We start from the raw sequence: 110,745 nt of genomic DNA on the forward strand, positions 1-110,745 counted from the left end.
GACGGACCGCTCGGGGGCCTTCGGGTGATGGTCGTCGGCCTGCTGCAGAAGCTGCACCTGTGATCCGCGTCCGCCCCGCGGCCCCTCGGCTCGTCGCGGTCCTTGGCGTGCTGGCGCTGCTGGCCGGGTGCGCGGCCGCCACGACGCCGGGCACCACATCCGCCACCGGCGGCTCGCTGGACTCGGCGGTCGGCAGTGTGCCTCACCGTTCGGTCGCACCGATGCCGACCGCACGGCTGGCCGCGCACCTCACGCCCCCGACCAACCGGTGGTTCTCGGGTCTGGTCTTCGGCGCGGCGCCCCAGCCGGTCTTCCCGCTGCCGCTCTCCTTCGCGCTCACCGGCTCCGGTTTCTCCTTCGGCGTGCCCGCGGTCACGACCGAGGCCGACACGATCACGGGCGGCTTCCTGCCCGCGATCAGCGTCGACGATCGATCGGCATCGAGCACGGTCACCGGCTACGACGCGGCATCCGTCACCATCCAGCAGCGCGGCGCGGACGGCCGGCCGATCGGCTCGGTCGTGATCGCCGAGGGATCTCCCGTCGTCAGCTACACCGCCCTGAAGGAGGGGACCGTCTCGCTCGGGACGCGGTTCGAGGGCTCGGGACGCGTGCGCGTGGCCACGGTCGACGGCAGGAACTACGGTCTCGTGACGACCGGGTCGCTGAGCGGCACCGAGCTGCACCTCACGAAAGGGCAGACCGTCGCCCTGTTCGCGGCGCCGGACGGCGTCAGCGCGGCCCAGTTCGGATCGCACGTCTCGATGCTCAGCGGCGTCTCGCTCGACGACAGCGTCGGGTCGAGCACCGTGACCACGACGCTGCACTACCGCTCGGCCGGCGAGACGGTCGTCGCCGCCATGCCGCACCAGACCGCGGGGCTTCGCACGCCGGGCAGTTGCTCGCAGGGCGCGTACCCCTCGGTCTACGGCAGTCTCGCGGTGTGCAGCGGCCCGACGCTCAGTTGGACGTCGCCGAAGACGGATCCCTCGGCCCGCCTCGATGGGGGTGCCCTCTCCGACAAGGACAGCGCCGAGCTCACCGCTCAGCTCGCCACCGACATCCAGGCCACACCGGCGCTTCCCACCGACAGCTACTTCGGCGGCAAGGCCCTGTACCGGCTCGCCAACCTGCTGATGCTCGCGCACCAGCTCGGCGACGGCACGCAGGCCGCGGCCGCGCAGTCGAAGCTCGACGCCGCCCTCGTGAAGTGGACCGACCCGCACGGCTGCAGCACGCGGTCCAGCGAGTGCTTCGTCTACGACCCGACCGTCAAGGGCGTCGTCGGGCTGGGCGCGTCGTTCGGATCCGATCAGTTCAACGACCACGCCTTCCACTACGGATATTTCCTGTACGCGGCGGGAGTCGCGGCGCGCTACGAGCCGTCGCTCACCTCGAAGATCCAGCCCGTGATCGACCTGCTGGCCGCCGACATCGGCACGGCGGGAGGGTCATCCGCGTTCCCGACCCGTCGCGTGTTCGACGCCTACGCGGGTCACTCCTGGGCCTCGGGCTACGCCCCCTTCGCCGATGGGAACAACCAGGAGTCCAGCTCCGAGGCGGTCAACGCCTGGAACGGCCTCGCCCTCTGGGGCGCTGCGACGGGGAACAAGGGCCTCACGAGCGAAGCCACCTGGATGCTGTCGGCCGAGGCCGCATCGGCGAAGGCCTACTGGACGAACTTCCCCACCACGGGGGTGGCCGCCTCGGGCTACCGGCACAGCGTGGTCGGGATCAACTGGGGCGGCAAACGGGACTTCGCGACCTGGTTCAGCGCCGACGCCGGAGCGAAGCTCGGCATCCAGCTCATTCCGATGGGTCCTGTCTCGAGCTACCTCGCCGGCGATCCGAAACGGATCGCGCAGAACGTCGCGGAGGCCGCGCCGGGCGGTGTCGGCGTGCAGTTCGGCGACTACCTGCTCATGTACTCGGCTCTCGAGGGCTCGCAGCAGGCGGCGACCGCCCTGGCCACGGCGCGTTCCCTGCCGTCGACGTCGATCGACGACGCGGACTCGCGCAGCTACCTGCTGGCGTGGATCATGGCGCGGCGCTGATCCGGCGGGCAGGGGAGAGCGCCCCGCCTCATCGGCCCTCGAGGCCGAACTGGCGGTAGATCGGATCGAGCTGGGTTCGCAGGACCCACTGCACGGTGTGCCAATCGTGCGAGGTCCCCGGTGAGACCGCCAGCGAGACCCGCATGCCGGCGGACGCCATCGCCGCGCCGAGGCGACGGGCGATCGGCCCGTAGACGACGTCGAACTCTCCCGTGCCGAGGATCGCGACGGTGCGGCCGTAATGATGCGCCGCCAGGACCTGCAGGGGCAGCGCCGCCCGATACGCGGCGCGGCTGCCTCCGAAGCCACGATCGATCGTCTGGGACTCATCGCCGTTCGACGGGGCGATCTCGCCTGCCACGTCGACGATTCCGCCGAACAGCTCCGGATGGGCCGCACCGAGCTGCAGCGAACAGGTTCCGCCTTCGGAGAAGCCGCCGATCGCCCACGCGTCGGGCGTGACCTGCACCGTGAGGTGCTGCCGGATCCAGCGGGGGAGATCGACGGTCAAGTACGTCGCCGACCGGCCGATGGCCGAGTCGACGCACATCGGGTTCACCTGCGGCGCCGTGAGCTGGTCGGGAGCCACCACGATCGGGGCGACACCGTGGTGCGTGCGGGCGAAGGCGTCGAAGATCTGGGCGACCTTGCCCGACTCGACCACGTTCGCGGGGCCACCCGGTTGACCCGAGAGCAGCACCAGGACCGGCAGGCGCGCCGGGTGAGCGGTCAGAGCCGCCGGCGGGAGGTAGATGTAGGCGGGGCGTGCGGGGAAATGGGACTGCGTGCCCGGGATGCTCACCGACCCGACCAGGCCGTGATCGGGCATCCGGCCGCTCGGCGGTCGTTGCCAGAGCGGATCGGCTCTTCCTTCAGCCCCGATCGCGGTGCTGCCGGGAGCGCCCGACGCCTGGGTCGCCAGTACCCCCGGCGGCAGCGGGGCGGCCACCGGCCGACCGGTGAGTGAGCCAACGGTCGGATACTGCCCGAAGTCGGCGTTGACGCCGAACGCCCCCGCGATCAGCAGTGCCGGGATCGCCAAACCGGCCACGACGCGACGACGGCGTGGCCCCAGGATCATCGCCTCGACCGCCGCGGCCACGCCACCGAAGGCGGCGCCCACCCAGGCTCGTGACACGGGGCTGAGGGAGACGCCGAACAGATCGAGTTGGTCGGTCGCGAGCCAGCAGGTCAGCAGACCGACGGCGACGCCGGCTGCGGTCGCCACCGTGAACGCGATCCACTTGTCCGCTCGGCCCACCACGGCGAAGGCGAGCAGGGCGAGCGCGACCAGATCGACGGTCGCGGGAACCCACCCGGAGTTCAGTGCGAGTCCAGCCAGTGCCGGATCCATCGTGCGGCTTCCTCCGGTGACAGCAGACACCCTGGGGCAGGATCGGCGACCGGGTCGGGAACGACTCGCGGCGGGCGACTCACGCTGATGGGGTGAGGGACGGGCGGTGTGGTTTCGTGAGCGAATCTACCGTTTCGCGGGCCGCGTGTTCGTCATCCGAACCCCGCCGCGGGGGATGTGGCGCGAGTCAGTTCGCCGAGCCCGACGGGTTCGGCTGCGTGCCGCCGTAGGAGGCGGCCCGGCCACCGGTCTCGACCGGGATTCCGTCGACGGCGCCGCCGTACTCGGGACTGTACGTGGGGCTGTTGCGGAAGGTGTCGACGAACTTCTGCAGTCGGGGATCGGACGGACTCGAGACGCGCAGCTGGTGGCCCCACGAGCTGATGACGATGGGGCTCGGCAGGGCACTGGTGGCCCAGGGGGACAGGTCGACGTAGCGGTTGGCGTCGCCCGGGATCCCGATCTCGCTCGACGACTCCGCGATGAGCGTCTGCCGCCCGACGAAGGCGACGAGCTGCGCGACCGAGGCGGCCGGAAGGTCGGGGTCGTAGGTGATCCAGACGGCGCCGTGCTCGAGGTTGTGCACCGCGCGCTCGCTGGGGATGGGCTTCGTGTAGACGCCGGCGTTCATCCAGGTCGGATCGTGCGGTCCTCCCACGGGCGGCACGATCGAATAGTCGACGGGTCCGCTGACGTGGGTGTGTTCGAGAGCCCCCGCATGGGCGGCGCCGTCTCCGGGCCATCCCGTGGTATCCCAGGCGAGGACACCGGAGACTCCCGAGGTGTCGGGCACGGCGGTGGCTGCGGCTTGGGTGGTCGGGCTGCCGGACGATGCTGCCGGGATGATCTGCGCCCCCGCTCCCGCCGACCCTCCTGCCGAGGTCGCGGACGACGCCGGGGCGTTCGTCGGGGCGCGCCCGGTGACCACGATCAGCACCACGACGAGCGACGCGATCGCGACGACCGCCACGGCGACCACGATCGTCAGCGTGCGTCGGCGGCGGCGCCTCGACTGCTGCGCTGCGATGATGGCCTGCTGTCGGCGCTCGGCACTCGCGCGGGCGGATTCTTTGGACACGTCACGAATCTAGGGGCCGATCGCTGGAAACCCGCTCCGCCTCGGGCGAGGCCGGGTCCACCCACGCAGTCCCGGTTCCGTCCGGCGGCGGCGTCGCCCTCTCCTCGCGACGACGCGTGCGCAAGGCGACGACCTCGAAGAGCGCCCCGAACAGGATGACCGCGACGATCGCGATGGCCGCGCCGAGCAGGGGCATCGAGGCGAATGCCTTCCCCGCGATCACCGCGACGATCACGTGATACCCGGTGTAGAAGGTGGATGCCGCGAACGAGATCGGCAGGTACCGGCGGATGGGCAGCCGGCCGGCCGCGGCGGTCATCGTGACGGCGACCCGCGCGAACGGGACGAACTTCGCGACCATCAGGAACACCGTCGGTCGGCGCAGGAGGCCCGCCGCCGCCCACTCGAACGCGCGGCTCACGCGCGGACCGCGCATCCACCGCCATCTCCGGATGCCGATGGTGCGCCCGATGGCGAACGCGATCGCGTCACCGATCATGGTCGCGACGATCGCGACGCCGAGCACGATCCAGACGTTCGGACCGTGGCCCGCCGCGCCGAGCGCGGCGAGCGTCACGACACCGGTCTCACCGGGAACGAACGGGAAGAAGCCGTCGATGATCAGGATTCCGGCCATGACGACATACGCCCACGGCGACGCCGCGAGCGTGGTCAGAGCCACTGTGAACTGATCGATGCACGCCACGGTAGTCGGGGGGAGCCAAGAATGGGCAAAGAGGCGGCGAACGGCCGTGGTCCGCGACCGCCCCACCCGAGCGCCGCCCTTTCTCGCCAGCGCCGCGCCACGGCCGGCGGCGTCCGCGAGAAAGGGCGGCGCACGGGAACACGGGGGCGAGCTTGGTGCGGAAGGTGGGACTCGAACCCACACGCCTTTCGGCACAGGAACCTAAATCCTGCGTGTCTACCGTTTCACCACTCCCGCGAGCGGTGCCAGTCTACGAGCGGGCGACCGCCGTCCGCGTCGGGCGAGTTCCGGTTCGGCAGCCGCGCGAGTGACCCGAGCGGGCGTACTCTCCCGTGCCTGTGGACAGCCGCGGCGCGGTGCTGAGCTCGCCGGGCACACTGTCCGCGTGAGCAGCGCGATCGGCCTCATCACCGAACGGGTGCGCGAGCGCATGCGCCGCGAGGGTGTCGACCTGGCCGCCGACGACGCGCTCGCCGCCCGCTTCGTGCGCGACGAGGTGCAGCGCTACAGCGAGCACGCGCTCGGGGGATCGCATCCGCTGCTGGCCGACGAGGGGGCGGTCGCGCGGCAGGTCGTCGCGACCCTCACGGGGTTCGGTCCGCTGCAGCCGTACCTCGACGATCCGAGCGTCGAGGAGCTCTGGATCAACGGCCCGGATCGCGTCTTCGTCGCCCGCGACGGGGTTTCGGAGCGGGTCGATCTCGCCCTGACCGAGGCGAAGGTGCGCGACCTGGTCGAGCGGATGCTGCACTCGACCGGGCGACGGGTCGACTTGAGTTCGCCGTTCGTCGACGCCTCGCTTCCCGACGGGTCGCGACTGCATGTCGTCATCCCCGACATCACGCGCGCGCATTGGGCGGTGAACGTGCGCAAGTTCCGCCGCGGCATCCGGGATCTGGCCGAACTCGTGCGGCTCGGCTCGCTGACGACGGAGGCGGCCGGGTTCCTGCGACTGTGCGTGCGCAGCGGGCACAACATCCTCGTCTCGGGGGCGACCCAGAGCGGCAAGACCACCATGCTCGGAGCGCTGCTGGCGGCGGCACCGCTCGACGAGAGGATCGTGACGGTCGAGGAGACCTTCGAACTCTCGGTGTCGGCACCGGACTGGGTCGCGATGCAATGCCGCCAGCCGAGCCTCGAGGGAACCGGCGAGATCACGCTGCGCCGGCTCATCAAGGAGGCGCTGCGCATGCGCCCCGACCGGCTCGTGGTCGGCGAGGTGCGCGAGGCGGAGTCCCTCGATCTGCTGATCGCGCTCAACAGCGGGCTGCCGGGCATGTGCTCGCTTCATGCCAATCACGCCCGCGACGCCCTCGCGAAGCTCTCGACCCTTCCCTTGCTGGCCGGGCGCAACATCGACTCGGCCTTCGTGCTTCCGACCGTGGCATCGTCGATCGACCTCGTCGTCCACGCCGAGCTGCAGCGCGGAGGCCGGCGGCGGGTCGTCGAGATCATCGCGCCCACGGGCCGAGTGGTCAGCGGGGCTCCCGAGGCGACCACGCTCTTCGCCCTGCGTGAGAACCGGCTCGCGCCGACCGGGGAGCTGCCGGCCCGCGACGCGAAGTTCCGTCGCGCCGGGATCGATCTCGCGGCGACCCTGCGAGGCATCGCATGACGATCGCCGTCGGCCTGCTTCTCGGCGCGGGGCTCGTTCTCGCGCTGTCGCCGTGGCTGTGGCCCGTCATGAGACGGCACGATCCGCACCGGACCGGTCCGCTGGAAGGAATCCGGACGCGGCTCCGCCAGGCAGGGCTCGGCCGGGTCCCGGTCGGCGTCTTCATCGTGGTGAGCGTCCTGCTCGGCGTGGTCGTGCTGGCCGTCGCGAGCGTCGTCGTCCCCGTGCTCGCCATCGCCGTCGTCGCGGGGATCGTGGCGGCGCTGCTCCCGTTCGCGGCGCTCGGCGGGCGCGCCCGCGCTCGTCAGCGTCTGCTGCGGGCTGCATGGCCCGATCTCGTCGATCACCTGGTCTCGGGGCTGCGTTCCGGCCTACCCCTCGCCGAAAGCGTGGGCGGCCTCGCGATGGTCGGGGCGCCCGAGACGCGGGAGGCGTTCCGGCTCTTCGAGCGTGAGGTGCAGGCGACTGGCGCGGTCTCTCCGGCACTCGACGCGCTCAAGGAGCGCCTGTGCGATCCGGTCGCTGATCGCATCGTCGAGACCCTGCGCATGGCGCGTGAGGTCGGCGGAACCGAGCTGCCGAGCGTGTTGCGCAACCTTGCCGCATCGCTGCGCGCCGACCTCGCGGTGCGGGCCGAAGCGGAGGCCCGGCAGTCGTGGGTGCTCAACGCCGCGCGGCTGGGGGTGGTGGCGCCATGGCTGGTGTTGGTGCTGCTCGCCTCGCGACCGGAGGCGGCATCCGCCTACAACTCCCCGCTCGGGATGCTCGTGCTCGGCATCGGCGTGGTCGTGACGGTGATCGCCTATCGCCTGATGGTCGCCCTGGGGCGGCTGCCCGACGAGCGGCGGTGGTTCGCGTGAGCCCGGTTCTCGCCGTGAGCATTCCGTTCGGCGTCGTGCTCGGCCTCGGGCTCTGGTCGCTCGTGGCCCTGGTTCCCCGCGTCGGGGCGCCCCGGCTCTCGACACGGATCGCTCCCTACCTGTCGGATGTCTCACCCACTGCCCGCGAGCTGGCCGGGCGCCGCCCGGCCGAGCCCGCTTCACTGCTCTCCGCCCTGCTCGAGCCCTTCGTTGCGCGACTGCGACGGCTGCTGACCGCGGTGCTCGGCGGCGATGAGGCGGTCGCCGCGCGTCTGCGGCGGGCCGGTTCGTCGCTCAGCGTCGAACGCTTCCGTTCCCGTCAACTGCTCTGGGCCGCGGGTGGCGCCGTGCTCGGCGTCCTCCTCGCGGCGGTGCTCGCCCGGGTGTCGGTGGCGGGCGCTCCGGTGCTGATCGCGACGGCGCTGGTGGCCGCTGCCCTCGGCCTCCTGGCGCCGGAGCAGCTGCTGGCGCGTGCGGCCCGGTCCCGCCTGCGGCGGCTGGCGGCCGAGCTGCCGACGGTGCTCGAGTTCATGACGCTCGCGCTCTCGGCGGGAGAGGGCATCCTGGATGCCCTGAAGCGCGTCGCCCGCACCGGCAACGGCGAGCTGGCGCGCGAGTTCGGCCGGGTTGTCGCCGAGGTCAACTCCGGTCTGTCTCTCGCCGAGGCGCTGCAGCGCTGCGCGTCGACGATCGGGCTGCCCGCCCTCAGCCGCACGATCGATCAGCTACTCGGTGCGCTGGAACGCGGCACGCCGCTCGTCGGTGTGCTCCGCGCCCAGGCTCAGGACTCCCGCGACGAGTCGAAGCGCCAGCTGCTCGAGGCGGCGGGGCGCAAAGAGGTCGCGATGCTGTTCCCCCTGGTGTTCCTCATCCTCCCGGTCACGATCGTGTTCGCGATCTTCCCCGGGATCCTGGTGCTGCAGCTGGGGTTCTAGCCGCTAGGTTCAGCACATGACGCAACCAACGTCACCTCGGGTTCGGGCGATCGACGTGGTCTGGATTTGGGCAGTGGTTGTTGGCGCCTCCGTGCCCCTCGTGTTCCTGGTCGCTCTGGTAGTGCAGATCATTGTCGTGAATTCTTCCAACCGGTTCGTCGACCTTGTCGGCCTGGCTTTCGCCTACTCGATCGTGGGCGCCGTGGTCACCTGCGCACTCATCGCTGTCGCGGTCGGAAAACGCCCCCGGGTTCGCCAGATCGTGATCCCGTCTGCCGCGATCGGAGTTCTCGCCGGCCTCGCTCCCATCTCCGCCGTCGTATTCCTTCGGCTCTCCCACAAAGCCTGCGCGGTGTGGAACGTGCTCGGTTTGCCCTGGGCCGAGCCTTGGCGGGATCTCGCGCAGTGGAGCGCACTGTTGATCTGGCTGGCGTCGACCGTATCGCTCATCGTCGCCGTTACGACGCCTCGTATTCGCCGTGCCGGCGTCGCGATGTGGATCTGGAGCGCGGCGATCGCCGTGCCGACTCTGTTCCTCAATTTCTTGGTCGTCTACGGAGACCCGGGACCGAGTTGTGTGCCCGTTTAGAGTCGTGGGCCACCGGGCGGGGCAGCATCCAATATCGATGAGTATCCCGCTGGTGATCCTGATCCTCCCGGCCACGATCGTGTTCGCGATCTTCCCTGGGATCCTGGTGTTGCAGCTGGGGTTCTAACAGCCCGCGCGCGTCCCGGGGTTGACGGCGTCGGCGAACGCTGCAAATGTGGACACTGCCCACATTCCGTGCGAGGTAGCCGGGATGAGGCCGAGACGAGGAGTCGACGGTGCCCACGATCACCCCCTTCATCTGGTTCGACGACGACCTGCAAGAAGCGCTCGACTTCTACGTCGGCATCTTCCCCAACGCGAGGATCCTCGACGAGCATCGCACCGAGAACGGCGAGCTCTTCTACGGCACATTCACGCTCGCGGGCCAGACCTTCTACGGGATGAACGGCGGACCGGGGCATCCGCTCACCGACGCGTTCTCGCTCTTCGTGATGTGCGACGACCAGGCCGAGGTCGACCGATACTGGGACGCCCTGACCGCCGACGGCACGCCCGTGGCCTGCGGCTGGCTGACCGACAAGTTCGGCCTGTCGTGGCAGATCGTGCCGCGGCGTCTGATGGAGCTGCAGGCCGACCCCGACCCGGCGCGCGTGAAGCGCACCGTGGACGCGATGATGACCATGGTGAAGCTGGATGTCGCGGCGCTCGAGCGGGCCGCCGACGGCTAGCGGGCGAGGGCCGTTGCCGCGCGCCGGTTTACCGACTCCGAACCGACGGCAGACTGGCTCCGAACACGGTCGGAGCAGCATCGCACCGTGTCCAGGATCATTCGCCCTCTCGTGACAGCCCTCGCGTCGCTCGTGCTGGCGGCCGGCCTCAGCGGATGCGGTGCGCTGCGATCCGATGGCAACCCGACCGAGTCGGCCGCCGCATCCGGGTCGGCCGCGATCCCCGTGGGGAGCTCCTCGCACACCGTCGAGGTCGGCGGCGTCACCCGCAGCTACCTCGTCTACCGCCCCGCCCGACTGGACGCTCCCGCCCCGCTCGTGATGATGCTGCACGGCGGCTTCGGCTCTGCGACCCAGGCCGAGCGGAGTTACGGTTGGGATGCCGAGGCCGACGCCCAGCACTTCGTGGTGGTCTACCCCGACGGGCAGGGCCGCGCCTGGAACGTCGGAGGCGGATGCTGCGGCACTCCCGGCCGCGCCGGCGTCGACGACGTGGCGTTCCTGCAGGCCGTCCTCGCCCAGGTGAAGGCGACGCTGTCGATCGACGCGAGCCGCGTCTTCGCGACCGGGATCTCGAACGGGGGCATGATGGCCTACCGCCTCGCCTGCGACACGGATGCCGTGGCCGCGATCGCACCGGACTCCGCGACGCTCCTCGGGGACTGCCCGTCGCCGCATCCGGTCTCGGTGATCGCGATCCACGGCACGGCCGACCGGAACATCCCGTACGACGGGGGAGAGGGGTCGGGCGTCGCCAGGATCGACGGCCCCTCGATCCCGTCGGTGAACCGGCTCTGGCGCACCGCCGACTCCTGCGACCCGCCGAGCTCGACCGTGTCGGGCGACGTGACGAGCTCGATCGCGGCGTGCCCGGGCTCGCGCGCGGTCGAACTCATCACGATCGCCGGCGCCGGTCACCAGTGGCCGGGCTCCACGCAGGGCAGGCAGGGGGCCGATCCGCCCTATCCGGGACTGGATGCCACCTCGGCGATCTGGACGTTCTTCGCGGCGCACCCCGCGACCTGAGTGCCTGGGACCGGCGCGGTTCACCCGGAACGGCGGGGCCAAGGTCCTGCCGCAGCCGCCCTGCGGCGGGCTAGCGTCGAGGCATGGCTTCGGTGGTCGCGTGCCCGTCCTGTGGCGTGAAGAATCGGGTGCCGCTCTCGGCGGCCGGCAAACCGCGGTGCGCGAAGTGCGGCGCCGATCTGCCGTGGCTCGTGGAGGTCGGCGACGACGAGTTCGGATCGGCCGTCGAACGCAGCACCGTCCCCGTGCTCGTGGACGTCTGGGCTCCGTGGTGCGGACCGTGCCGCATGGTGAGCCCCGTCGTCGAGGGCTTCGCGCGTGAGCGGGCCGGGAGCCTCAAGGTCGCCAAGGTCAACTCCGACACCTCGCCGCAGGTCTCGGCGGCGCACCGGATCCAGAGCATCCCGACGCTGCTGCTCTACGTCGGCGGGCGCGAGGTGGCCCGCAGCATCGGGGCGAAGCCCGCTCCACAACTGCGCCAATGGCTGGATGCGGAGCTGGCCGCCCACCCGCACTGACGTGAGCCTGTGGAGAAGTCCGACCGCAATTTCCCGGGCCGGTTCACACTGTCGGCATGAAGCGGATTCTCGACCGACTGCGCGAGGAGCGCGGCGACGTGCCCGGCTGGGTGCTGATCACCTTGATGACCGCGGGCTTGGTGATCCTCATCTGGGGGCTCGCCGGTCCGGCCCTCAGCGAGATCTTCCAGAGCGCGATCGCGAAGGTCACCGGGCTCTGAGCCGTGCCTGCGTTCGACGGGGCCCTCCGGCGGTCGGCCAGGGGCGCTCGTCGGCGGGCGGCCGGGTGGCGGCACCGGGTCGTCGATGACCGCGGCTCCGCGGTGGCGGAGTTCACGATGGTCGGCGCCCTGCTCACCGTGCTGACCCTCTCGGTGCTGCAGCTCGGGCTCGCGCTGCACATCCGCAACACCGTGCAGGATGCCGCGGCCGAGGGAGCGCGGTTCGCCGCCCTGGCCGACAACACGCCCGCCGACGGGGTGCGCCGCACCTCCGAGCTCATCGCCCTCGCGATCGGCGGCGACTTCGCCCAGGACGTGACCGTGAGCCAGGGCGCCTGGCGGGGGCATCCGGCCGTGACGGTCACCGTGCGCGCCCGGCTGCCGGTGATGGGGCTCATCGGCGTCGACGGAGGACTGGAGGTGGCGGGCCATGCCGCGATCGAGACGCTGGACTGACGGGCCGGGCGTCGCGGTCAGTATCGGTCGCCGCATCCACCCGATCCTCGCTGCGTCGCACTCCGAGCGCGGATCGGCGTCGCTCGAGTTCATCACCGTGGGCGTGCTGCTGCTCGTGCCCACCGTCTATCTCGTGCTGACCCTGTCGGCCCTCGAGAACGCCGCCTTCGGGGTCGAGGGAGCCGCCCGTCAGGCCTCCCGGGTCTACGTGCAATCGGCCGACGGCGACGATGCCGAGGCGTCCGCCCGCGCGGCGATCGCCGTGACCCTGGCCGACTACGGACTCGATGCCGATCACGCGACCGTCGAGGTGAGCTGCCGCCCCGATCCGGCCGACTGCCTCACCCGGCGGGGCTTCGTGACGATCGCCGTCTCGGCGACCGTGCCGCTGCCGCTGGTCCCTCCGGTGCTCACCCTGAATCTGCCCGCCGGTATCCCCGTGCACGCGGTCGCGAGCGAGCAGGTCTCCCGGTTCTGGGGCGCGAAGTGAGGGTGGCGGCTCGCGGGCGGATCGAGCGGCGCCTGGCCGACGACACCGGATCGACCCTGCCGCTCGTCGTCTTCTACGGCTTCCTGGGCCTGGCCCTCGTGCTGATCGTCGCGGCGGCGAGCTCGCTCTACCTGGAGCGCAAGCGCCTGTTCACCCTCGCCGACGGCGCCGCGCTGGTCGGGGCGGAGTCGTTCCAGCTCGACGCCGTGTCGTTCGGCTCGCACGGGCCTCGTCCGGTGCTGCAGCCGGGGGAGGTGCGCGCGGCGGTCGCGAGCTACCTGGCGGGCAACCCGATGGACGAGTTCGACGCCCTCGTGGTCGAGCGGGCGACGACCGTCGACGGCGAGAGCGCGACCGTGACCATCTCGGCGGTCTGGCATCCCCCGGTGGTCACCGTGTTCGTGCCCGAGGGGATGCGCATCGAGGCGACGGCCGTGGCGCGCTCGGTCTTCGGCTGAGCGGGGGATCGCCCGAACGGAGCTATCCTCGGGCCATGGGGGCCGAGGCGATCTACGTGCGGATCGCCATCCGGGCGCCTCTCGAGCGGGTCTGGGAGCTCACCCAGACCCCTGAGCTGCACAGCCGGTGGGACCTCCGGTTCAACTCGATCGTCCCCACCGAGACACTGCCGTCCGGGGGTTACCGCTTCCGGTACGAGCGCACCATGCCGTTGCACACCATCCGCGGCACCGGCACCTCGATCGGCGAGCGACGCAGGCCCGACGGGACTCGCACCTCGGCGCTCCGCTTCGACACCGGCGACCGACTGTCACCATTGGGGAACGGTCGCGGCTACTGGCGCTACGAACCGCACGGCGACGGCACCGTCTTCATCACGGGCTATCAGTACGCGGCGAACTGGGGAGTGCTCGATCGTCTCGGCGTGCGTCGTCTCGTCGGCTGGATGACCGCTTGGAGTTTCGACCGGCTGCGCATCTGGGCCGAGACCGGCGTCGAACCCGAGCGCTGGCCCGTGTGGTCGGCGTTGCGATTCTGGAGCGCGGGGCGGCCGCGCGCGTCCCGGTGCGAGCGCCGCGCGCCCGGACGCGATGCGATGGCCGACGCGCCGGCGACTCTCGATGGTCTCGAGGCCCCGTGACGTCGGTGTTCGAACGCGCGATGGGCGCCGATTTCGCCCGGTTGCACCCGATGCTGCAGCGTCGCTTCGGTGTGGGGCTCGAGGCCGGCTACGCCTGCGTCGGCACGGGAACCATGAAGCGGATCCGGCGCGGGCCGTGGTGGACCGTGCCGTTCCTCCAGATCGGCCGCCTGCGCAACATCCTGGTACCGGACCAGGGCACCGACGTGCCGTTCCGGATCGAGAACTATCCGTATCGGGACGAGCTCGGTCGCGAGACGGTCACCTTCGTGCGCGAATACCGGATCGGCGTCCGCGAACGTCGTTTCGACGCGACCATGATCTTCAGCGAACGACGCGGCGGGATCGTCGACTATCTCGGCACGCACCAGCATCTCGCGGTCGACCTGGCGCTGGCGGTGGACGACGACGGATCGCTGCACCTCAGATCGGATGCGCAGCGCTTCTACGAAGGGCCCCTCGTCGCCTTCCGCTTCCCGATGCTGTTCAGCGGGCGGGCCGAGCTTCATGAGCGGTTCGATGACGCGGTCGGCGTGTACCGAATCCGTCTCGAGGTGCGCAACCGGGTCTTCGGATTCCTGTTCGGCTACGAAGGCGAGTTCCGGTGCGAGTTCCCCGAGGCGCACGACGCACCGGCCCGCCTCAAGCCGGTGCGGACCGAGGCTCGGGAGTAGCGCCCCGCCGCCCCGAATAGCGCGGCACGAACACGCGCAGCACGATCGCGCCCGCGAGGCCGAGCACGCCCAGAGCGCCGGCGGCGAACGGCAGCGAGACGAGCGCCGTGAGTCCCGACACGATGAGGGGCGCGGCCGCGCCACCCGCGTCGTTGGTGAAGCGCCAGGCGCCGAGGAAGGGGGCCGGATGTCGTGGATCGGCCAGGTCGGCCCCCAAGGTCATGAGAATCCCGGCCCCGATCCCGTTGGCGAGCGAGAGGAACATCGCGATCCCGATGAACCACCACACCGGTCCCGGCAGGAAGGCCGTGAACGCGAGCGCGAGATGGCCGATGCCGAGCCCGATCATCGACGGGACGGCCGTCCACAGCCGGCCGAAGCGATCCATGATCCACCCGCCGGCGAAGAACAATGAGAAGTCGACGGCGCCCGCGATGCCGATGATGATCGAGGTCTGCGTCTCGTGCAGGCCGATGCTGACGGCCCAGAGCGGCAACAGCACCTGGCGCGAGGCGCGGAGCGCCGCGACCATCGTCGAGCCGAGGCCGAGGGTGAGCAGCACCTTCCGGTAGGCGCGGATCGTGCGAAACAGCCCGTGCGCCTCGTCGCCGACCTCGCGCTCGCCCGCCGTCTCGTGGCGCCCGGCCGACGCGCGATCGGCGGTGGCACCGAAGGTCTTCTCGGGGTCGGCCAGCACGATCAGCACGACCGCCGCGGCGAGGCAGCAGGCGACGTGGATCCAGAACGCGCTCGCCGCCGAACCCGTGAGCTGGATGATGGCCGCGCCCAGGAACGGGCCGACCAGGTAGCCGAAGCGGAAGGTCCCGCCGAGCGTCGACAGCGCCCGTGCCCGATACCGCTGGGGAACGAAGCTCGTCATGAACGCGTGCCGCGCGAGTGCGAACACCGCCGTCGCGATTCCGACGACGAGGATGCCGAGGGCCAGCACCCACGGGTTCGGCGCGAGCAGGGCGGTGAACAGCCCGAGCACCGAGAGGCCCGAGGCCGCGATCATGGCCGTGCGTTCGCCGATCCGGGCGATGACCGCACCGCTCGGGATGTCGCCGATCAGCTCGCCGACCACGAGCATGCCCGAGACGAACCCCGCGATCGCGAGCGTCGCCCCGACGTTGCCGGCCACGACCGGGATCACCGGGATGACGGCTCCCTCGCCGATCGAGAACAGCACGGTGGGCAGCAGGGCGGCGAGGGCGACGGACCGCCAGCGAAAGGGTGTCTCGGCGGCGGTACTCATGGCTCGTGAAACGTTACCCCGCCCGCTCCGCCGGGCCGTGCTCCGCCGCCGCGCTCGGTCGGCGGTCGTGCCGGCCGCCGGTGACATCTCCGGGGCGCCGGTAGACTCGCTCCCGCCATGATCGATCTCGACCTCAGCGACCAGATCGCGACCCTGCGACAGACCTTCTCCGACATCCGCAGCGTCGTGGGCGTCGACAAGCTCGAGGCCGAGATCGCCGAGCTCAGCGCGCAGGCCGGCGCCCCCGACCTCTGGGACGACCCTGAGGCCGCGCAGAAGGTGACCAGCGCGCTCAGCCACCGGCAGACCGAGCTGGCGAGGATCGAGAGCCTGCAGCGCCGGCTCGACGACCTCGAGGTGCTCATCCAGATGGCCAACGAGGGCGACGACGCCGAGAGCGCCGAAGAGGCCAAGGCCGAGCTCGTCTCACTGCAGAAGAACCTCGGCGAACTCGAGGTCACCACGCTGCTGAACGGCGAGTACGACAACCGGCCGGCGGTCGTGACGATCCGGGCGGGAGCCGGGGGAGTGGATGCCGCCGACTTCGCCGAGATGCTGCTGCGCATGTACCTGCGCTGGGCCGAGAAGCACAAGTACCCCGTCACCGTGATGGACATCAGCTACGCCGAAGAGGCCGGCATCAAGAGCGCGACCTTCGAGGTGGATGCCCCGCACGCGTTCGGCACGCTGAGCGTCGAGGCCGGAACGCACCGCCTGGTGCGCATGTCGCCGTTCGGCGCGGCGGGCAAGCGCCAGACGAGCTTCGCGGCCGTCGAGGTCATCCCGCTGATGGAGGAGACCGAGTCGATCGAGATCCCGGAATCCGACATCCGCGTCGACGTCTTCCGCTCGAGCGGACCGGGCGGGCAATCCGTCAACACGACCGACTCCGCGGTGCGCATCACCCACCTCCCGACCGGAACCGTCGTCTCGATGCAGAACGAGAAGTCGCAGATCCAGAACCGCGCCGCGGCCCTTCGCGTTCTGCAGTCCCGCCTCCTGATCCTGCAGAAGGAGGCGGAGGCCGCCACCAAGAAGGAACTGGCCGGCACCATCACGGCGAGCTGGGGCGACCAGATGCGAAGCTACGTGCTCGCGCCCTACCAGATGGTCAAGGACCTGCGCACCGACTACGAGGTCAACAACCCGACGGCCGTGTTCGACGGCGATCTGGACGGCTTCATCAACGCGGGCATCCGCTGGCGCAAGCGCGACATCGAGGAGTAGGCGGGTGGGGCGTCGTGCCCCCTCATGCGGCGGACGCGCCCGGTCGGCCGTGCTTGCTCCTGTCCGCATTGCCTCCTCATCGTCCGCGTGCCTCTCGCCCACAGGCCGCTCCTCCTCCTCTGCTCTCTTTCTCTCTTCCTCTCCCTCCCGTCCTTCTTCCTCCTCTCCCGTCCTCCCGTCGTCCTCTCCTCCACAAGGCGACTTCCGCGAAGATCTTGTACTAGTACATATCTTCGAAACTTGGGAGAATGGACGCATGTCCGCTCCCGCATTTCATGAGTTCTCGGTGAGTACGGCGCGGGCGCTCTCCGATAGCGATCTGATGCAAGCCCAGCGTGCGGTTGCCGAGGTGCGCCGGCGAGTGGATGCCTCTGCCGCCGTTCTCGCCGCAGAGCTCGCCTACCGATCGCGCCGAGACCTCGGCTATGAGGGCCTCGCCCAGAAGCTCGGAGCGCGCACGCCCGAGAAGCTCGTGCAGCGACTCACCGGATCGACCGCGAGAGAAGCGCACGTCATGGTGCGGGTCGGGGCTCTGATGTCCGAGGAGTCGCCGCTCGGAGCGGTGGGGGTGGCCGTGACCGAGGGCGCCCTCTCGGTTGACGCGGCCGGCGCGATCCAGGCGGGGTTGGGGGCGTTGGACGGGGTTCCGGTCGAGAAGGTCGCCGATGCGGCGCGTGAGCTGCTCGTTCAGACCGAGGTGCTCACTGTCGAGCAGCTGGCGGCGCGAGCGCGCGAGCTCGCCGCAGAACTCGATGAGCACCGTGTCGCCGATCGCGAAGAGCGTCTGCGCGAGCAGCGCTACCTTCGGCTGTCCCGGCAGTCGGATGGCATGACCCGGCTCACCGGCCTTCTCGATCCGGAGTCAGCCGCGACGGTGGCGGCCGCGTTCGACGCCGCAACGTCACCTCGCCGCGGTGGGCCGCGCTTCGTCGACCCGACCGCGGCGGCGCACGCCGAGGAGCTGCTTCGCGATCCCCGAACCACCGAGCAGATCGGTCTCGATGCGATCGTGGAACTGCTCCGGATCGGCGTGGCGGCTGATCCGGCAACCGTGGTCGGCGCTCGACAGCCCGCGGTGCAGGTGCTCATCGCAGAACGTGACCTTCGTCGTCGCTCCGGTGTCGGGGCGATCGAGGGCCAGGCAGCCCTGATCGGCATCGACACGGTCGAGCGGCACGTCTGCGAAGGCGGTGTCGTGCCGGTGCTCTTCGACAGTGACGGCCAGGTCGTGAATGTCGGGCGGGAGCAGCGACGCTTCACACGGCGCCAGCGCATCGGGCTGGCTGCCCGCGACGGGGGATGCCGGTTTCCCGAGTGCGATCGACCACCGGCCTGGTGCGAGGCTCATCACATCGAGGAATGGCACCGAGATCACGGCCGCACCGACATCGCCGACGGCGTGCTCCTGTGTCGCTTTCACCATCTCCTCGTGCACAACAACGGGTGGAAGGTCAACCGCAGCCGTGGGGACTACTCGATCGTGCCGCCGCGGTCGGCGGATCCGAGTCAGAGACCGATTCCGGCGCCGCCGAACAGTGTCGTCGCCCGGCGACTGCTCACCGGCTGACGCTGCTCATCTGCTCAGGCCCAGCTGCTGCCCATCCGCCAAAGGGCGAAAGGGGGCACGAGTGCATCGCGTCTCAGCGGATGGGAAAGAGCTCGAGAGTCGTGCCTCGCGCCAACGGCAGGTTCATCTGAACGGCGTACTCCGGCGGGTACTTCGCCAAGAATGCCGCATCGACCAGCTCATCGACGTCGTGCGAATCCTGCAGCGCCACCGCCACGTCGATCTCGCCCCCCGCGATGTGAGCGCGATGCGTCCGCAGCGCGTCTCGATACCAGACGGCATTCGGGCCCTTCCACGAGCGGACGAACACGCGGCCGTCGATCTCGAGCACCCAGACCAACCTGCCGGGGTGTTCCGCGCCGCCGGAGGGAGCCGGTGTGATCAGGATCTCCACGACATCGTGCAGGCGGGTCAACTCGGCGGTGTTCCACTCGGTCATGCGATCAGCGTAGACGGGAGGTCCGGCCGTCCCCCGTGCGGGTTGACGTTTCTGGGAGTCTCGGGGCGGAGAGTGTCGCAACCGGCCTCTCATCGCACGGTGCCTAGCCTGTAACACGATGATTCGCTTCGACCAGGTCAGCAAGATGTACTCCGGGACCAGCCGTCCCGCCCTCAACAGCGTCGACCTCGAAATCCTCAAAGGGGAGTTCGTCTTCCTCGTCGGAGCCTCGGGCTCGGGCAAGTCGAGCTTCCTGCGGTTGGTGCTCAAAGAGGAGCGACCCTCCAAGGGCAAGATCCACGTGCTCGGTCAGGAGCTCAACACGCTCCCGAGCCGCAAGGTCCCGTACTTCCGGCGCAGCCTCGGGGTGGTCTTCCAGGACTTCCGGCTGCTGCCGCAGAAGACCGTGTTCGACAACGTCGCGTTCACGCTCCAGGTGATCGGCAAGAGCAAGGGCTTCATTCAAGAGGCCGTGCCCGACGTGCTCAAGATGGTCGGACTCGGCGGAAAACAGGGTCGGTATCCGCACGAGCTGTCCGGCGGTGAGCAGCAGCGCGTCGCGATCGCCCGGGCCATCGTCAACAAGCCCGCCATCCTGCTGGCCGACGAGCCGACCGGGAACCTCGACCCGGCGACGAGTGCCGGCATCATGAGCCTGTTGTCGACGATCAACGCGAACGGGACCACCGTGATCATGGCGACCCACGACTCCGGCATCGTCGATCAGATGAAGCGTCGCGTGATCGAACTGATCAGCGGCCAGGTCGTCCGCGACGAGCGGGCGGGCGGATACCAGACCCAGGCGATCCCGGTGCAGAAGTTCGACATGACCGGCGGCCTCGGCAGCCGGACGTCTCTGGCGACCGCCCGGCCGCCGGCCCCCGAGACCAAGGTCGAGCCCGCCGCCAGCCCGTTCGAGCCCGCGGCCGGCACCGACTCGATCGAGATTCCGGTGGCTCCGCGGACCGTCGCACCCGCCCCGCGCCTCGCGCCGGAATCCGGCCATCCGACCTCCACCCCCTCGTGGGTTCCCGTGCCCAAGCGCGACACGCCGCCTGCCGCCGCGGCGGCTCCCGCAGTCGCGCCGACACCTGCCGCCCCCGCCGCCGCGCCGGCATCCGTCACCCCCGTCGAGGCCCGCGACGAGCAGCCCGAGACCCCGCCGGCTCTCAACGCCCCACCGCCCGCCCTCAACGAACCGGGACGCCGCGCATGAGACTCGGGCTCATCCTCGGCGAGGTGGGGCAGGGATTCCGCCGCAACCTCTCGATGGTCATCTCGGTGATCCTCGTCACCTTCATCTCCCTGACCTTCTTCGGCGCCGCGATCCTGCTGCAGTTCCAGATCAACCAGATGAAGGGCTACTGGTACGACCGGGCCCAGGTGGCCGTGTACTTCTGCACGGATGTGTCGGTCGAGCCCTCCTGCAACGCGACCGAGGCGAGCGCCGACCAGATCGCGGCGGTCAAGGCGCAGCTCGACGGCACCACGCTCAAGCCGTACATCAAGCACGTCGACTTCGAGAACCACCAGCAGGCGTACGAGAACTTCAAGAAGCAGTTCGCGGGAACCTCCTTCGCCGACCTGGTGACGCCCGAGTATCTGTCGCAGACGTTCCGCGTCAACATGAAGAATCCGGGTCAGGCCGAGATCGTCATCGATCAGGTCAAGGCGATGCCCGGCGTGGAGCAGGTGGAGGACCAGCGCACCCTGCTCGATCCGATCTTCTCGATCATGAACGCGGCGAGCTACACGGCAATCGGGATCGCCGGCCTCATGCTCGTCGCCGCCGTGCTGCTCATCTCGACGACCATCCGGTTGAGCGCCTTCTCGCGACGCCGCGAGCTGGGCATCATGCGACTGGTCGGCGCCTCGAATCGCTTCATCGAGACCCCGTTCATCCTCGAGGGCATGCTGGCCGCTCTGATCGGATCGGTGCTGGCCGCCGGCGCGATCGTCGCCATCGTGCAGTTCTTCGTGCAGGGGTACCTGCAGCAGACGATCGCCAACACGGCGTTCGTCACGCTGACCGACGCGCTCCTCGTCGCGCCGATCCTCGTGGGGGTCGGGATGCTGCTGGCCGCCCTGTCGGCGAGCGTCGCCATCCGGCGGTATCTGAAGGTCTAGCCCGATTCGGATACACTGACAGGCTGCAATCGAGCCAGGAGGTGGGTCACATGCCGAAGAAGGAGCGCGGGAACGCGGTCGTCGCGACGAATCGTCGCGCCCGGCACGACTTCACCATCGAGGACACCTACGAGGCCGGCCTGGTGCTGACCGGCACCGAGGTCAAGTCGCTGCGAGAGGGCCGCGCCTCGCTCGTCGACGGCTATGCCTTCATCGACGGCAACGAGGCCTGGCTGGATTCGGTGCACATCCCCGAGTACACCGAGGGGACCTGGAACAACCACTCCCCGCGCCGCAAGCGCAAGTTGCTGCTGCACAAGGCCCAGATCATCAAGATCAGCCACAAGACCAAAGAGGGCGGCTACACGCTCGTCCCGCTGCAGATCTACTTCGTCGACGGCCGAGCCAAGGTCGAGATCGCCGTGGCGAAGGGCAAGCGGGAGTACGACAAGCGGCAGGCCCTGCGCGAGCGCCAGGACAAGCGCGAGGCCGAGCGGGCGATGAACTCCAAGGGCCACCTGGGGGAGTAGTCAGCGGGCCGCCTTCGCCGGTCCGCGAGCGCTGGCACCAAGGTACAGCCGGGCGACTTCCGGGTCGTCGAGCAGCGCCTCTCCGGTGCCGGTCAATGCGACACGACCGGCTTCGAGAACGGCAGCCTTGTGGGCGACGGCGAGCCCCGACCTGGCGTTCTGCTCGACGAGCAGTACCGTGCGCCCCTCGTCCGCCAACGCTGCGATGCTCGCGAAGACCGAGGTGCGTGATTTGGGGTCGAGGCCGATCGACGGTTCATCGAGCAGGATCAGTGCCGGATCGAGCATCAGCGATCGTGCCAGCTCGACCTGCTTCTGCTCGCCGCCGGAGAGCGATCCTGCCTGCGCGTGCCGTCGGCGTGCCACGATCGGGAAGGTCTCGGCGACCTGCTCCATCCGCGTCCGGATGACGGCCTGATCGCTGAGGATGAAGGCGCCCATGAGCACGTTCTCCCAGACCGACATCGCCGGAAAGAGACTGCGCTCCTGCGGAACATGCACGATTCCGCGATCGAGGCGCTGACGTGAACTGAGGCGGCCGATGTCCTCCCCGGCGAACAGGATCGACCCATCGCGGTGGTGGAGCAATCCGCTGATCGTCTTGAGCACGGTCGACTTGCCCGCGCCGTTGGGTCCGATGAGGCAGACGATCTCGCCTGAGGTCGCCGACAGTGTGACCCCCTTGAGGATCAGGCCGGCTCCGTAGCCGGCGGTGACGTCCTGCAGGCTCAGCAGCGGCTCGCGCGGCGGGGAGTCAGGCGCCAAGGTATGCCTCCAGCACTCGAGGGTCGGACTGCACGTGCTCGGGGGTGCCGAACGCGATCGGGGCCCCCTGGTCGAGCACGATCACGGGATCGCACAATCTCATCACCAGTTGCATGTCGTGCTCGACGACGAGGAAGGTCACGCCGTCGGCGTGCCGTTGACGGATGTGCTGCTCCATCGTGTCGATCATGACGGGGTTCACTCCGGCGGTGGGTTCGTCGAGCAGGACCAGTTTCGGGTCGCTCATCAGCACCGAGGCGAACTCGAGCAGCTTGCGCTGCCCGTACGACAGCTCGCTCGCCTGCAGGTGGGCGAGTGACTCGAGCCGGAACTCCTGGAGCATGGTCGATGCCCGTTCACGGTCACTCTCCGACACTCGTCGGCCGAAGAGCTGCCGCCAGGAGTACCCCGCCGCGACGACCAGGTTTTCTTCGACGCTGAGATCGGGAAAGATCCGGGCCTGCTGGAAGGTACGGGAAAGCCCGCGACGGTACAGCTGGGCCGGCCGCGGCCGGGCGATCGGGTCGCCGCGGAAGCGGATCGCGCCCGAGTCGGCCTTGAGATAGCCGGTGATGATGTTGAACACCGTCGTCTTGCCCGAACCGTTCGGTCCGATCAGAGCCGTGATCGTGCCTGGCTGCACTTCGAAGGAGCAGCGGTCGACGGCCGTCACGCCGCCGAAGGTCTTCGTCAGTTCGTGCACGACCAGGAGTGCCTCGCTCATCGGTTGACCGTCGCCTCTCGAGGTGTCGTCTGTTCGGAGGGTGAGCCGGCGCCGTCGGCGGTCCCGTCGGCGGTCCGCCGGGCTCTGCGGCTGCGCATCCGTTGCGTGATCGTAGGCAGGATCCCGCGGGGCAGGAACAGGATGATGATCAGGAAGACGGCCGCGTAGGCGATCAGGTAGAGCTCGCTCGCCCCGAACGCCTGCGCGAAGTACTCCTGCACCGGGATCAGGATGAAAGCCCCGAGCACCGGACCCCAGAGCGTCGCGCGTCCGCCCAGGAAGGTCATCAGCACCATCCCGATCGTGATCAACGGGTCGATCGCGAACTGCGGGTAGATGAAGCCGACGTAGTACGCCCAGATGCCTCCGGCCATCGCCACCAGGCCGGCACTGACGCCGAACGAGATGAGCTTGACGGCGGTGACGCGAACGCCCACGCCGTGCGCCTTGTCCTCGTCGGCGCGGACGGTGGCGAGCGAGAGGCCGATCTTCGAGTTGCGGAAGTAGAACGACACCCCCATCGCGACGGCTAGCAGGATCAGCATCGCGAAGTAGAACGGCCAGTCGAAGGTGTCGACTCCGAACGGGGGCGGCGCCACGCTCGCGCCCTGCGCGCCGCCGGTCACGCCCTTGAGGTTGAACGCGAGAGTCTGCGCGATGAACAGGATGGTGATGGTGACGATCGCGAAGACATCGGCACGCGTGCGCATCGAGACCCATCCGATCGGGACCGCGACGAGACCGACCGCGAGTCCGATCAGCGGAAGCACCAGGAAGGGGAGGTATCCGCCGTAGACGTCCTTCGAGAACAGGATGCCGATCGCGTACGCCCCGATCCCGAAGAAGGCGACGTGGCCGAGCGAGGGGTATCCGGCGTAGCCTCCGACCAGATTCCACGAACTCGCGAGCCCGGCATACATGATCGTGAAGATCAGGGTGCTCAGAACCCACCCGGGCGCTCCCAGGAGGGGGATCGCGGCCAACAGGAGGAAGAACACACCGGCGCGGAGCAGGCCCGCCCGCGTGATCCCGCCCCTCACAGCGCACCTCGGGTGCGCACGCCGAACAGCCCACGTGGCCGCAGGAGAAGCACCAGCAGCAGCACGATGAAGAAGCTGAAGTCCGACCAGATCGGCGAGGCGAGGGCCGAGACCACCGAGGACGCCACACCCATGACGAGGGCAGCGATGACGGAGCCTCCGATGCTGCCGAGACCGCCGAGCACGACGATCGTGAGAAGGCGGCTGATCAGGTCGTAGTGGCTTCCAGGATTGAATGAGTTCAACATGCCGAACACCGATCCCGCGGCCGCCGCCGTCGCAGTGCCGAGCCCGAATCCGATGGCCGACACCCGCTGGGCATTGACCCCGAGCAGCTGTGCCGACATCGGATTCTGGACCGTGGCCCGCACGGAGCGGCCGAACTTGGTTCGCTGCAGGATCAGGTAGAGCACGCCGAGCATCACGAGCGACAGTGCGAATGCCACGAAGCGCACCAGGCTCACCTGGTAGCCGAGGATCGTCCAACTGGTGTTGGCGTAGCTCGGTTGCACGTTGGTCAGCGTCGCCCCGTATGCGAACGACAGGACACCCTCGATCCCCAGGGCGACTGCGAAGGTGACGAGCAGGGACAGCTGGGCGACGTCGTCGCTGTGCAGGGGCCGAAGGAGGGCCCACTGCACAGCGACGCCGACGAGGAACAGGAGCGGTGTGGTGATCAGCACCGAGAGGAACGGATCGATGCCCAGTTGCGAGAACAGGGTGTAGGTCAGGTACGCCCCGAGGACCACCAGCGCGCCCTGCGCCAGATTCACCACCTTCATGATTCCGAAGATGAGCGTCTGGCCGCTCGCCATGAGGGCGTAGACCCCGCCGGTCAGGACACCGAGGATAATCGCCTGGATCAGCGCGTGCATGCCCGCGCCGCTCAGCCGGCCCAATGCGGCTTGGGAGCGACCGGGGAGGTCGCAGCCGTCGCCGCCGGGAAGACCGTCGTCAGTTTGCCCTTGATCCACTGCACCAACAGGTACGCGCCCTTGGGTGCGCCGTACTGGTCCCAGCTCAGCTTGCCGACCAGCGTCGGCCAGGTGCCGGTGTGCAGCGTCTTGATGATGGTGGCGTTGTCGACCTTGCCCGTCTTCTTCGCGACCTCATCGAGCAGCATGCCGGCGGAGTACGCCTCTGCCGAGGTCGGGTCGATGCTCTGGGCGGTTCCGCCGTACTTCGCCGTGTAGTCGGCGATGAACTTCGCGCTGCCCTCGACGGTGGAGTCGGCGTACCAGTCGGCGCTGGAGAAGACACCCTCGGTGTTGGCGATCCCGACGGCATTCGGGAAGTCGGCCGGCGAGTTCGCCCCGTTCGACTCGAACAGCCACTTCGGGTTGAACTTCAGTTGGATCATGGCCTTGATCTGGGCGAACGCATCGGCCTCCTGGCTGCCCCCGACCACGACATCCGGATCGGTCGCGGCCATGCCCGACATGATCGGAGTCATGTCGGCGGTCTCGGCCGGGTAGGTCTGGTCGTAGACCGTCTTGATCCCTGCGGCTTCGAAGCGCTTCTGGATGTTCTCGGCGATCGGAGCCGCGAAGGGGTCGTCGAGCTTGGCGTACGCGGCCGTCTTGGGGCGCTGGTCCGCCGGCAGCGAGAGGATGTAGTCGGCGAAGACGTTGCCTCCTTCTGTCGTGGGGGCGGGCTGCACGAAGAAGAGGTTGCCGAGCTTCTGCGCGAAGACCGAGGGGCCACCGCCCGCCGGCTCGATGAACGAGTAGCCGTAGCGGTTCACCACGCGAGACGCCGGCACGGTCAGCAGGCTCGAGAACGGGCCGAAGACGATGTCGACCTTCTTCTGGGTGATCAGGTTTGTGTAGTTGGTCACGACCTGGTCGGGGCTCGAGGCGTCGTCGACGATGGTGAGCTGCACCTTGCGTCCGAGCACTCCGCCCGCTTTGTTGGTCACATCGGCCCAGAGCTCGTAGCCGCGTTGGGCGGCCTTCCCCGAGTCGGAGAAGTCACCCGAGAGCGACAGCGAGATCCCGATGGTGAGCGGGCTGCCGTTCGACGGCGTCGTCGACCCTCCGGTCGAACATCCGCTGAGCAGGAGGGCGGCGGCGGCCAGGGCGGCGGCTGCGGCGAGTGCTCTCCTACGTGGCAGCCCGGCGAGATTGTGAAGTTGCATCATTGCTCCTTACAAGGGGAAGTGCGCGGCTGCCCGGAACGCGGAGAAACGGGCGACGGTGCCAACATTTCGATTCGAACCGCAATCGTTTGCACCACGATGGCACCACTCCAGACGGCTGTCAAGCATGCCGAGGTTGCCCGGCGCGGCTCAGCGGACCGGGCCGGTGGAGGCGCGAACGATGAGCTCGACGGGAAGCACGAGCCGCACCGGCGTCGATCCCGAGTCGTCGATCTGGTCGAGCAGAATGCGTGCCGATTCGGATCCGAGCTGGAAGTGAGGCGTGCGGACGGTCGTCATGGCGGGCTGGAAGTCACCCGCGAACGGCATGTCGTTGAAGCCGACGACCGAGACGTCGTCGGGGCAGCGCAGGCCGTGTCGTCGCAGGGAGTGGTAGACCCCGAGCGCGAGCAGGTCGTTGCCGGCAACGATCGCCGTCGGACGGCCGGCGCTCGATGCGAGCACCTCGTCCATCGCCCGCTGGCCCTCATCGACGCTGTAGGCCGAGGTCGGCACGATCGCGCCGTCCAGGCCGAGTTCGCGGCAGCCCGCGGCGAATGCCTCCGCCCGCACCTGACTGGTCGAGAAGGTCGACGGGCCGGCGAGATGCACGAGTCGGCGGTGACCCAGGGCGGCGAGATGCTCCAAAGATTCCCGTATTCCTTGGGCATCGTCGCCGACGACGGCGGGATACGGCACGCCGCGCGAGTCGCGATTCACCATCACCGCGTGGATTCCCCGCTTGTATGCCTCGCCGGCGATCGAGGGGCCGGCATGACCCGTCGCGAAGATGAAGCCGTCGACCTGGCGCTGTACGAGGGAGTCGAAGAGCAGGCGTTCGGTCGCGTCGCTGCCGTCGGTGTTGACGACGACCGGCGAGTAGCCGCGCGGCGCGAGGTAGCTGTCGATCCCGCGGACGATCGGCGGGAAGATCGGATTCGTCAGGTCGGGGATGATGACGCCGATGGTCATCGACGAACTGGTTCTCAGTCCGCGTGCGATCGAGTTGGGCGTGTAACCGAGCTGCTTCGCTGCGGCCCTGACGCGCCCCGCGGTCTCGATGTTGACCTGATCCTGCGTCTTCAGATTGAGCGCGCGAGACACGGTACCCGGGTGCACCCCTGCGAGGGTCGCGACGTCGGCGATCGTCACACGCCTCGACATGGCACAACGATAGCAGTCGCTCTTCGCGGCGATGGTGGATGCGTCAGGTGAGTTGACGGCGGCGCCGCGCAGGTCCCATAATGGCGAAAACCGCAATCGATTGCATTCTGTCGATGCGGAAATCGTCCTAAGGAGAACGCGATGGCGCCCACCGAGAAGCCGACGATCGGATGGATCGGCACCGGCCGAATGGGTGCCGCGCTCGCGACGCGCCTGTTGGACGCGGGGTACGATCTCGCGGTCTACAACCGCACGCGATCGAAGGCCGAGCCGCTCGCGGCGAAGGGCGCCACCCTGGTGGATCGCCCCGTCGACCTCGCGGATCGGGACGTCGTCTTCATCATGGTGTCCGCCTCGCGCGATCTCGAGGCCGTGACCACCGGCGAGGGCGGCGTGCTCACCGATCCCTCCGTCGCACCGCGCATCATCGTCGACTCCTCAACGGTGTCTCCCGAGACATCGGCCGAGATCCGCGCGGCGGCGGCCGCGCGCGGCAGCGAGTTCCTGGCCACGCCGGTCAGCGGCAATCCGAAGGTGATCTCGTCAGGCAAGCTCACCGTCGCGGTATCGGGGCCTCGTGAGGCGTTCGACCGGGTCGAGCCGCTTCTGCGGGCACTCGGGCGCGGCGTCACCTACGTGGGCGATGGCGAACTGGCGCGCCTCGTCAAGATCGCGCACAACGTCTTTCTCGGTGTCGTCATCCAGTCGTTGGTCGAGGTCACGGTGCTCGCCGAGCGCGGCGGCGTGAGCCGGGCGGTGTTCCTCGAGTTCCTCAACGACTCGGTGATGGGTTCGGCATACACCCGGTACAAGTCGCCGGCACTGGTCAACCTCGACTTCCATGCGACCTTCACCAACGTGTTGCTCAACAAGGACATCGAGCTCGGACTCGCGGCCGGCCGGCAACTCGGGGTTCCGATGCCGATCGCGTCGGCGACGGGCATGCTGGTGGCCGAGGCAATCGGGGCCGGATACACCGACGAGGACTTCGCGACGCTCCTGCTCGAGCAGGCCCGCCGATCCGGCTATCAGGTCGTCTCCGAGAACACCCCGGTGGATGACGGGCTCGCTCCGGAGACGCGCTCATGAACTCCGCGGTTCCCCGACCGATCGGCGCCCCAGGGCACATGGGGGTCGACTATGAGGCCCGGGTCGACTTCGATCGGCTTCGCCGCTACCGCGTCGAGCGCGCCAAGGCAGCCCTCGAGGCCAGCGAGTGCGGGGCCTTCCTGCTCTTCGACTTTTACAACATCCGCTACACGACGCAGACCTGGATCGGCGGCGCCCTCGGCGACAAGATGATCCGCTACTGCCTGCTGACCCGCGATCGGGAGCCGATTCTCTGGGACTTCGGCTCGGCCGTACGGCATCACAAGCTCTATTCGAACTGGTTGCCGGAGGAGAACTGGCGTCCGGGCTTCCTGGGCTTCCGCGGGGCGGTCGCTCCCGACGCCGGTCTCATGCGCGACGCCGTGACCGAGATCAAGGCGCTGCTCGTCGAGGCGGGAGTCGCCGATGCCCCGGTCGGCATCGACATCGTCGAACCGCCGTTCCTGTTCGAGTTGCAGCGCCAGGGCCTGACGGTTGCGGATGCGCAGCAGCACATGCTCGACGCCCGCGTGATCAAATCGGCCGACGAGATCATGCTGCTCAACCAGGCGGCCGCCATGGTCGACGGGGTCTACCAGGACATCGTGGACGTGCTGAAGCCCGGGATCCGCGAGAACGAGATCGTGGCGCTCGCCAACAAGCGTCTCTACGAACTGGGATCCGACCAGGTCGAAGCCGTCAATGCGATCTCGGGAGAACGCTGCAACCCGCACCCGCACAACTTCACTGACCGCATCATCCGGCCGGGGGACCAGGCCTTCTTCGACATCATCCACTCCTTCAACGGCTACCGCACCTGCTACTACCGCACCTTCGGGGTCGGCAGCGCGACCCAGATCCAGCGCGATGCTTACATGCAGGCCAGGGAATGGATGGATGGTGCGATCGCAGCCATCAAACCCGGGGTGAGTACCGATGTCGTCGCCAAGACCCTCCCGAAGGCGACGGACTTCGGCTTCGAGAACGAGCTCGCGGCATTCGGTCTGCAGTTCGCGCACGGCCTCGGCCTCGGACTGCACGAGCGGCCGATCATCTCGCGGCTGAACTCGCTGGAGCATCCGGTCGAGCTGAAGGTCGGGATGGTCTTCGCCATGGAGACGTACTTCCCGGCGACCGACGGGGTCTCGGCCGCGCGCATCGAGGAGGAGGTCGTGGTGACCGAGCACGGCACCGAGATCCTGACCAAGTTCCCGGCTCAGGAACTGTTCGTCGCCAACGAATACTGATCCCGGCGTGCGTGGCGGCCACGAGGTATGATGAGAGGCTGCGTCCGGAAGGATGCGGTTTGACAACTCCACAGCGCGTGACAATGGCCCACTGCATCCAGGGACTCGCCCATCGGGCGAGGAACGGGACGCGGTGACACACGGGGATGATCGGTTTCGACATCGCCTGCGAAACTGCGAGAAGCGGGCCGAGGATGCAGGGTTATCTCGTTAACGATCCCCGCAAACAACAGGTGCCAATCTCAAGCGCACCGACGTTGCTCTCGCTGCCTAAGCAGCAGGGCTAAGAACGTCCGTCAGACCGGGTTTGCCTTCGCCCCGGATCCTGGCGTCATCTAGAGGGCTTGCTGTTCGGTTGTGTGTCAGGGCCGAGCGGGACTTGCACTGATACTGGGCTCGTCGACCTGGATGCTCGTGGCAAAGGTCGGAGCCGAGTAGAACGCACTCACGAGCTGCGCCCGGAGAAGGCGCAGGCTCACAGCGATGGACGGGGGTTCAATTCCCCCCATCTCCACCATCGGCCGTTGTCACGCGCTGTGCGAGTTCCCCTGGGGTTCGACCTCAGCTCAGGATGTCCTTCGTCGAGAACCGCCCGTAGGCGAGCGCTCCGAAGACGACGACGTAGCCGAGCTGCAGCAGCGCCGTCTGCCCGTAGGCGTTCCACGAGATCGGATCGCGCAACAGGTCGCCGAAACCCAGCCAGTAGTGGCTGAACAGCCACGGATGCACGGCCGAGAGCTGAGGAAGGGCATCCGCGATCTGCGACGCGGCCGCCAGCACGATCGTGGCCGCCATCGCCCCGACCGGAACCGTGGTCAGCGTCGAGATGAACAGCCCGATCGCGGTCAGGCCGAGCAGCGAGAGGCTCACGTAGCCGACGAGCAGCAGGGCGCGCACGACGAAGCCCCCGGCGTCGATGACATCGCCCGAGAGCAGGGTCACCGGACGGATCGGGAAGAGCAGCGCGCCGATGATCACGCCGGCGAGCACGATCACGAGGGTCGCCGCGATCGCGAAGACGCCGGCGGCCACGTACTTCACGAGCAGCAGCCGGATGCGTCCTGCCGGCGCGATCAGCAGGTAGCGCAGGGTGCCCAGGCTCGCCTCACCGGCGATGGTGTCGCCGGCGACGACGCCGACGGTCAGCGGCAGGAACAGTGGAATCGACACCGTCAGGGCCGTGAACGCCACGAAGAGGCCGTTCTGGGTGATGTCGCCGATGAATGCGGGACCGCGCCCGCTGCTGCCCGCCGAGGTCACGCGCACCGCGACGGCGATCAGCACGGGAACGAGCGCGAGGGCACCGAGCATCGCGATCGTGCGACGACGACGGAAGAGCGTGGCCAGCTCCGAGGCCAGCAGCGCGAAGGGCCGGGCGCGCCCCGGAGCCGCCTCAGCCCGCGACATCGAAGCCCTCTCCGGTCAACGCGACGAAGCGCTCCTCGAGTGTCTCGCCCGCGACCGCGATCCCGCGCACTCGCACCTCTGCGGCGACGAGGGCCGCGGTCACCGATTCCGCAAGCACCCCTTCGACGAGCGCGGCCGTGACGGTCCCCTCGTCACTCGCGGCGGTTCCGGGCTCATCGACGGCGAGCCCGAGTGCCGTCAGTACCCCGGCGGCGGCTACCGGATCCGGGGTGCGCACCGTGATGCGGCGATCGCGGCCGTGACGCAGCTCGTCGAGCGTGCCCTGCGCCACCAGCCGCCCCGCGCTCATCACCGCGACGTGGGAGCAGAGCTGCTCGATCTCGCTCAGGAGGTGGCTCGACACGAACACGGTCGTGCCGTCGTCGGCGAGGGAGCGGATCAGGTGGCGCACCTCCCGCGTGCCCTGCGGGTCGAGCCCGTTGCTCGGTTCGTCGAGGATCAGCAGCTCGCGCGGTCGCAGCAGCGCGTTCGCGATGCCGAGCCGCTGCTTCATGCCGAGCGAGTAGGCGTGCGCCTTCTTCTCGGCGGCATGGCTCAGCCCGACCCGGTCGAGGGCGGCGTCCACCCGGGTCCGGCGGGTGGCGGCGGGCGCGTGACGGTCGGCGGCATCCAGGCGAAGCAGGTTGGCGCGACCGGAGAGGAACGGGTAGATGGCCGGTCCCTCGACCAGGGCGCCGACGCGCGGCAGCACCGAGCGCAGGGCGGCCGGCATCGGCTCGCCGAGCATCCGGACCTCGCCGCTCGTGGCCGCGGCCAGCCCGAGCAGCAGGCGGATCGTCGTCGTCTTGCCCGAGCCGTTGGGTCCGAGGAACCCGAACACCGCGCCGCGGGGCACGGCCAGATCGAGGGAGTCGACCGCGCGTTGACGGCCGAATACCTTCGTCAGGCCCGTGGTCTGGATCGCCGGCTCGGCCCGGTCGCGCCCGATCGCCGGCGGGGCCGCGGTCACCGCGCGGCGGCCTCGAGCGTCGCGATCGGCACGGCGCCGAGCAGCACGCGCCCGTCGGTCATCAGCAGCACCGAGATCAGAGAGGTCTGCAGCGCTCGGCCGCCGGGCACCGCCGTCGTCAGTTCACCGAGCAGCTTGCTCTGGCTGGAGCCCGTGACCTTCGTCGCCGTGTCGGCAGGCAGCTCGACGATCGAATCCCAGCCGGATCCCGTGACGGACGGCTTCACGGCGCCCTTGTCGGGATCGTTCGGCACGGGACCGGGTTTGGCGGGCTTCGTGGGCGTCGTCACCGTGGTGCCGGCGGGCGGGGCGAAGCGGAAGAGCTCGGCGGCGGGCGTCGAGAAGTCGATCGAACGGAATCCGACACTGAACGCGTCGCTCTTCTGGCCGCGGGCGTCGACGACGACCTTGAGCGGCACGCCGGTCTTGCCGTCGACCGACAGGGTCACGCCGGCGACGAGCGTCGTGCCCGACCTGGGCGCGAGCGCGAGCTGGTAGACCGCGCGGCCGGCGACCCGCGCCGTCGAGGTGACGTGCAGGGTCGTGCTCGGCTCGATCGCCTGGATGAACCGATCGGCCAGCTGGGCCGGGCTCAGCGCCTCGGTGCTGGGCGCGGCGCTCGGGGCCGGGGTGGCATCCGAGGGGGACCGCGTGCTGTGAGTCGCGGTCTTGGTTTTCGAGTCGTAGGTCCACAACTGAGAGCCGTTGCGGATGACATCGCGCTCGGCGAGCTGGTCGAGCACCTGCACGCGCTGCTTCTGCGCGCCGTCGACGAAGATCCGAGCCGAGTGGTCGGCGGTCAGGAGGTCGAGCAGCTGAGAGGTGGAATCGGAGCCGGCCCTCGAACCGGACCCCGTGCTCGGCAGCTGGGGCAGCCCGAGGTCGGAACTCTGCTCGACCGTGCCCGAGTACGCCGCATCCTTCGCCCCGGCGATCATGGCGAGCACCTGCTGAGGGGTCTTGTCGGGCAGGGTCGTCGCGGCGTTCGCGACGGCGGGGATCGTGATCGCTCCGGCCACGATGAGCGCGGGCGCGAGCACGGCGGGAAGCCAGCGGACGGATCTCTTCACGGCAGTCACCTCGACGTCGCGCGGATCGGCACCGCGCTGGGCACGAGAGTACGCCCGGATGCCGCGGGCTTGCTGTGGATTCAGACCTCGATCGCGCCGCCGCGCTCGTCGAGGTGCCGACGCAGCGTGAGGGTGGGATCGCTCGCTCGGGCGGCGAGGTAGCCGTCGAAATCCAGTTGAGATCGAAGGCTCTCGCCCGCGCGCATCCGCTCGGCCTGCGCGGTCTCGGTCTCGACGATGCGCGCGGCCGACTCGAGCACCTCCCGGCGCCGGTCGGGCCCCAGGAAGACGACGCCGTCGTCATCCGCGATCACGAGGTCGTCGTCGCTGACCGCGATTCCGTCGAGGAAGGCGCTGCGCATCGGCGACCCCGCGGGCGGGACCCGGCGCGGCCCCGCGGCGTAGGCCCCCGTGCTGTGCAGGGGCAGCCCGATCTCGCGCAGTTGCGCGGTGTCGCGATGGCGGCCCCAGACGACGATCCCCGCGAATCCGGCGCGTGCCGCCTCGAGCACGATGAGATCGCCGAGGCAGGCCTCGTCGTCGCGACCGCCGTTGTCGACGACCAGCACGCTGCCCGCGGGGGCTCCGTCGATCGTCTGCAGCAGGACATCCACGCTGCCGAGATGGGTCACGGCTCTGGCCGATCCGCTGAACGGCGCCCCCGGGATGACCGGGACGATGCCGGCGGGCGCCAGCCGGAGGGGGACGCCGAGGCGGACGCACGCGTCGGCGACGGCGGCACTGGGGAGGAGGGTCATGCCTGAAGTCTCGACCAGGCGGCCGCCGGGGTGAAGTACTGTTCCCGACAAGATCCGGCGGGAATCTCCGTCGGTCAGGCGGCTTGGCTGACGCCTTTCAGGCGTTTGGCCGCCGCGCGTTCCGTGAGCACCTCGAGGTAGTCCCGGACGGGGCGGTCGGCCAGTTGATCGAGCTCGCCGCGGACCGCCGACTCGACCTCCTGCGGATGCACCTCGGGGAACTTGTCCCGCAAGCGGGCGGTGACCTGCCTGAAGATCTCATCCGTGTCGATGTCGGTCGTCATGCATCGAGTTTTGGCGATGCGGCGGTCGCGGTCAATCCCCCCGTTCCGCGGCGAACGGCAACTCGACCTCGACCCGCAGTCCCACCCCGGGCGTGTTGACCAGGTTCACGGTCCCGCCGGCGATCGCGACGATGCCCGAGACGATCGCGAGGCCGAGACCGGCTCCCGAGGGGGACCGCGTGGCGTCTCGGGCGAAGCGATCGAAGGCGTGCGGCAGGAACGCCTCGTCCATCCCACCGGCTTCGTCCTCCACGGCGAGCAGAACGCCGTGGGGCGTCGGTGTCAGAGACATCTGGATGTGGCCGGCCTCAGGGCGTGCGGCCAGCGCGTTGTTGACGAGGTTGTCGCAGATGCGACCGAAGTCGTGGGCCGACACCGCGACGAGACGGTCGTCGCTCGGCCGTCCGGGCGAGGTGTCCACCGAGAAGTCGATGACCACGTCGCCTCGGCCGACCCGGAGGCGGCCCCGGTCGGCGGCATCCGCCAGCTCCGAGGAGAGCTCGTCGACCGTCGCCGAGCCACGTCCCGATTGCGCGTCGATCCGCGAGAGCTCGAGCAGGGAGGTGGCCAGGGCCGACAGCCGCAGCAGGGTCTGCTGGGCAGAGGCGACATCCGCGCGCATCTCGGCGAGAGTCGTCGCCTGAGACTGGGCGAGTTCGAGCTTGGTCTGCAGGATCGCGAGCGGCGTGCGGAACTCGTGACTGGCGTCGGACACGATCTGACGCTCTCGCTCGGTCGACGCGCGCAGCTCTCCGATCAGTTCGTTGAGGGTCCGGGCGAGCTGGGCGATCTCGTCGTCGGCGGGGCCGACCGGCAGCAGCTCGGTTCCCGGCTTGGCGACCAGGGCGCGCGCACTGCGCCGCAGGCGGTCGACCGGGCTGAGGGCCGCCGTTCCGATCAGCCAGGACGCCAGCGCGAACGCCAGGTTGATCCCCGCGATGCAGATCAGCAGCAGCCAGGTCACCTGACTCAGCACCGAGGCCGCGGCCTCGCCGTTGCGGGCGGCGATGACGTGCCACTCGCCGCTGGACGTCTCGACGGAGGTGATCCGCACCAGGTAGGTCACGCCGCCCGCGGTGAAGGTGCGGGTCTCGCCGTTGTGCTCGATCAGTTCGGGGATCATGCGGCGCAGGGCCTTGGGCAGGGTGTCGACCTTGCGCGAGCCGCTCGGATCGACGACCGCGGCGAACAGGTCGGATCCAGGTCGATCGAAGTCCGCGCCCCCTTTGGCCAGGGCCGTCCGGTAGGGCGCTTCGATGCTCTCCAGCACCGCGATCTCCCCATCGTTGACGATGTGGCGCACCTGGTTGTAGATCAGGATGCCCGCGACGACCGAGAACAGCATGGCGATCAGCAGGCTGCCGCCCGTGATCCGCGCGCGGATTCCGATCCGCGACCACCTCATCGTGACGGGTCCGGGTGCGCCCGGCTCACGTCGCCTCGGTGGTGAGCCGGAACCCGACTCCCCGCGAGGTCACGATCCGCACCGAGGTACCGACCGCGTCGAGCTTCTTGCGCAGGTAGCTGACGTATTGGTCGACGATGTTGGTGTCGACGAAGGTTCCCGCCTCCCAGACCGCGTCGAGGATCTCGCGGCGCGACATCACGTGCTCGCGATGCTCCACGAGCAGGCGCAGCAGGTCGAACTCGGTGCGGCTGAGCCGCACCTGGTTCTCGCCGACCGAGATCCGCTGGCCTGCCAGGTCGATCGCCAGGTCGCCGACATCGAGGGAGCTCGGCGAGATCGCGTCCCTGCGGCGCAGGGCGCGAAGGCGCGCGGCCAACTCGACGAAGGCGAACGGCTTCGTGAGATAGTCGTCGGCCCCGGCATCCAGCCCGCGCACGCGGTCGTCGACGGCGTCACGCGCGGTCAGCAGCAGAATGGCGATGCCGCGGGCCTGCTCGCGCAGGCGTCGGCACAGCTCGAAGCCGGACATGCCCGGCATGGTGACGTCGAGCACGGCGATGTCGTAGCGTTCGGCTGCGGCGAGGGTCATCGCCTGGATGCCGTCGGTCGCGACGTCGACCGCGTAGCCCTCGCCGACGAGGCCGCGCGAGAGCAGCGCCGCCATCTCGGGTTCGTCGTCCACCACCAGGACGCGCATGCACGATCCCTTCGATGCACCGACTGTTCGCTTGATCCTAATGCGGACGACATGGTGCGGTTCGCGGGACCCTGAAAGGATTCTCACTTCGGATCCGCCCGTTCGGGGCACTCGCGCATCCCCGCTCGCGAGGATGGGAGCGACCCGAAATGACCCGACGAGCCGAGACATCCCGACGAGAGGGGCCGTGGTGACCGTGCTGGCCGAGGCGACCGTGCTCGATCGCGCGCCGCGCCCCGCGCAGCGCCCCGGGGAGTCGTCGCCGGCGCGGCGGATCCCGCTCGGTGCTGCGGCGGCAGCCCTGGGAGCGGTCGGGACGCTGGTGACGTGGCTCGGATCCTGGAATCCCTCCTACTGGGGCGACGAGGCCGCCACCGTGTTGTCGGCCGAACGTCCGATCGGCACCCTGTTCGCCGAATTGCGCTCGATCGACGCGGTGCACGGCGTGTACTACCTCGTGATGCACTTCTGGATCCAGGCATTCGGCGCCTCGGAGCTGTCGACCCGCCTGCCGAGCGCCCTCGCGGTGGGGGCGATGGTCGCGGGGACGGTCGTGCTGGGCGCGCGTCTCGCCGATCCGCGATTCGGGGTGGTCGCGGGCGTCGTGAGCACGCTGCTGCCGAGGACGACGTTCCTCGCGACGGAGGCGCGTTCCTACGCGATCGGCGCGGCGATCGCGGTCTGGCTGACGGTGTTCTTCGTCGCGCTGTGGCAGCGCCGCGAGACCCGTCTGCGCCCCTGGATCGGTTACGGACTGCTGGTGGCGGCGGCGAGCTACCTGTTCCTGTATCTGTTGTTGCTGCTCGCCGTGCACGGGGCGGTGCTGCTGGCGTCGCCGACCGGTCGTGCGCGGATGCGGGGCTGGCTGGTGGCGGCCGTCGTCGCGATCGTCGCGGCGTCGCCGATCGTCGCGATCGCCTACGCCGAGCGGCATCAGGTGGCCTTCCTGGCGTCTCCGAGCCATGCCACGGCGGGCAACGTGCTCGTCGCGCAGTGGTTCGGGGGAGCCGGGATCACGGTCGCCGCCTGGGCCCTGATCCTGCTGGGAGCGATCGCCGTCTCGTCGCGAGCGCTGCGGGAGAGCCGATCGGCGTACCTGAACCGAGGCGAGTCCGACCGCGCCGTCGTGCTGCTCGCGGGAGCCTGGACGGTCATCCCGACCGCGCTGCTGCTGGTCGGCAACGCCTGGGTGTCGCCGATGTACAACAGCCGATACCTCGCCTTCTGCACCCCGGCCGTCGCGATGCTCGTCGCGCTCGGGGCGATCGTGCTCGCTCGCCTGCTCACGCCGGCGCTTCGGCGCGTCGCGTCGGGCCTCGTGCGGCGGCGCGAGGGCCGACCGCTCGTCGAGCTCACGACGGTCGCCCTCGCGGTCGTGCTGGTCGCTCTCGCTGCGCTCGCCGTGCCCGGGTATCTCGCGCAGCGCGGACCGTACGCCAAGAGCGGCGGAAGCGATCTGCGGCAGGTGGCCGACTACATCCAGCAGAATGCCCGCCGCGGGGATGCCGTGGTCTTCGACCAGGCCACGAGACAGACCCAGCGCCCCGGGCTTGCCGCCCGGCTGTACCCGGCGCAGTTCGCGGGCCTGCGCAACGTCGAGATCGTCACGCCGTACTACGAGCGGACGCGCATCTGGGATCAGGTCGCCCCGTTGCGAGACGTCATCTCGAGCCTGGATGCCTCGCCCACGGTATGGGCCCTCGAGCTCGCCAAACCGGGGGTCGCCGTGCCGGCGGACATCGACGAGCTGACAGCCCATGGCTATCGAGTGGTCGGCTCCCGGCTCATTCATCGCATCACCGTCTACCGATTGCAGAAGGAGGGTGCATGAGCGAGTCGATCGTCGTCGTGTTGCCGACGTACAACGAGCGCGAGAACCTCGAGGGGATGGTCCGGCGGCTGCGCAGCAGCGTGCCCGAGGCCGATCTGCTCGTCGTCGACGACGGCTCGCCCGACGGGACCGGCGCGCTGGCCGACGAGCTCGCGACATCCGACTCGCGCCTGCACGTGCTGCACCGGCCCGCGAAGCAGGGGCTGGGCGCGGCCTACCTCGCGGGCTTCGGCTGGGCGCTCGAGCACGGCTACGAGGTCGTCGTCGAGTCGGACGTCGACGGCTCGCATCAGCCCGAGGAGCTGACCCGTCTGCTGGCCGCGCTCGTCGACCACGACATGGTGGTCGGGTCGCGCTGGGTGCCGGGCGGCAGCATCGTCAACTGGCCGAGGTCGCGTCGGATCGTCTCGAAGGGCGGCAGCCTCTATGCCCGCGTGCTGCTGCGCCTGAACGAGCGCGACGTCACCGGGGGGTATCGCGCGTTCCGCGCCGATGCGCTGCGCGCGATCGGACTCGGTCGCATCGACAGCCTCGGATACTGCTTCCAGATCGAGATGCTGTGGCGGGCCGAACGAGCGGGTCTGCGCATCGCCGAGGTACCGATCACCTTCGTCGAGCGGGTGAACGGCGTCTCGAAGATGACCGGCAACATCGCGGGTGAGGCCATGCTGCGGGTGACCGTGTGGGGGCTGCGCGAGGTGCTGGATCGAGTGCGTGGGCGCGGGGTCGCGAGCGTGCCGGCGAGCCGACGCGCTCGGGTGACCGCGATGCGCGGGTGACCGCGGGCCGGGAGGCCCGCGCGAGCGTCACCGCGCGGCGCGCATCCGTTCGCGAAGCTCCTCGAGCTGGCCGCGCACGGCATCCGGAACCCGGTCGCCGAAGCTGTCGAAGAACGACTCGGCGTCGTCGGCCTCGGTGAGGTGCGCTTCGGGGTCGATCGCGAACAGCCGCTGCCAGTCGCTCTCGCTGACCCCGGACCCCTCGAGTTCGACGGCGCCCTCGGCGGGCAGCCAGCCGAGCGGGCTGGAAACCGCGGGAGCGAGGCCCTCGACGCGGTCGAGGATCCAGGCGAGCACTCGGCCGTTGTCGCCGAAGCCGGGCCAGAGGTAGCGGCCGTCGTCGTCCTTGCGGAACCAGTTCACCTGGAAGATCCGGGGAACGCCCCCGCTTGCCCGCAACTTCGAGCCGACCTCGAGCCAGTGCGCCCAGTGGTCTGCCATGTTGTAGCCGCAGAACGGGAGCATCGCGAAGGGGTCGCGTCGCAACTCCCCGACAGTGCCCTCGGCGGCCGCCGTGCGCTCGGACGAGATCGTGGCTCCCAAGAAGACGCCATGTTCCCAGTCCCGTGCCTCCGCCACCAGAGGCACGTTGGTGGCCCGGCGGCCGCCGAAGATGATCGCGTCGATGACGACGCCCCGCGGGTCGTCCCAGTCGTCCGAGATGGACGGGCACTGGGCTGCCGCAACGGTGAAGCGTGAGTTCGGGTGGGCGGCGGGGGTGCCGGATGCCGGCGTCCAGTCCTGTCCCGTCCAGTCGACGAGGTGGTCGGGTGCGCGCTGGGTGAGCCCCTCCCACCAGATGTCGCCGTCGTCGCGCAGGGCGACGTTCGTGAAGATCGTGTTGCCCCAGATCGTCTCGACCGCCGTGGCGTTCGTCGAGGCTCCCGTTCCGGGGGCGACGCCGAAGAATCCGGCCTCGGGGTTGATCGCCCGCAGCTTGCCGTCGGGGCCGGGCGCGAGCCAGGCGATGTCGTCGCCGATCGTCTCGACCGTCCAGCCGGGAATGCTCGGGCGCAGCATCGCGAAGTTCGTCTTGCCGCACGCGCTGGGGAAGGCCGCTGCGACGTGGAAGGCACGACCGCGCGGGTTCGTGACCTTCAGCAGCAGCATGTGTTCGGCGAGCCAGCCCTCGTCGCGGGCGATGACCGAGGCGATGCGCAGGGCGAAGGCCTTCTTGGCGAGGATCGCGTTGCCGCCGTAGGCCGATCCGAACGACCAGATCTCGCGGGTCGCCGGGAAGTGGCTGATGTACTTCGTCGAGTTGCAGGGCCAGGCGACGTCGGCCTCGCCGGGCTCCAGGGGTGCGCCGACGGTGTGCGCGGCCGGAACCCACTCGGTGGCGGGCGTGATGTGATCGAGAACGGCGCTGCCCATCCGGGTCATGATGCCCATGCTCACGACCACGTACGGCGAGTCGGTGAGCTGCACCCCGTAGCGGGTCAACGGGCTGCCGAGCGGGCCCATCGAGAACGGGACCACGTACATGGTGCGGCCGCGCATGGCACCGGCGAACAGCTCGGTGAGGGTCTCGCGCATCTCGGTCGGGTCGGCCCAGTTGTTGGTGGGGCCGGCATCCGACTCGTCGTCGCTGCAGATGAAGGTGCGCGCTTCGACCCGCGCGACGTCGTCGGGGTTGCTCCGGGCGAGGAAGCTGTACGGGCGGTGCTCGGGGTTGAGGCGGGTCAGTGTGCCCGCCTCGACCATCTCGTTCAGCAGCGCGTCCTGTTCCTGGCGCGAGCCGTCGATCCAGACCACCCGGTCGGGCGTGGTCAGGGCGGCCATCTGAGCCACCCAATCGACGATGCGGGGGTCCGCGTTGGCCGGAGCGGGATCGAGGGTGTTCGTCGTGGTCGGCGCGGAAGTGCGGATCACAGAGTCCTCGGGGGCGTTCGGGGCGTCCTCGCGCTGTGCGCGAGGGTCGACGGTCAAGGTCATGTTGCCCTCCTTCCGCGATCGATGGCGTCATCGCAGTGTGGTGATCGGCGGTCGAGTGAAATCGGGACCGGTATTCGATAAGAACCTCTTGGCTTCTACTATCCGCCCACTTTCCTGGGCGTTGCACACGAATCTCGACGAAACAACCCAGGAAATTTCCGTATGCTTCATTTTGTGAATGATCTTGCGACCTTGGGACAGCGGATGCGGCACTTCCGCACCGCCGCCGGCCTCACCCTCGACCAGCTCGGCTCCGACGTGGGGATCGCGGCCAGCCAGCTGTCCCTCATGGAGAACGGAAAACGCGAGCCGCGCCTCTCGCTGCTCGGGCTGATCGCGGAACGGCTGTCGATCCCCGTCTCGGAGCTCCTCGACTCCACGGCCCCGAGCGAGCGCGCCGGCCTCGAGATCGAGCTCGACCGGGTGCAGTCCAGCCCGGTCTACGCCGAGTTGGGGCTGCCGGTGCTCCGGGCGAGCAAGGGGATGTCCGACGACACCCTTCGCGCGATCGTCGGCCTGCACCACGAACTGGCGCGCCGGGCCCGCGAGGCCATCGCCACGCCGGAGGAGGCCCGCCGGGCCAACACCGAACTGCGCGCCCTCATGCGCACCCGCGACAACCACCTGCCCGACATCGAAGAGCTCGCGCAGCGCGAGGTCAACGCGGTGGGCCATACGACGGGCGCCCTCACCCATCGCAGCGTCGGACGGATGGCCGAGCGGCTCGGCTTCGAACTGGTCTACGTCGCCGACCTCCCGCACTCGGCCCGCTCGGTGACCGACTTCGAGAACGGACGGATCTACCTGCCGCCGGCATCCATCCCCGGAGGCCACGGCCTGCGTTCGATGGCGCTGCAGGCGATCGCCCACCGGCTGCTGGGCCACACCGCACCGGAGAGCTACGCCGAGTTCCTGCAGCAGCGCTTGCAGATCAACTACTTCGCCGCCGCCGCTCTCATGCCTCGCCAGCAGTCGGTCGAGTTCCTCGAGAAGGCCAAGAGCGATCGCAACATCGCCGTCGAGGACTTCCGCGACGCGTTCGGGGTCACGCACGAGGCCGCGGCCCTGCGCTTCACCAACCTGGCGACCGCCTACCTCGACATCAGTACGCACTTCCTGCGGGTGAGTGGCGACGGCAGCATCGGCAAGGCGTACGAGAACGACGGGCTTCCCCTGCCCGTCGACATCACGGGCTCGATCGAAGGCGAGATCGTCTGCCGCAACTGGAGCGCGCGTCAGGCGTTCGCGCGCACCAACCGGACGACCGAGTTCTACCAGTACACCGACACCCCGCAGGGCACCTTCTTCGAGTCGACCCAGACCGGCACGAGCGCGAGCGACGAGTTCTCGATCACGATCGGGGTGCCATTCGCGCACTCGAAGTGGTTCCGCGGTCGCGAGACGACCCGGCGTGAGACGTCACGGTGCCCGGATGCCAGTTGCTGCCGCCGGCCTCCGACCGAGCTCGCCAGCCACTGGGCCGGTCGCGCCTGGACGAGCGCCAAGGTGCACGCGCACATCTTCTCGCCGCTGCCGTCCGGCACGTTCCCGGGTGTCGACGACCGCGAACTCTACGAGTTCCTCGAGTCGCACGCGTCGAGCTGACGCCCGCGGCATCCGCCCCGCCCGTCGCCGGTCGCCCGCCGCCCGTCGCCCGTCGCCGGTCGCCGGTCGCTTGATGCCAAATGAAGGAGATCACCGGCCGGACGGACGCAGTCCGGCGGAAAGGCGCGGCGGACGCGCCATTCTCCTTCATTTGGCATCATGACGGGCGGGGCGGGGCGGGGCGGATGCCGCGGGGCGGGGAGGGCTAGCGCGCGGCGCCCTTCAGGGTGCCGGTGGTCTTCACGCCGTCGTCGTAGACGGTGCACATGATCTGGCGGTCGCCGCGGGTGTTCCAGCTGGTCTCGGTCGGGAAGTAGTACGAGATCTTGAGGCTGGAGTCGGCGTAGCTGATGCCGATGAAGGCCGCGAAGGCGTCGGCGCAGCCCGTGTCGGCCTGATCCTTCACGGCTGCGTCGCCGGGGAACTTGCCGGCGGCCATCGTGATGCTCTTGTATGCCTCGGAATCATGGGGTTGGCTGCACGGCACGATCGGGGCGGTCGTGACGGTGCCCTGCGCGCTCGCGTCGTTGAGGCAGTCCCCGACCTTGATGCTGAACACGTCGGCGTTGCTGTTCGCCGCCGTCGGCGTTCCGCTCGCGTCACGCTGCGTGGTGCCGGTGAGCTGGTTGACCACACTGCATCCGCACAGCAGCAACGCAGCCGCGGCGATCGTCGTCATCGCGAGGGCGCGGGCCCGGTATCGGGTGATCCTGGTCATGGGGGCCTTTCGGGTCTCGACGCCGTGAGGGCCCCGAGGCTGACGCCAGCCTAGCGAAGCCGGACCGTCGCCGAGCCCGAGGCGCCGGCGTGGATCGCCGCATGAATCAGGCGATCGAGAGCCGTTCCTGGGCGCGTGCGTGCAGGAGACCGTTGGTGACGAGGATGCTGTCGTCGGCCATCGGCGCGGCGCCGTCGACGCTCGAGATGGTCCCCCCTGCCTCACGGATCACCGGCACCAGCGCGGCGATATCCCACGGCTTGAGGTCGAACTCGCTTGCGATGTCGACGGCACCCTCGGCCACGAGCATGTAGGACCACAGGTCGCCGAAGGCGCGCGTGCGGCCGACCTCACGGCTGAGGCCGATCAACTGATCCAGACGACCGGCCTCATCCCAGCCCTTGAGACTGTTGTAGCTGAGCGTCGCGTCGGCGAGCTCGTCGATGCCGCTCACGGCGAGGCGCCGCGGTTCGCCGCCGTCGGGCTGCATCCAGGCGCCGTGACCGGTCGCGCCCCACCAGCGCCGGCCGAGGGCGGGTGCGCTCACCACGCCGAGCTGGGGAACCCCGTCGACGACCAGGGCGAGCAGCAGACCCCAGATCGGGACCCCGCGCACGAAGTTGGAGGTGCCGTCGATGGGGTCGACGATCCACTGCCGGCTCGAGCTCCCCGTCGTGCCGTACTCCTCGCCGAACACCGAGTCGCCGGGGCGGGCCTGCGCCAGGTGGTCGCGGATCATCCGCTCGACGCGGGTGTCGGCATCCGTCACCTGGGTGCGGTCGGGTTTGAGCTGCACGTCGAGGTCCTGGGCGCGGTAGCGATCCATCGCGATGAGGTCGGCCTCGCCGGCGAGCGTGAGGGCGACGGCGAGGTCGTCGGCGAGGGTCGGGGCAGGCGTCGAGGCGTTCACCCGTTCAGGCTAGCGATGCCGGGTGAACGGAAGGGTCAGCCCGTGAGGCTCTCGAGAAGGCGCTGCAGGGAGTCGACCCGATCGGGGCTCAGCCGGCCCTCGGCGACGGCCTCGTTGAGGGCGCAATCCGGGGCGTCGGGCAGGTGGGTGCAGCCGCGGGGACACTCCGCGGCGACCGCGGCGAGGTCGGAGAAGGCGCGCAGGATGTTGTCGGGGTCGACGTGCCCGAGTCCGAAGGAGCGCACGCCGGGGGTGTCGATGATCCATCCGCCGGTGGGCACCCGGAGCGACACGGTCGACGAGGAGGTGTGCCGCCCGCGTCCCGTGACGGCGTTGACCACGCCGACCGCGCGATCCGTTCCGGGCACGAGGGCGTTGACGAGGGTCGACTTGCCGACTCCGGAGTGTCCGACGGCCACGGTCGTGTGCCCCGCCAGCGCCGGGGCGAGTTCCGCCAGCGGGAAGGCGCCCTGCGCGCTGCGGAAGACCGGGATGTCGAGCCCCGCGAAGGCGGCGAGGAACGCATCCGGATTCTGCAGGTCGGTCTTCGTGATGACCATCAGGGGGGCGATCCCGGCGTCGTAGGCGGCGACCAGGTAGCGATCGACCAGGCGGGGTCGCGGCTCGGGGTCGGCCGCCGCGACGACGATCATGAGCTGGTCGGCGTTGGCGACGATGATGCGTTCCACCTCGTCGCTGTCATCGGCGCTACGGCGCAGCAGCGTCAGCCGCGGACGGATCCGCACGATCCGCGCGAGCGACCCCTCGTCGCCGCTCGTGTCTCCCACCAGGTCGACCCGGTCGCCCGTGACGATGGCCTGGTCGCGCAGCTCGCGGGCCCGGGTCGTCGTGATCGCGCGCTCCTCGGGCCCGTCCTCGTCGACGAGCACGGTGTAGCGGCCGCGATCGACCGAGAGCACACGGCCGATGACGGCGTCGTCGTGACCGGGGCGGGTCTTGGTGCGCGGGCGGTTGCCTTTCGGATTGGGCCGGATGCGCACATCCGACTCGTCCCAGTCGCCGAAGTCCTCGTCGAGCTCGCTGTCGTCGCCGTCGAGCCAGCTCACCGGGGGAGCCGCCGGGGGATCGTGGCGATCGTGTCGCTCGCCGCCGAGGTCACAACCCGAGCCAGTCGATCGGAGCGGGGCTCGCCGCCGGTCGCCCATGCAGCATCTGCTCCCACAGCTCGGGGAACTCGGGCAGCGTCTTCGCCGTCGAACCGATGTCGTCGATCTCGACGCCCTCGACGAGCAAGCCGATCAGGGCCCCGCTCGTCGCCATCCTGTGGTCTTCGAAGGCCAGCCAGGGCCCGCCGTGCAGCTCGGCCGGCTCGAACGCGAGACCGTCGTCGAGCTCACGGGCCCGGCCGCCCAGGGCGGTGATGTCGGTGACGAGCGCGGCCAGCCGATCGGTCTCGTGTCCGCGCAGATGCCCGATGCCGCGCAGTCGGCTCGGACCGGATGCCAAGGCCGCGAGCGCCGCGAAGGTCGGCGCCAGCTCGCCCGCCTCGCCGAGGTCGAGGTCGACGCCCGGGAGGGCGGCGCCCCCGCGGATGCCGGGCCCCCCGTCCACCGTGAGTGCGCCACCCGCACGGCTCACCGCGGCGCCGAGGCGGGGCAGCAGCGACTCGAGCTGGGCGCCGACCTGGGTGGTGGCATCCGGCCAGCCCTCGATCGTGACGGTGCCGCCGGCGACGAGCGCGGCGGCGAGGAACGGCGCGGCGTTGGAGAGGTCGGGCTCGATCGTCACCTCGGCAGCCGCGATCGGGCCGGCCGGCACCACCCAGACGCCGGGCTCGGGGCTGGACACCGTGACCCCCCGCGCGGCGAGGGCGGCGATCGTCATCTCGATGTGCGGCAGGCTCGGCAGCCGTTCCCCGGTGTGCCGCAGGGTCAGTCCTCGGCGGAACCGCGGCGCTGCGAGCAGCAATCCCGACACGAACTGGCTCGACGCGGAGGCGTCGATGGCGAGCTCGCCGCCCTCGACCGCGCCCGTGCCGTGGATCGTGAAGGGCATCGTTCCGGAGCCGTCGTCATCCACCTCGATGCCGAGATCGCGCAGTGCTGTGATGGTCGTGCGCATCGGGCGGCGGCGGGCGCTCGGGTCGCCGTCGATCGCGGTCGGACCGAGGGCGAGGGCGGCCACCGGCGGCAGGAAGCGCATCACGGTGCCGGCCAGGCCGGTGTCGATCGACACGCTGCCCAGCAGTTCGCCGCCGGTCGGTTCGGGCGGGGTGATCCGCAGATCCGGACCGAAAGCGCCGTCGCCCGGAACCTCCTCGATGCCCACCCCGAGTGCGCGCAGGGCGTCGATCATGAGCTGCGAGTCGCGGGAGTGCAGGGGCCGACGCAACAGCGACGGCCCATCGGCGAGAGCCGAGAGCACGAGCTCGCGATTGGTCAGGCTCTTCGAGCCGGGAAGCATGATCCTGGCCGAGAGCGCCGAGGTCGCCGTGGGGGCCGACCACCAGACGCGGGCGTCGTCGTTCGCCAGCAGGTTGCCGAACTCGTCGCGGGTGGAATACCTCTGCAGTGCCATCGGTTGTCAAGGATACCGGGCGCCCCACGGGCGGAGCCGGTGACCAGACGTGTGATGAGACGCGCGACGAGAGAACGGGGTGCAGGTGATGCTGTCCGTGCTCGAACGCCCGCGCGACGAGATCGCGCTCGGGTCGCGAGAACTAGACTCGTCGGCGATGGACGACGAGAAGCTCACAGACCGCGAGGGTGAAGCCGAGGCCCGAGAGGTCGAGGTCGCGCTCACTGAGGAGCACGCCGAGATCGAGGCGGAGCTGGACGCGATCGACTCCGAAGACATCCGGCGCGGAGCGAAGCGCTCGTCGCTCCCACCGGAGCAATTGCGCGCCCTGTTCGAGGAGCAGGCGATTCCGTTCATGGACCAGCTCTACGCGGCGGCCATGCGCATGACCCGCAATCCGGCGGATGCCGGCGACCTCGTGCAGGACACCTACGCCAAGGCGTACACGGCATTCGCCCAGTTCCGGCAGGGCACCAACCTCAAGGCGTGGCTGTACCGCATCCTGACCAACACCTTCATCAACGGGTATCGCAAGAACCAGCGCAACCCGTACCAGAACACGATCGACGACCTCGAGGACTGGCAGCTGGGCTCGGCCGAGTCCATCACCCAGGGGCGGTCCACCCGCTCCGCGGAGGCCGAGGCGATCGATCATCTTCCCGACAGCGATGTCAAGGAAGCGCTGCAGTCGATCCCGGAGGACTTCCGGCTCGCCGTCTACCTCGCCGATGTCGAAGGCTTCGCCTACCAGGAGATCGCCGACATCATGAAGACCCCCGTCGGCACCGTGATGAGCCGACTCCACCGCGGGCGCCGCCTTCTGCGCGGGCTGCTCGCCGACTACGCCCGCGAACGGGGCTTCGCCGTCGCGGCACCACCTCCCAGGAGCACGACATGACCGATTGCGGCTGCGACAAAGCCAAGGCGGAACTCGAGGAGTATCTGCACCGCGAACTCAGCGACGAGGCCTTCCGCGATGTGACCGAGCATCTCGAGAACTGCGAAGACTGCACGGGGGAGCACCTCGTGGGCATCACCATGACGGTCAAGATGCAGAAGGCGTGCCGGGAGAAGGCGCCCGAAGAGCTGCGCAACGCGATCCTGTCGCGGCTGACCGAGGTCTAGCCCGCTTCACCCCTAGCCCCGGCTTCACCCGCGGCCCGCCGCGCTGGCGGGCCGCCTTCGGGCGCTACAGCGTCAGCGCCCGCTCGATCAGTTCGGTCTGCTGGGCCGCGCTGCGCTTCGCCGAGCCGGTCGCGGGGGAGGCCGATGCCGCCCGCGAGACGACGCGGATCGTGCGGCCGCGCAGGCGCTTGGTCAGCTCGACGTCGATGAACGGCCACGCCCCCTGGTTCTCGGGCTCGTCCTGCACCCAGACCAGTTCGGCGTTGGGGTAGCGGTCGAGCACCGGCTGCAGTTCGGCGTCGGGCAGGGGGTAGTACTGCTCGAGCGTCACGAGGGCGACGCTGCTCGCGACATCCGGCTTCTTGTCCAGTTCGGCCAGCAGGTCGTAGTGGATCTTGCCCGCGTGCAGCAGCACGCGCTTCACGGCCGCGGTGTCGGCTCCCGCCAGGCGCGGGTCGTCGAGGACGGGCTCGAACTTGCCGTGCGTGAAGGCGGCGACCTCGCTGGATGCTCCGCGCAGGCGCAGCATCGACTTCGGCGTGAAGACGATCAGCGGCCGTCGCGGTCGCGCGTAGGCCTGACGGCGCAGCAGGTGGAAGTACGACGCCGGCGTCGAGGGGCGCGCGAGGGTCATGTTGTTCTCGGCCGCCAGTTGCAGGTAGCGCTCGATGCGGGCCGAGGAGTGGTCGGGGCCCTGCCCCTCGTAGCCGTGCGGGAGCAGCAGCACGACGCCCGAGCGCTGGCCCCACTTCTGCTCGGCGCTCGAGATGAACTCGTCGATGACGGTCTGGGCGCCGTTGGCGAAGTCGCCGAACTGGGCTTCCCAGACGACCAGGGCGTCGGGACGTTCGACCGAGTAGCCGTACTCGAAGGCGAGGGCGGCGTACTCGCTGAGCAGCGAGTCGTAGATCGCGAAGCGCGCCTGGGTGTCGGAGAGGTTGGCCAGCGGCAGCCACTCCTGACCGTTCTGGCGGTCGTGGAACACCGAGTGGCGCGAGACGAAGGTGCCGCGGCGGGCGTCCTGGCCGGCCAGACGCACCGGGGTGCCCTCCAGCAGGAGGGAGCCGAGGGCGATGAGTTCGCCGAAGCCCCAGTCGATCGACCCCTGACGGCTCATCTCGTAGCGCTTCTTGAGCAGCTGCTGCAGCTTGGGGTGCACGCTGAACCCGGCGGGCGGATTGTCGTGGGCGTCGCCGATGAGCTGCACGACGCTCTCGGCGATCGCCGTGGACTCGGGCTCGACCGTCGAGTCGTCCTGCTGCGCCACCGGCCGTTCGATGTCGCTCGTCGGGTGCTGGTCGCCCGTGATGATCGGGATCGTTCCGGTCTTGGCGGCGTGCGTCTCGGCGAAGGCGCGCTCGAGACGGTCCTGGAAGTCGCGGTGGGCGGCCTCGTACTCCTCGTTCGTGATGTCGCCGCGACCCACGAGCGCCTCGGTGTAGAGGGTGCGGACCGAGCGCTTCGCCTCGATCAGGTTGTACATGAGCGGCTGGGTCATCGACGGGTCGTCGCCCTCGTTGTGCCCGCGGCGGCGGTAGCAGACCAGGTCGATGACGACATCGCGCTTGAACTGCTGGCGGTAGGCGAAGGCGTGCTCCGCGACCCGGACGACCGCCTCGGGGTCGTCGCCGTTGACGTGGAAGACCGGAGCCTGGATCGTCTTGGCGACATCCGTCGAATAGATCGAGCTGCGGCCCTCCGAGGGCGGCGTCGTGAAGCCGACCTGGTTGTTGATGACGACGTGGATGGTGCCGCCGGTGCGATAGGCGCGCAGCATCGACATCTGCAGTCCCTCGACCACGACGCCCTGGCCGGCCATCGAGGCGTCGCCGTGGACGAGGATCGGCAGGGTGGAGAACTGCCCATCGCCCTTGCGGTCCTGTTTGGCGCGCACGACCCCCTCGAGCACGCCGTTGACGGCCTCGAGGTGGGACGGGTTCGCGGCCAGGTAGACCGGCATCTCCTTGCCGGACGCGGCCACGAAGGTGCCCTCGGTTCCGAGGTGGTACTTCACGTCGCCCGAGCCGTGGACCGTCTTCGGGTCCTGCGTGCCCTCGAACTCGCGGAAGATCTGACCGTAGGTCTTGCCCGCGATGTTGGTGAGCACGTTGAGGCGACCGCGGTGGGCCATGCCGATCGCGACCTCGTCCAGCCCGGCCTCGGTGGCGCCTTGCAGGATCTCGTCGAGCAGCGGGATCGTCGATTCGCCGCCCTCGAGGCTGAAGCGCTTCTGGCCGACGTACTTGGTCTGCAAGAAGGTCTCGAACGCCTCCGCCTCGTTGAGCTTGCTGAGGATGCGCAGCTGCTCGTCGTGCGTGGGCTTCTGGTACGGCCGTTCCAGCCGCTCCTGGAACCAGGCGCGCTGCGCCGGGTCCTGGATGTGCATGTACTCGACGCCGATCGTGCGGCAGTACGAGTCGCGCAGCACCCCGAGGATCTCGCGCAGCAGGGCCGCCCGCCGGCCGCCGAAGCCGCCCGTGACGAACTCGCGATCGAGGTCCCAGAAGGTCAGGCCGTGGTTGGTGATCTCGAGGTCGGGATGCGTGCGCTGGCGGTACTCGAGCGGGTCGATGTCGGCCATCAGGTGCCCGCGCACCCGGTAGGAGTTGATCAGCTCCTGCACCCGGGCGGTCTTGCTGACGTGCTCGGCGAGGTCGACGTTGATGTCCTCGGCCCAGTGGATCGGGTCGTAGGGGATGCGCAGCGCCGAGAAGATGTCCTCGTAGAAGTCGTGCTCGCCGATCAGCAGCTCGTGGATCGTCTTGAGGAACTCGCCGGACCCGGCGCCCTGGATGACGCGGTGGTCGTAGGTGCTGGTGAGCGTGATGGTCTTGCCGATGCCGAACTCGGCCAGGGTCTTCTCGGAGGAGCCCTGGAAGGCGGCGGGGTACTCGAGCGCCCCGGCGCCGACGATGCAGCCCTGGCCCTGCATGAGACGCGGCACGGAGTGCTCGGTGCCGATGCCTCCGGGGTTGGTGAGCGAGATCGTGGTGCCGGCGAAGTCGGCGGCCGTGAGCTTGTTGGTGCGGGCGCGGGCCACGACGTCCTCGTAGGCCGAGAGGAACTCGGCGAAGGTCATGGTGTCGGCGCGCTTGATGCCCGGCACGAGCAGCGAGCGCGTTCCGTCGGGCTTGGGCAGGTCGATCGCGATTCCGAGGTTGACGTGCGCCGGTGCGACGACCGAGGGCTTGCCGTCGACCTCGGTGTAGTAGACGTTCTGGCTCGGGAACGTCTTGAGGGTCTGCACGATCGCCCATCCGATGAGGTGGGTGAACGAGACCTTGCCGCCGCGCGCGCGCCGCAGGTGGTTGTTGATGACGATGCGGTTGTCGATCATGAGCTTCGCCGGGATCGTGCGCACGCTCGTCGCGGTCGGCACGGTCAGGCTCTGGTCCATGTTGGCGGCGAGCGTCTTGCTCATGCCGCGCAGGGGGGTCACGACGTCCTCCGACGGCGCGGGGGTCTGCGCGTCGTCGACGACGGGGATGCTCGAGGTGCGCGGGGCCTCGGCCGGGATGGGCTGGGGCTTCGCGGGCGCGGAGGTGGTGCGCGCGACGGGAGTCGCGCCGGTGGTCGGGGCCGGCTCGGCCGGGGCGGGAGCGGGGGCCGGGGCGGCTTCGGCGGCTGGTGCGGCTTCCGCCGCCGGGGCCTCCGGGGCGGGCGCCTCGGGCGCGGCCGGGGCTTCGGCCTCCGCGATCACCGGGATCGAGGTCGTGGGGGTGGGTTCGGCGACCGGGTGGTAGCTCTCCAGCACGGGCCACCAGCTCTTGTCGACCGAGTCCTTGTCGACCAGATAGCGCTCGTACAGCTCGTCGACAAGCCATTCGTTTGCTCCGAACTCACCCGAGTTCGGGTCGTCGGATGCGGTTCCGGTGATCGGGGTCGACACGGCTGACCGCCCACTTTCAGATCTCGTTCGTTTGCGTTGGCGGAGCGACCTGCCGGTGGTCGCACCACGTTCCAGCTTAATCACTCCTGAGCGAGAAAGCCGTCCCCGGAGCGGGGGTCGCCGCCGGAAATATCGCCCTTCTTGCCCGTACCGTTGACTCATGCGCTTCCTCGGTTCGGTTCCCGCTCACGATCTGACCTATTCGGACGTCTTCCTGGTGCCCAGTCGATCGGCGGTGACCAGCCGACTCGACGTCGATCTGGCCCCGGGCGACGGCAGCGGCGCGACGATCCCGATCGTGTCGGCCAACATGAACTCGGTGACCGGACCGAGACTCGCGGCGACGCTGGCGCGCCGCGGCGGACTCGGCGTGCTGCCGCAGGACCTGCCCCTGCAGGAGCTGGCCGCGGCGATCCGGTGGGTCAAGGAGCAGCCCGTCGCCTGGGACACCCCGCTCGTGATGAGCCCGGACCAGACGGTCGCGGACGCGCTCCGGCAACTGCCGCCGGCCGAAGGGCACGGGGTCGTGCTGCGCACGGCCGACGGCACCGAGGTCGGGGCGATTCCGGCGACCCGGTTGGGCACGGCGCTCGCGGACGCCCGCCTCGGCGACCTGCTTCACGGATCGATCACGGCGCTCGACGCCGACGATCTCGCCGGCCCTCGTGCGGCATTCGACCTCATGGTCGCCGCCGAGCTCGAGTTCGCCCTCGTGCAGCGTCACGGTCACGTGATCGGCACGCTGTCCCGCACGAGCGCCCTGCGCGGCACGCTGTACCGCCCTGCGCTCGACGGCGATGGCCGGCTGCGCGTCGCGGCGGCGGTCGGCATCAACGGCGACGTCGCGTCGAAGGCGCGGGCGCTCGCGGCCGAGGGCGTCGACGTGCTGGTGCTCGACACGGCGCACGGACACCAGGAGGGCATGCTGCGCGCTCTCGCGACGGTCAAGGGGCTCGGCCTGGGCATCCCGGTCGTCGCGGGCAACATCGTCACGGCCGACGGCGTGCGCGATCTCGTGGATGCCGGAGCCGACATCCTCAAGGTCGGCGTCGGGCCGGGCGCCATGTGCACGACGCGCATGATGACGGCGGTCGGCCGGCCGCAGTTCTCGGCGGTGCTCGAGACGGCGGATGCGGCGCGCGAGCTCGGTGCCCACGTCTGGGCGGACGGCGGGGTGCGCTACCCGCGCGACGTGGCGTTGGCGCTCGCGGCGGGCGCGGCATCCGTGATGATCGGCTCGTGGTTCGCCGGGACGATCGAGGCGCCGGGTCGGCTGGAGTCGGATGCCGACGGCCGGCTCTACAAGCAGAGCTGGGGCATGGCATCGACGAAGGCCGTACACGAGCGCTTCGGTCGCCTGGACCCCTACGAGCTGGCCCGCAAGGAGCTCTTCGCCGAGGGCATCTCGAGCTCGAAGATCTACCTCGACCCGGCGCGTCCCTCGCTCGAGGATCTGCTCGACATGATCACCTCGGGGGTCCGCAGCTCGTTCACCTACGCCGGGGCGGGCACGCTCGACGCCTTCCACGAGCGGGCGGCCGTCGGGTTCCAGAGCGCGGCCGGATACGAGGAGGGCAAGGCCCTGCCCGTGAGCTGGTAGCCGGCGCGCAGACGCGCCCGCACCCCGTCCCCCTCGAAACGCCCCGAATCGACCCCTCGATCGCCGCCGAGGGTCGATTCGGGGAGAAACGATGGCTGAGGGGGCGAGACCGAACTCGCAGGAGCGCGATGCCGGCGCTCGATATACTCGGGCGAATCATGGATGACCCTCCGTCTGGCCGATCGCGATTCGTGGTGCTGTGAGCTACGAGGGCATCCTCCTGATCATCGGGGTCGTTCTGACGATCGGCACCGGGTTCTTCGTCGCCAGCGAGTTCACGCTGGTCAACCTCGATCGCGCCGAGCTGGAAGCGCGTCAGTCGCGGGGCGAGACCATGCTCGGCCCCGTCATCCGGGGCTTGAAGCGCACCTCCACGCATCTCTCGAGCGCGCAGCTGGGCATCACCCTCACCACGCTGCTGACCGGATTCACCCTCGAACCCGCATTCAGTTCGCTGCTGCGGCCCGTGCTCACGGCGATCCGGCTGCCGAATGAGGCGATCGACCCCATCGCGACCATCGTGGCGATCGTCATCGCCACCCTGCTGTCGATGATCATCGGCGAGCTGGTGCCCAAGAACCTGGCGCTCGCGATCCCGCGACAGGTGGCGAAGATCGTCGTGCCGTTCCAGCTCGGGTTCACGGCCGTGTTCAAGCCGTTCGTGCGCCTGCTCAACGGCACCGCCAACCTGTTGCTGCGCGGCGTGGGCATCGAGCCCAAGGAGGAGCTCAGCTCGGCGCGCACCGCGGAGGAGCTGCGCAGCCTGCTGCGCCGCTCCGCGAGCGAAGGGGGGCTCGATCGCGACACCGCGACCCTGCTGGCCCGTACCCTCGTGTTCTCGGATCACACCGCAGCCGACGTCATGACCCCCCGCCCGCGCGTGGCCAGCATCGACCGTTCGGCGACCGCCGACGCGGTCGTGAAACTGGCCCGTAGCACCGGGTTCTCGCGCTTCCCCGTCATCGACGACGACATCGACGACGTCGTCGGCCTCGTGCACATCAAGCAGGCGGTGGCCGTGCCGCGGGAACGTCGCCCCGAGGTGCCGGTGTCGGCGCTGCAGTCCGATGCCCTGCGGGTTCCCGAGACGATGAAGCTCGACACCCTGCTCGGCGAGCTGCGCGGCCGCGGCTACCAGATGGCCGTCGTCGTCGACGAATACGGCGGAACCGCCGGGGTGGCGACCCTCGAAGACCTCGTCGAGGAGCTCGTCGGCGAGGTCGCCGACGAGCACGACCGCTCACGCGCCGACGTCGTCCGCAGTCGCGACTGGCTGACCTTCCCCGGCGCACTGCGGCCGGACGAACTCATCGAGCGGGCCGGCGTCGTGGTGCCGGAGGACGGGCCCTACGAGACGGTGGCCGGATATCTCATGAGCGAGCTCGGACGCCTCGCCCGAGTCGGCGACCTCGTCGAGATCGAGGCGGGAACCTTCCGCGTCGAACGCATGGACGGCCGTCGCATCGACCGCGTGCGCTTCACCCCGCGTCACGACGATCAGGGCGAGCCGCGCTCCGGATCCCCGAGGCAGGGGGGCGCCGGATGACCGGGTCCGACTGGTGGGGGATCGCCTGGCTCGCGATCCTGCTCGTCGTCAACGCCTTCTTCGTCGCGGCCGAGTTCGGCATCATCGCGGCCCGGCGCTCGCAGATCGAGCCCCGCGCCGAGGCGGGTTCGCGCGCCGCCCGAACCGCCCTGTGGGCCATGGAGCACACGACGCTCATGCTCGCGACGACGCAGCTGGGCATCACGATCGCCTCCTTGCTGATCCTCAACGTCTCCGAGCCCGCCCTGCATCGGCTGCTCGAGATCCCCCTGCACCTGACCGGATGGGGCGACGGCGTCACGAGCACGATCGCGTTCGTGATCACGCTGGTGTTCGTGTCGTTCCTGCACGTCGTCTTCGGCGAGATGGTGCCCAAGAACATCTCGTTCTCGATCCCGGACCGCGCCGTGCTGCTGCTCGCCACCCCGCTCGTCGGCATCGCCGCGGTCTTCCGGCCGGTGATCGTGGCCCTCAACGCGACCGCCAACGGCATCGTGAGGCTCTTCGGGGTGCAGCCGCGGAGCGAGGCCAACACGGCGTTCAGCGTCGATGAGGTCGCGACGATCGTGGCGACCTCGACGCGTGAGGGCGTGCTGACCGACTCGACCGGAACGCTCAGCAACGCCTTCGAGTTCACGACCAAGACCGTCAAGGACATCACGGTGCCGATGCCGAAGCTCATCACGCTGCCCGAGGACGCCACCCCCGAAGACGTCGAGCGCGCTGTCGCGCAGCACGGTTTCAGTCGTTATGTGCTCGTCGACGAGGACGGGGAACCGAGCGGCTACCTGCACCTCAAGGACGTCATCGACCTGGATGACGAGGACGAGTTCGCCGAACCGGTGCCGCCCAAGCGCATCCGGCAGCTGATCTCGGTCTTCCACGACGCAGAGCTCGAGGACGCGTTGGCCACGATGCGGCGCTCCGGCTCGCACCTGGGCCGCGCATTCGATGAGAACGGGGCGACCCGGGGCGTGCTGTTCCTCGAGGACATCATCGAGGAGCTGGTCGGCGAGGTGCAGGACGCGACGAGGCGCCGGTGAGCGCCGCGCGCTACCTCGCCGCCTCGATCCCCTTGCGCGTGGCGAGTTCCGGGTCGAGCGTCGTGCTGCCGATCCTCGCGGTGCAGCGCCTGCACGACGTCGCGATCGGCGGCGGGCTGGTGGCCGCCTCGCTCGCGCCCAGCGTGATCGCCGCGCCGCTGGTCGGGGTCGCCCTCGACCGCACGCGGCATCCGCGGCGGCTGGTGGCGGCATCCGGTCTGGTCACGGCGGCGGCCTTCGCGCTGAGCGCCTTCCTCGGGACCGTGCCCCTCTGGGCGGTCGTCGCGGCCCTCGTGATCTCGGGAGCGGCGTCGCCGTTCTTCCTCGGCGGGCTGTCGAGCTTCGTGACGGACGGATTCGCCGACGAACGCCGCGCCTACGCCGCCGATGCCCTGTCGTACAACGTCGGGGGAGTGGCCGGCCCCGGGTTGGCCGCGATCGTGGTGAGCGTGGGGGCCGCCGGGGCGGGCGCTTTCATCCTGGCGGGGGCGTCGCTGCTCGGGGCGATCGCGGTGTCGGGTCTTCCGATGGCACCCCGCGCCCGACCCGAGCACGGCGCGCTGGCCGCGATCGGCGCGGGCACGCTGCATCTGCTGACCCATCGTCCGCTCGCTGCGGTCACCCTGTCGGGCACCGTCGCGCAGTTCGGAGCCGGGGCGCTGCCGATCTGCGCCGTCGCGCTCGAGTTGCAGCGTGCGGACACCCCGGAACGCGGCGCGTGGATCGTCACGGCGTTCGCGATCGGCTCGCTGCTCGGCTCACTCATCGCCACGGGACGTCCGCCGCGACGCTGGCGCACCGAGACCGTGATGCTCGTCGGGTTCGCCGGAACCGGGCTGCTCACGATCGTCGCCGCGCTCGATCTGGGACTGCCGTGGACGATCGCCGCGATCTCGCTCTCGGGGATCTGCACCGGCCCGAGCACGGCCGCCATGCTGCTGCTGCGCAAGCAGCAGAGTCCCGCGAGCGTGCGGTCGCAGATCTTCACCGTGGGCTCCGGCCTGCGGACGACGGCGGCCGCGGTCGGTGCGGCGGTCGCCGGTCTGCTCGCCGGCTGGGATGCCGGAACCCTGATCATCGTGATCGGCGTCATCTGGGTGGCGTCGGCCCTGATCATGCTCGGCTATCCGCGGGGCGCCGATCCGGTCGACGACGACGCCGACCGCGGCCGCTCGGCGGTCGGACGCGCCTCCTGAGGGGCCGCTCGGCCGGCGCGGTGCGTCGGACCTCGCTGCGAGCTCAGGACCATCTCGCCCGGAGGTACTGCGGCGGCCAGTAGCCGAGCTCGACACCGAGTTCATGGGCGGCGCGCAGCGCGAAGTGCGGGTCGCGCATCATCTCCCGCCCGAGCATGACGGCGTCGGCCTGGCCGCTCTCGACGATCGCGGCGGCCTGGGCGACCTCGGTGATCAGGCCGACGGCGCTGACCGCGACATCCGCGCTCGAGCGCACCTGCGCGGCGAAGGGGACCTGATAGCCGGGTCCGAGGGGGATGCGCACCCCCGACACCAGCCCGCCGGAAGAGATGTCGAAGAAGTCCGCTCCGGCGTCGCGCGCCCACCCGGCGACGATCGCGGTCTGCTCCGCGTCCCAGCCGCCGTCGGCATAGTCCGATGCCGAGAAGCGCACCAGGATCGGAACGGCGTCGCCGAGCTCGGCGCGCACCGCGCGCACGATCTCGAGCAGCAGACGCGCGCGATTCTCGAGAGACCCGCCGTAGGCGTCGTCGCGCCGGTTCGACAGGGGCGACAGGAATTGGTGCAGCAGGTAGCCGTGGGCGCCGTGCAACTCGACCAGGTCGAAGCCGGCCTCGATGGCGCGGCGTGCGCCCGCGACGAAGGCGTCGACGATTCCGGGGAGCTCGTCGAGGGTCAGGGCGCGCGGCGCGGAGTAGCCCTCGAAGGCGATCGGCGAGGCCGAGACGGTCTGCCAGCCTCCGCCGGCGTCATCCGAGTCCAGCGGGATGCTGCCGCGGGTGTCGAAGCCCCACTCCGGGTAGACCGAGGCCTTGCGTCCGGCGTGGGCGAGCTGCAGCCCGGCCGTCGCGCCCTGCGTGTGGAGGAAGTCGACGATGCGCCGCCAGCCCTCCACCTGCGCGTCGTTCCAGATGCCGGTGTCGTGCGGCGAGATGCGGCCCTCGGGCACGACCGCCGTCGCCTCGGCGAGCACCAGTCCGGCGCCGCCGATCGCGAACGAGCCGAGGTGGGCGAGGTGCCAGTCGGTCGGCACGCCGTCGCGGCGGATCACCGAGTACTGGCACAGGGGCGGCACCCAGATGCGGTTGCGCACCGTGACCTCGCGCAGGGTGATCGGGTCGAAGAGCGTCGTCATGCGCTCTGCTGCTCGTCCGCGCCGGCCTCTGCCCGGCCGGCGAGCTCGTGCAGGAAGGCGCGCAGGCCGGCGACGCCCGTGAAGTGGTGGCCCGTCACGCCCAGGGCGACCGCGGCATCCACGTTGACCGCCTTGTTGTCGACGAAGACCATCTGTGCGAGCTCGATGCCGAGCCGCTCGGCGACGACCCGGTAGATCTCGGGATCCGGCTTGATCAGGCCGAGTTCGGCGCTGACGAACATCGCCTCGAAGTAGCGGGCCATGGGCGAATGCCGGAAGGGATCCGAGAAGTCGAAACCCGCGTTCGAGAGCAGGGCCACCCGGGTGCCGCCCGCGTGCAGCGCGGCCAGCAGTTCGATCGTGCCCGGCTCGACGCTGATCCAGCTGCGCAGGTCGGCCGCCCACAGCAGCTGCAGCTGGGCCGGGCTCCACTCGACTCCGGCGTCGTGGGCGACGCGGGTCCAGTACTCGTGCGGCAGCGCGATCCCCTGGTCGAGGTCGTCGCGGTGGCGGTCGTAGAGGCGCCAGAACAGCTCGGGCTCGAGCCCCGACAGGGCGACCAGCGCGGCTCGATCCGCCTCGCTCTGCGACACCGAGATCACCTCGCCGTAGTCGAACACGATGACGCGGTCGGGGATCCGGATGTTCACCACACCAAACTATCGTGGGCACATGGATGCTCTCTTCGGCCCCGATGACGCGGCACGCTGGATCGCGGTGCCCCGCGAGGGCGACGACAAGTACTCGCGCGGGGTGGTCGGCTTCGTCACGGGCTCGGCCACGTATCCGGGTGCCGCCGTGCTCGGAGTCGAGGCCGCCGCACGCACCGGCGTCGGCATGATCCGCTATCTCGGCGCGGGCCGGCCGACCCGCATGGTGCTGCAGCGTCGCCCCGAGGCGGTCACGGTGGAGGGCCGGGTGCAGGCCTGGGTGCTCGGCTCCGGTCAGGACCCGGAGACGCTCGACGACGCCGCCCGCGCCATGCTCGAACTCGCCCTGGGCCAGGACGTGCCGACCGTGCTCGACGGGGGAGCGCTCGATCGCCGTGCCGATGCCGCGGGCCTCGTGCTGCTGACGCCCCACGCGGGCGAACTCGGACGGCTCATCGGCGTCGACGTGGCCGCGATCGTCGCCGACCCGGCGGCGGCGGCGCGACGGGCGGCGGCCGAGCAGAACGCGACGGTCCTGCTCAAGGGGCACACGACGCACGTGGCCTCGCCCGACGGCGAACTGCTGCGGGTGCGATCGGCACCCAGTTGGCTGGCGACCGCGGGGGCGGGAGACGCCCTCGCCGGCGTGGTCGGCGCCTTGCTGGCGACGCACGCGGAGCTGCTGGCCGCCGACCCCGCGGCGATCGCAGCCCTGGCGGCGACCGCGGCGGTGCTGCACGGGCTCGCGGCCGAGCGGGCGAGCGCCGGCGGACCGCTCACGATCCTCGACCTGGCCGAGGCGTTGCCGCGGGTCATCGCCGAGCTGCTGATCGGCGCCTGATCGGCCGTTGATCGGTGGCTCACCCGGCTCGGCACCCGGGCGACCGGTCGGCGGGAGAACGACGGATACCCTGACTGTATGACGGAACCCGCCCGGCTCCCGCGCGGGGTGCGCCATACGCTGTCGTCGTTCGTCCGGCATCCGGTGACGCTCTGGGGCGCGTTCGTCGTCGTGCACTTCTGGCTCGGATTCCTGGGCCTCTACGGTCCCGGCCTGCCGCTCGGCGATGTCACCCTCGTCTACCGGTTCTGGGTCGAGCACGGTCTCAGCTCGGGCCAATGGGTCGGCCTGCAGACCTCGTGGGTCTATCCGATCGTGGCGCTCGTGCCGATGGTCGTCTCGTACGTCTTCGGGCCCGACTTCTTCGCGAGCACCTGGCTGAGCCTGGTGATGATCGTGGATGCCGCCGGCTTCGCGGTCGTCATGGGGTTCGGCCGGGACCGCCGCATCACCCATGTCGCCTGGTGGTGGCTCGGACTGCTGTTCTTGCTCGGACCGGTGGCTCTCGGACGGGTCGACTCGATCACGGTTCCGATCGCGATCGTCGGCATGCTCTCACTCGCGGTCGCACCACGGCTGGCGGGCGTGCTGTTGGCCGTGGCGGCCTGGATCAAGGTCTGGCCGGCCGCTCTCATCGCCGCGGCCGTGATCGCGGTACGGACGCGGCGCGCGGTGCTGCTGGCCGCCGTCGCGACCTCGGCCGTCGTCTTCGTGATCACCCTGCTGCTCGGCGGCGGAGCGAATGCGTTCAGCTTCATCACCGAGCAGACCGGTCGGGGGCTGCAGATCGAGTCGGGTCTCGGCACCTTCTGGATGTGGGACGCCTTCACGCATCGGCCGGGCGCCAGCACGATCTACTACGACACCGCGATCCTGACCTACCAGCTGCACGGGCAGGGGGTGGCCGTCGCCGCCGCGATCGCGACCCCGCTGCTCGCTGTCGCGGTCGCCGCTCTCATGGTGCTGGCGATCGTCATCGCGCGGCGCGGCGCGACCGCGGCCGAGCTGCTGCCTCCCTTGGCCATGGCGATCACGACCGCGCTCATCCTGTTCAACAAGGTCGGGTCGCCGCAGTTCGTCACCTGGCTCGCCGTGCCGATCGTGTTCGGGCTCGCGACGGCGGCCACCGGCCGGGGAGCGTCGTTCCGGTTCCCCGCGATCGTCGCCCTGGTCGTTGCGGCCCTCACCCAGCTGATGTACCCGTACTTCTACGATCAGCTGCTCTCGCTGAACGCCACGATGCTGCTCGTGCTGACCGTTCGCAACCTGCTGTACGTCGTGCTGCTCGGCTGGGCCGTTGCCCGGCTCATCGGGCTGCTGACCCCGGAGATCGACCGCGAGCTCCCCGAGGAGTCCGATTGGCTGCCCCGGGTGTGGCCTTTCTCTCCCGAGGCCTCGTCGCAACTGCCGGCGCCCACCGGGGCCGGCGATCGCGACCGACCCGGCGCTCCGGGCTAGGCTTGAAGCGCTCGACGGCGAGGTCCCGACGCTCGACCGAACGGCTCACGATGCCCCAGCTGCTGCTCCCCCTCCCCGCATGACCGGCCTTTCTCCGGCCCGGACGCGGCTCGCCCTCCTCGCCCTCGCGCTCGGCGGATTCGGCATCGGCGCGACCGAATTCGTCGCCTCGGGGCTGCTCCCGCAGATCGCGAGCGACCTGCTGCCGTCCCTCGACGCCTCGTCGCCGCAGAAGGCCATCGCCCAGGCCGGGATCATGATCTCGGCCTATGCCGCCGGTGTCGTGGTGGGGGCGCCGACGATCGCGGTGTTCGCCGCCCGGCTGCCGCGCAAGGGCCTGCTCATCGCGCTCGTCGCGGCGTTCACGCTGGGTTCGCTCGCCTCGGCGCTCGCGCCCACCTTCCCTCTCGTGGTCGCGGCGCGCTTCGTCGCGGCCCTCCCGCACGGCGCGTACTTCGGGATCGCCGCGCTCGTCGCGGCGTCGCTGATGGGGCCGGGCAAGCGGGGGCGGGGGGTGGCCTTCGTGCTCTCGGGTCTGACCATCGCGAACGTCATCGGTGTACCCGCGATCACCCTGCTCGGACAGCAGGCCGGCTGGCGCGTCGCCTACGTCGCCGTCGCCGGCATCTTCGCCCTCGCGATGGTGGCGATCTGGCTGGCCGTGCCGCGGCAACCCGGCGACCCGGCGGCGACCGCCGCCCGCGAACTCGGCGGATTCCGGCACGCGACCGTCTGGTTCGCCCTGCTCACCGGTGCGGTGGGCTTCGGCGGCTTCTTCGCGGTGCAGAGCTACATCGCCCCGCTCGCGACCCACGTCGCCGGTCTCGCCTCGGGGTTCGTGCCGGTCGTGCTCATCGTCGCCGGACTGGGGATGACGCTCGGCAACCTGGTCGGCGGCCATCTCGCCGACCGCGGGGCGACGCGCACCGTCTTCTTCTGCTTCGGCGCCTTCGCGGTGGCGTTCACCGTGCTCGGACTGACCGCGCGCTGGCCCGTCGGGCTTTACCTCGGGGTCTTCCTGGTGGCCACAACCGCCTCGGCGCTCTCGCCCGCGATCCAGACCCGCCTGATGGACGTCGCCGGCGAGAGTCAGACCCTGGCGGCGGCGGCCAACCACTCGGCGCTCAACATCGGCAACAGCCTGGGGGCGTTCCTCGGCGGCGCGGTCATCTCGGCGGGCTTCGGTTACCTGGCGCCCACCTGGGTCGGCCTCGCGCTGTGTGTCCCGGGAGTCGCGCTCGCCCTCGTGGGCACGCTGCTGAGCCGACGGCAGCACGCGGTCACGAGTCGCGGCGGCCGCGAGCCCATCGCCCCGCTGTCGGGGGTCTGAGCGGCCGGCGCCTAGAAGCTCGTGCCGTCGGCGACATCCTGGATCAGGATACCGTCCTGGATCGCCCGGCGACGCAGCGCGACCTTGGTGCCGACGTCGATGCCCGCCACCCGGTACTTCTCACGGATCCGCTTGAGGTAGCTCTTGGCGGTCTCCTCCGAGATGCCGAGCTGGTAGGCGACCGACTTCACGGGCTCGCCGCCGCCGTAGAGCGCCATCACCCGGCGCTCCTGTGCGCTGAGCTTGGGCGCCCCGCCGATGTCCGCGGCGTTCAGGGCGAGGTCGAGCTCGGCCGAGACGAAGCTCTCGCCCTTGTAGGCGGCCCGGATGGCCTCGACGATCATGCTGGCATCCTCGCTCTTCACGAGGTAGCCGAGCGCGCCGGAGGCGAGCGCCTCGCGCACGACGTTGGGCTCGGAGTACGTGCTCATCAGCACGACCTTCACCCCGGTGGTCTTGAGGGTCGAGATCTTGAGCGCGACCGGGATGTTGTCTTTGAGGTCGAGGTCGAGCAGCACCACGTCGACGGGGAACTCCGGATGCGTCAGCAGCTCGGGCCAGGTCGTCACGGCGGCGACCATCGAGATGTCATCGGCCGCATTGCGGATCCACTCGGTGAGCGCTCCGAGCAGCATCCTGTGGTCATCGACGAGCGCGAGACGAATGGGCGCCATGGTCGCTCTCCTTTCGTTGGTGGTGCGGAGGGGCATGTTCATACGTCGGCCGGATTGTCGACGAGGCATTCGATGTCGACGCGCAGGCTGGAGTCCTGGGTCTGGTCAGAGTAGTGCCCGACCCGGCCCAGGGCGTCCCAGATCGACGGGTCGACACGATTCCGGGCGACCCCGGTCGTCGTGATCGTGATCGGGATGAGGATCTTGCGCTCGGGAACCGCCTCGGTGCCCGGCTCGACCGGGCCGAGCTGCACCGTGACGGTGCGGCTCGCGTTCGAGGTCACGGTGTCGCCGACCAGCAGCCACGCCGCGGCCAGCAGGCCGTCGCGCTGCACCGGGTCGAGCAGTCCGGCGAGACTCGACTTGTCGATCAGGGTGACCGCCTTGCCGAGCATCTCCGACTCGCTGACCGCGTGGTAGAGCCAGGTCTCGCGCCGGCCCTCGATGAGATGCAACCGGAGCTCGGTGGCGAGGGACGCCGCGATCGAGGCCATCTTCGGGGCGAGGGGGAGCGGCGTCTTCTTCTTCGCGATCGACTCGAGCAGCTCCTCGGCCGCCAGGTCGAGGCGGGCGAGTTCCTCCGAGGCGAGCATGCCGACGGCGTACCGCGGTGCCGACACGGTGGACTGCACGAGCACGCGATCGAGCTCGACCTGCACCATCCGGCGGAAGCTCTCGACGATGACCACGCCGATGACGGCGGGGAGCACCGCGGCGGCGATCGCCGTGATCTGAGGGGCGATCCAGTCGCTCGTCAGCTGGTCGCTGGGCGGGGTGTCGAGGAACATCAGCACGGCGAGCCCGAGGCCCAGCACGCCGGCCGCGGTCAGCAGCTCGACCGAACCACGCAGGGTCACGACGACGAGCAGGGTCATCCCGGCGGCGAGGGCCGCCGTGGCGTTGCGGCCGATGTCGTGCAGATTCCAGATGGCGATCACGTCGAGCGCGACCGCGACGAGCAGTCCGGTCAGGAAGAGGCCGAACATCCAGTCGGGAAGACGGTCGCCGATCATCCGCGAGGTCAGGATCGCGCCGACGATGACCGCGCCGAGCACGATCCACGCGGCGAGGGCGGCGAGCGGCTGAGGGTAGACGTTCCACAGGGCGACGAACCAGCTCAAGCCGTACACGGCGCGAAGGCCCACCAGGATGGCGGCGCCGAGCGCCAGGAACGCGGTGCCGAGGCTCGCCCGGTGCGCCGAGGCGCGGCCGAGCCGACGCGCGGTCTTGCCCATCGCCCGGCGCGCGTTGCCGACGACGACGCCGAGGGTGTTCTCTTCGGGAGCCGAGAAGGTCACCGGGGGACCTCCAGCACGACCGTGGTGCCCGCGCCGGGCGCGGAGAAGAGACGGGCGTTGCCGCCCACCTCGCGAAGCCGGGCGACGACGGATTCGGTGAAGCCGAGCTTCGCCTCGTCGATGTCGCTGATGTTGAAGCCGACTCCCGCGTCGGTCACCAGCGCTCGCACGATCTTCTCGTCGTCGGTGATCGTGACGTGCGCCTGGGTGACCCCGGAGTGCCGACGGACGTTCTCGAGGCACTCCGCCAGCGCGAGCAGGAAGGCGTCGAGCACCTCGCTCGGCAGCAGCACCTGGCCGGTGCCGTGCCAGCTGACCTCGAGCCCGATGCGGCCGAAGCGCTGCTTGACCGACTCCAGGGTCGTGCCGAGCACGGGCTCGTCGATGACCTGCACCGGCGAGGTGGCGGTGCCGACCCCGTCGCCGCTCGGGTTCGGGTTGACGCCGAGCCGCAGCTGTCGGAGCAGGCGGGCATCGTCGCCGGCCTGCTGGCGCAGCGCCTCCGGCGTCACGCCCACCCCGGAGTGGGCCAGCAGCGTCAGCGTCGCCAGCACGGTGTCGTGAAGCAGCCGGGCCCCCTGCCGGCGCTGGGCCTCGAGCTCGCTGGCCTGGCGTTCTGCGCGGTGGGCGCGTCCGATGCTCGCGATGCGCTTCGAGACCTGGGGCACGCCCGCGCTGATCCAGATGGCGATCAGGGTCGGAAGCACCCAGCCGAGCACGTAGACGCCCGCGGTGCGCAGCGGGGCCTGCAGATCGCTCGTCAGCAGCAGCAGGACCGCCCCGATCACGAGGAAGACGACGACGAGCGTCGCGATCCGCGGTCCGTTCGAGGTCAGCACGACGGCGGCGGCCGCCAGCGAGGCGGCGGTGAGTTCGAGCAGGGCCGCGAGCCCGGCCTGGGACGGCCGGCTTCCGATGGTCGTCGAGACGACGAGGATGCCGAGGCCCGCGATCAGCGACAGCCCGATCCAGACCGGCGAGCGGCTGAGGCCCATGCGGAACTGGGCGACGCCGAGGACCACGAACAGCGGGAGCGAGATCAGCAGCGCGGTGAGGCTCACGGCCCCGGGCAGCACGAAGCACAGCAACGACACGACGGTGAAACTGAGCCCGTAGACCCGCGCCGTGCGCTGCAGGAGGCGGTCGCGCTCCTTGGTGATCAGGTCCATCTGGGTGTTCTCTCTGCTGAGGTTCGCCTCATCCGGGGCAATGCTGTCACAGGGCGGCACTCGAAGTGGGGGTGCCACGCTGCGCGGGACCGGGGCACATTTCCCCCGGGACAGATCCTGCCGCGACCGCGGTGCCGTCGTTCATTCCGCCAGCAGACGCCGCAGTTCGGCTCCGACGAGCGCATCCTCGATGAGGAAGGCGTCGTGACCGTACGGCGAGGAGAGCACGATCGGCACCTCTCCGTCGATGTTGCCGCTCAGGTGCGCGGCGATGATCTGCTGCCCCGGCACCGGGAACAGGCGGTCGGAGTCGATTCCGAGCACGAGCGCGCGCGCCGTGGCCCGCGACAGCGCGGCCGCGACCCCGCCGCGGTCCCGGCCGATGTCGTGCGAGTTCATCGCGTCGACCAGGACGAGGTAGCTGTTCGCGTCGAATCGCCGCGTGAACTTGTTGCCGTGGAACCCCAGGTAGCTCTCCACGGCGAAGACGCCGCCGCCGCCCAGAGGGCTCAACCCGGACTGCCAGCTGCGCTCGAAGCGGTCGTTGAGCTCGGTGGGGGAGCGATAGTTGAGCAGCGCCATCCGGCGCGCGAGGGCGAGCCCGCGGTGTGGGCCGTGCCCGTCGGCCGCGTCGTAATACTCGCCTCCGGCGAAGGCCGGGTCGCTGCGGATCGCCTCGCTCTGCACGGAATTCAGGGCGATCTGGTCGGCGCTCGAGATCGGCGGCGCCGCGAGAATGGCGACGCGCTCGACTCGATCCGGATGCCCGACCGCCCACTCGAGCGCCTGCATCCCGCCCATCGAGCCGCCGATGACGGCAGCCCAGCGGGTGACGCCGATCGCCTCCGAGAACAGCCGCTGCGCTTCGACCTGGTCGCGGATCGTGAGGTAGGGGAAGCGCGGCCCCCACTCGGCGCCATCGGGCGCGAGCGAGGCGGGCCCGGTCGATCCCTGGCAGCCGCCGATCATGTTCGGCGCGACCACGAACCACTCTGCGGGGTCGAGCACCTTGCCGTCGCCGACCAGTCCCGACCACCAGCCGGCCGTGGGATGTCCGGGTCCCGCGGGTCCGGTCAGATGGCTGTCCCCGGTCAGCGCGTGCAGCACCAGCACGGCGTTGCTGGCGTCGGCGTTGAGCTCGCCCCAGGTCTCGTAGGCGATCGTGACCGACGGCAGCGGGCCGCCGCGCTCGAGGCCGACGTCGCCGATCGCGACGAATCGCCGATTGCCGGGGTCGTCGCCCGGGCGCCATGCTCCCGATGCCGGTGGCTCCGCCGACAGGGCCCGACGATTGGACTCCGTGACGAATGCCGACGGCACCGCGTCCTCCGGTGTCTGCCAGTCCATGTCAGAGGCCATTCTGGTGCACGTGCGAGCCGTGTGACGCGCGAGCGGTCGCGAAGACGCAAGAACGGTGCCGGCGCCATCTCTGGCACCGGCACCGTTGGGTCAGGTCACGCGGTCTGGGATGCCGCAGAGACCTTGCGCGCCGCCGCGAAGCCGGCTTCGAGGTCGGCCTTGAGGTCGATGATGTTCTCGAGCCCGACCGAGAGTCGCACCAGGCCGGGGGTGACGCCGGTGGTCAGCTGCTGCTCGGGGGTGAGCTGGCTGTGGGTCGTCGAGGCCGGGTGGATGATCAAGCTGCGCACGTCGCCGATGTTGGCCAGGTGGCTGAACAGGGTGACGTTCTCGACGAGGGCCTTGCCGGCATCCACACCGCCCTTGAGCTCGAAGCTCACGACCGCGCCGACGCCCTTCGGGGCGTACTTGTTGGCGGCCGCGTACCAGGGGCTGGACGGCAGTCCGGAGTAGTTGACCGAGGCCACGTCGGGGTGGCTCTCGAGCCACTCGGCAATGGCCTGCGTGTTCTCGACGTGACGCTCGATGCGCAGGCTGAGTGTCTCGATGCCCTGGATGAGCGAGAACGAGCTGTCGGGCGACAGGGCAGCTCCCGTGTCGCGCAGCAGCTGCACGCGGGCCTTGATGACGTAGGCGATCGCGTCGCCGAGCACCGTGGTGTAGCTGGCGCCGTGGTACGACGGGTCGGGCTCGGTGAGGCCGGGGAACTTGTCGACGTTCTTCGACCAGGCGAACTTGCCGCCGTCGACGATCACACCGGCGATGACCGTGCCGTGGCCGCCGAGGAACTTCGTGGCGGAGTGCACGACGATGTCGGCGCCGAACTCGAAGGGACGGATCAGGTAGGGCGTCGCGATCGTGTTGTCGACGATGAGCGGCAGATCGTTGTCGTGCGCGACCTTGGAGACGCCCTCGATGTCGAGGATGTTGATCTTCGGGTTGCCGATGGTCTCGGCGAAGAACAGCTTGGTGTTCGGGCGCACCGCGGCCTGCCACTCGGCGAGGTCGTCCTGGTTCTCGACGAAGGTGACCTCGATGCCGAGCTTGGCCAGCGTGTACTTGAACAGGTTGTACGTGCCGCCGTAGATCGAGCTCGACGAGATGATGTGGTCGCCGGCCCCCGCGATGTTCAGCACTGCGTAGGTGATGGCCGAGGAGCCCGAGGCGACCGCGAGGGCCGCGGTGCCGCCCTCGAGCGCCGCGACGCGCTGTTCGAGCACGTCGGTCGTCGGGTTCATCAGGCGGGTGTAGATGTTGCCGAACTCGGCGAGGGCGAACAGGCTCGCGGCGTGCGCCGTGCTGTCGAAGACGTACGAGGTGGTCTTGTAGATGGGCGTCGCGCGCGCGTGGGTGACGGGGTCGGGAGCGGCGCCGGCGTGGATCTGCAGCGTCTCGAACTGGTAGTCGGACATGGGAACTCCTTCATGGGTGGGGCGAAATCCGGGGGCGGCGTAGGGTTCCGCCGCTCGCGTCGACCCTAGGCGGGCCTGCTGAGGGTGGCAACAGTCCCCGCAACGCGGCGTAACAGGGCACGGCAGACGCGTTGACGCGCGCGACTAGTCGTGCAAGAGTAGTTGCGTGTCCTCCATCCGGCTCTACATCCTCGGCGCGCTCGCCGACGAGGGCGACATGCACGGTCACCAGCTGCGCCAGCTCGCCGAGAAGGAGCACATCGACGAGTGGACCGACATCTCGGTGGGCGCCCTGTACGGCGCGATCAAGCGGTTGCACGCCGAGGGTCTCATCGACGAGCTACGGGTCGAACGGGAGGGCGCGTATCCGGAGCGTCAGGTCTGGACGATCACGACGGCCGGCCGGATCGCCCTCGCGAAGCTGCGGGAGGACGGCCTGACCCGCATCGTCATCCGGGCCGACCCGTTCGACCTCGCCGTGAGCCGCCTCGACCTCGACCGACTCGACGAGGTGCCCGCCATGCTGCAGAACCGGCTGGCCCAGTTGAGGGTCCTGCTCGCCCAGGACGAAGTCAAGCTCGACCTGATCTCGCGCTACCTCACCCCGCTCGAGCTGATGGTCATGTCGCACAAGACCGACCGGCTGCGGGCCGACATCGCCTGGCACGAGAAGCTGCTCTCGCGCCTTCCCGAACTCCTCGACGAGGAACGCACCCGAAAGGCCGCATCATCATGACCTCCGCCACCTCATCCGCGACCGCGCCGCTCGTGACGCGCAGGACCTGGATGGCCTTCGCCGTGCTCATCCTGGGCATCGCCATGGCCCTGCTCGACACGACGATCGTCAACGTCGCCCTGCCCACGATCCGCACCAGCCTGCACGCCGACGAGGCGACCCTGTCGTGGATCATCTCCGGCTACGCCCTGGCCTACGGCCTCGCCCTGATCCCGGCCGGCCGGATCGGCGACCGGATCGGCCACAAGTGGGTCTTCATCGTCGGCCTGGCCGGGTTCACGCTGGCCAGCCTCGCGGCCGGCATCTCGAACGACACCGCGACCCTGATCGTGGCGCGCGTCGTGCAGGGCCTGTTCGGCGGCATCTTCTTCCCCCCGGTCACCGCCCTGATCCAGCTGATGTTCCCGCCGCGGGCCCGCGGCAAGGCGTTCGCCGTGTTCGGCGCGTCGATCGGCTTCTCGACGGCGCTCGGCCCGCTCGTGGGCGGCCTGCTCATCCAGTGGCTCGGCGAGACCGACGGCTGGCGTTCGATCTTCTTCGTCAACCTGCCCTTCGGCGTGATCGCCGTCGTCGCCGCGTTCCTGCTGCTGCCCTCCGAGGTCGCCGGTCGCGGGCGCAGCGGCGTCGACCTCGTCGGATTCGTGCTGCTGTCGGGCGCGCTCGTCGCGATCCTGGTGCCGCTCATCCAGGGCCAGCAGGACGGCTGGCCGTTGTGGACGTACCTGTCCATCGCCGGCGGCATCGTGCTGCTCGTCGTGTTCGCGTTCTGGGAGCTGGGGGTGGCGCGTCGGGGCAAGGAGCCGCTCGTGCCGCCGAGGCTGTTCGCGCATCCCTCGTTCACCGGCGGCGTCATCCTCGCCCTGGTCTACTTCGCGGCGTTCACGAGCATCTTCTTCTCGATCTCGATCTTCTGGCAGACCGGATTGGGGCACACGGCGCTCGAGTCGGGTCTGGTGTCGATCCCGTTCGCGATCGGCAGCATCGTCGGCGCGTCGCAGAGCAACCGCCTCGCCGAGCGGCTGGGGCGCACCGTGCTCGTCATCGGAACGGCGCTGGTCGCGCTCGGGCTCATCGGGGTGTGGCTCATGCTCCAGCTGATGGCGCCGCAGGACCTCACGAACTGGGAACTGCTCGGTCCGCTCGCGGTCGCCGGATTCGGATCCGGCCTGTTCATCGCGCCGAACTCGCAGTTCATCGTGGCGACGGTCGACCGCGCCGAGGCGGGGGCGGCATCCGGCGTCATCGGCACGATGCAGCGGGTCGGCTCGGCGATCGGGATCGCCGTGATCGGCTCGGTGCTGTTCGGCAGTCTTCCGTCGAGCTTCGCGCCCACCGCAGCGCAGTCCGCGGCGGCGGCCGAGGCCCACGGCGCCGAGGGGTCGGCGGCGGTCAAGGCGGCCATCCAGAGGATCGTCGATCACAACCTGGCGGTGGGTTTCGGCCACGGGGCGACCCTCGCCCTGGCCGTGAGCGCCGTGTTCGCGATCGTCGCGTTCGGCCTGGTGTTCGTGCTGCCGAGACGGATCTCGCGAGGATACGAGATCCCGGCGGATGCGGGGCAGCCGCGCGGTTAGCCTGGAGGCATGGTGAAACGCGTTGTCGTCACGGGGGCCAGCTCGGGTATCGGCGAGGCGACGGCACGGCGGTTCGCCGCGCGCGGTTGGGAGGTCGTGGGCGTCGCCCGTCGCGCCGACCGGCTCGCCGCGCTCGCCGACGGGACCGGCATCCGCACGATCGCGGCCGACCTCACCCGGCAGTCCGACGTGGAGCGGGTGCGCGACGAGCTCGCCGCGCTCGGACCGCTGCACGGGCTCGTCAACAACGCGGGCGGCGCCTTCGGCCTCGCCAGCGTCGAGGCGTCCGACATCGAGGACTGGCGCGCGATGTTCGAGATCAACGTGCTCGGCACCAAGCGGATGATCTCGGCGCTGCTGCCCCTGCTGCGAGACGGGGCGCGGGATGAGGGCGTCGCCGACATCATGACCGTCACCTCGATCGCCGGCCACGTCGCCTACGAGGGCGGCGGAGGTTACAACGCCGCCAAGTTCGCCGAGCATGCGATGGTCGCGGTGCTCCGGCTCGAACTCGCGGGCGAACCGATCCGCGTGCTCGAGATCGCGCCCGGGATGGTCAAGACCGACGAGTTCGCGTTGACCCGCTTCAAGGGCGATCGGGCGCGCGCCGACGCGGTGTACGAGAACGTCGTCGCCCCGCTCGTGGCCGACGACGTCGCCGAGGCGATCGTGCACACCATGGAGCTGCCGGCGCACGTCAACCTCGACCTGATCACGATCAAGCCGGTCGCCCAGGCGGCCCCGCACAAGGTGATCCGCGGCGAGCTGACGCCGCGGGACTGATGCGCGGCTGATTCCGGCTAGTCGACGGGCCTACCGTCGAGCCCCTCCGCCGGGAGCGACTGCACCTCGACATCCGAGAAGGCGAGCTTCGGAACGAGGAACAGCAGGACCGCCGCCACGAGCGCGCCGACGCCGCAGATCGTCCAGACCGCGATGTAGGCCGCGAGGCCCGCACCGCTCGTGCTCGCGGTCGAGGTCAGGCCCACGTGCAGGATCACGCCGAACACGGCCGACGCGAACGCGCCGCCCACTGTCTTGGTCGTGTTGGTGAGCCCCGTGGCGATTCCGGACTGGCCGACGGGGGCCGCCGCCGCGGCCGCGGACGGGAGCGCGGCGACCAGGGCGCCCGACCCGATCCCGGCGATGACCATGTTCGCGACGACCTGCCAGACCTGCTCGTGCAGCGGGATGAAGAGCAGGTAGCCGCCGGCGACGAAGAAGGCGGCGACGATGAGAGCGACCCGCGGTGTGGTGCGGCGGGCCAGCACCGGGAACAGCAGCGCCCCGACGATCAACGAGACCAGGTAGGCCCCGATCAGGTACGAGATCACGTCCGGATCGAGCTTCAGACCGTATCCCAGCTTCGCGGGGTCGGCCGCGGCGAAGGTCGACAGCGGGATCTGGGCTCCGAGCACGCTGATGCCGAACAGCCCCGCGGTCAGCTGAACCGGCCACATGCGCGACTGGCCAAGCACGCGCAGATCGATCGCCGGATCCGGATGCCGTCGCTCGAGTCGCGCGAACGGCACGAAGATCAGCAGCCCGATCGCGATCGGTACCCAGACCGTCCAGCTGGCGGGCCCGTTGAGCCGCAGGAAGGTGAGACCGCCTGTGATGAACAGCAGGGCGAGGGTGAGCAGCACGAAACCGCGGCCGTCGAGCCGGCGACCGGGGAGCGGGGTCGACTCGGGCACGCCGAAGAGGATCGCGAAGAACACCAGCGTGACGCAGATCGCGGGAACCGCGAGGGTGATCGGGAAGTTCTCGCCGGTGGCCTTGAACACCCGGCTGCCGGCCAGCGCGCCGATGATGGCGCCGGCCTCGAGCGCCACGACCAGGAATCCGGCCGCGCGGCGGGTCATCGAGGCCCCGGTCCCCGAGCGGCGCCCGCGATCGAAGATCAGGGCGACCTCGAGGGGCAGCCAGACCACGTAGAAGCCCTGGAGTGCGAACGCGACCAGGTAGCCCGCGAAGCCGCCGGACGCCGCCATGCCCCAGCTGGCCAGGGCCGTGACGGCCGTCGAGACCAGCAGGATGCGCTTGTGGCCGAACATGTCGCCGAGCTTGGCCAGCACGGGCACGACGAGGGCCGAGAGCAGCAGCTGGGCGGCCTCCGTCCAGTTGTAGTCCGCGGTATCGACGCCGAGGTGGGCGGCGATCTTGCTCGCGAGCGGCACGTAGTAGCCCTGCAGGATGCCGCTCGTCAGCTCGACGAGGAACAGGAATCCGACGAGCGAGAAGGTGACGGTCCGCAGGGAGCCGCCGCCGCTCGTGGCCGCGCGATCTGAGCTCATCCTCGGATGCTAGTGATACCGGGGCGTGCGCGGCGGTTCGACTGGCGGCGGCCGGCTGCCGTCGGTCGGCTAGCGTTGACGCGTGAGCGACGAGCGCGAAGTCCTGAGTTACGAGCTGTTCGGGCTGGCGGCCCGCGAGTTGGCCACGGCCATCGCCGACGACGGGTTCCGCCCGGATGCGATCGTCGGAATCGCGCGCGGCGGCCTGACCCTCGCGGGGGCGCTCGGCTACGCGCTCGACGTCAAGATGCTCGGCAGCCTCAACGTGGAGTTCTACACGGGTGTCGGCGCGACTCTGGACGCCCCGGTCGTGCTGCCGCCCACCCTCGACCAGGAGTCGCTGCGCGGCAAGAGCATCCTGCTCGTCGACGACGTCGCCGACTCGGGACGCACCCTCAAGCTCGTCGTCGAGCTGCTGCGCGCGGGCGGCGGCGAGGTGCGCACGGTGTGCCTGTACAGCAAGCCGAGCACGGTCGAGGAGCCGTACTACGTCTGGAAGAAGACCGATCTCTGGATCATGTTCCCGTGGAGCTCGGAGGGTCCGGTCGCGTATCCGGACGGCGTGACCGCGGGGGCCGTCGGGCACTGAACGGCCGGCGCGGATGACACAACGCAAGCCCCTGTCGGAACTCGTCGATCCGGGCTGGGCCGAGGCGCTGCAGCCGGTCGCCGCGCGGATCGAGGCGATGGGGGACTTCCTGCGCGCCGAGGTCGCTGCCGGGCGGCCGTACCTGCCGCCCGGTCCCCGGGTGCTCCGCGCCTTCGAAGCCCCGATGTCGAGCGTCAAGGTGCTCATCGTCGGACAGGATCCCTACCCGACGCCGGGGCACGCGGTCGGCCTGGCGTTCTCGGTCGAACCCACGGTGCGCCCCGTGCCGCGCAGCCTGCAGAACATCTACCAGGAGCTGCATTCCGACCTCGGGATCGCCGTCCCGTCGAACGGCGACCTCACGCCGTGGTCGCGGCAGGGGGTCATGCTGCTGAACCGGGTGCTGACGGTGCGCGCCGGGGCCGCGGGCTCGCACCGCGGCAAGGGCTGGGAGGCGGTGACCGAGCACGCGATCCGGGCCCTGGTCGCGCGCGGTGGCCCGCTCGTGGCGATCCTGTGGGGCCGGGACGCGGGCACCCTCCGCCCGCTGCTGGGGGCGACCCCGATCATCGCCTCCGCGCACCCGAGCCCGCTCTCGGCGAGCAGCGGCTTCTTCGGCTCCCGCCCGTTCAGCCGGGCCAACGAGCTGCTCGTCGCGGCCGGGGCCTCGCCGGTCGACTGGAGGCTCGGGGATGCCCCCGCCGCAGCTCCGATCGCGCCGGGACCGGATGCCGCGTCGCCGGTCCGCTCGTAGAATCGGCGCATGGCCGAGAAGCGGGGGGACTGATGCTCGAAGAGGAATACAACCCGCCCCGCAAGCTGCCCGCGCACCTGCGTCCCCCGGCGCCCGAGGAGCCGCCGTTCGCCTTCGAGCTGCGTCCGGCGACGGAGCGCGACATCCCCGACATGCTCGCCATCTACAACCACTACGTGCTCAACAGCACCGTGACGTTCGACGAGGATCCCCTCACCCTCAAGGAGATGCGCGGCAAGTTCCGTGACGTGGCCCGGCTGAAGTACCCGTGGCTCGTCGCGGTCTCTCCGAGCGGCCAGGTGCTCGGCTACAGCTACGTGACCCCGTGGAAGCAGAAGGCCGCCTACCGCTACACGGTCGAGAACTCGATCTACCTCGGCGCGGCCGCGACGGGAAAGGGCATCGGCAAAGCCCTGATGACCCGGATGCTCGACGACGCCAAGGCCGCGGGGGTCAAGGAGGTCATCGCGGTCATCGCCGACAAGGGGGCCGAGGCCTCGATCGCGATGCACACGGCCTTCGGCTTCAAAGAGATCGGGCACATGGGCAAGGTGGGGTTCAAGTTCGGCCGCTGGCTCGGCACCGTGCTGATGCAGAAGAGCCTCAAGGGCGGGCCGAAGCGTGGCTGAGACGCCGGTGCTGCAGTTGCGCCTCGTGGTCGAGACGGGCGACCACGAGGCCGCGCTCGCGTTCTACCGCGACGCGCTCGGCCTGACCGAGCTCGAGGCCTACGAGGGCGACGACGGAGCACGCGTGTCGATCCTCAGCATTCCGACGGCGACCCTCGAGCTCTCGAACGTCGCCCAGGTGCGCATGATCGACGAGGTCGAGGTCGGCCGGGCGGTCGCGCATCCGTTCCCGCTCACGATCCGGGTGGCCTTCGAGGTCGCGGATGCCGCGGCGACGACCGATCGCCTTGTCGCGGCCGGCGCCGAGCCCGTCGCCCCGCCGACGCCCACGCCCTGGCGCTCGGTGAACGCGCGGCTCGAGGGCCCCGACGGGCTGCAGCTGACCGTCTTCCAGGAGCTCGGCCCCGCCGGCTGAGGCTCAGAGCACCGCGAGGAGGGTCGCGGTGAGCCGCGCCGCGAAGAACAGCAGCACGCGGCGCGGGATGAAGCGCGTGCTGAACGCGGCCGCGCGGTTGGCCAGGCCCGGCATGACCTCGGGGGGAGTGCGCCGCCGATCGAGCGCCCGCAGCCCGGCGTCGGCGATCCGCGCCGGATCCCAGTAGGGGGTCGGCGCCGGGATGCGTCGGCCCCGGTCGAAGAACTCCGACGCGACCGCGCCGGGGGCCACGGCGAACACCGTCACCCCGTGCGGTCGTGCCTCGAACCAGAGCGCCTCGGTGAAGAGCTTCACGAACGACTTGGATGCTGCATAGACCGCCATGCCCGGCACCGGCTGGTAGGCGGCGGTGCTGGCGATGTTGAGGATCGCCCCCGAGCCGCGCGCGATCATCGGGGCGACGAAGGTGCGCGAGAGCTCGACGACGGCGGCGACATCCACCGCGACCTCCTCGGCCAGGCGGGCGGGGTCGGTGTCGGCGACCCGACCCTGCACGCCGAATCCGGCGTTGTTCACCAGCAGGTCGGGCACGCGACCGTCGAGTCGCGAGTCGAGCACGGCGAGCAGGGCGGCTCCGGCGCCGGGCCGCGACAGGTCGAGCGGCGCGACCGTGCAACGGATGCCGTGCGGCTGCTCGAGCTCGCGCGCGAGCGCGAGCAGTCGATCCTCGCGCCGGGCGACGAGCACGAGGTCGGATCCCCGGGCGGCGAGGGCGCGTGCGAAGGCGGCGCCGATCCCCGAGCTGGCTCCCGTCACGATCGACAGGGCGGGCTGGTAGCGGGGGCGGCGGGCCATGGGGGGATGCTATCCACTCCGGCGGCGGGCGCGCCTAGGCTCGCATGGTGTTCGAACTCCACGATCTGACGGCTCTCGAGCAGCTCGACCGGTTGCGACGCGGCGAGATCTCGCCCCGCGAGCTGGTCGACCACTACCTGGAGCGCATCGAGCGCCTCGACGGCGGGCTCGGGGCCTTCGTGACCGTCACGGCCGAGTCGGCGCGCGCCCGGGCCGACGCGCTCGCGGCGCCCGACTCGGGCGTCTCGCCGGCGCTCGCGCTGTGGGGGCTGCCCTCGGCCGACAAGGATCTCGTCGACCGCGCCGGGGTGCCGACCGGCTACGGCTCACGGGCGTTCGCCGACTTCGTGCCCGAGATGTCCGACGAGCTGGTCGACGCGCTCGATGCCGCGGGGGCGATCAGCCTGGGCAAGACGGCGACCCCGGAGTTCGGCATGCCGAGCTACACCGAGCCGCTGGCCGGGCGCCCCGCGCGGAATCCCTACGACACCGGGCTCGGAGCCGGGGGCTCGAGCGGGGGAGCGGCGGTCGCCGTGGCATCCGGCCTGCTGCCGGTGGCCCCCGGATCGGATGGCGGCGGCTCGGTGCGCATTCCGGCCGCCGCGACCGGACTGGTGGGGCTCAAGCCGTCCCGCGGCCGGATCCCCGCGAGTCCGGGGTTCACCAATCTCGCGGGTCTCGCGGTCGCCGGGCCGCTCGCCCGGACGGTCGCGGATGCCGCCCTGCTGCTCGACGCGATGATCGGCGACGCCCGCCTCGACTACGCGACCGCGGCGCCGAGCTGGGACGGCGGCGCGTACCTCAACGCGGCCGTGCGGGGCGAGGGACGCTTCCAGCTCGGGATGACGACCAGCTCGCCGTGGGAGACCGCCTACGAGATCCGGGTATCGCCCGAGGCGCTCGCCGCGCTGGTGATCGCCCGCGATCAGCTCGCCGCGATCGGGCACGGCCTGGAGGAGTTCGCCCTCGAGCCGGAGGAGGGCTACGCCTCGGCCTTCACCACGATCTGGCAGGGCGGTGCCGCCGCCATCCCGATCGAGGGTGCGCAGCTCGAGCAGGTGGAGCCCCTGACGAGCTGGCTCGTGCAGACCGGGCGGCGGCTCGGCGCCCGCGAACTCGGCAGCGCGCTGAGCTGGCTGACCCGCTACGAGCGACGGGTCATCCGCCAGCTGGGTCGCTACGACGCGGTGCTCACCCCGGCCCTTGCGATGACGCCACGGCCGCTCGGCTGGTACGACGCCGAGGATGCCATGCACAACTTCGCCCAGCAGGTGCAGTACACCCCGTTCACCAGCTTCGTGAACGTCGCGGGGCTGCCGGCCATCGCGCTCCCCGTGCACGTCACCGAGACGGGCCTGCCGATGGGCGTGCAGCTCATCGGGCGACCGGGACGGGAGGACGTGCTGCTCGCCCTCGGCGCCCAGCTCGAGCGCCGGCTGGGCTGGGACCGGCGGCATCCGCCCCAGTGGAGGGCGTGACCGGGGCGTCAAGGCCGGAGCGGCGCCGCCTCAGCGCTGCCGCGTCAGGCGGTGCCGCGTCCGTCGGTCTCGAGCAGGCGCAGCCACACCTCGTTGAGGGTCGGATAGGCGGGCACCGCGTGCCACAGCCGCTTGAGCGGCACCTCGCCGACGATCGCGATCGTGGCGGCCTGCAGCATCTCGCTGACGTTCCGGCCGACGAAGGTCACGCCGATCAGCACCTCGCGCGAGGCGTCGATCACGGCGCGAGCGTGCCCCTCGTAGTGATCGGCGAGCGCGCTCGCCCCCGCGACCCAGCCGAGCTCGTAGTCGACGACCCTGATGTCGTAGCCGGCCCGGCGGGCTGCCGCCTCCGTCAGGCCGACGGACGCCACCTCGGGGTCGGTGAAGGTCACCTGGGGAACCGCCTCGGCATCCGCGGTGGCGACGTGCCGGCCCCAGGGTGCGTCGTCGACGGGCCGTCCGAGCGCCCTGGCCGCGATCACGTCGCCGGCGGCCCTGGCCTGGTACTTGCCCTGGTGGGTCAGCAGCGCGCGGTGATTGACGTCCCCGGTCGCGTACAGCCAGTCGAAGCCCTCGACCCGCAGGGTGTCGTCGACCGTGAGCCAGTCGCCGGGGGTCAGTCCGATGGCCTCGAGACCGAGGTCGCCGGTGCGCGGGGTGCGGCCGATCGCGACGAGCAGCTCGTCGGCCGTGACGGTCGAGCCGCCCGTCGAGTCGTCCTTCAGCTCGACGACCACCCCGTGCTCGCCCCGCTGCACGGCCGCCGCCTCGGCGCCGATCCGCACGTCGACGCCGAGCCGCCGCAGCGATGCGGTCACGGCCTCCCCGGCGACCGGCTCGAGGTTGCTCAGCAGGGGACCGCGCGAGAGCAGGGTCACGGCGCATCCCAGGGAGGCGTATGCCGTGGCCATCTCGCAGCCGACCACCCCGCCGCCCAGGATCGCGAGACTCGCGGGAATCGACTTCACGCTCGTCGCGTCCCGGCTGGTCCACGGTGCCGCCTCGCGCAGGCCGGGCACATCGGGCAGCAGGGCCGCGCTGCCCGTGCTGACCGTGACCGCGTGGGTCGCGCGCAGCTCGGTGACCGTTCCGTCGGCCGCCGTCACGGCGAGCGCCTTCGGGCCCGTGAAGCGGGCATGCCCGCGGATCAGCTCGATTCCGGCTCCGTCGACCCATGCCACCTGGGAGGCGTCATCCCAGTCGTGCACGATGGCGTCCCGCCGCCGCAGCACTCCGAGGGGGTCGATGGGGCCCGTGATCGCCTGCGCGGCCCCGTCGACGTCGGCTGCGTCCCGCACCGCGGCCCCCGCTCGCAGCAGGGCCTTGGACGGCATGCAGGCCCAGTAGGAGCATTCGCCCCCGACCAGCTCGGCTTCGACCAGGGCGACGGTGAGTCCGCCCTGCACGGCCCGGTCGGCGACGTTCTCGCCCACCGCTCCGGCCCCGATGACGATGAGATCGAATTCGCGTGCGCTCATCCCGCCATTCAACCGCGTGGATGCCGTTCGCGGGAGCCGAGCTCGCGCTCCGCGCGGCTAGGAGGCGAGCGCTCCGATGATCCTCAGGATGGTCGGGGCGTCATCGACGGTCTCGGCGGGCGACGCCGGCGCGTAGGCGGCGATCGTCGCCCCGGCCAGCACGAAGGGCCCGCGCAACGCCTTGACGGCGGCGACGAGGCTCGACGCGGCCAGCCCGAAGGGCTCGGGGTCGAGCAGACCCGCGATCTCGCCCGGGTCGAGCACGTCGAGATCGATGTGCAGATACACCGACTGCGCCCCCGTCTCGGCGACGGCCGCGACCAGCGCCGTGGCATCCGCCAGCTCGTCGACCGAGAACGAGCGGATGCCGGCCTCGACGGCGAAGGCCTCCTCGCCCGGGTCCCAGGAGCGCGCGCCGACCAGGAGCACCCGGCCGGCGGGCACGATGCCGTCGTCGACGATCGACCGGAGCACCATTCCGGCGTAGGCGCCGGAGGGCGAGCTCTCGACGTCGTTGAGGTCGGGGTGCGCGTCGAACCAGATCACCGCGAGGTCGCCGTGCTTCTCGGCGGCGTGCATCACCGCGGCCGCGGACACGCCGCAGTCGCCGCCGACCACGATCGGGGTGTCGGTGACCTCGTCGAGCACGTCGCGCATCCGCTCACGCACCAGCTGCAAGGAGCTGAATCGCGCGACGCCGGTGCTCTGCTCGTCGCCGGCCTCAAGCGGAACGGCGACCTCGCGGGTCGCCGCAGATGGGAGGTCGCCGCGGATCGCCGCAGCCCCGTCGGCCTGCCGCATCGCTCGGGACGAGGGGGAGCCCTGCCACTGGGGGACGACGACGAAGGTGGCGGTCACGGTGTCACTCTAGGGCGAGGGCCGGCCGGCCGGCCAGGGGAGCCGGGTCAGCTCGCGATCGGACGCTCGGCGTTCGCGGTCGCGGCGGCCAGTTCGGCCTGCGTGAGCACCGCGCCGTAGCCCGGCGTTCCCGCCTCGATGCGCCAGCTCTCCGAGAGCGGGCCGAGATCGACGACGTCGAAGCCGATCCCGTCGATGAAGTCGGCCACGAGGGCGCGGGCCTCCTCGTCGTCTCCCGCGATCGCGAGGGCCCGACGGCCCGGCGTGCCGCTCGGGGTCGCGTCGGAGGTGATCTCGGCGGCGCGGATGTGGTTGAACGCCTTCACGACCTGGGAGCCCGGCAGGTGGCGCTGCAGCAGGCCCGAGACGGTGATGCGGCCCGCATCCAGCTCGGCGACCTGGCCGTCGCGCTGCGGGTAGTAGTTGTTCGTGTCGAGCACGATCTTGCCGTCGAGGGGCGCGACGGGTACGTCGTCGATCGCCTTCACGGGGACCGACACCACCACGAAGTCGCCGGCCGCTGCGGCCTCGACCGGGCTCGCCGCGCGCGCGTGCGGACCCAGCTCGGCGATCAGCTCGCTCAGCGTCTCGGCGCCGCGCGAGTTGCTCATCACGACCTCGTGACCGGTGGCGATGGCTGCGCGAGCCACCTGGGAGCCGATGTTGCCCGAACCGATGAATCCGATTGTCGTCATTGCTCCATGCAATCAGAGTCGCCGCGGGTGTGCTGGCGCCGTACCGAAGCCGGCGGCGCGCGCCTAGCCGGTGACCGCCTTCGGCGAGCTGCCGGCCTTGAGGGCGGCGAGCCGGGTGTCGACCTCGGCCTGCGTCTCCAGGTCGTCGAGGCTCTCGAACTGCGAGTCGAGACTCGAGGCGTCGAGCTCCTGCTGACCGGCGACCTTGGCCTCCTCGCGACGAACCTTGTCTTCGAATCGACCGAGCTCGCTCGTCGGGTCGAGCACGTTGATGCTCTTGAGGGCGTCGTGCACCTGCACCTGGGCCTCGGCCGTCTTCGCGCGAGCGACGAGCTGGTCGCGCTTGGCGATCAGCTGGTCGAGCTTGTCGTGCATCTGCTGAACGCCGGTCTTGAGCTTCTCGACGACGGCGTTCTGCGACGCGATGGTCGGCTCGGCGGCGGTGGCCTCGTTCTCGGACGCGATCTGCTTGCCGAGGGCGATCTTGGCGAGGTTGTCGAACTTGTCGGCGTCGGCGGCGTTGCCGGCGGCGCGCAGCTCGTCGGCCTTGGCGCTCGCGGCCCGGGCCTTGAGACCCCAGTCCTGGGCGGCGGCGACATCGGCGGCGTGGTCCTGCTCCATGAGGCGCAGGTTGCCGATCGTGGTGGCGACGGCGCTCTCGGCTTCGGCGATGCTGCTCGTGTAGTCACGCACGAGCTGGTCGAGCATGAGCTGCGGGTCCTCCGCCTGATCGATCAGGGCGTTGATGTTCGCCCGCACGAGGGTCGAGATGCGTCCGAGGATGGATTGCTTGTCGGCCATGGTGGTGCCTTCCTGTCGATGAGACGAGTCTTCCCGTTCTCGGCCGCCGCGTCGAGTCCGGGGATCGCGGGGGGATCAGTGCAGTGTCGCCGTGGCTTCCTGTCCCGTGACCAGCACGGAGCCCGAGCCGTCCGACGGCGTGAAGTCGATCGCGGCCGAGACCCGGTAGTCGCCCGGGCCGGCCGGCGGCAGCCCCGTGCGGAAGCCGGGATCCTCGTCGTCGATCGTGCTGCAGACCCGGGGCTCGAAGCTCGCCGAGTAGCGCATCGACGCACCGGGCTCGAGATCGACCGTCACGGCGATCATCGGCACCGGCCCATTGCTGTGCCAGAGCACGACGTCGTCGCGCACGAGGGTGATCGCCGGACTGGCCAGGGTCGACCCGACCAGGTGCTGCGTTCCGGTGTTGGTGAGGGTGACGGTGACCGGGATGTCGCGGCTCGTCGCACTCGCCTCCACGGCGTGCACGGTGAGACTCAGCCCGTTCGGCGCGGGCGCGACCTCGGCCGGCGCCGCCCCGCACAGGTTGACTTTGTCGGCGGGGGCGCGGTCGATCGTCACCCCGCCGCCCGCGGCGATCTCGGGCGCCGTCGCGCCCGGCGTGCCGCCCCCCCGGGCGCCCTCCGAGACCGAGGATCCGGCGGACCCCGCGCTCAGCACCGGGTGCTGCCCGGCGGCGAGTCCGATCGTGACGGGGACGACGATCCCGGCAACGGCGAGCACCGACCCCGCGGCGACCGCGGCCAGCCGCGGGCGACGACGGGCGCGCGAGCGCCGCAGCACCGCGTCGAGGTCGATGGCGCGGCCCGGGTGGTCGTCCTCGCGGAATCGCTCGCGCAGCTCGGCGTCAGTGGGCATCGAGGTCTCCTTCGACGAGGTCGGAGCGGCGAGCCGGGCGCGCAGCCGGGCGGGCAGCCGGGCCGGCGGGGCCGAGCCGCTCGGCCGCCGTCCCGTCGTCGGCCAGGGCGATGGCCATCCTGGCCAGCCCGTCGCTCAGGTAGCGCTTGACGGCTCCCGGGCTGATGCCCAGGGTCGCCGCGATGTCGTCGACCTTGAGATCGTCGTAGTACCGCAGCACGAGGCAGGCCCGCTCCCGCGGCGTGAGCTTGCGCAGCTCATCGTGCAGGTCGAGCCGGGCGTCCGTGGCGAGCGCGTCGGAGGGGCGCTCGTCGGGCACGTACTCGAGCGGGGCGACCCGCCGCCAGCGGGTGCGGCGGCGCGCGCCATCCAGGTGCGTCGTGAGGATCGCCCGGCGCACGTAAGCCTCGGCGCTGTCGATGCCGAAGCCGTTGCGCACGCGGCCGAAGGTCTTGACCAGCGCCTCCTGCACGAGGTCGGCGGCGTCGTCGCGATCGCCGCAGAGCAGCGTCGCGTACCGGATCATGGCGTCGCCGCGGCGCGCGACGAGATCCGTCAGCACCCGCTCCCATGGTCCTTCGCGCGTCACTTCGCACCCTCCTGTCACCTACTGAGACGACGAACTCGTCGAAAAGGTTGGGGTGACTCTCGTCGGAGTATCGCTCGCCGCTGCTGGCGCGCCACACTGTCATCATGACGAGGACGCCACCGCGGTGGGTACGGATCGTGGCACCGGTGATCCTGCTCGGGGTCTGGTTGGGCGTCTCGGCGCTCGGCGGACCGACCTTCGGCACCATCAGCACGGTCGTGAACAACGATCAGGCCAGCTACCTGCCCGCCAGCGCGGAGTCGACCGTCGTGCAGGCCGAGCTGAAGAGGTTCTTCCCGTCCGACACCGTGCCGGCGATCGTCGTCTACGCCCGGACGAGCGGCCTGACCGGGGACGACCGGACCGCCGTCGCGGAGCGGGTCGACGCCATCTCGGCGATCGCCGGTGTCGGCACCGTGGTCGGACCCATCCCCTCAACCGACGGGCAGGCGCTCGAGGTCGTCGTCCCGGTGGAGTCGAACGCCGTCGCGAAGACCGTGATCGCGGCGGTGCGCTCGGCGGCGGTCGACGGGATCCCGTCGGGCCTGACCTCGTACGTCACGGGCCCGGCCGCGCTCGGCGTCGACTTCGGCGCCGCGTTCGGGGGAATCGACGGGATCCTGCTGCTCGTAGCGCTGCTGGCCGTCTTCGTCATCCTGCTCGTGGTGTACCGCTCGCTGCTGCTGCCGATCCTGGTGCTGCTGACCTCGACCTTCGCGCTGACCGGCAGCATCCTGATCGTCTACCTGCTGGCGAAGGCCGGCTGGATCACCGTCACGGGGCAGAGCCAGGGCATCCTGTCGATCCTGGCCCTCGGTGCGGCGACCGACTACTCGCTGCTGCTCGTGGCCCGCTTCCGGGAGGCGCTGATCAGCCATCGGACCGCGTGGCCGGCCATGCGGGTCGCCTTGCGGGCGGCGGTCGAGCCGATCGCGGCCTCGGCGGCCACCGTGATCCTCGGGGTGCTGTGTCTGCTGCTCTCGGGGCTCAACTCCAACCGCGGACTCGGACCGGTCGCGGCCATCGCGATCCTCTTCGCCCTGCTCGCCGCGCTGACCGCCCTGCCCGCGCTGCTGCTGCTCTGCGGGCGGGCGGCGTTCTGGCCGTTCCGGCCGAAGTACGTCGAGCCCGTCGAGGGCGTGCCGGCCGTGCAGAAGACCGGTCGGCTGTGGGGCGCCGTCGGGGGCCTCGTGTCGCGGCGCCCGCGGGCGGTGTGGATCACCTCGGTCGTGCTGCTCGGCGCGGCGTCGCTCGGCCTGCTGCAGTTGCAGGCCAACGGGGTGCCGCAGACCGATCTGCTGCTCACGCAGGCCGACTCGGTCGACGGCCAGAAGCTGCTGGCGGAGCATTTCGAGGCGGGATCGGGCAGCCCCGTCTACATCGTGACGCGCGAGGCCGAGGCGGATCGCGTGGTCGCCCTCGCCGCCGCGACCGACGGCATCGCGGATGCGGCGGTCTACACGGGCGCGTCCGGCGCCCCGGGCGGTCCGGCGGCTCCCGCGAAGGTCGTCGACGGCAGGGTGCTCGTCGAGGCCACCCTCTCGGTGCAGGCGGATTCCGCCGCCGCCGAGAAGGCCGTGACCGGGTTGCGCGACGCGCTGCCGGCGATCGATCCGCAGGCGAAGGTCGGCGGGGTGACGGCGCTCGCGCTCGACACCGACATCACCGCGACCGCCGACCTGCGCGTCATCATCCCGGCGGTGCTGCTCGTGGTGCTGCTGGTGCTCATGCTGCTGCTGCGATCGATCCTGGCGCCCGTGCTGCTGATCGGGACCGTCGTGCTGTCGTACGCGGCGACCCTCGGCGTCTCGGCGCTGGTGTTCAACCACCTGTTCCGCTTTCCGGGGGCGGATCCCTCGGTGCCGCTGTTCGGTTTCGTCTTCCTGGTCGCGCTCGGGGTGGACTACAACATCTTCCTGATGACCCGGGTGCGCGAGGAGTCCCTGCACATCGGCACCCGCCCGGGCATCGTGCGCGGCGTGCAGGCCACCGGCGGCGTGATCACGGCGGCGGGGATCGTGCTGGCGGCGACCTTCTCGGCGCTGCAGGTGATCCCGATCCTGTTCCTCGTGCAGATCTCGTTCATCGTCGCGTTCGGCGTACTGCTCGACACGATCCTGGTGCGCTCGCTGCTGGTGCCCGCACTCTCGTACGACATCGGACGCCGCATCTGGTGGCCCTCGAAGCTCGGCCGAGCCGAGACGACGCCGCGATCGCCGAAATGAAAGTGCCCCCGACACGATTCGAACGTGCGACTTCTTCCTCCGGAGGGAAGCGCTCTATCCACTGAGCTACGGGGGCGCGATGCGTCATCAGATTAGCAGCATGGCTCGCGCGCTCCCCGACCCGTGACATGCTCGGCGAGTGACCCTGCGCCGCGACCTCCGCTCGAGCATGACCCTCGAGGTCAGCGACCCGACGGCGTTCGTGCTGGCGATCTCGTCGGCCCGTGGCGTGCCGCTCGCCTGGGAGGCGCTGACGATCAGCGTCGACGGGGATCCGGTCGCGGTGCGCGAGCTGGACGAGGAGCCGCTCACGCGGCTGCAGCTGTTCGAGACGACGCCGGGCACCGTGCGGATCGACTACGCCGCCGAGGTGACCGGTCGCGCGCCCGCGGCCGCGGTGCATCCGATCGACGAGATCGTCTACCTGCGGCCCAGCCGCTACGTGCAGTCCGACACCCTGCAGCCGTTCGCGCGCGACACCTTCCCCGGTCTCGGCGGGGCGCGGCTCGTCCGCGAGGTATCGAGCTGGGTCGCGGACCGTCTCGCCTATGTGCCGGCGGCGACCTCGCCCACGGGCGGCGCCGTCGAGACGCTCGAATCGGGGGAGGGGGTGTGCCGGGACTACGCCCACCTCACCGCCGCCCTGCTGCGCGCGCTCGATGTGCCGGCCCGCCTGGTCTCGGTGTACGCGCCGGGCCTGGATCCGATGGACTTCCACGCCGTCGTCGAGGCCCTCGTCGAGGGGCGGTGGGTCGTCGTCGACTCGACCCGGCTGGCTCCGCGCGCCGCGATGGTGCGGCTGGCGACGGGTCGGGATGCAACCGACACCGCGTTCCTGACCAACACGCTCTCCGACATCCGGCTGCTGACCCTGCAGGTGCAGGCCGAGGCGAGCGAGGCGTTCAGCGACGATCCCGACGAGCTCGTGGAGCTCGGCTAGCCCGACGCCGCCGGGCCGACCGCCCGGGCCGCGCGGGTGCTATTTCAGGGCGCTCAGCGCGGCGTCGATGAGATCGGTGGCGTCACCCGGTTCGAGGAACGCCGCCGAGGTCGCCACCAGCCGGTAGTCGCCCTGGAAGACGATCGCGGTGCCGACGCCGTTCTTGACCGAGAAGTACGCCTCGTCGCCGTAGGTCGGCACCATGGTGCTCGACGTGACGGCGTCGTTCTTCAGCGCCTCGATCGAGGCGGCGTCGAGGTGCGCGACCGAGAAGTCGATCGTGTCGCCGCTGGTCTGGTTGCTCCAGCGGCAGGCCAGGCCGTGCTCCGACTTCGCGGTCGCGGCCGCCGAGCCGGCGGTCGGCGTCCAGCTGTCGAGCAGTCCGTAGTTGGGATTGAAGGCGTACATCGCGTCGGCCGAGATGAGCTGACCGCATCCGATCGTGATCGGAATCGCGCTGGGCGTGGGCGTCGGGCTGGCCGACGGGCGCGTGCTCGCCGTGACGCTGGGCGACGCGCTGGTCGCCGACCCGGTCGGCGACGGGGACGGGGTGGCGACGCACCCGGCCAGCCCGGCCGTGACGGCGACGGCGACGGCGAACGGCACAGCGGAACGGCGCAGGAGACGGGGCATGCTCCATTGTCTCCCGAGGTCGTCGCCCGGTCGCCCGACACACGCCGGGATAGGATCGCTCCTTGTGAATCCCGCCGAATTGACCGCAACGCTGCTCGACGTCGTCCGCGCGACGGTGGGCGACCGAGCGGGCGAGGTCGAGGTCGAGGACGTCACGCTCGAGCGCCCCCGCAACCGCGATCACGGCGACTGGGCCTCCAACGTCGCGCTCAAGCTCGGCAAGCGCCTCGGGTTGAATCCGCGGGAGTTCTCGGCATCGCTCGCGGCCGCGCTCGTCCAGGTCGACGGCATCGCGAAGGCCGAGGTCGCGGGCCCCGGCTTCCTCAACATCACCCTGGACGCCGCCGCCGCCGGTCTGCTGGCGCAGCGCATCGTCGAGCAGGGGGTCGACTACGGCCGCGGCGTGCTGTACGACGGCGTGCCGATCAACCTCGAGTTCGTCTCGGCGAACCCGACCGGGCCGATCCACATCGGCGGCACCCGTTGGGCCGCGGTGGGCGACAGCCTCGCCCGCCTCTTCCAGGCGCAGGGCGGGCTCGTCACGCGCGAGTACTACTTCAACGACCACGGCGCGCAGATCGACCGCTTCGCGCGCAGCCTCGTCGCGGGCTATCGCGGCGAACCGGCGCCCGATGACGGCTACGGCGGGCAGTACATCCTCGACATCGCGGCCCGCGTCGTCGAGATCTATCCGGGCGACCTCGACAGCCTGCCACCGGACGTGCAGCAGGAGGAGTTCCGCAAGCTCGGGGTCGAGCTGATGTTCGGCGACATCAAGGCGAGCCTGCACGACTTCGGCGTCGACTTCGACGTCTACTTCCACGAGAACGAGCTGCACGACTCGGGCGCCGTGGAGCGGGCTGTCGCACGCCTGCGCGAGCTCGGTCACATCTACGAGGCCGACGGAGCGACCTGGCTGCGCACGAGCGAGTTCGGCGACGACAAGGATCGCGTCGTCATCAAGAGCGACGGCGAAGGCGCCTACATCTCGGGCGATCTCGCCTACTACCTCAACAAGCGCGAGCGCGGCTTCGAGCGCAACCTGATCCTGCTCGGGGCCGACCATCACGGCTACGTGAAGCGGCTGATGGGGATGACCGCCGCCTTCGGCGACATCCCGTACGTCAACCTCGAGATCCTGATCGGCCAGCTCGTCAACCTCATCAAGGACGGCGAACCGGTGCGGATGTCGAAGCGCGCCGGCACGGTCGTCACGATGGAGGATCTCGTCGACGTCGTCGGCGTCGACGCGGCCCGCTACGCGCTGGTGCGCAGCTCGATGGACTCGCAGCTCGACATCGACCTCGACCTGCTCACCAAGAAGACCAACGACAACCCCGTCTTCTACGTGCAGTACGCCCACGCCCGCACCCAGGCGGTCGCGCGCAACGCCGACCAGGCCGGGGTGACGCGGGGTCGTTTCGACCCTGCGCTGCTCGACCACGAGACCGAGAGCATCCTGCTCGGGGTGCTCGCGGAGTTCCCGCGGGTCACCCTCCAGGCGGCGGAGCTGCGCGAGCCGCACCGCGTCGCGCGCTACCTGGAGCAGCTGGCCGGGGCGTACCACCGCTGGTACGACGCCTGCCGCATCATCCCGCTCGGCGACGAGCCGGTCGGCGTCATCCACGAGACCCGCCGCTGGGTCAACGACGCGACCGGGCAGGTGCTGCGCACCGGGCTCGGCCTGCTCGGCGTGAGCGCCCCGGAACGGATGTAGCCGTGAGCACCGGGGCCGCGATGCCCGCCGCACCGGGGACGGGGACGGGACGGGCCCGCCGCCGGAGGGGCCTCATCGCGCTCGCCGTCGTGCTCGTCGTGCTGGCGCTCGGCACGGTCGTCGCGGATGCCGCGGCCCGGGCCTACGCCGAGAGCCAGATCAGGCAGAAGCTGGTCTCGGCGCTCGGGGTCGCGCCCGGCACTCCCGTCTCGGTCGACATCGGCGGAGGCTCGGTGCTGCTGCAGGCCCTCGGCGGTCGCTTCGACTCGCTCGACGTGGCGATCCCGAAGCTGAGCTACGGCGAGCTGGTGGGCGCGGCGACCGTGCATGCGACCTCGGTGCCCCTCGACGGCAGCGCCCCGCTCGGCACGCTCGCGGTCGGCTACAGCGTCGACGAGAAGAACATGACCGCCCTCGCCTCGCGGCTGAGCGGCCTGCCCCTCGACACGATCACCCTCGAGTCGGGGCGGATCGTCGCGACGGCGACGGTCCGGGTGCTCGGGTTCGGCATCCCGATCGGTCTGGGCCTGACACCGTCGGTGTCGAACGGGCAGATGGTCTTCACGCCCAGCAGCATCCAGGTCTCGGGTCAGACCTTCACGGCGCAGCAGCTGCGCACGACGCCCGGGTTCTCGCAGGTGGCCCGCGCCCTCCTGACCCAGCGGTCGTTCTGTCTCGCACAGTACCTGCCGAAGGCCCTCACCGTGACCTCGGTGACGGTCGCCGACCACCGGCTCACCTTGAGCGCCTCCGGCGACGGGGCCGTGCTCGGCGGAACCGATCTCACGACGAAGGGCGGCTGTTCGTGACCGGCCAGCACGGGGCCCATCCGAGCGACGGCGCCACGAGCGTCGAGCGGCGCGACCCTCGGGACGGTCCGCTGCCCTTCCAGCCGATCCGCGGCTCGGTCTACTCGGCCGAGGAGCTGTTCGCGGGCTTCTCGCCCGGCCGGGTCGACAGCTACGCCGAGACGATGGACTTCCAGTCGTACCGCTGGTTCGTCAGGACGGGGCGCAGCACCCCGGTCGACCCGTACGCCGCCATGATGCGCGCGCTGCACGACTCGTCGGTGACGCTCGACGTCGGCGGGGTGATCGCCGACCGCCGGGTGGTCGGCATCATGGGCGGGCACGAACTGCCGCGCGACTCCGCCGCCTACCGCCGGATCGCCGAGCTCGGTCGCGAGCTCGCCCGGCGCCGGCTGCTGGTGTGCACCGGGGGCGGACCGGGCGCCATGGAAGCCGGACATCTGGGGGCGGCGCTCTCGGCGCAGTCGGACGACCAGCTCACCGACACGATCGCCGCGCTCGCCGCGATGCCGAGCATGCCCGAGCTCACGCGCATCGTGGGCCACGGCGGGATCGCCGACGGGCGGCTCGTCCGCACGGCGCACGACTGGTTCGCGCCGGCCTGGGAGCTGAGCCGCGCGATCGTCGATCCGGTCGAGTCGATCTCGATCCCGACCTGGCACTACGGTCACGAGCCGACGACGCCGTTCGCGACGCACATCGCCAAGCTGTTCCAGAACAGCATCCGCGAAGACGGCCTGCTGACGATCGCGCGTCAGGGCGTGATCTTCACACAGGGCTCGGCGGGCACGCTGCACGAGGTGTTCCAGGATGCCGAGCAGAACTACTACGCGACCGGCGACGCCGAGTTCAGCCCCATGGTCTTCCTCGACACCGACTACTGGACGAACCGCTTGCCCGTACGCCAGCTCATGGACGCGCTGTTCGCGATGGCCGATCCGGTGGTGCGCGCCCGCTTCGACGAGCTCGTGCTGGTGACCGACGACATCCACGAGGCGGTGCGCCACGTGGACGCCGTCCCGCCGCCCGTCCCGCGTCTGCCCACCGACCGCGCCTCCTGACCCCGCCCCGCCGCGCCTCCCGCTCCGGGCCGGTAGAGTGGGAGGCGGCTTCAGGGACCAAGCCGGGTTCGCTCGCCTCACTCTTCGTTCCGACGACCCCGTGTCGACGACCACCGTGAGGTCCTGTGACCGTGAACCCTCTCGCGCCCGGCTGGCTGGCCCACCCGGATGACGCGAACGCGCTCGCGGACGCCGTCTGGCCGCGTCACTCGGAGCGGACCGCCGAGGGCGTCGTCGCGCTCGCCGGAGCCGCGGCGACCGAGCTGGCCCGCGAGTTCGGCACGCCGCTCTACGTCGTCGACGAGGCGGATGCGCGCGAGCGTGCGGCCGAGGTGAAGGCCGCCTTCGATCGGGCCTTCGAGGGCGTCGGATCGCGTGCCCACGTCTACTACGCCGGCAAGGCGTTCCTGAGTATCGCGGTCGCCCGCTGGGTCACGGCAGCCGGGCTCAACATCGACGTCTGCAGCGGGGGAGAGCTCGCCGTCGCCCTGGCGGCCGGCGTCGATCCTGCCCGCCTGGGATTCCACGGCAACAACAAGAGCCTCGCCGAGATCGACCGCGGTGTCGAGGTCGGGGTGGGCGCGATCGTTCTCGACAGCGTCGTCGAGATCGAGCGTGTCGCCCGGGCGGCCGAGCGCCACGACCGGGTGCAGGCGGTGCGGCTGCGCATCAACAGCGGCGTGCACGCATCGACCCACGAGTTCCTCGCGACGGCCCACGAAGACCAGAAGTTCGGCGTGCCGCTGGCCGAGGTGCCCGAGATCGTCGCGCTCATCCGCTCTCATCCGAGCCTGCGCTTCCTGGGGCTGCATTCGCACATCGGCTCGCAGATCTTCGAGTCCGACGGCTTCGCCGAAGCGGCCCGGCGTCTGCTCGCGGTGCACGCCGAGCTGCTCGCCGGCGGCGAGGTGCCCGAGCTCAACCTGGGCGGCGGCTTCGGCATCGCCTACACGGGCGCCGACGAGGTGACTCCGATCGCGACGATCGCGTGGGAGCTCGCGCGGGTCGTGGCCGAGGAGTGCGCGAGCCTCGGCATCCCGGTGCCCGAGGTCGCGGTGGAGCCGGGCCGGGTGATCATCGGCCCGTCGACCGTCACGCTGTACGAGGTCGGCACCGTCAAGGACGTGACCGTGTCGGTGGCCGGCAGCGCGGCGACCGCGGTGCGCAAGTACGTGAGCGTCGACGGCGGCATGAGCGACAACATCCGCGCCGCCCTCTACCAGGCCGACTACTCGGTGCGGATCGTCAACCGGGTCTCGGATGCCGCCCCCGCCTTGGTGCGGATCGCCGGCAAGCACTGCGAGAGCGGCGACATCGTCGTGCGCGCCGACTATCTCCCCGGCGACGTGGAGCCCGGCGACCTCGTCGCGGTGCCCGCCACCGGCGCGTACTGCTGGTCGCTCGCCAACAACTACAACCACCTCGGACGCCCCGCGGTCGTCGCGGTGCGCGACGGCATCGCCCGGGTCATCGTGCGCCGCGAGACCGAGGACGACCTGCTGGCGCGCGACATGGGCGCGCTGGAGCTAGGAGCGAAGGTCATTTCTGACCTTCGCCGCGACGCCAGCGCCGACGACCGTCCCGGTCATCGGAACGGAGACAAATGATCGAGTACCGCAACCTCCGCATCGCCCTGCTCGGCGCCGGCGCCGTCGGCGCCCAGGTCGCCGCGCTGCTGCTCGAGCACGGTGACGAGCTCGCCAGCCGGGTCGGCGCGGGACTCGAACTGGTCGGCGTCGCGGTGCGCGACCTGGACGCGCCGCGCTCGACCGAGATCCCGCGCGAACTGCTGACGACCGACGCGCGCTCGCTCATCCTCGGTGCCGACATCGTCATCGAGCTGATGGGGGGCATCGAGCCGGCGCGCGAGTACCTGATGCTCGCGCTCAACTCGGGCGCCGACGTCATCACCGCCAACAAGGCGCTGCTCGCGACCCACGGTCCGGAGTTGTTCGAAGAGGCCGAGCAGGTGGGCGCGCAGCTCTACTACGAGGCGGCGGTGGGCGGGGCGATCCCGATCATCCGGCCGTTGCGCGACAGCCTGGCGGGCGACCGGGTGCACCGCATCCTGGGCATCGTCAACGGCACGACGAACTTCATCCTCGACCGGATGGACCGCGAAGGCGACTCGCTCGAGGAGGCCCTCGCGGCGGCCACCGAGCTCGGCTACGCCGAGGCCGACCCGACCGCCGACATCGAGGGCTTCGACGCGGCGCAGAAGGCCGCGATCCTGGCGAGCCTGGCGTTCCACACCACGGTGCCGCTCGACATGGTGCACCGCGAGGGGATCACGGCGATCACGCATGAGCAGGTCAGGTCGGCGCGCGAGGCCGGCTTCGTGGTCAAGCTGCTCGCCGTGTGCGAGCGGGTCACCGATCCCGAGACCGGCGTCGAAGGGGTGAGTGCGCGCGTGCACCCCGCGCTCGTGCCGCAGTCGCACCCGCTCGCGGCCGTGCACGGCGCCAACAACGCCGTGTTCCTCGAGGCCGAGGCCGCCGGCAGCCTGATGTTCTACGGGGCCGGCGCCGGTGGCATCCAGACCGCGTCGGCGGTGCTCGGCGATGTCGTCTCGGCGGCGCGGCGGCACGTGATCGGCGGGCCGGGAGTGGCCGAGTCGACCAACGCCGATCTGCCGATCCTGCCGATGTCGAGCGTGGTCACCCGCTACCAGATCACCCTGCAGGTGGCCGACCGCCCCGGCGTGCTCGCCAAGATCGCGACCCTGTTCAGCGATCACGGCGTCTCGGTCGAGGCCGTGCAGCAGTCCGTGCGCCCGGATGCCGCCCACGGTTCGGCCGCGTACCCCGGTCACAGCATCCCGGAGCCCACCGCTACCCTGGTCATCGGCACTCATGAAGCCACGGAAGGGTCGCTCGCCGACACCGTGGTCGCCCTCGGCGCGAGCGATGCGGTCGTCGAGGTGACGAGCGTGCTGCGCGTCGAAGGCACCGTCTAGGTAGGGATTCAGATGACACACGGTCAACGCACACAGTGGCGCGGCGTTCTGCGCGAATACGCCGACCGGCTCGACGTGACCGACGCGACCCCGATCGTCACGCTCGGCGAGGGCGGCACGCCGCTGCTCCCCGCCGATGCGCTCTCGGCGCGCACCGGGGCGAAGGTCTGGGTCAAGTTCGAGGGGATGAACCCCACGGGTTCCTTCAAGGACCGCGGCATGACCATGGCGGTCTCGAAGGCCATCGAGCACGGCGCCAAGGCCGTCATCTGCGCCTCGACCGGCAACACCTCGGCCTCGGCCGCCGCCTACGCGGCGCACGCCGGGATCACCGCGGCGGTGCTGGTTCCCGAAGGCAAGATCGCGATGGGCAAGCTCGCCCAGGCGATCGCGCACAACGCGCAGCTGCTTCAGGTGCAGGGCAACTTCGACGACTGCCTCGACATCGCGCGCGAGCTCGCGGCGCAGTACCCGGTGCACCTGGTCAACTCGGTCAACAACGACCGCATCGAGGGCCAGAAGACCGCGGCGTTCGAGGTCGTCGAGGTGCTCGGCGACGCCCCGGACTTCCACTTCATCCCGGTCGGCAACGCCGGCAACTACACGGCGTACGCCCGTGGGTACGCCGAAGACGCCGCCCGCGGGGTCACGACGCGGCGCCCGCGCATGTTCGGCTTCCAGGCCGAGGGCAGCGCGCCGATCGTGCGCGGCGAGGTCGTCAAGAACCCCGACACCATCGCGAGCGCCATCCGCATCGGCAATCCCGCCTCCTGGGAGCTCGCCCTCGCCGCCCGCGAGGAGACGAACGGCTACTTCGGAGCGATCTCGGATGCCGACATCCTGGCCGCGCACCGCATCCTGTCGGCCGAGGTCGGCATCTTCGTCGAGCCTGCCTCGGCGATCAGCGTCGCCGGTCTGCTGGAGCGCAGTGCCGCCGGCGAGATCCCCCGGGGCTCGACGGTCGTGCTGACCGTCACCGGGCACGGCCTCAAGGACCCGCAGTGGGCCCTCCGCACGGCGGACGGCGGCGAGGTCAGCCCGATCGTCGTCCCGATCGACGCGGCCGCGATCGCCGACGTGCTCGGCCTCACGGCCTCGCCCGCCCCGGCCGGCGCATGAGTTCCGGCGCCGCCGCGCTGCGCGGGCGCTCGGTGCAGGTCAAGGTCCCCGCGACGACGGCCAACCTCGGTCCCGGATTCGACACCCTCGGGCTCGCCCTCTCGGTGTACGACGAGCTCACGGTGACCGTGCGCGATGCCCCGGGTGCGACCGTCACGGTCGAGGGCGTCGGTGCCGGCGAGGTGCCGACCGACGAGACCAACCTCGTGGTGCGCTCGATCGCGTACGCCTTCGAGCAGTACGGGCAGCCGCTGCCGGGGCTCGAGGTGCACGCGCACAACTCGATCCCGCACGGGCGGGGCATGGGGTCGTCGGGCGCCGCCATCGTGTCCGGCATCATGGCCGCGAAGGGTCTGCTCGAGGGGATCGTCGAGATCGACTCGCAGGGCCTGCTTGCGCTCGCCACGGCGCTCGAGGGGCATCCCGACAACGTGGCGCCCGCCCTGTTCGGTGGCCTGACGATCGCCTGGGTCACTCCCGAGGGGCCCCGGTACAAGAAGCTCATCGTGCACCGCGGGGTCTCGCCGCTCGTGGCGGTTCCCGCCACCACCATGTCGACCGCGCTGGCCCGCAGCCTGCAGCCCGAGTCGGTGCCCCATGAGGACGCCATCTTCAACGTCTCGCGCTCGGCCCTGCTGATCGCGGCCCTCATCCAGAGCCCGGAGCTGCTGCTCGCCGCCACCGAGGACAAGCTGCACCAGAGCTACCGGGCCGGCGCCATGCCCGAGACCGATGCCCTGATCCGGATGCTGCGCGCGCACGGCCTCGCCGCCGTCGTCTCGGGTGCCGGGCCGTCGCTGCTCGTGCTCGGAAGCGACCCCGCGCAGCGCCTGCGCGCCGCCGAGCTGATCGCGGAGCACGCCACCTCGCCGTGGGAGTGCCTGCTGCTCGCCGTCGACTTCAAGGGTGCTACAGTGATGGTGCATTCGAACGACGCTGTGGCTTGACCCGGCGCGCGAGTGCACATCCCACCGGCACTCGCCCCGCGGTTTCCGCCTGTCACTCGACAACGCATCCGACACCGCACCCGGGTGAGCGTCGATCCCCGGGAAGTTCTGTACCCGGGTCGAACCGAAGGAACCCCCAGCCGTGACTGATGTCGATGCACCCGTGAGCGCGGGTGCCCGTGCCGATCTGAGCCGTCTCAAGCTCGCCGAGCTTCAGGCTCTTGCCGCCGAGCGCGGCATCCCCGGCGCGTCCAAGCTTCGAAAAGGAGAACTCGTGGACACACTTTCCGCCGATTCGGGTGCGCCCGAGACGGGAACCCCCGAGGTCAGCGCCGACGAGTACGTCGCGCCCGCGCCCGTCGCGGCACCGCAGACGCCGTCCGACGACACCGTGCCGGTGCGTCGTTCGCGTCGCGTGACCGCATCGACCGCGGATGCCGCGGCCCTCGCCGCGAGGCCCGCCGTCGAGCACGTGGCCGAGCACGTGGCCGCGGCGCAGGTCGACACCGTGACGGTCGAGCCGACCTCCGAGCCCGAGATCGCCGGGCCGGTCATCGCCGAGCCGGTCGAACACGTGGCCGAGCACGTCGCGGCGGCCGATGTCGCCGCCGACCTCGACAAGCTGCTCCCGGAGGTCACCTCCGGTGCCGCCGAGGGCGACGAGGGCGCGGGCGGCCGCGGTCGCGGCCGCAACCGCAACCGCAACGGCGGCGCACAGGGCGGCCAGAACGCCGGCCAGCAGGGTGGTGAGCGCGGCCAGCAGGGCGCCGAACGCCAGCAGAACCAGCGCCAGGGTGCCCAGAACCAGGGCGCGCAGAACCAGGGCGGCCAGCAGGGTGGCGGCCAGCAGGGCGGCGGCCAGAACCAGGGCGGCCAGCAGGGTCCCCAGGGCCAGGGCGGCCAGAACGACCTCGACGCCGAGGGTCGCGGACGCAACCGCTACCGCGACCGCAAGCGCGGCCGTGGCGGGCAGAACGACGAGTTCGAGCCCGAGATCAGCGACGACGACGTGCTCATCCCGGTGGCCGGAATCCTCGACGTGCTCGACAACTACGCCTTCGTGCGCACGAGCGGCTACCTGCCCGGCGCCAACGACGTCTACGTCTCGCTCGGCCAGGTCAAGAAGTACAACCTGCGCAAGGGCGACGCCGTGGTCGGCGCCATCCGTCAGCCCCGCGAGGGCGACCAGCAGGGCGGCCGGCAGAAGTACAACGCGATCGTCAAGGTCGACTCCATCAACGGCCAGTCGGTCGAGGATGCCGCCAACCGCGTCGAGTTCGGCAAGCTCACCCCGATCTACCCGAACGAGCGCCTGCGTCTCGAGACGGAGCCGGCCAAGCTGTCGACCCGCATCATCGATCTGATCGCCCCGATCGGCAAGGGGCAGCGGGGCCTCATCGTCGCGCCTCCCAAGGCGGGCAAGACCCTCATCCTGCAGGCGATCGCGAAGGCGATCTCGGTCAACAACCCCGAGGTCCACATCATGGTCGTGCTCGTCGACGAGCGTCCCGAAGAGGTCACCGACATGCAGCGCTCGGTGAAGGGTGAGGTCATCGCCTCGACCTTCGACCGGCCGGCCGAGGACCACACCACGGTCGCCGAGCTCGCGATCGAGCGCGCCAAGCGCCTGGTCGAGCTCGGCAACGACGTCGTCGTGCTGCTCGACTCGATCACCCGCCTGGGCCGCGCGTACAACCTGGCGTCTCCGGCATCCGGTCGCATCCTGTCCGGTGGCGTCGACGCGAGCGCGCTCTACCCGCCCAAGCGCTTCTTCGGCGCGGCGCGCAACATCGAGGGCGGCGGCTCGCTGACGATCCTCGCCACGGCGCTCGTCGAGACCGGCTCCAAGATGGACGAGGTCATCTTCGAGGAGTTCAAGGGCACCGGCAACATGGAGCTGCGGCTCTCGCGCCAGCTCGCCGACAAGCGCATCTTCCCGGCCGTCGACATCTACGCGTCGAGCACCCGCCGCGAAGAGGAGCTGCTCAGCCCCGAAGAGGTCAAGATCACCTGGCGTCTGCGCCGGGCCCTCGCCGGTCTCGAACTGCAGCAGCAGCTCGAGGTCGTGCTGAGCAAGCTCAAAGAGACGCAGTCGAACGTCGAGTTCCTCGTGCAGATCCAGAACAGCCTGCCTGCGGCCGGCAACGGCACCGGGTCGCACGGCCACAAGGAGTAGCGGGTGTTCGAATCGGTCGCCACGCTGCTGGCCGAGCACGAACAGCTGCAGCAACAACTCGCCGACCCGGGTCTTCACGCCGATCCGGCGCGCGCCAAGAAGGTCAACCGCCGCTACGCCGAGCTGAGCAAGATCCTCAAGGCGAACGACGACTGGCTGCAGGCGCAGGACGACCTGACGGCGGCGCGCGAGCTCGCCAAGGAGGACGAGGCGTTCGCCGCCGAGGTTCCCGAGCTCGAGACCGGGCTCGTCGACGCCCAGGAGCGGCTGCGCCGGCTGCTGATCCCGCGCGATCCGGATGACGGCCGCGACGTGATCATGGAGATCAAGGGCGGCGCCGGCGGGGCCGAGTCGGCCCTGTTCGCCGCCGATCTGCTGCGCATGTACCTGCACTACGCCGAGTCCAAGGGTTGGAAGACCGAGATCCTCGAGTCCGACCCCACCGACCTCGGCGGCTACACGAACGTGCAGCTGGCCATCAAGTCGAACGCCACCGACCCCGCGGAGGGGGTGTGGGCGCACCTCAAGTACGAGGGCGGCGTGCATCGCGTGCAGCGGGTGCCGGCGACCGAGTCGCAGGGCCGCATCCAGACCTCGACGGCCGGCGTGCTGGTCTTCCCCGAGGTGGACGAGCCGGAAGAGGTCGACATCAGCCCGAACGATCTGCGCATCGACGTGTTCCGTTCGTCCGGGCCCGGGGGCCAGTCGGTCAACACGACCGACTCGGCCGTGCGGATCACGCACCTGCCGACCGGCATCGTCGTCTCGATGCAGAACGAGAAGTCGCAGATCCAGAACCGCGAGGCCGGGATGCGTGTGCTGCGGGCTCGCATCCTCGCGCGTCAGCAGGAGGAGCTCGACGCCGCGTCGAGCGCGGCCCGCAAGTCGCAGATCCGCACCATGGATCGCTCGGAGCGCATCCGTACCTACAACTTCCCCGAGAACCGGATCGCCGATCACCGCACCGGGTACAAGGCGTACAACCTCGACCAGGTCATGAACGGGGCCCTCGAGCCCGTCATCGAGTCATGCATCCGCTTCGACGAAGAAGCGCAGCTCGCCGAGCTCGGAGCCGAGTAGCGTCGTCGCCCCCGACCTCGCCAGCGCCATGAGCAGCACCGTCTCGGTCATCCTCGATCACGCCGTCGGCGTGCTCGCCGCGGCGGGCGTGCCGACCCCCCAGGTCGACGCCGAACTGCTGCTCGGCCACGTCCTCGGGCTGAACCGCGGTCAGGTGCAGTCCCGGGCGATCACGGATGCCGCCCTCGACGCCGAGCAGTACCTGGCCGTCATCGAGGCGATCGAGCGCCGCGCCGCGCGTGAGCCGCTGCAGCACATCACGGGCCGGGCACCGTTCCGCGCTCTCGAACTCGCGGTCGGCCCGGGCGTGTTCGTGCCGCGTCCCGAGACCGAGTCGGTGGCACAGTTCGCGATCGACGCCCTGCTGCAGGTGCCGAGCGCCTCTCCTCGCGCGATCGATCTCGGAACCGGTTCCGGCGCGATCGCGATCGCGATCGCGACGGAGGTGCCGCACGCCGAGGTCTTCGCCGTCGAGAACTCCCCCCAAGCCTTCATCTGGACCCGGCGGAACGCGCGCGAACTCGCGGGCGACAACCTGCGGCTGATCTTCGCCGACCTGGCCGACACCCCGGCCGAACTCGACGGGGAGGCCCTCGACGGCACGATCGACGTCGTCGTCTCGAACCCGCCGTACATCCCGCTGGGAGCGATCCCGCGCGATCCGGAGGTGCGCAGGCACGACCCGGAGGCCGCGCTCTACGGCGGCGTCGACGGGCTCGACATCGTGCGTGCGATCTCGGTGCGCGCGGCCCGGCTGCTGCGGCCCGGGGGAGTGCTGATCCTCGAGCACGGGGAGCTGCAGGGTGACGAGGTGCGCGCCCTGCTCGCGGCCGACGGCTGGCGGGCGACGGCGACGCATCCCGACCTCCTCGGCCGCGATCGCACCACGACCGCCCTCCGCTGACCCGGCCCCGCCGCCCCGCCCGGCCCCGGCGCGCGTCAGGCGGGGGCGGCGACCGCGGCGAAGGCCTCGATCGCGGCGAGCAGCGCGGCCGCGTCGACGAAGCGGTGCGCGTGGATCCCGACCGAGCGGGCGCCCTCGACGTTCACCTCGAGGTCGTCGGCGAAGAAGACCAGCTCGGCCGGCACCTCGTAGTGCGCCAACAGGTTCGAGAACACGCGCGGATCGGGTTTGCGCGCCCCGAAGAAGCTCGAGGTGTGCAGTTCGTCGCCGAACAGGGGGACCAGTTCGGGAGCGAGCGTGGTGAGGTTCCGCTCGACGAGCGGTCCGTTGTTGGTCAGCAGGGCGACCGCACCGAGCTCGCCCGCCCGCCGCACGGCGTCGAGCGAATCGGGCCACGGGGTCATCGCCGATCGACGGTTGGCGATCCAGGCTTCGACGGGGATGTCGGTCCCGAGCGCCCGCGTGAACGCCGCGTGATACGCCTCCGCGTCGGCGAAGCGCCCGGCCTCGGCGGCCCATTCGCCCTCGTCGTGCCACCAGCGACGGCGCAGCTCGGCGAACTCGAGGCCGGTCATCGCGCTCAGGCCGGCCATCCGGACCCGCCAGTCGTAGTCGAAGAGCACGTCATCCATGTCGAAGACGAAGAGGGGGGTCCGGGTCATGATGCCTCCAGTCTCCCGTACGCGGAGGGGCGGCGCCGTCCCGGCGGATACGATTGAGCCCGTTATGCCTCCCGTCTTCGACACCGCCGTTCCGGCCGAGCTGCTCGCCGGCATGCGCCTGGCCCGCGGCGCGATCGGCACGGGCGAGCTCGTCGTGATCCCGACCGACACCGTCTACGGGGTCGCGGCCGACGCGTTCTCGCCGGTCGCGGTGGCCCGGCTGCTCGACGCGAAGGGGCGCGACCGCACCGCGCCGCCACCCGTGCTGGTCCCGGGCATCCCCACCCTCGACGCCCTCGCCGAGTCGGTTCCGGACGAGGTGCGGGCGCTCGTGGCCGAGTTCTGGCCCGGAGGGCTCACCGTCATCCTGCGGGCGCGTCCGACCCTCGACTGGGACCTCGGCGAGACCCGCGGCACCGTCGCCCTGCGCATGCCGAGCGACACGATCGCCCTCGAGCTGCTCTCCGAAACCGGTCCGCTCGCCGTGTCGAGCGCCAATCGAACGGGCGAGCCCGCCGCGACGACGATCGCCGAGGCGGAGCGGATGCTCGGCGACGCCGTCGCCGTCTACCTCGACGGGGGGACGGTCGGTTCCGCGTACCCGGCAGCCGACCCGCGCTCCGGATCGACGATCGTCGACGCGACCGCGCTGGAGCACCCGGAGGGCAAGCTGCGCATCGTGCGCCACGGTGTGATCCCGGATTCCGAGATCGTCCGCATCGTGGGGCCGGAACGATGCGCATAGTCTTCTACGTGATCTCGGCCGGAGTCTCGGCCGTCGTCACCTTCGGCCTGGCGATGCTGATCTGGAAGCTCAGCACGAGGTTCCGGCTCTACCCCAAGATCCGGGCGCGCGACGTGCATACCCGGCCGACTCCGCGCCTGGGCGGCATCGCGATGTTCGTCGGCGTCGTCGCCGCCTTCGCGGTCGGCTCGCAACTGCCGCAGCTGTCGATCGTCTTCTCGGAGCCCGGCAAGATCCTCGCCGTGCTGGGCGCTGCGGCGATCATCGTGGGCATCGGCGTCGCCGACGACATCTGGGACCTCGACTGGCTCACCAAGCTCGCGGGGCAGATCATCGCGGCGGCCCTGCTGGCCTGGCAGGGCATCCAGATCGTGGCCCTGCCGTTCTTCCAGAACACCGCCGTGCTGCTCTCGCCCTACATGTTCCTGGCGATCACGGTCTTCCTCGTCGTGCTCGTGATGAACGCCCTGAACTTCATCGATGGTCTCGACGGACTCGTGGCGGGCGTCGCGATCATCGCGAACAGCGTGTTCTTCGTGTACTCGTACATCGTCACCTACCAGCCCACCGCTCAGAGCGCCTACTTCAACCTCCCGCAGTTCATCTCGGCGGTGCTGATCGGCGCCTGCGTGGGCTTCCTGCCGTTGAACTGGCATCCGGCCAAGCTCTTCATGGGGGATGCCGGCGCCCTCTTGGTGGGTCTGCTGATGGCCACGACGACGATCGGCTTCACCGGCAACATCGATCTCGGCACTCTGAGCGGCAACCGGCAGTTCCTGCCCGCGTTCATCCCGGTGCTGCTGCCGTTCGCCGTACTGCTGGTACCCCTGCTCGACTTCGGCCTCGCCGTGTTCCGCCGGCTGCGCGCCGGCAAGTCGCCCTTCAGCGCCGATCGCAAGCATCTGCACCACCGCCTGCTCGACATGGGGCACTCGCATCTGCACGCCGTCCTGATCTTCTACGGATGGACGGCCGTCGCCTCGGTCGGGCTGCTGCTGTTCCTGTTCACGCCGTCGTGGGTCGCGATCCTGGTCACCGCGACCGGTCTCGTCGTCTGCACGATCGTGACCCTGGCCCCGCTCAGCCGACGCAAGGCCGTGGAGGCCGCGGTGCAGAGCGCGGCTCCCGAGGTGGCATCCGAGGCGCAGCTCGCCCGGTACGACCCGCTCGACGCCGCCGCGGACTCGGACGACGTCGAAGGACCGACGGATGCCGAGGCCGATGCGGCCCTCGGCCGCCTCAACGAGAAGGAGTCCCGCCCGTGACTGTGACCCCGGTGCTCACCAGAGCCCTGCGCTACGGAGGCATCTTCGCGGTCGCGGTCGCCGTCGTGGCCGGGGTCGTCGGGCTCCTCGTCGCGGGCGTGCCCGGCCTGGTCGGAGGCCTGCTCGGCGCGGCCCTCTCGGCTGTGTTCCTCGGGCTCACTGCGATCAGCATGCTGATCGCGGGACGGGTGGCGAAGGGCGACTCGACCAGCCCGATCTTCTTCGGCATCGTCGTCGGGGTGTGGCTGCTCAAGCTCATCGTCTTCGTCGTGGTCGAGATCCTGCTGCGTGGGCAACCCTGGTTCAACCCGTACGTGTTCTTCGCCGCGATCGTGGTGGTCGTGATCGGTTCGCTGGTGCTCGACGGTGTCGCGATGTACCGGGCCCGGGTGCCCTACGTGAGCGACATCTCGTTGCCGGGCGATCCGGAGCCGAAGCGGCGTCCCTGACCGTCTCGGGGCGCCCCGACGCGGTGCGCCGCCCTCATTTCCTTTGATAGTGTTGAACCCATAACTCCCCCCAATCGCCGCGCTTCCGGCGCCCGATGCTGGAGAAGGTCCTGATAACCTCCGCCGTTTCCTCACTTCTGCCGTTCATCGTCAAAGCCGACGATTCGGGCGGTGGTTTCGAAGGTCCCTCGATCAACGATTTCTTCCCGCCTGCGGTGCTCTTCGCGGGTACCCCGTTCGAGTTGAACCGGGTGCTGCTGATCAGGCTCCTGGCCGTCGCGGTCCTGCTTGTCGTCCTCTGGCTCGGCACCCGCAACTGGCGGGTCGTCCCGACCCGTGGCCAGGTGGCCATGGAGTTCGCGATCAACTTCGTGCGTCAGGGCATCGTCATCGACACGCTCGGCGAGAAGGCCGGCAAGCGCTTCATGCCGCTGATCATGACGATCTTCTTCCTGACCCTCGCCTTGAACCTCACCGGCACGATCCCCGGGCTCCAGATCGCGAGCACCGGCCTGATCGGCCAGGCGATCATCATGGCGGTCATCTCCTACGTGACCTTCATCTACGCGGGAGTGCGCGAGCACAAGCTCCGCTTCTTCCGGAACGCGCTGTGGATTCCCGGCGTCCCGATCGCGATCAAGCCGGTCATCGCGCTCCTCGAGCTGCTGTCGACCTTCATCATCCGGCCCATCACGCTGACCCTCCGACTGACCATGAACATGGTCGCAGGGCACATGCTCCTGACGCTGTGCTTCCTCGCGACCAACTTCTTCTTCTTCACCGTGCTCGCCGGCGGCAATGCGCTCGGCCTGCTCGGCGTCGGAAGCCTGCTGTTCGGCGTCGTCTTCACGGTGCTGGAGATGTTCATCGCCGGCTTGCAGGCCTACGTCTTCGCGATCCTCACCGCCATCTACGTCCAGATGGCGCTGTCGGACGAGCACTGAGCTCGTCAGACGAACCCACCACCCTCGAAAGGAAAACCCCAGTGAACGTTGTTGGAGCGCTCGCGCCCCTCGCCTTCGGTCTCGCCGTCATCGGCTCCGGTATCGGCGTCGGCATCATCGTCGGCAAGACCATCGAGTCGGTGGCCCGTCAGCCCGAACTGCAGGGCCGCCTGCAGACCCTCATGTGGATCGGTATCGCGCTGACCGAAGCACTCTGCTTCATCGCCATCGGCGTCGCGTTCATCCCGTTCCCCAAGCCGTGATCCGACTCTCACCCGAGGAAGGAGTCTGAATGCTCCCCGCAGCAGCACAGACGGGCGGCAGCATCCTCATTCCGGCGATCCCCGACCTGGTCTGGGGCACGATCGCGTTCGTCATCGTTCTGATCGTGATCGCCTGGAAGGTCCTGCCGAACGTCAACAAGGCGCTCGACGCCCGCGCCGATGCGATCGAGGGCGGGCTCAAGCGCGCCGAAGAAGCGCAGGCGGGCGCGCAGGAGGCTCGTGAGAAGTACACGGCTCAGCTCGCCGAAGCGCGCGCCGAGGCGGCACGCATCCGCGAGCAGGCCCGCGACGACGCCAAGCAGATCCGGGCGGAGCTCGTCGAGCAGGCGCAGGCCGATGCGGCCCGCGTCGTCGCCAACGCACAGACCCAGATCGAGGCAGAGCGCGCCGCGGCACTGTCGTCGCTGCGCGTCGAGGTCGGCTCGCTGGCCCTCGGGCTCGCGTCGACCGTGATCGGCGAGAGCCTGAGCGACGACAAGCGCTCGGCATCGATCGTCGACCGCTTCCTCGCCGACCTCGAGACCGCGGATGCCGCGGCCGCTCAGGCCCGGCCGACGGGAGCGCGTCCGTAATGGGTTCCGCATCCCGGCAGTCGCTCGCCGCCGCCGTCAGCCAGCTGGCCGCGACGACGGGCGTCACGATCACCACGGGCGAGCAGTTGCTGGCCGCGGCCAGGGCGTTCGACGAGTCGGCGCAGCTGCGCGCGATCCTCGGCGACCCCTCGGTGGCACCCGCTGACAAGTCCGCGCTCGTGGCCCGCATCATGCCGGGTCTCGAGAAGCCGGCGGCCGCCGTGCTCGACACGATCGTGGCATCGAGCTGGTCCAATGGCGGCGAGCTCGTCGACGGGATCGAACAGGTCGGCATCCGCGCCATCGCGCGCGGCGAAGGCCACTCCGCGACGATCGAGTCGCAGTTGTTCTCGTTCGCCCGCGTCGTGGCGAGCGACCCCGAGCTCGAGCTGACGCTCGGCAACAAGCTCGCGGCGGCGCAGGGCAAAGCCGAGGTGGTCGATCGACTGATCGGCACCAAGGCGGTCAGGGCCACTGTCGTCATCGTCGATCACCTGGTGCGCAGCCCGCGCGGCCGGCGCATCGGCGAGATGCTCGCCGCAGCGGCCGACGTCGTCGCCGCGGCAGGTGAGCGCCGGGTGGCGACCGTGACCTCCGCGGTGCCGCTGAGTGCGGCCCAGCAGACCCGCCTGGCGGCCGCACTCGCCCGGCAGTACGGCAGCGACATCCAGCTCAACCTGGTGGTCGACCCGACCGTGGTCGGCGGCGCGCGCGTTCAGCTCGGCGGCGACGTCATCGACGGCACCATCTCGGCGCGACTCGCAGAACTCAAGCTCCAGCTCGCCGGCTGACCCGGCATCCACTCACGACACAGACTCTCTCGACCCAGAGACCACCCCAGAAAAGGGAAGCCCCCATGGCAGACATCACCATCAGCCCGGACGAGATCCGCGACGCCCTTCAGAGCTTCGTCGACTCGTACCAGCCCGCCGCGGCGAGTGCGACCGAGGTCGGGACCGTCATCGACGCGGCTGACGGCATCGCGCACGTCGAGGGCCTGCCGAACGTCATGGCCAACGAGCTCATCCGGTTCGCGGACGGCACCCTGGGCCTCGCGCTCAACCTCGACGAGAACGAGATCGGTGTCATCGTGCTGGGCGAGTTCTCGGGCATCGTCGAGGGCATGGAGGTCACCCGCACGGGTGAGGTGCTCTCGGTGCCCGTCGGCGACGGCTACCTGGGTCGGGTCGTCGACCCGCTCGGCGTGCCCATCGACGGCCTCGGGCCGATCGCGTCCGAGGGTCGTCGCGCGCTCGAACTGCAGGCTCCCGGCGTCATGCAGCGCAAGAGCGTGCACGAGCCGATGCAGACCGGCATCAAGGCCATCGACGCGATGATCCCGATCGGACGCGGTCAGCGTCAGCTCATCATCGGCGACCGTCAGACCGGCAAGACCGCGATCGCGATCGACACGATCATCAACCAGAAGGCCAACTGGGCCTCGGGCGACGTGAACAAGCAGGTGCGCTGCATCTACGTCGCGATCGGTCAGAAGGGTTCGACGATCGCGGCTGTGAAGGGCGCCCTCGAAGACGCAGGAGCCCTCGAGTACACGACGATCGTCGCGGCCCCGGCTTCCGACGCGGCCGGCTTCAAGTACCTCGCCCCCTACACCGGCTCGGCCATCGGCCAGCACTGGATGTACGGCGGCAAGCACGTGCTGATCATCTTCGACGACCTGTCGAAGCAGGCCGAGGCCTACCGCGCCGTGTCGCTGCTGCTGCGTCGCCCGCCGGGACGCGAGGCCTACCCGGGTGACGTGTTCTACCTGCACTCCCGCCTGCTCGAGCGTTGCGCCAAGCTCTCCGACGAGCTCGGCGCCGGCTCGATGACCGGGCTGCCGATCATCGAGACCAAGGCCAACGACGTCTCGGCCTACATCCCGACCAACGTGATCTCGATCACCGACGGCCAGATCTTCCTGCAGTCCGACCTCTTCAACGCGAACCAGCGTCCCGCGGTCGACGTCGGCATCTCGGTCTCCCGCGTCGGTGGTGACGCGCAGGTGAAGAGCATCAAGAAGGTGTCGGGCACGCTGAAGCTCGAGCTGGCCCAGTACCGCGCGCTCGAGGCCTTCGCCCTGTTCGCCTCCGATCTGGATGCCACCAGCCGCCGCCAGCTCGCCCGTGGCGCCCGCCTGACCGAGCTGCTGCGCCAGCCGCAGTACTCGCCGTACCCGGTCGAGGAGCAGGTCGTCTCGATCTGGGCAGGAACCAACGGCAAGCTCGACGAGGTCCCCGTGACCGACGTGCTCCGCTTCGAGCGCGAACTGCTCGACTACCTCGGCCGCAACACGACGGTGCTGACGACCCTGCGCGACACGAACGTGCTCGACGACGACACCGCCGCCGAGCTCGAGAAGGCCGTCGCGGCGTTCAGCGCCGAGTTCCAGACCGGCGACGGTCGGGCTCTCATCGAGGCGGGCAAGGAGACGTTCGAGGCCACCGAGGTCGAAGACGTCAACCAAGAGAAGATCGTCAAGAGCCGCCGCTAGGCGTCGCCCTCCACGACTCGCACACCAGAAGACGTAAGGACACAACGACATGGGCGCCCAACTTCGGGTCTACCGGCAGAAGATCCGCTCTGCCCAGACGACCAAGAAGATCACCCGTGCCATGGAGCTGATCGCGGCATCGCGCATCCAGAAGGCCCTGGTGCGAGTGCAGGCCTCCGCCCCGTACGCGCGCGCGGTCACGCGCGCCGTCTCGGCGGTCGCCACCTACTCGAACGTGAACCACGTTCTGACGACCGAGCCCGAGAAGATCGAGCGTTCGGCGGTCGTGATCTTCGCCTCGGACCGCGGCCTGGCCGGTGCCTTCAACGCCAACGTGCTGAAGGAGGCCGAGGAGCTGACGACGCTGTTGCGCAGTCAGGGCAAAGAGGTCGTCTACTACCTCGTCGGCCGCCGTGCCGTCGGCTACTTCGCGTTCCGTCGCCGTGCGTCCGAGCGCGACTGGATCGGCGACACCGACAGCCCGACGTTCGCCACGGCGCAGGAGATCGGCGACGAGGTGGTGCGCAAGTTCATCCAGCCGACCTCGGAGGGCGGCGTCGACGAGATCCACATCGTCTACAACCGCTTCGTGAGCATGCTCGTGCAGACCCCCGAGGTCGTCCGCCTGCTTCCCCTCGAGGTCGTCGAAGGCGTCGAGGAGCCCGACCCGAATCACCTGCTGCCGCTGTACGAGTTCGAGCCCGACTCGAGCGTCGTGCTCGACGCCCTGTTGCCCGTCTACATCCAGAGCCGCATCTTCAATGCGCTCCTGCAGTCGGCGGTCAGCAAGCACGCGGCGACCCAGAAGGCCATGAAGTCGGCGAGTGACAACGCCGACACCCTGATCCGTGACTACACGCGCCTGGCCAACAACGCGCGCCAGTCCGAGATCACCCAGCAGATTTCCGAGATCGTGGGCGGCGCAGACGCCCTCAGCTCGGCCAAGTAGACCTCGACTCGACAGAAAAGGGATCCCATGACCACGACAAGCCCCGCCAAGAAGCCCGCGGCGAAGAAGCCGGCCGCCCGGAGCTCCGCGGCGTCCTCGTCGAACGCCGCCGCGAAGTCCGCGTCGGCCGCAGCCGTCGGGCGCATCGCCCGGGTCACCGGCCCCGTCGTCGACATCGAGTTCCCGCATGACGGGATCCCGGCGATGTACAGCGCGCTGCAGACCGACATCACCCTCGAGGGCACCACGACGACCATCACGCTCGAGGTCGCCCAGCACCTCGGCGACGACGTCGTGCGCGCGATCGCCCTGAAGCCGACCGACGGCCTGGTGCGCGGCGGCGAGGTGCGCGACACCGGTGCGCCGATCTCGGTGCCGGTCGGCGACGTCACCAAGGGCCACGTCTGGAACGTGACCGGTGACCTGCTCAACCCGGTCGAGGGCGAGAAGCTCGAGATCACCGAGCGCTGGCCCATCCACCGCAAGCCCCCGGCCTTCGACCAGCTCGAGTCGAAGACGCAGCTCTTCGAGACCGGCATCAAGGTCATCGACCTGCTGACCCCCTACGTGCAGGGCGGCAAGATCGGCCTGTTCGGAGGTGCGGGCGTCGGCAAGACCGTGCTCATCCAGGAGATGATCCAGCGCGTCGCCCAGAACCACGGTGGTGTCTCGGTGTTCGCCGGCGTCGGCGAGCGCACCCGTGAGGGCAACGACCTCATCCACGAGATGGAGGAGGCGGGCGTGTTCGACAAGACCGCCCTCGTCTTCGGCCAGATGGACGAGCCGCCGGGAACGCGTCTGCGCGTGGCCCTCTCGGCCCTCACGATGGCGGAGTACTTCCGCGACGTGCAGAACCAGGACGTGCTGCTGTTCATCGACAACATCTTCCGGTTCACCCAGGCCGGCTCCGAGGTGTCGACCCTGCTCGGCCGCATGCCGTCCGCGGTGGGCTACCAGCCCAACCTCGCGGATGAGATGGGCGTGCTCCAGGAGCGCATCACCTCGACGCGCGGACACTCGATCACCTCGCTGCAGGCGATCTACGTGCCCGCCGACGACTACACCGACCCGGCTCCGGCGACGACCTTCGCCCACCTCGACGCGACCACCGAGCTCAGCCGCGAGATCGCCTCGCGCGGTCTGTACCCGGCGGTCGACCCGCTGACCTCGACGAGCCGCATCCTCGACCCCCGCTACCTGGGTGAGGACCACTACCGCGTCGCGACGACGGTCAAGCAGATCCTCCAGAAGAACAAGGAGCTGCAGGAGATCATCGCGATCCTCGGTGTCGACGAGCTCTCGGAAGAGGACAAGATCACCGTGTCGCGGGCGCGCCGCATCCAGCAGTTCCTCTCGCAGAACACCTACATGGCGAAGAAGTTCACCGGTGTCGAGGGCTCGACGGTTCCGCTCAAGGACACCATCGAGTCGTTCGACGCGATCGCCAAGGGCGAGTTCGACGACGTGGCCGAGCAGGCGTTCTTCAACGTCGGCGCGATCAGCGACGTCGAAGAGAAGTGGGCCCAGTTGCAGAAGGAGAACGGCTGAGATGCCGCTCTCGGTGAGCATCGTCTCGGCTGACGCCGAGCTCTGGGCGGGTGAGGCCCGGCAGGTGGTGGCGCGCACCCAGATCGGCCAGATCGGCATCCTCGCCGGTCACCAGCCGGTTCTGGGCATCCTTGCCGAAGGCGAGGTCCGCGTGACGACTCTCGACGGCGACGTCATCACTGCCAAGGCGGATGACGGCTTCCTCTCGGTGCAGAACGACGTCGTCACCGTGGTCGCCAGCGCCGCAGAACTGGTCTGATCGCCGGGCGGGATCCTCATGTTGATCGTCACCGCGGGGCTTCCGGGGGCAGGTAAGAGCACCATCGCCGAGGTCGTCGGCAATCGGATCGGCGCTCCGGTCGTCTCGGTCGATCCGATCGAGTCGGCGATCCTGCGGGCGGGAATCGACTCGGACCAGCCCACCGGCCTCGCGGCCTACCTCGTGGCCGAGACGATCGCCGAGGCGGTGCTGTCGGGGGGCGGATCGGTCATCGTCGATGCCGTCAATGCGGTCGAACCGGCACGCGAACAGTGGGTCAAGCTGGCCGCGCGGCAGCAGACGCCCATCAAGTTCTTGGAAGTGATCTGCTCGGACGCCGAGCTGCATCGCGAGCGCCTCGCGTCGCGCGGACGCCGGCTGGCGCACATCGCCGAGCCCACCTGGCACGCGGTCGAGCAGAGTCTCGACGAGTGGGAGCCCTGGACGGGCCCGACCGGTGCCGTGCCGCGGATCACGCTCGACTCGGTGCAGGCGCTCGGCGTCAACGTCGACCAGGCTCTCGCATTCCTGCAGAACTGAGCCGGACCATCGCGATGCCGACCCGAGCCGCGGCGCGGGCTCGCGCATGCTGATCCTGCTGCCGCCCTCCGAGACGAAGCGGGCGGGCGGCGATGCCGCGCGTGCACTCGACCTCGCCGAGCTGAGCTTCGCGACCCTGACCCCGGCGCGGCGGCGCGCGCTCCAGACGCTGGCCCGGTTGTCGCGTCGTCGCGACGCCGCGGAGGCGCTGCGCCTCGGGCCGACACAGGCTCACGAGATCGAGCGCAACCGGGTCGTCGAGTCCGCGCCGACGATGCCGGCGCTCGACCGCTTCGAGGGGGTGCTGTACGAGGGCCTTGACGCGGCATCCCTCCCGGATGCCGCCCGCCGCTTCGCCCGCCGCCGGCTCGCGATCGCCTCGGCTCTGTTCGGCCTGCTCGGGCCGGACGATCCGATCCCCGCCTACCGCTTGTCTCCGGGCTCTCGGCTGCCCGGCACGACCCTCGCCGCGCTGTGGCGGAAGCCGGTATCGGCCGTTCTCGCCGAGCACGACGGGCTCGTACTCGACCTGCGGTCGGAGGCGTACACGGCGCTCGGCCCGGCACCGGCTGGGGACGCGACGCGCT

General features: G+C 70.2%; 108 protein-coding genes, 2 tRNA genes and 1 other RNA gene (2 of these 111 running past the window's edge). 68 read left to right on the forward strand and 43 right to left on the reverse strand.

Features of this window, described 5'->3' with window-relative positions; all coding sequences use genetic code 11:
- Positions 1–63 carry the 3' portion of an efflux RND transporter periplasmic adaptor subunit gene (locus tag ACFPJ4_RS02415; protein WP_386738692.1) on the forward strand. The gene continues 672 nt to the left of window position 1, outside the view, so only the last 63 of its 735 coding nucleotides appear in the window; its start codon lies beyond the left edge, outside the window; the stop codon is at positions 61–63.
- Complete coding sequence (locus ACFPJ4_RS02420) at positions 60–2,054, forward strand: glycosyl hydrolase (RefSeq protein ID WP_386738693.1); 1,995 nt, start codon at positions 60–62, stop codon at positions 2,052–2,054. Before ACFPJ4_RS02415 ends, ACFPJ4_RS02420 begins: the two co-directional genes overlap by 4 nt.
- Before the next feature lie 28 nt (positions 2,055–2,082).
- On the opposite strand, the gene ACFPJ4_RS02425 is transcribed toward ACFPJ4_RS02420, so the two are convergent.
- The 4 genes from ACFPJ4_RS02425 to ACFPJ4_RS02440 all read right to left on the reverse strand — a co-directional run bounded on the left by ACFPJ4_RS02425 (position 2,083) and on the right by ACFPJ4_RS02440 (position 5,429).
- Positions 2,083–3,408, reverse strand: a complete 1,326-nt coding sequence (locus ACFPJ4_RS02425; protein ID WP_386738694.1) for an alpha/beta hydrolase — start codon at positions 3,406–3,408, stop codon at positions 2,083–2,085.
- Between the two features lie 187 nt (positions 3,409–3,595).
- Entirely contained in the window at positions 3,596–4,486 is an 891-nt protein-coding gene (locus tag ACFPJ4_RS02430; protein WP_386738695.1) for a DUF3105 domain-containing protein, read from the reverse strand.
- A 1-nt stretch (position 4,487) separates the two neighbouring features.
- Positions 4,488–5,168, reverse strand: coding sequence for a DedA family protein (locus ACFPJ4_RS02435; RefSeq protein ID WP_386738696.1), 681 nt, complete (start codon positions 5,166–5,168; stop codon positions 4,488–4,490).
- 177 nt (positions 5,169–5,345) lie between these two features.
- A tRNA-Leu gene (locus tag ACFPJ4_RS02440) sits at positions 5,346–5,429 on the reverse strand.
- Positions 5,430–5,622: 193 nt separating this feature from the next.
- Here ACFPJ4_RS02440 and ACFPJ4_RS02445 point away from each other — a divergent pair.
- The 13 genes from ACFPJ4_RS02445 (at position 5,623) to ACFPJ4_RS02505 (ending at position 14,364) form a co-directional block, all read left to right on the forward strand.
- A complete protein-coding gene (locus ACFPJ4_RS02445) occupies positions 5,623–6,807 on the forward strand; it encodes a CpaF family protein (protein ID WP_386739758.1) in 1,185 nt (394 codons plus the stop codon).
- The gene (locus tag ACFPJ4_RS02450; protein ID WP_386738697.1) at positions 6,804–7,667 is read left to right on the forward strand and encodes a type II secretion system F family protein; all 864 of its coding nucleotides are present in this window, start codon (positions 6,804–6,806) and stop codon (positions 7,665–7,667) included. The genes ACFPJ4_RS02445 and ACFPJ4_RS02450 overlap by 4 nt, the downstream gene beginning before the upstream one ends.
- Positions 7,664–8,602, forward strand: a complete 939-nt coding sequence (locus ACFPJ4_RS02455) for a type II secretion system F family protein (RefSeq protein WP_386738698.1) — start codon at positions 7,664–7,666, stop codon at positions 8,600–8,602. The genes ACFPJ4_RS02450 and ACFPJ4_RS02455 overlap by 4 nt, the downstream gene beginning before the upstream one ends.
- Before the next feature lie 16 nt (positions 8,603–8,618).
- The gene (locus ACFPJ4_RS02460; protein WP_386738699.1) at positions 8,619–9,191 is read left to right on the forward strand and encodes a hypothetical protein; all 573 of its coding nucleotides are present in this window, start codon (positions 8,619–8,621) and stop codon (positions 9,189–9,191) included.
- Between the two features lie 236 nt (positions 9,192–9,427).
- Positions 9,428–9,880, forward strand: a complete 453-nt coding sequence (locus ACFPJ4_RS02465; protein WP_386738700.1) for a VOC family protein — start codon at positions 9,428–9,430, stop codon at positions 9,878–9,880.
- 87 nt (positions 9,881–9,967) lie between these two features.
- A complete protein-coding gene (locus ACFPJ4_RS02470) occupies positions 9,968–10,906 on the forward strand; it encodes a CE1 family esterase (RefSeq protein ID WP_386738701.1) in 939 nt (312 codons plus the stop codon).
- An 83-nt stretch (positions 10,907–10,989) separates the two neighbouring features.
- Positions 10,990–11,424, forward strand: coding sequence for a thioredoxin (trxA, locus tag ACFPJ4_RS02475; RefSeq protein WP_386738702.1), 435 nt, complete (start codon positions 10,990–10,992; stop codon positions 11,422–11,424).
- Between the two features lie 56 nt (positions 11,425–11,480).
- Complete coding sequence (locus ACFPJ4_RS02480) at positions 11,481–11,645, forward strand: hypothetical protein (RefSeq protein ID WP_386738703.1); 165 nt, start codon at positions 11,481–11,483, stop codon at positions 11,643–11,645.
- A gap of 3 nt (positions 11,646–11,648) precedes the next feature.
- A complete protein-coding gene (locus tag ACFPJ4_RS02485) occupies positions 11,649–12,101 on the forward strand; it encodes a TadE/TadG family type IV pilus assembly protein (protein ID WP_386738704.1) in 453 nt (150 codons plus the stop codon).
- On the forward strand, positions 12,076–12,591 hold the full coding sequence (locus ACFPJ4_RS02490; RefSeq protein WP_386738705.1) for a hypothetical protein: 516 nt from the start codon (positions 12,076–12,078) through the stop codon (positions 12,589–12,591). Before ACFPJ4_RS02485 ends, ACFPJ4_RS02490 begins: the two co-directional genes overlap by 26 nt.
- A 2-nt stretch (positions 12,592–12,593) precedes the next feature.
- Positions 12,594–13,049 carry a pilus assembly protein TadG-related protein gene (locus tag ACFPJ4_RS02495; RefSeq protein WP_386738706.1) on the forward strand — a complete coding sequence of 152 codons (456 nt, stop codon included), beginning with the start codon at positions 12,594–12,596 and terminating at the stop codon, positions 13,047–13,049.
- A gap of 35 nt (positions 13,050–13,084) precedes the next feature.
- Positions 13,085–13,690, forward strand: a complete 606-nt coding sequence (locus ACFPJ4_RS02500) for an SRPBCC family protein (RefSeq protein WP_386738707.1) — start codon at positions 13,085–13,087, stop codon at positions 13,688–13,690.
- Positions 13,687–14,364 (forward strand): DUF4166 domain-containing protein, encoded by a 678-nt coding sequence (locus tag ACFPJ4_RS02505; RefSeq protein ID WP_386738708.1) that lies wholly within the window; start codon positions 13,687–13,689, stop codon positions 14,362–14,364. The genes ACFPJ4_RS02500 and ACFPJ4_RS02505 overlap by 4 nt, the downstream gene beginning before the upstream one ends.
- On the opposite strand, the gene ACFPJ4_RS02510 is transcribed toward ACFPJ4_RS02505, so the two are convergent.
- Positions 14,333–15,619, reverse strand: a complete 1,287-nt coding sequence (locus ACFPJ4_RS02510) for an MFS transporter (RefSeq protein WP_386738709.1) — start codon at positions 15,617–15,619, stop codon at positions 14,333–14,335. The two genes, ACFPJ4_RS02505 and ACFPJ4_RS02510, sit on opposite strands and share 32 nt — an antisense overlap.
- Positions 15,620–15,736: 117 nt before the next feature.
- On the opposite strand from ACFPJ4_RS02510, the gene prfB reads away from it, so the two are divergent.
- Together prfB and ACFPJ4_RS02520 are read left to right on the forward strand one after the other, a co-directional pair.
- A complete protein-coding gene (prfB, locus tag ACFPJ4_RS02515; RefSeq protein ID WP_386738710.1) occupies positions 15,737–16,846 on the forward strand; it encodes a peptide chain release factor 2 in 1,110 nt (369 codons plus the stop codon).
- A 256-nt stretch (positions 16,847–17,102) separates the two neighbouring features.
- Positions 17,103–18,413: an HNH endonuclease signature motif containing protein gene (locus ACFPJ4_RS02520; RefSeq protein ID WP_386738711.1), complete on the forward strand. Its 1,311-nt coding sequence runs from the start codon at positions 17,103–17,105 to the stop codon at positions 18,411–18,413.
- A gap of 73 nt (positions 18,414–18,486) precedes the next feature.
- Here ACFPJ4_RS02520 and ACFPJ4_RS02525 read toward each other — a convergent pair whose 3' ends face one another.
- Positions 18,487–18,852 carry a DUF2255 family protein gene (locus tag ACFPJ4_RS02525; protein WP_386738712.1) on the reverse strand — a complete coding sequence of 122 codons (366 nt, stop codon included), beginning with the start codon at positions 18,850–18,852 and terminating at the stop codon, positions 18,487–18,489.
- A gap of 118 nt (positions 18,853–18,970) precedes the next feature.
- Here ACFPJ4_RS02525 and ftsE point away from each other — a divergent pair, with 118 nt between their 5' ends.
- Genes ftsE through smpB form a run of 3 tightly spaced genes read left to right on the forward strand, consistent with a single transcriptional unit; the run spans position 18,971 to position 21,509 of the window.
- On the forward strand, positions 18,971–20,068 hold the full coding sequence (ftsE, locus tag ACFPJ4_RS02530) for a cell division ATP-binding protein FtsE (RefSeq protein WP_386738713.1): 1,098 nt from the start codon (positions 18,971–18,973) through the stop codon (positions 20,066–20,068).
- On the forward strand, positions 20,065–20,979 hold the full coding sequence (gene ftsX / locus ACFPJ4_RS02535; protein WP_386738714.1) for a permease-like cell division protein FtsX: 915 nt from the start codon (positions 20,065–20,067) through the stop codon (positions 20,977–20,979). The genes ftsE and ftsX overlap by 4 nt, the downstream gene beginning before the upstream one ends.
- Before the next feature lie 50 nt (positions 20,980–21,029).
- Positions 21,030–21,509 (forward strand): SsrA-binding protein SmpB, encoded by a 480-nt coding sequence (smpB, locus tag ACFPJ4_RS02540; RefSeq protein ID WP_386738715.1) that lies wholly within the window; start codon positions 21,030–21,032, stop codon positions 21,507–21,509.
- Here smpB and ACFPJ4_RS02545 read toward each other — a convergent pair whose 3' ends face one another.
- From ACFPJ4_RS02545 to ACFPJ4_RS02570, 6 genes are all read right to left on the reverse strand, one after another.
- Positions 21,510–22,274 (reverse strand): ABC transporter ATP-binding protein, encoded by a 765-nt coding sequence (locus ACFPJ4_RS02545; RefSeq protein ID WP_386738716.1) that lies wholly within the window; start codon positions 22,272–22,274, stop codon positions 21,510–21,512. It abuts the gene before it with no gap.
- Positions 22,264–22,998 carry an ABC transporter ATP-binding protein gene (locus ACFPJ4_RS02550; RefSeq protein WP_386738717.1) on the reverse strand — a complete coding sequence of 245 codons (735 nt, stop codon included), beginning with the start codon at positions 22,996–22,998 and terminating at the stop codon, positions 22,264–22,266. The genes ACFPJ4_RS02545 and ACFPJ4_RS02550 overlap by 11 nt, the downstream gene beginning before the upstream one ends.
- On the reverse strand, positions 22,995–24,038 hold the full coding sequence (locus ACFPJ4_RS02555; protein WP_386738718.1) for a branched-chain amino acid ABC transporter permease: 1,044 nt from the start codon (positions 24,036–24,038) through the stop codon (positions 22,995–22,997). Before ACFPJ4_RS02555 ends, ACFPJ4_RS02550 begins: the two co-directional genes overlap by 4 nt.
- The gene (locus ACFPJ4_RS02560; protein ID WP_386738719.1) at positions 24,035–24,913 is read right to left on the reverse strand and encodes a branched-chain amino acid ABC transporter permease; all 879 of its coding nucleotides are present in this window, start codon (positions 24,911–24,913) and stop codon (positions 24,035–24,037) included. Before ACFPJ4_RS02560 ends, ACFPJ4_RS02555 begins: the two co-directional genes overlap by 4 nt.
- A gap of 11 nt (positions 24,914–24,924) precedes the next feature.
- Complete coding sequence (locus tag ACFPJ4_RS02565) at positions 24,925–26,175, reverse strand: amino acid ABC transporter substrate-binding protein (RefSeq protein ID WP_386738720.1); 1,251 nt, start codon at positions 26,173–26,175, stop codon at positions 24,925–24,927.
- A gap of 150 nt (positions 26,176–26,325) precedes the next feature.
- Positions 26,326–27,339 carry a LacI family DNA-binding transcriptional regulator gene (locus ACFPJ4_RS02570; protein ID WP_386738721.1) on the reverse strand — a complete coding sequence of 338 codons (1,014 nt, stop codon included), beginning with the start codon at positions 27,337–27,339 and terminating at the stop codon, positions 26,326–26,328.
- A 141-nt stretch (positions 27,340–27,480) separates the two neighbouring features.
- Between ACFPJ4_RS02570 and ACFPJ4_RS02575 the strand changes: the two genes are divergently transcribed.
- The 3 genes from ACFPJ4_RS02575 to ssrA all read left to right on the forward strand — a co-directional run bounded on the left by ACFPJ4_RS02575 (position 27,481) and on the right by ssrA (position 30,192).
- Entirely contained in the window at positions 27,481–28,428 is a 948-nt protein-coding gene (locus tag ACFPJ4_RS02575; RefSeq protein ID WP_386738722.1) for an NAD(P)-dependent oxidoreductase, read from the forward strand.
- Entirely contained in the window at positions 28,425–29,675 is a 1,251-nt protein-coding gene (locus ACFPJ4_RS02580) for a M24 family metallopeptidase (RefSeq protein WP_386738723.1), read from the forward strand. Before ACFPJ4_RS02575 ends, ACFPJ4_RS02580 begins: the two co-directional genes overlap by 4 nt.
- A gap of 142 nt (positions 29,676–29,817) precedes the next feature.
- Positions 29,818–30,192: a transfer-messenger RNA gene (gene ssrA, locus ACFPJ4_RS02585) on the forward strand.
- A 44-nt stretch (positions 30,193–30,236) separates the two neighbouring features.
- Here ssrA and ACFPJ4_RS02590 read toward each other — a convergent pair.
- The 7 genes from ACFPJ4_RS02590 to ACFPJ4_RS02620 form a co-directional block, all read right to left on the reverse strand.
- Positions 30,237–31,082, reverse strand: a complete 846-nt coding sequence (locus ACFPJ4_RS02590; RefSeq protein ID WP_386738724.1) for an ABC transporter permease — start codon at positions 31,080–31,082, stop codon at positions 30,237–30,239.
- The gene (locus ACFPJ4_RS02595) at positions 31,069–32,052 is read right to left on the reverse strand and encodes an ABC transporter ATP-binding protein (RefSeq protein ID WP_386738725.1); all 984 of its coding nucleotides are present in this window, start codon (positions 32,050–32,052) and stop codon (positions 31,069–31,071) included. Before ACFPJ4_RS02595 ends, ACFPJ4_RS02590 begins: the two co-directional genes overlap by 14 nt.
- Positions 32,049–33,122 (reverse strand): LolA family protein, encoded by a 1,074-nt coding sequence (locus ACFPJ4_RS02600; RefSeq protein WP_386738726.1) that lies wholly within the window; start codon positions 33,120–33,122, stop codon positions 32,049–32,051. Before ACFPJ4_RS02600 ends, ACFPJ4_RS02595 begins: the two co-directional genes overlap by 4 nt.
- A gap of 80 nt (positions 33,123–33,202) precedes the next feature.
- A complete protein-coding gene (locus tag ACFPJ4_RS02605) occupies positions 33,203–33,880 on the reverse strand; it encodes an RraA family protein (RefSeq protein ID WP_386738727.1) in 678 nt (225 codons plus the stop codon).
- A 74-nt stretch (positions 33,881–33,954) separates the two neighbouring features.
- On the reverse strand, positions 33,955–34,164 hold the full coding sequence (locus ACFPJ4_RS02610) for a three-helix bundle dimerization domain-containing protein (protein WP_386738728.1): 210 nt from the start codon (positions 34,162–34,164) through the stop codon (positions 33,955–33,957).
- Positions 34,165–34,195: 31 nt separating this feature from the next.
- Positions 34,196–35,569 carry a HAMP domain-containing sensor histidine kinase gene (locus ACFPJ4_RS02615; protein WP_386738729.1) on the reverse strand — a complete coding sequence of 458 codons (1,374 nt, stop codon included), beginning with the start codon at positions 35,567–35,569 and terminating at the stop codon, positions 34,196–34,198.
- 25 nt (positions 35,570–35,594) lie between these two features.
- A complete protein-coding gene (locus tag ACFPJ4_RS02620; RefSeq protein WP_386738730.1) occupies positions 35,595–36,269 on the reverse strand; it encodes a response regulator transcription factor in 675 nt (224 codons plus the stop codon).
- Positions 36,270–36,456: 187 nt separating this feature from the next.
- On the opposite strand from ACFPJ4_RS02620, the gene ACFPJ4_RS02625 reads away from it, so the two are divergent.
- Positions 36,457–38,100: a glycosyltransferase family 39 protein gene (locus ACFPJ4_RS02625; protein ID WP_386738731.1), complete on the forward strand. Its 1,644-nt coding sequence runs from the start codon at positions 36,457–36,459 to the stop codon at positions 38,098–38,100.
- Entirely contained in the window at positions 38,097–38,879 is a 783-nt protein-coding gene (locus tag ACFPJ4_RS02630; protein WP_386738732.1) for a polyprenol monophosphomannose synthase, read from the forward strand. The genes ACFPJ4_RS02625 and ACFPJ4_RS02630 overlap by 4 nt, the downstream gene beginning before the upstream one ends.
- Before the next feature lie 27 nt (positions 38,880–38,906).
- Here the strand turns inward: ACFPJ4_RS02630 and ACFPJ4_RS02635 are convergent, their stop codons facing one another.
- Positions 38,907–40,814, reverse strand: a complete 1,908-nt coding sequence (locus ACFPJ4_RS02635) for a phosphoenolpyruvate carboxykinase (GTP) (RefSeq protein ID WP_386738733.1) — start codon at positions 40,812–40,814, stop codon at positions 38,907–38,909.
- Between the two features lie 162 nt (positions 40,815–40,976).
- On the opposite strand from ACFPJ4_RS02635, the gene ACFPJ4_RS02640 reads away from it, so the two are divergent.
- Positions 40,977–42,419 carry a helix-turn-helix domain-containing protein gene (locus ACFPJ4_RS02640; protein WP_386738734.1) on the forward strand — a complete coding sequence of 481 codons (1,443 nt, stop codon included), beginning with the start codon at positions 40,977–40,979 and terminating at the stop codon, positions 42,417–42,419.
- A gap of 205 nt (positions 42,420–42,624) precedes the next feature.
- Here the strand turns inward: ACFPJ4_RS02640 and ACFPJ4_RS02645 are convergent, their stop codons facing one another.
- From ACFPJ4_RS02645 to aroA, 4 genes are all read right to left on the reverse strand, one after another.
- A complete protein-coding gene (locus ACFPJ4_RS02645; protein ID WP_386738735.1) occupies positions 42,625–43,137 on the reverse strand; it encodes a septum formation family protein in 513 nt (170 codons plus the stop codon).
- 106 nt (positions 43,138–43,243) lie between these two features.
- Positions 43,244–44,047 carry an inositol monophosphatase family protein gene (locus ACFPJ4_RS02650; protein WP_386738736.1) on the reverse strand — a complete coding sequence of 268 codons (804 nt, stop codon included), beginning with the start codon at positions 44,045–44,047 and terminating at the stop codon, positions 43,244–43,246.
- A gap of 35 nt (positions 44,048–44,082) precedes the next feature.
- Positions 44,083–45,114, reverse strand: a complete 1,032-nt coding sequence (rsgA, locus tag ACFPJ4_RS02655; protein ID WP_386738737.1) for a ribosome small subunit-dependent GTPase A — start codon at positions 45,112–45,114, stop codon at positions 44,083–44,085.
- A gap of 49 nt (positions 45,115–45,163) precedes the next feature.
- Positions 45,164–46,585: a 3-phosphoshikimate 1-carboxyvinyltransferase gene (gene aroA, locus ACFPJ4_RS02660; protein ID WP_386738738.1), complete on the reverse strand. Its 1,422-nt coding sequence runs from the start codon at positions 46,583–46,585 to the stop codon at positions 45,164–45,166.
- Between the two features lie 88 nt (positions 46,586–46,673).
- On the opposite strand from aroA, the gene ACFPJ4_RS02665 reads away from it, so the two are divergent.
- Positions 46,674–47,483: a sigma-70 family RNA polymerase sigma factor gene (locus ACFPJ4_RS02665; RefSeq protein ID WP_386739759.1), complete on the forward strand. Its 810-nt coding sequence runs from the start codon at positions 46,674–46,676 to the stop codon at positions 47,481–47,483.
- Positions 47,480–47,710: a zf-HC2 domain-containing protein gene (locus ACFPJ4_RS02670; protein ID WP_386738739.1), complete on the forward strand. Its 231-nt coding sequence runs from the start codon at positions 47,480–47,482 to the stop codon at positions 47,708–47,710. Before ACFPJ4_RS02665 ends, ACFPJ4_RS02670 begins: the two co-directional genes overlap by 4 nt.
- Positions 47,711–47,774: 64 nt before the next feature.
- Here the strand turns inward: ACFPJ4_RS02670 and ACFPJ4_RS02675 are convergent, their stop codons facing one another.
- Entirely contained in the window at positions 47,775–51,599 is a 3,825-nt protein-coding gene (locus ACFPJ4_RS02675; protein ID WP_386738740.1) for a multifunctional oxoglutarate decarboxylase/oxoglutarate dehydrogenase thiamine pyrophosphate-binding subunit/dihydrolipoyllysine-residue succinyltransferase subunit, read from the reverse strand.
- Positions 51,600–51,759: 160 nt separating this feature from the next.
- Here ACFPJ4_RS02675 and guaB1 point away from each other — a divergent pair, with 160 nt between their 5' ends.
- The 4 genes from guaB1 (at position 51,760) to ACFPJ4_RS02695 (ending at position 56,984) form a co-directional block, all read left to right on the forward strand.
- On the forward strand, positions 51,760–53,199 hold the full coding sequence (gene guaB1 / locus ACFPJ4_RS02680) for a GMP reductase (RefSeq protein ID WP_386738741.1): 1,440 nt from the start codon (positions 51,760–51,762) through the stop codon (positions 53,197–53,199).
- A 199-nt stretch (positions 53,200–53,398) separates the two neighbouring features.
- On the forward strand, positions 53,399–54,745 hold the full coding sequence (locus tag ACFPJ4_RS02685) for a hemolysin family protein (RefSeq protein ID WP_386738742.1): 1,347 nt from the start codon (positions 53,399–53,401) through the stop codon (positions 54,743–54,745).
- Positions 54,742–55,788 carry a hemolysin family protein gene (locus ACFPJ4_RS02690; RefSeq protein WP_386738743.1) on the forward strand — a complete coding sequence of 349 codons (1,047 nt, stop codon included), beginning with the start codon at positions 54,742–54,744 and terminating at the stop codon, positions 55,786–55,788. The genes ACFPJ4_RS02685 and ACFPJ4_RS02690 overlap by 4 nt, the downstream gene beginning before the upstream one ends.
- On the forward strand, positions 55,785–56,984 hold the full coding sequence (locus tag ACFPJ4_RS02695; protein ID WP_386738744.1) for an MFS transporter: 1,200 nt from the start codon (positions 55,785–55,787) through the stop codon (positions 56,982–56,984). Before ACFPJ4_RS02690 ends, ACFPJ4_RS02695 begins: the two co-directional genes overlap by 4 nt.
- Positions 56,985–57,027: 43 nt before the next feature.
- Here ACFPJ4_RS02695 and ACFPJ4_RS02700 read toward each other — a convergent pair whose 3' ends face one another.
- Positions 57,028–58,119, reverse strand: a complete 1,092-nt coding sequence (locus ACFPJ4_RS02700; RefSeq protein WP_386738745.1) for an NADH:flavin oxidoreductase/NADH oxidase — start codon at positions 58,117–58,119, stop codon at positions 57,028–57,030.
- Entirely contained in the window at positions 58,116–58,769 is a 654-nt protein-coding gene (locus ACFPJ4_RS02705) for an HAD family hydrolase (RefSeq protein ID WP_386738746.1), read from the reverse strand. Before ACFPJ4_RS02705 ends, ACFPJ4_RS02700 begins: the two co-directional genes overlap by 4 nt.
- Positions 58,770–58,791: 22 nt before the next feature.
- Between ACFPJ4_RS02705 and ACFPJ4_RS02710 the strand changes: the two genes are divergently transcribed.
- From ACFPJ4_RS02710 to ACFPJ4_RS02720, 3 genes are all read left to right on the forward strand, one after another.
- Positions 58,792–59,610, forward strand: a complete 819-nt coding sequence (locus ACFPJ4_RS02710; protein ID WP_386738747.1) for an ADP-dependent NAD(P)H-hydrate dehydratase — start codon at positions 58,792–58,794, stop codon at positions 59,608–59,610.
- A gap of 78 nt (positions 59,611–59,688) precedes the next feature.
- A complete protein-coding gene (locus ACFPJ4_RS02715) occupies positions 59,689–61,068 on the forward strand; it encodes a hypothetical protein (RefSeq protein WP_386738748.1) in 1,380 nt (459 codons plus the stop codon).
- Positions 61,069–61,147: 79 nt separating this feature from the next.
- The gene (locus ACFPJ4_RS02720; RefSeq protein ID WP_386738749.1) at positions 61,148–62,398 is read left to right on the forward strand and encodes an MFS transporter; all 1,251 of its coding nucleotides are present in this window, start codon (positions 61,148–61,150) and stop codon (positions 62,396–62,398) included.
- A gap of 11 nt (positions 62,399–62,409) precedes the next feature.
- Here ACFPJ4_RS02720 and ACFPJ4_RS02725 read toward each other — a convergent pair whose 3' ends face one another.
- From ACFPJ4_RS02725 to ACFPJ4_RS02745, 5 genes are all read right to left on the reverse strand, one after another.
- The gene (locus tag ACFPJ4_RS02725) at positions 62,410–63,072 is read right to left on the reverse strand and encodes a response regulator (protein ID WP_386738750.1); all 663 of its coding nucleotides are present in this window, start codon (positions 63,070–63,072) and stop codon (positions 62,410–62,412) included.
- A gap of 38 nt (positions 63,073–63,110) precedes the next feature.
- Positions 63,111–64,370: a hypothetical protein gene (locus ACFPJ4_RS02730; RefSeq protein ID WP_386738751.1), complete on the reverse strand. Its 1,260-nt coding sequence runs from the start codon at positions 64,368–64,370 to the stop codon at positions 63,111–63,113.
- Positions 64,367–65,539 (reverse strand): sensor histidine kinase, encoded by a 1,173-nt coding sequence (locus ACFPJ4_RS02735; RefSeq protein WP_386738752.1) that lies wholly within the window; start codon positions 65,537–65,539, stop codon positions 64,367–64,369. Before ACFPJ4_RS02735 ends, ACFPJ4_RS02730 begins: the two co-directional genes overlap by 4 nt.
- Before the next feature lie 141 nt (positions 65,540–65,680).
- A complete protein-coding gene (metX, locus tag ACFPJ4_RS02740; protein WP_386738753.1) occupies positions 65,681–66,886 on the reverse strand; it encodes a homoserine O-acetyltransferase MetX in 1,206 nt (401 codons plus the stop codon).
- 107 nt (positions 66,887–66,993) lie between these two features.
- Entirely contained in the window at positions 66,994–68,310 is a 1,317-nt protein-coding gene (locus ACFPJ4_RS02745) for a bifunctional o-acetylhomoserine/o-acetylserine sulfhydrylase (protein WP_386738754.1), read from the reverse strand.
- Between the two features lie 166 nt (positions 68,311–68,476).
- Between ACFPJ4_RS02745 and ACFPJ4_RS02750 the strand changes: the two genes are divergently transcribed.
- From ACFPJ4_RS02750 to ACFPJ4_RS02760, 3 genes are read left to right on the forward strand one after another with little or no spacing between them, the layout of a single operon-like run.
- Complete coding sequence (locus ACFPJ4_RS02750) at positions 68,477–69,046, forward strand: PadR family transcriptional regulator (protein WP_386738755.1); 570 nt, start codon at positions 68,477–68,479, stop codon at positions 69,044–69,046.
- Complete coding sequence (locus ACFPJ4_RS02755) at positions 69,043–70,620, forward strand: MFS transporter (protein WP_386738756.1); 1,578 nt, start codon at positions 69,043–69,045, stop codon at positions 70,618–70,620. Before ACFPJ4_RS02750 ends, ACFPJ4_RS02755 begins: the two co-directional genes overlap by 4 nt.
- Before the next feature lie 9 nt (positions 70,621–70,629).
- On the forward strand, positions 70,630–71,403 hold the full coding sequence (locus tag ACFPJ4_RS02760) for an SDR family NAD(P)-dependent oxidoreductase (protein WP_386738757.1): 774 nt from the start codon (positions 70,630–70,632) through the stop codon (positions 71,401–71,403).
- A 17-nt stretch (positions 71,404–71,420) separates the two neighbouring features.
- Here the strand turns inward: ACFPJ4_RS02760 and ACFPJ4_RS02765 are convergent, their stop codons facing one another.
- Positions 71,421–72,917, reverse strand: coding sequence for an MFS transporter (locus tag ACFPJ4_RS02765; RefSeq protein WP_386738758.1), 1,497 nt, complete (start codon positions 72,915–72,917; stop codon positions 71,421–71,423).
- An 82-nt stretch (positions 72,918–72,999) separates the two neighbouring features.
- Between ACFPJ4_RS02765 and ACFPJ4_RS02770 the strand changes: the two genes are divergently transcribed.
- Genes ACFPJ4_RS02770 through ACFPJ4_RS02785 form a run of 4 tightly spaced genes read left to right on the forward strand, consistent with a single transcriptional unit; the run spans position 73,000 to position 75,304 of the window.
- A complete protein-coding gene (locus ACFPJ4_RS02770; protein WP_386738759.1) occupies positions 73,000–73,506 on the forward strand; it encodes a phosphoribosyltransferase in 507 nt (168 codons plus the stop codon).
- Positions 73,507–73,519: 13 nt separating this feature from the next.
- The gene (locus tag ACFPJ4_RS02775) at positions 73,520–74,260 is read left to right on the forward strand and encodes a uracil-DNA glycosylase (RefSeq protein ID WP_386738760.1); all 741 of its coding nucleotides are present in this window, start codon (positions 73,520–73,522) and stop codon (positions 74,258–74,260) included.
- 32 nt (positions 74,261–74,292) lie between these two features.
- Positions 74,293–74,889, forward strand: a complete 597-nt coding sequence (locus tag ACFPJ4_RS02780; RefSeq protein WP_386738761.1) for a GNAT family N-acetyltransferase — start codon at positions 74,293–74,295, stop codon at positions 74,887–74,889.
- Positions 74,882–75,304 carry a VOC family protein gene (locus ACFPJ4_RS02785; protein ID WP_386738762.1) on the forward strand — a complete coding sequence of 141 codons (423 nt, stop codon included), beginning with the start codon at positions 74,882–74,884 and terminating at the stop codon, positions 75,302–75,304. The genes ACFPJ4_RS02780 and ACFPJ4_RS02785 overlap by 8 nt, the downstream gene beginning before the upstream one ends.
- A gap of 3 nt (positions 75,305–75,307) precedes the next feature.
- Here ACFPJ4_RS02785 and ACFPJ4_RS02790 read toward each other — a convergent pair whose 3' ends face one another.
- Positions 75,308–76,120, reverse strand: a complete 813-nt coding sequence (locus tag ACFPJ4_RS02790; RefSeq protein WP_386738763.1) for an SDR family NAD(P)-dependent oxidoreductase — start codon at positions 76,118–76,120, stop codon at positions 75,308–75,310.
- A gap of 47 nt (positions 76,121–76,167) precedes the next feature.
- Here ACFPJ4_RS02790 and ACFPJ4_RS02795 point away from each other — a divergent pair, with 47 nt between their 5' ends.
- The gene (locus tag ACFPJ4_RS02795) at positions 76,168–77,598 is read left to right on the forward strand and encodes an amidase (protein ID WP_386738764.1); all 1,431 of its coding nucleotides are present in this window, start codon (positions 76,168–76,170) and stop codon (positions 77,596–77,598) included.
- 44 nt (positions 77,599–77,642) lie between these two features.
- Here ACFPJ4_RS02795 and ACFPJ4_RS02800 read toward each other — a convergent pair whose 3' ends face one another.
- The 6 genes from ACFPJ4_RS02800 to ACFPJ4_RS02825 form a co-directional block, all read right to left on the reverse strand.
- Positions 77,643–79,079 carry a dihydrolipoyl dehydrogenase family protein gene (locus ACFPJ4_RS02800; RefSeq protein ID WP_386738765.1) on the reverse strand — a complete coding sequence of 479 codons (1,437 nt, stop codon included), beginning with the start codon at positions 79,077–79,079 and terminating at the stop codon, positions 77,643–77,645.
- Positions 79,080–79,136: 57 nt separating this feature from the next.
- Positions 79,137–79,937, reverse strand: a complete 801-nt coding sequence (locus tag ACFPJ4_RS02805) for an arginase family protein (RefSeq protein WP_386738766.1) — start codon at positions 79,935–79,937, stop codon at positions 79,137–79,139.
- 47 nt (positions 79,938–79,984) lie between these two features.
- Complete coding sequence (locus ACFPJ4_RS02810) at positions 79,985–80,632, reverse strand: NADPH-dependent F420 reductase (RefSeq protein ID WP_386738767.1); 648 nt, start codon at positions 80,630–80,632, stop codon at positions 79,985–79,987.
- A 63-nt stretch (positions 80,633–80,695) separates the two neighbouring features.
- Positions 80,696–81,433 (reverse strand): PspA/IM30 family protein, encoded by a 738-nt coding sequence (locus tag ACFPJ4_RS02815; protein ID WP_386738768.1) that lies wholly within the window; start codon positions 81,431–81,433, stop codon positions 80,696–80,698.
- A gap of 75 nt (positions 81,434–81,508) precedes the next feature.
- Entirely contained in the window at positions 81,509–82,291 is a 783-nt protein-coding gene (locus tag ACFPJ4_RS02820; RefSeq protein WP_386738769.1) for a hypothetical protein, read from the reverse strand.
- Positions 82,281–82,880: a sigma-70 family RNA polymerase sigma factor gene (locus ACFPJ4_RS02825; protein ID WP_386738770.1), complete on the reverse strand. Its 600-nt coding sequence runs from the start codon at positions 82,878–82,880 to the stop codon at positions 82,281–82,283. The genes ACFPJ4_RS02820 and ACFPJ4_RS02825 overlap by 11 nt, the downstream gene beginning before the upstream one ends.
- A gap of 104 nt (positions 82,881–82,984) precedes the next feature.
- Between ACFPJ4_RS02825 and ACFPJ4_RS02830 the strand changes: the two genes are divergently transcribed.
- Complete coding sequence (locus tag ACFPJ4_RS02830) at positions 82,985–85,105, forward strand: MMPL family transporter (protein ID WP_386738771.1); 2,121 nt, start codon at positions 82,985–82,987, stop codon at positions 85,103–85,105.
- Between the two features lie 3 nt (positions 85,106–85,108).
- Here ACFPJ4_RS02830 and ACFPJ4_RS02835 read toward each other — a convergent pair.
- Positions 85,109–85,181: transfer RNA gene (locus ACFPJ4_RS02835), tRNA-Arg, on the reverse strand.
- A gap of 63 nt (positions 85,182–85,244) precedes the next feature.
- Here ACFPJ4_RS02835 and ACFPJ4_RS02840 point away from each other — a divergent pair.
- Positions 85,245–86,045: a transglutaminase-like domain-containing protein gene (locus ACFPJ4_RS02840; protein WP_386738772.1), complete on the forward strand. Its 801-nt coding sequence runs from the start codon at positions 85,245–85,247 to the stop codon at positions 86,043–86,045.
- A 39-nt stretch (positions 86,046–86,084) separates the two neighbouring features.
- Here the strand turns inward: ACFPJ4_RS02840 and ACFPJ4_RS02845 are convergent, their stop codons facing one another.
- Positions 86,085–86,678, reverse strand: a complete 594-nt coding sequence (locus ACFPJ4_RS02845; protein WP_386738773.1) for an arginyl-tRNA synthetase — start codon at positions 86,676–86,678, stop codon at positions 86,085–86,087.
- Positions 86,679–86,742: 64 nt separating this feature from the next.
- On the opposite strand from ACFPJ4_RS02845, the gene argS reads away from it, so the two are divergent.
- From argS to prmC, 10 genes are all read left to right on the forward strand, one after another.
- Positions 86,743–88,395, forward strand: a complete 1,653-nt coding sequence (gene argS, locus ACFPJ4_RS02850) for an arginine--tRNA ligase (protein ID WP_386738774.1) — start codon at positions 86,743–86,745, stop codon at positions 88,393–88,395.
- A gap of 2 nt (positions 88,396–88,397) precedes the next feature.
- A complete protein-coding gene (locus ACFPJ4_RS02855; RefSeq protein ID WP_386738775.1) occupies positions 88,398–89,204 on the forward strand; it encodes an LmeA family phospholipid-binding protein in 807 nt (268 codons plus the stop codon).
- On the forward strand, positions 89,201–90,265 hold the full coding sequence (locus ACFPJ4_RS02860; protein ID WP_386738776.1) for an LOG family protein: 1,065 nt from the start codon (positions 89,201–89,203) through the stop codon (positions 90,263–90,265). The genes ACFPJ4_RS02855 and ACFPJ4_RS02860 overlap by 4 nt, the downstream gene beginning before the upstream one ends.
- 125 nt (positions 90,266–90,390) lie before the next feature.
- Entirely contained in the window at positions 90,391–91,872 is a 1,482-nt protein-coding gene (gene lysA / locus ACFPJ4_RS02865) for a diaminopimelate decarboxylase (RefSeq protein ID WP_386738777.1), read from the forward strand.
- Entirely contained in the window at positions 91,869–93,221 is a 1,353-nt protein-coding gene (locus tag ACFPJ4_RS02870) for a homoserine dehydrogenase (RefSeq protein ID WP_386738778.1), read from the forward strand. Before lysA ends, ACFPJ4_RS02870 begins: the two co-directional genes overlap by 4 nt.
- 12 nt (positions 93,222–93,233) lie before the next feature.
- The gene (gene thrC, locus ACFPJ4_RS02875) at positions 93,234–94,340 is read left to right on the forward strand and encodes a threonine synthase (RefSeq protein WP_386738779.1); all 1,107 of its coding nucleotides are present in this window, start codon (positions 93,234–93,236) and stop codon (positions 94,338–94,340) included.
- Positions 94,337–95,287, forward strand: coding sequence for a homoserine kinase (gene thrB / locus ACFPJ4_RS02880; protein WP_386738780.1), 951 nt, complete (start codon positions 94,337–94,339; stop codon positions 95,285–95,287). Before thrC ends, thrB begins: the two co-directional genes overlap by 4 nt.
- Before the next feature lie 142 nt (positions 95,288–95,429).
- Positions 95,430–97,463 (forward strand): transcription termination factor Rho, encoded by a 2,034-nt coding sequence (gene rho / locus ACFPJ4_RS02885; protein ID WP_386738781.1) that lies wholly within the window; start codon positions 95,430–95,432, stop codon positions 97,461–97,463.
- Between the two features lie 3 nt (positions 97,464–97,466).
- Positions 97,467–98,543 carry a peptide chain release factor 1 gene (prfA, locus tag ACFPJ4_RS02890; RefSeq protein WP_386738782.1) on the forward strand — a complete coding sequence of 359 codons (1,077 nt, stop codon included), beginning with the start codon at positions 97,467–97,469 and terminating at the stop codon, positions 98,541–98,543.
- A gap of 28 nt (positions 98,544–98,571) precedes the next feature.
- Positions 98,572–99,447: a peptide chain release factor N(5)-glutamine methyltransferase gene (prmC, locus tag ACFPJ4_RS02895; RefSeq protein WP_386738783.1), complete on the forward strand. Its 876-nt coding sequence runs from the start codon at positions 98,572–98,574 to the stop codon at positions 99,445–99,447.
- 35 nt (positions 99,448–99,482) lie between these two features.
- On the opposite strand, the gene ACFPJ4_RS02900 is transcribed toward prmC, so the two are convergent.
- Positions 99,483–100,109: an HAD family hydrolase gene (locus ACFPJ4_RS02900; RefSeq protein WP_386738784.1), complete on the reverse strand. Its 627-nt coding sequence runs from the start codon at positions 100,107–100,109 to the stop codon at positions 99,483–99,485.
- A 64-nt stretch (positions 100,110–100,173) separates the two neighbouring features.
- Between ACFPJ4_RS02900 and ACFPJ4_RS02905 the strand changes: the two genes are divergently transcribed.
- The 13 genes from ACFPJ4_RS02905 to ACFPJ4_RS02965 form a co-directional block, all read left to right on the forward strand.
- Positions 100,174–100,854 (forward strand): L-threonylcarbamoyladenylate synthase, encoded by a 681-nt coding sequence (locus ACFPJ4_RS02905; protein ID WP_386738785.1) that lies wholly within the window; start codon positions 100,174–100,176, stop codon positions 100,852–100,854.
- Positions 100,851–102,119: an MraY family glycosyltransferase gene (locus tag ACFPJ4_RS02910; protein WP_386739760.1), complete on the forward strand. Its 1,269-nt coding sequence runs from the start codon at positions 100,851–100,853 to the stop codon at positions 102,117–102,119. The genes ACFPJ4_RS02905 and ACFPJ4_RS02910 overlap by 4 nt, the downstream gene beginning before the upstream one ends.
- Entirely contained in the window at positions 102,116–102,568 is a 453-nt protein-coding gene (locus tag ACFPJ4_RS02915) for a hypothetical protein (RefSeq protein WP_386738786.1), read from the forward strand. The genes ACFPJ4_RS02910 and ACFPJ4_RS02915 overlap by 4 nt, the downstream gene beginning before the upstream one ends.
- Before the next feature lie 215 nt (positions 102,569–102,783).
- A complete protein-coding gene (gene atpB, locus ACFPJ4_RS02920) occupies positions 102,784–103,512 on the forward strand; it encodes a F0F1 ATP synthase subunit A (RefSeq protein WP_386738787.1) in 729 nt (242 codons plus the stop codon).
- Positions 103,513–103,553: 41 nt separating this feature from the next.
- Positions 103,554–103,775 (forward strand): F0F1 ATP synthase subunit C, encoded by a 222-nt coding sequence (gene atpE, locus ACFPJ4_RS02925; RefSeq protein WP_386738788.1) that lies wholly within the window; start codon positions 103,554–103,556, stop codon positions 103,773–103,775.
- A 29-nt stretch (positions 103,776–103,804) separates the two neighbouring features.
- The gene (locus tag ACFPJ4_RS02930; RefSeq protein ID WP_386738789.1) at positions 103,805–104,368 is read left to right on the forward strand and encodes a F0F1 ATP synthase subunit B; all 564 of its coding nucleotides are present in this window, start codon (positions 103,805–103,807) and stop codon (positions 104,366–104,368) included.
- Positions 104,368–105,159, forward strand: coding sequence for a F0F1 ATP synthase subunit delta (locus ACFPJ4_RS02935; RefSeq protein ID WP_386738790.1), 792 nt, complete (start codon positions 104,368–104,370; stop codon positions 105,157–105,159). The genes ACFPJ4_RS02930 and ACFPJ4_RS02935 overlap by 1 nt, the downstream gene beginning before the upstream one ends.
- 65 nt (positions 105,160–105,224) lie before the next feature.
- Complete coding sequence (gene atpA / locus ACFPJ4_RS02940) at positions 105,225–106,862, forward strand: F0F1 ATP synthase subunit alpha (protein ID WP_386738791.1); 1,638 nt, start codon at positions 105,225–105,227, stop codon at positions 106,860–106,862.
- Between the two features lie 49 nt (positions 106,863–106,911).
- Complete coding sequence (locus tag ACFPJ4_RS02945; protein WP_386738792.1) at positions 106,912–107,811, forward strand: F0F1 ATP synthase subunit gamma; 900 nt, start codon at positions 106,912–106,914, stop codon at positions 107,809–107,811.
- 27 nt (positions 107,812–107,838) lie between these two features.
- Positions 107,839–109,359: a F0F1 ATP synthase subunit beta gene (atpD, locus tag ACFPJ4_RS02950; protein WP_386738793.1), complete on the forward strand. Its 1,521-nt coding sequence runs from the start codon at positions 107,839–107,841 to the stop codon at positions 109,357–109,359.
- Position 109,360: 1 nt separating this feature from the next.
- Positions 109,361–109,618, forward strand: a complete 258-nt coding sequence (locus ACFPJ4_RS02955; RefSeq protein WP_386738794.1) for a F0F1 ATP synthase subunit epsilon — start codon at positions 109,361–109,363, stop codon at positions 109,616–109,618.
- Between the two features lie 18 nt (positions 109,619–109,636).
- Entirely contained in the window at positions 109,637–110,158 is a 522-nt protein-coding gene (locus ACFPJ4_RS02960) for a P-loop nucleotide/nucleoside kinase family protein (RefSeq protein WP_386738795.1), read from the forward strand.
- Between the two features lie 46 nt (positions 110,159–110,204).
- On the forward strand, positions 110,205–110,745 hold the 5' portion of the coding sequence (locus tag ACFPJ4_RS02965; protein WP_386738796.1) for a YaaA family protein. 221 nt of this gene lie beyond the right edge of the window; only the first 541 of its 762 coding nucleotides appear in the window; it begins with the start codon at positions 110,205–110,207; its stop codon lies beyond the right edge, outside the window.

Source organism: Lysinimonas soli, assembly GCF_042655435.1.
Classification (GTDB): Bacteria; Actinomycetota; Actinomycetes; order Actinomycetales; family Microbacteriaceae; genus Lysinimonas; species Lysinimonas soli.

What these genes read in the sequence shown, in the direction of transcription:
- aroA (WP_386738738.1), bottom strand. Translation starts at nt 46,585, where the DNA reads ATGGCACTGCAGAGGTATTCCACCCGCGACGAGTTCGGCAACCTGCTG.
- ACFPJ4_RS02445 (WP_386739758.1), top strand. Translation starts at nt 5,623, where the DNA reads ATGCGCCGCGAGGGTGTCGACCTGGCCGCCGACGACGCGCTCGCCGCC.
- ACFPJ4_RS02765 (WP_386738758.1), bottom strand. Translation starts at nt 72,917, where the DNA reads ATGAGCTCAGATCGCGCGGCCACGAGCGGCGGCGGCTCCCTGCGGACC.
- ACFPJ4_RS02565 (WP_386738720.1), bottom strand. Translation starts at nt 26,175, where the DNA reads ATGCAACTTCACAATCTCGCCGGGCTGCCACGTAGGAGAGCACTCGCC.
- ACFPJ4_RS02690 (WP_386738743.1), top strand. Translation starts at nt 54,742, where the DNA reads ATGACCGGGTCCGACTGGTGGGGGATCGCCTGGCTCGCGATCCTGCTC.
- ACFPJ4_RS02755 (WP_386738756.1), top strand. Translation starts at nt 69,043, where the DNA reads ATGACCTCCGCCACCTCATCCGCGACCGCGCCGCTCGTGACGCGCAGG.
- ACFPJ4_RS02725 (WP_386738750.1), bottom strand. Translation starts at nt 63,072, where the DNA reads ATGGCGCCCATTCGTCTCGCGCTCGTCGATGACCACAGGATGCTGCTC.
- ACFPJ4_RS02450 (WP_386738697.1), top strand. Translation starts at nt 6,804, where the DNA reads ATGACGATCGCCGTCGGCCTGCTTCTCGGCGCGGGGCTCGTTCTCGCG.
- ACFPJ4_RS02570 (WP_386738721.1), bottom strand. Translation starts at nt 27,339, where the DNA reads ATGTCGAGGCGTGTGACGATCGCCGACGTCGCGACCCTCGCAGGGGTG.
- ACFPJ4_RS02820 (WP_386738769.1), bottom strand. Translation starts at nt 82,291, where the DNA reads ATGCCCACTGACGCCGAGCTGCGCGAGCGATTCCGCGAGGACGACCAC.
- ACFPJ4_RS02715 (WP_386738748.1), top strand. Translation starts at nt 59,689, where the DNA reads ATGACGGAACCCGCCCGGCTCCCGCGCGGGGTGCGCCATACGCTGTCG.
- ACFPJ4_RS02605 (WP_386738727.1), bottom strand. Translation starts at nt 33,880, where the DNA reads ATGACCCTCCTCCCCAGTGCCGCCGTCGCCGACGCGTGCGTCCGCCTC.
- ACFPJ4_RS02460 (WP_386738699.1), top strand. Translation starts at nt 8,619, where the DNA reads ATGACGCAACCAACGTCACCTCGGGTTCGGGCGATCGACGTGGTCTGG.
- ACFPJ4_RS02560 (WP_386738719.1), bottom strand. Translation starts at nt 24,913, where the DNA reads ATGCACGCGCTGATCCAGGCGATTATCCTCGGTGTCCTGACCGGCGGG.
- ACFPJ4_RS02760 (WP_386738757.1), top strand. Translation starts at nt 70,630, where the DNA reads ATGGTGAAACGCGTTGTCGTCACGGGGGCCAGCTCGGGTATCGGCGAG.
- ACFPJ4_RS02945 (WP_386738792.1), top strand. Translation starts at nt 106,912, where the DNA reads ATGGGCGCCCAACTTCGGGTCTACCGGCAGAAGATCCGCTCTGCCCAG.
- ACFPJ4_RS02480 (WP_386738703.1), top strand. Translation starts at nt 11,481, where the DNA reads ATGAAGCGGATTCTCGACCGACTGCGCGAGGAGCGCGGCGACGTGCCC.
- ACFPJ4_RS02700 (WP_386738745.1), bottom strand. Translation starts at nt 58,119, where the DNA reads ATGACGACGCTCTTCGACCCGATCACCCTGCGCGAGGTCACGGTGCGC.
- ACFPJ4_RS02510 (WP_386738709.1), bottom strand. Translation starts at nt 15,619, where the DNA reads ATGAGTACCGCCGCCGAGACACCCTTTCGCTGGCGGTCCGTCGCCCTC.
- ACFPJ4_RS02735 (WP_386738752.1), bottom strand. Translation starts at nt 65,539, where the DNA reads ATGGACCTGATCACCAAGGAGCGCGACCGCCTCCTGCAGCGCACGGCG.
- ACFPJ4_RS02870 (WP_386738778.1), top strand. Translation starts at nt 91,869, where the DNA reads ATGATCGAGTACCGCAACCTCCGCATCGCCCTGCTCGGCGCCGGCGCC.
- smpB (WP_386738715.1), top strand. Translation starts at nt 21,030, where the DNA reads ATGCCGAAGAAGGAGCGCGGGAACGCGGTCGTCGCGACGAATCGTCGC.
- ACFPJ4_RS02905 (WP_386738785.1), top strand. Translation starts at nt 100,174, where the DNA reads ATGCCTCCCGTCTTCGACACCGCCGTTCCGGCCGAGCTGCTCGCCGGC.
- ACFPJ4_RS02790 (WP_386738763.1), bottom strand. Translation starts at nt 76,120, where the DNA reads ATGGCCCGCCGCCCCCGCTACCAGCCCGCCCTGTCGATCGTGACGGGA.
- ACFPJ4_RS02845 (WP_386738773.1), bottom strand. Translation starts at nt 86,678, where the DNA reads ATGCCCCGTCTCCTGCGCCGTTCCGCTGTGCCGTTCGCCGTCGCCGTC.
- prmC (WP_386738783.1), top strand. Translation starts at nt 98,572, where the DNA reads ATGAGCAGCACCGTCTCGGTCATCCTCGATCACGCCGTCGGCGTGCTC.
- atpA (WP_386738791.1), top strand. Translation starts at nt 105,225, where the DNA reads ATGGCAGACATCACCATCAGCCCGGACGAGATCCGCGACGCCCTTCAG.
- ACFPJ4_RS02815 (WP_386738768.1), bottom strand. Translation starts at nt 81,433, where the DNA reads ATGGCCGACAAGCAATCCATCCTCGGACGCATCTCGACCCTCGTGCGG.
- ACFPJ4_RS02960 (WP_386738795.1), top strand. Translation starts at nt 109,637, where the DNA reads ATGTTGATCGTCACCGCGGGGCTTCCGGGGGCAGGTAAGAGCACCATC.
- ACFPJ4_RS02525 (WP_386738712.1), bottom strand. Translation starts at nt 18,852, where the DNA reads ATGACCGAGTGGAACACCGCCGAGTTGACCCGCCTGCACGATGTCGTG.
- metX (WP_386738753.1), bottom strand. Translation starts at nt 66,886, where the DNA reads ATGGACTGGCAGACACCGGAGGACGCGGTGCCGTCGGCATTCGTCACG.
- ACFPJ4_RS02620 (WP_386738730.1), bottom strand. Translation starts at nt 36,269, where the DNA reads ATGCGCGTCCTGGTGGTGGACGACGAACCCGAGATGGCGGCGCTGCTC.
- ACFPJ4_RS02575 (WP_386738722.1), top strand. Translation starts at nt 27,481, where the DNA reads ATGGCGCCCACCGAGAAGCCGACGATCGGATGGATCGGCACCGGCCGA.
- ACFPJ4_RS02425 (WP_386738694.1), bottom strand. Translation starts at nt 3,408, where the DNA reads ATGGATCCGGCACTGGCTGGACTCGCACTGAACTCCGGGTGGGTTCCC.
- ACFPJ4_RS02810 (WP_386738767.1), bottom strand. Translation starts at nt 80,632, where the DNA reads ATGACGACAATCGGATTCATCGGTTCGGGCAACATCGGCTCCCAGGTG.
- ACFPJ4_RS02490 (WP_386738705.1), top strand. Translation starts at nt 12,076, where the DNA reads ATGCCGCGATCGAGACGCTGGACTGACGGGCCGGGCGTCGCGGTCAGT.
- ACFPJ4_RS02615 (WP_386738729.1), bottom strand. Translation starts at nt 35,569, where the DNA reads ATGAGGTGGTCGCGGATCGGAATCCGCGCGCGGATCACGGGCGGCAGC.
- ACFPJ4_RS02710 (WP_386738747.1), top strand. Translation starts at nt 58,792, where the DNA reads ATGGATGCTCTCTTCGGCCCCGATGACGCGGCACGCTGGATCGCGGTG.
- ACFPJ4_RS02800 (WP_386738765.1), bottom strand. Translation starts at nt 79,079, where the DNA reads ATGAGCGCACGCGAATTCGATCTCATCGTCATCGGGGCCGGAGCGGTG.
- ACFPJ4_RS02635 (WP_386738733.1), bottom strand. Translation starts at nt 40,814, where the DNA reads ATGACCTTGACCGTCGACCCTCGCGCACAGCGCGAGGACGCCCCGAAC.
- ACFPJ4_RS02630 (WP_386738732.1), top strand. Translation starts at nt 38,097, where the DNA reads ATGAGCGAGTCGATCGTCGTCGTGTTGCCGACGTACAACGAGCGCGAG.
- ACFPJ4_RS02640 (WP_386738734.1), top strand. Translation starts at nt 40,977, where the DNA reads ATGCTTCATTTTGTGAATGATCTTGCGACCTTGGGACAGCGGATGCGG.
- ACFPJ4_RS02900 (WP_386738784.1), bottom strand. Translation starts at nt 100,109, where the DNA reads ATGACCCGGACCCCCCTCTTCGTCTTCGACATGGATGACGTGCTCTTC.
- ACFPJ4_RS02520 (WP_386738711.1), top strand. Translation starts at nt 17,103, where the DNA reads ATGTCCGCTCCCGCATTTCATGAGTTCTCGGTGAGTACGGCGCGGGCG.
- prfB (WP_386738710.1), top strand. Translation starts at nt 15,737, where the DNA reads ATGATCGATCTCGACCTCAGCGACCAGATCGCGACCCTGCGACAGACC.
- ACFPJ4_RS02665 (WP_386739759.1), top strand. Translation starts at nt 46,674, where the DNA reads ATGCTGTCCGTGCTCGAACGCCCGCGCGACGAGATCGCGCTCGGGTCG.
- thrB (WP_386738780.1), top strand. Translation starts at nt 94,337, where the DNA reads ATGAGTTCCGGCGCCGCCGCGCTGCGCGGGCGCTCGGTGCAGGTCAAG.
- ACFPJ4_RS02580 (WP_386738723.1), top strand. Translation starts at nt 28,425, where the DNA reads ATGAACTCCGCGGTTCCCCGACCGATCGGCGCCCCAGGGCACATGGGG.
- ACFPJ4_RS02590 (WP_386738724.1), bottom strand. Translation starts at nt 31,082, where the DNA reads ATGTCGCGGGCTGAGGCGGCTCCGGGGCGCGCCCGGCCCTTCGCGCTG.
- ACFPJ4_RS02500 (WP_386738707.1), top strand. Translation starts at nt 13,085, where the DNA reads ATGGGGGCCGAGGCGATCTACGTGCGGATCGCCATCCGGGCGCCTCTC.
- ACFPJ4_RS02720 (WP_386738749.1), top strand. Translation starts at nt 61,148, where the DNA reads ATGACCGGCCTTTCTCCGGCCCGGACGCGGCTCGCCCTCCTCGCCCTC.
- ACFPJ4_RS02830 (WP_386738771.1), top strand. Translation starts at nt 82,985, where the DNA reads ATGACGAGGACGCCACCGCGGTGGGTACGGATCGTGGCACCGGTGATC.
- ACFPJ4_RS02955 (WP_386738794.1), top strand. Translation starts at nt 109,361, where the DNA reads ATGCCGCTCTCGGTGAGCATCGTCTCGGCTGACGCCGAGCTCTGGGCG.
- ACFPJ4_RS02780 (WP_386738761.1), top strand. Translation starts at nt 74,293, where the DNA reads ATGCTCGAAGAGGAATACAACCCGCCCCGCAAGCTGCCCGCGCACCTG.
- ACFPJ4_RS02775 (WP_386738760.1), top strand. Translation starts at nt 73,520, where the DNA reads ATGACACAACGCAAGCCCCTGTCGGAACTCGTCGATCCGGGCTGGGCC.
- ACFPJ4_RS02550 (WP_386738717.1), bottom strand. Translation starts at nt 22,998, where the DNA reads ATGAGCGAGGCACTCCTGGTCGTGCACGAACTGACGAAGACCTTCGGC.
- ftsX (WP_386738714.1), top strand. Translation starts at nt 20,065, where the DNA reads ATGAGACTCGGGCTCATCCTCGGCGAGGTGGGGCAGGGATTCCGCCGC.
- ACFPJ4_RS02930 (WP_386738789.1), top strand. Translation starts at nt 103,805, where the DNA reads ATGCTCCCCGCAGCAGCACAGACGGGCGGCAGCATCCTCATTCCGGCG.
- thrC (WP_386738779.1), top strand. Translation starts at nt 93,234, where the DNA reads ATGACACACGGTCAACGCACACAGTGGCGCGGCGTTCTGCGCGAATAC.
- ACFPJ4_RS02935 (WP_386738790.1), top strand. Translation starts at nt 104,368, where the DNA reads ATGGGTTCCGCATCCCGGCAGTCGCTCGCCGCCGCCGTCAGCCAGCTG.
- atpD (WP_386738793.1), top strand. Translation starts at nt 107,839, where the DNA reads ATGACCACGACAAGCCCCGCCAAGAAGCCCGCGGCGAAGAAGCCGGCC.
- trxA (WP_386738702.1), top strand. Translation starts at nt 10,990, where the DNA reads ATGGCTTCGGTGGTCGCGTGCCCGTCCTGTGGCGTGAAGAATCGGGTG.
- ACFPJ4_RS02610 (WP_386738728.1), bottom strand. Translation starts at nt 34,164, where the DNA reads ATGACGACCGACATCGACACGGATGAGATCTTCAGGCAGGTCACCGCC.
- guaB1 (WP_386738741.1), top strand. Translation starts at nt 51,760, where the DNA reads ATGCGCTTCCTCGGTTCGGTTCCCGCTCACGATCTGACCTATTCGGAC.
- ACFPJ4_RS02645 (WP_386738735.1), bottom strand. Translation starts at nt 43,137, where the DNA reads ATGACCAGGATCACCCGATACCGGGCCCGCGCCCTCGCGATGACGACG.
- ACFPJ4_RS02745 (WP_386738754.1), bottom strand. Translation starts at nt 68,310, where the DNA reads ATGTCCGACTACCAGTTCGAGACGCTGCAGATCCACGCCGGCGCCGCT.
- ACFPJ4_RS02670 (WP_386738739.1), top strand. Translation starts at nt 47,480, where the DNA reads ATGACCGATTGCGGCTGCGACAAAGCCAAGGCGGAACTCGAGGAGTAT.
- ftsE (WP_386738713.1), top strand. Translation starts at nt 18,971, where the DNA reads ATGATTCGCTTCGACCAGGTCAGCAAGATGTACTCCGGGACCAGCCGT.